General features: G+C 45.7%; 97 protein-coding genes and 2 pseudogenes (1 of these 99 running past the window's edge). 16 read left to right on the forward strand and 83 right to left on the reverse strand.

Annotated features, from left to right (window positions below; translation table 11 throughout):
• Nucleotides 1-26: 26 nt before the first annotated feature.
• The 47 genes and pseudogenes from ACZM6M_RS04105 to ACZM6M_RS04335 form a co-directional block, all read right to left on the reverse strand.
• Entirely contained in the window at nt 27-737 is a 711-nt protein-coding gene (locus tag ACZM6M_RS04105; protein WP_489489766.1) for a response regulator transcription factor, read from the reverse strand.
• Entirely contained in the window at nt 716-2,149 is a 1,434-nt protein-coding gene (locus tag ACZM6M_RS04110) for a phospholipase D family protein (protein WP_412355933.1), read from the reverse strand. Before ACZM6M_RS04110 ends, ACZM6M_RS04105 begins: the two co-directional genes overlap by 22 nt.
• Before the next feature lie 174 nt (nt 2,150-2,323).
• Nucleotides 2,324-2,749, reverse strand: coding sequence for a MarR family winged helix-turn-helix transcriptional regulator (locus ACZM6M_RS04115; RefSeq protein ID WP_006858455.1), 426 nt, complete (start codon nt 2,747-2,749; stop codon nt 2,324-2,326).
• Nucleotide 2,750: 1 nt separating this feature from the next.
• Entirely contained in the window at nt 2,751-4,115 is a 1,365-nt protein-coding gene (locus tag ACZM6M_RS04120) for a citrate/2-methylcitrate synthase (RefSeq protein ID WP_172679323.1), read from the reverse strand.
• Nucleotides 4,116-4,369: 254 nt separating this feature from the next.
• Nucleotides 4,370-5,929: a cardiolipin synthase gene (cls, locus tag ACZM6M_RS04125; protein WP_489489770.1), complete on the reverse strand. Its 1,560-nt coding sequence runs from the start codon at nt 5,927-5,929 to the stop codon at nt 4,370-4,372.
• A 35-nt stretch (nt 5,930-5,964) separates the two neighbouring features.
• Nucleotides 5,965-6,645, reverse strand: a complete 681-nt coding sequence (locus tag ACZM6M_RS04130) for a GTP pyrophosphokinase (protein ID WP_489489772.1) — start codon at nt 6,643-6,645, stop codon at nt 5,965-5,967.
• Between the two features lie 115 nt (nt 6,646-6,760).
• A complete protein-coding gene (locus tag ACZM6M_RS04135; protein WP_008371604.1) occupies nt 6,761-6,931 on the reverse strand; it encodes a helix-turn-helix domain-containing protein in 171 nt (56 codons plus the stop codon).
• Between the two features lie 172 nt (nt 6,932-7,103).
• Nucleotides 7,104-9,854: a YodL domain-containing protein gene (locus ACZM6M_RS04140; protein WP_175301083.1), complete on the reverse strand. Its 2,751-nt coding sequence runs from the start codon at nt 9,852-9,854 to the stop codon at nt 7,104-7,106.
• Nucleotides 9,855-9,934: 80 nt separating this feature from the next.
• Entirely contained in the window at nt 9,935-17,617 is a 7,683-nt protein-coding gene (locus ACZM6M_RS04145; protein ID WP_489489775.1) for a DEAD/DEAH box helicase family protein, read from the reverse strand.
• Between the two features lie 68 nt (nt 17,618-17,685).
• On the reverse strand, nt 17,686-18,774 hold the full coding sequence (locus ACZM6M_RS04150; RefSeq protein ID WP_118576012.1) for a DUF5688 family protein: 1,089 nt from the start codon (nt 18,772-18,774) through the stop codon (nt 17,686-17,688).
• 6 nt (nt 18,775-18,780) lie between these two features.
• Nucleotides 18,781-18,921, reverse strand: coding sequence for a hypothetical protein (locus ACZM6M_RS04155; protein ID WP_005344203.1), 141 nt, complete (start codon nt 18,919-18,921; stop codon nt 18,781-18,783).
• A gap of 82 nt (nt 18,922-19,003) precedes the next feature.
• Complete coding sequence (locus tag ACZM6M_RS04160) at nt 19,004-25,297, reverse strand: SpaA isopeptide-forming pilin-related protein (RefSeq protein WP_489489777.1); 6,294 nt, start codon at nt 25,295-25,297, stop codon at nt 19,004-19,006.
• Nucleotides 25,298-25,366: 69 nt separating this feature from the next.
• On the reverse strand, nt 25,367-27,442 hold the full coding sequence (locus tag ACZM6M_RS04165) for a DNA topoisomerase 3 (protein WP_118576008.1): 2,076 nt from the start codon (nt 27,440-27,442) through the stop codon (nt 25,367-25,369).
• A complete protein-coding gene (locus tag ACZM6M_RS04170) occupies nt 27,439-27,999 on the reverse strand; it encodes an MT-A70 family methyltransferase (RefSeq protein ID WP_118576006.1) in 561 nt (186 codons plus the stop codon). The genes ACZM6M_RS04165 and ACZM6M_RS04170 overlap by 4 nt, the downstream gene beginning before the upstream one ends.
• Before the next feature lie 4 nt (nt 28,000-28,003).
• The gene (locus tag ACZM6M_RS04175) at nt 28,004-29,428 is read right to left on the reverse strand and encodes a CD1107 family mobile element protein (protein ID WP_217498425.1); all 1,425 of its coding nucleotides are present in this window, start codon (nt 29,426-29,428) and stop codon (nt 28,004-28,006) included.
• Nucleotides 29,391-29,744, reverse strand: a complete 354-nt coding sequence (locus ACZM6M_RS04180) for a DUF4315 family protein (RefSeq protein WP_243868275.1) — start codon at nt 29,742-29,744, stop codon at nt 29,391-29,393. Before ACZM6M_RS04180 ends, ACZM6M_RS04175 begins: the two co-directional genes overlap by 38 nt.
• Complete coding sequence (locus ACZM6M_RS04185) at nt 29,725-32,526, reverse strand: CD1108 family mobile element protein (protein ID WP_489489857.1); 2,802 nt, start codon at nt 32,524-32,526, stop codon at nt 29,725-29,727. The genes ACZM6M_RS04180 and ACZM6M_RS04185 overlap by 20 nt, the downstream gene beginning before the upstream one ends.
• 18 nt (nt 32,527-32,544) lie before the next feature.
• Nucleotides 32,545-32,655, reverse strand: coding sequence for a hypothetical protein (locus ACZM6M_RS04190; RefSeq protein ID WP_008688066.1), 111 nt, complete (start codon nt 32,653-32,655; stop codon nt 32,545-32,547).
• A gap of 16 nt (nt 32,656-32,671) precedes the next feature.
• The gene (locus tag ACZM6M_RS04195; RefSeq protein ID WP_489489779.1) at nt 32,672-33,016 is read right to left on the reverse strand and encodes a conjugal transfer protein TraE; all 345 of its coding nucleotides are present in this window, start codon (nt 33,014-33,016) and stop codon (nt 32,672-32,674) included.
• A gap of 278 nt (nt 33,017-33,294) precedes the next feature.
• Nucleotides 33,295-35,466, reverse strand: a pseudogene (locus ACZM6M_RS04200) (VirB4-like conjugal transfer ATPase, CD1110 family); the annotation flags it as partial.
• Nucleotides 35,348-35,812, reverse strand: coding sequence for a PrgI family protein (locus ACZM6M_RS04205; protein WP_118576004.1), 465 nt, complete (start codon nt 35,810-35,812; stop codon nt 35,348-35,350). The pseudogene ACZM6M_RS04200 and the gene ACZM6M_RS04205, both read right to left, overlap by 119 nt.
• Before the next feature lie 23 nt (nt 35,813-35,835).
• The gene (locus ACZM6M_RS04210; RefSeq protein ID WP_027090294.1) at nt 35,836-36,705 is read right to left on the reverse strand and encodes a VirB6/TrbL-like conjugal transfer protein, CD1112 family; all 870 of its coding nucleotides are present in this window, start codon (nt 36,703-36,705) and stop codon (nt 35,836-35,838) included.
• Between the two features lie 12 nt (nt 36,706-36,717).
• Nucleotides 36,718-36,933, reverse strand: a complete 216-nt coding sequence (locus ACZM6M_RS04215; RefSeq protein ID WP_017144663.1) for a Maff2 family mobile element protein — start codon at nt 36,931-36,933, stop codon at nt 36,718-36,720.
• Between the two features lie 121 nt (nt 36,934-37,054).
• Entirely contained in the window at nt 37,055-38,914 is a 1,860-nt protein-coding gene (locus ACZM6M_RS04220; protein WP_489489859.1) for a VirD4-like conjugal transfer protein, CD1115 family, read from the reverse strand.
• A 23-nt stretch (nt 38,915-38,937) separates the two neighbouring features.
• The gene (locus tag ACZM6M_RS04225; protein ID WP_489489782.1) at nt 38,938-39,429 is read right to left on the reverse strand and encodes a PcfB family protein; all 492 of its coding nucleotides are present in this window, start codon (nt 39,427-39,429) and stop codon (nt 38,938-38,940) included.
• 85 nt (nt 39,430-39,514) lie between these two features.
• Nucleotides 39,515-40,309 (reverse strand): ATP-binding protein, encoded by a 795-nt coding sequence (locus tag ACZM6M_RS04230; RefSeq protein ID WP_175301078.1) that lies wholly within the window; start codon nt 40,307-40,309, stop codon nt 39,515-39,517.
• A complete protein-coding gene (locus ACZM6M_RS04235) occupies nt 40,309-41,127 on the reverse strand; it encodes a replication initiator protein A (protein ID WP_118575379.1) in 819 nt (272 codons plus the stop codon). The genes ACZM6M_RS04230 and ACZM6M_RS04235 overlap by 1 nt, the downstream gene beginning before the upstream one ends.
• A 10-nt stretch (nt 41,128-41,137) precedes the next feature.
• Complete coding sequence (locus ACZM6M_RS04240) at nt 41,138-42,019, reverse strand: replication initiator protein A (protein ID WP_118575377.1); 882 nt, start codon at nt 42,017-42,019, stop codon at nt 41,138-41,140.
• The gene (locus ACZM6M_RS04245; protein ID WP_054356381.1) at nt 42,012-42,404 is read right to left on the reverse strand and encodes a hypothetical protein; all 393 of its coding nucleotides are present in this window, start codon (nt 42,402-42,404) and stop codon (nt 42,012-42,014) included. Before ACZM6M_RS04245 ends, ACZM6M_RS04240 begins: the two co-directional genes overlap by 8 nt.
• A gap of 13 nt (nt 42,405-42,417) precedes the next feature.
• Entirely contained in the window at nt 42,418-42,816 is a 399-nt protein-coding gene (locus ACZM6M_RS04250; protein WP_118575375.1) for a single-stranded DNA-binding protein, read from the reverse strand.
• A 13-nt stretch (nt 42,817-42,829) separates the two neighbouring features.
• Nucleotides 42,830-43,228 (reverse strand): hypothetical protein, encoded by a 399-nt coding sequence (locus tag ACZM6M_RS04255; protein WP_118575373.1) that lies wholly within the window; start codon nt 43,226-43,228, stop codon nt 42,830-42,832.
• A 127-nt stretch (nt 43,229-43,355) separates the two neighbouring features.
• On the reverse strand, nt 43,356-43,775 hold the full coding sequence (locus ACZM6M_RS04260) for a DUF6050 family protein (RefSeq protein ID WP_486830583.1): 420 nt from the start codon (nt 43,773-43,775) through the stop codon (nt 43,356-43,358).
• Nucleotides 43,776-43,779: 4 nt separating this feature from the next.
• A complete protein-coding gene (locus tag ACZM6M_RS04265; RefSeq protein WP_226870871.1) occupies nt 43,780-44,712 on the reverse strand; it encodes a ParB/RepB/Spo0J family partition protein in 933 nt (310 codons plus the stop codon).
• Nucleotides 44,690-45,484, reverse strand: coding sequence for a ParA family protein (locus tag ACZM6M_RS04270; RefSeq protein ID WP_118575371.1), 795 nt, complete (start codon nt 45,482-45,484; stop codon nt 44,690-44,692). Before ACZM6M_RS04270 ends, ACZM6M_RS04265 begins: the two co-directional genes overlap by 23 nt.
• 2 nt (nt 45,485-45,486) lie before the next feature.
• On the reverse strand, nt 45,487-46,233 hold the full coding sequence (locus ACZM6M_RS04275) for a hypothetical protein (RefSeq protein ID WP_118575369.1): 747 nt from the start codon (nt 46,231-46,233) through the stop codon (nt 45,487-45,489).
• A 206-nt stretch (nt 46,234-46,439) separates the two neighbouring features.
• Nucleotides 46,440-46,670, reverse strand: a pseudogene (locus ACZM6M_RS04280) (sigma-70 family RNA polymerase sigma factor); the annotation flags it as partial.
• 5 nt (nt 46,671-46,675) lie between these two features.
• A complete protein-coding gene (gene spoIIAB / locus ACZM6M_RS04285) occupies nt 46,676-47,110 on the reverse strand; it encodes an anti-sigma F factor (protein ID WP_066547753.1) in 435 nt (144 codons plus the stop codon).
• A gap of 16 nt (nt 47,111-47,126) precedes the next feature.
• On the reverse strand, nt 47,127-47,474 hold the full coding sequence (locus ACZM6M_RS04290; RefSeq protein WP_066547750.1) for an STAS domain-containing protein: 348 nt from the start codon (nt 47,472-47,474) through the stop codon (nt 47,127-47,129).
• Between the two features lie 105 nt (nt 47,475-47,579).
• Complete coding sequence (locus ACZM6M_RS04295) at nt 47,580-48,884, reverse strand: tetratricopeptide repeat protein (protein ID WP_066547748.1); 1,305 nt, start codon at nt 48,882-48,884, stop codon at nt 47,580-47,582.
• Nucleotides 48,884-49,030 (reverse strand): hypothetical protein, encoded by a 147-nt coding sequence (locus ACZM6M_RS04300; RefSeq protein WP_167544876.1) that lies wholly within the window; start codon nt 49,028-49,030, stop codon nt 48,884-48,886. The genes ACZM6M_RS04295 and ACZM6M_RS04300 overlap by 1 nt, the downstream gene beginning before the upstream one ends.
• Nucleotides 49,027-50,364 carry a bifunctional folylpolyglutamate synthase/dihydrofolate synthase gene (locus ACZM6M_RS04305; protein WP_066547746.1) on the reverse strand — a complete coding sequence of 446 codons (1,338 nt, stop codon included), beginning with the start codon at nt 50,362-50,364 and terminating at the stop codon, nt 49,027-49,029. The genes ACZM6M_RS04300 and ACZM6M_RS04305 overlap by 4 nt, the downstream gene beginning before the upstream one ends.
• A gap of 101 nt (nt 50,365-50,465) precedes the next feature.
• Entirely contained in the window at nt 50,466-51,062 is a 597-nt protein-coding gene (locus tag ACZM6M_RS04310; RefSeq protein ID WP_337932499.1) for a LysO family transporter, read from the reverse strand.
• The gene (locus ACZM6M_RS04315) at nt 51,059-51,355 is read right to left on the reverse strand and encodes a hypothetical protein (RefSeq protein ID WP_066547743.1); all 297 of its coding nucleotides are present in this window, start codon (nt 51,353-51,355) and stop codon (nt 51,059-51,061) included. Before ACZM6M_RS04315 ends, ACZM6M_RS04310 begins: the two co-directional genes overlap by 4 nt.
• Nucleotides 51,356-51,439: 84 nt before the next feature.
• Complete coding sequence (locus tag ACZM6M_RS04320) at nt 51,440-54,082, reverse strand: valine--tRNA ligase (RefSeq protein ID WP_417045844.1); 2,643 nt, start codon at nt 54,080-54,082, stop codon at nt 51,440-51,442.
• 367 nt (nt 54,083-54,449) lie between these two features.
• Complete coding sequence (locus ACZM6M_RS04325) at nt 54,450-55,262, reverse strand: hypothetical protein (RefSeq protein WP_337933325.1); 813 nt, start codon at nt 55,260-55,262, stop codon at nt 54,450-54,452.
• Nucleotides 55,259-56,482, reverse strand: coding sequence for a DUF5716 family protein (locus ACZM6M_RS04330; protein WP_337433803.1), 1,224 nt, complete (start codon nt 56,480-56,482; stop codon nt 55,259-55,261). Before ACZM6M_RS04330 ends, ACZM6M_RS04325 begins: the two co-directional genes overlap by 4 nt.
• A gap of 16 nt (nt 56,483-56,498) precedes the next feature.
• Entirely contained in the window at nt 56,499-60,077 is a 3,579-nt protein-coding gene (locus ACZM6M_RS04335) for a DUF5717 family protein (protein ID WP_484076229.1), read from the reverse strand.
• A gap of 167 nt (nt 60,078-60,244) precedes the next feature.
• On the opposite strand from ACZM6M_RS04335, the gene ACZM6M_RS04340 reads away from it, so the two are divergent.
• Together ACZM6M_RS04340 and ACZM6M_RS04345 are read left to right on the forward strand one after the other, a co-directional pair.
• Nucleotides 60,245-60,763: a DUF4364 family protein gene (locus ACZM6M_RS04340; protein ID WP_296036999.1), complete on the forward strand. Its 519-nt coding sequence runs from the start codon at nt 60,245-60,247 to the stop codon at nt 60,761-60,763.
• A gap of 38 nt (nt 60,764-60,801) precedes the next feature.
• On the forward strand, nt 60,802-61,353 hold the full coding sequence (locus tag ACZM6M_RS04345; protein ID WP_417046108.1) for a Uma2 family endonuclease: 552 nt from the start codon (nt 60,802-60,804) through the stop codon (nt 61,351-61,353).
• Nucleotides 61,354-61,400: 47 nt separating this feature from the next.
• Here the strand turns inward: ACZM6M_RS04345 and yihA are convergent, their stop codons facing one another.
• The 6 genes from yihA to ACZM6M_RS04375 all read right to left on the reverse strand — a co-directional run bounded on the left by yihA (nt 61,401) and on the right by ACZM6M_RS04375 (nt 68,439).
• The gene (gene yihA / locus ACZM6M_RS04350) at nt 61,401-61,997 is read right to left on the reverse strand and encodes a ribosome biogenesis GTP-binding protein YihA/YsxC (protein WP_337433806.1); all 597 of its coding nucleotides are present in this window, start codon (nt 61,995-61,997) and stop codon (nt 61,401-61,403) included.
• Nucleotides 61,994-64,309 carry an endopeptidase La gene (gene lon / locus ACZM6M_RS04355; RefSeq protein WP_340275460.1) on the reverse strand — a complete coding sequence of 772 codons (2,316 nt, stop codon included), beginning with the start codon at nt 64,307-64,309 and terminating at the stop codon, nt 61,994-61,996. Before lon ends, yihA begins: the two co-directional genes overlap by 4 nt.
• 104 nt (nt 64,310-64,413) lie before the next feature.
• Nucleotides 64,414-65,724, reverse strand: a complete 1,311-nt coding sequence (gene clpX / locus ACZM6M_RS04360) for an ATP-dependent Clp protease ATP-binding subunit ClpX (RefSeq protein WP_066547721.1) — start codon at nt 65,722-65,724, stop codon at nt 64,414-64,416.
• Nucleotides 65,725-65,758: 34 nt separating this feature from the next.
• Entirely contained in the window at nt 65,759-66,340 is a 582-nt protein-coding gene (clpP, locus tag ACZM6M_RS04365; RefSeq protein ID WP_066547717.1) for an ATP-dependent Clp endopeptidase proteolytic subunit ClpP, read from the reverse strand.
• 125 nt (nt 66,341-66,465) lie between these two features.
• Entirely contained in the window at nt 66,466-67,752 is a 1,287-nt protein-coding gene (gene tig / locus ACZM6M_RS04370) for a trigger factor (protein ID WP_066547714.1), read from the reverse strand.
• Between the two features lie 129 nt (nt 67,753-67,881).
• Nucleotides 67,882-68,439: a DJ-1 family glyoxalase III gene (locus ACZM6M_RS04375; RefSeq protein ID WP_066547711.1), complete on the reverse strand. Its 558-nt coding sequence runs from the start codon at nt 68,437-68,439 to the stop codon at nt 67,882-67,884.
• A gap of 132 nt (nt 68,440-68,571) precedes the next feature.
• Here ACZM6M_RS04375 and ACZM6M_RS04380 point away from each other — a divergent pair, with 132 nt between their 5' ends.
• Entirely contained in the window at nt 68,572-69,042 is a 471-nt protein-coding gene (locus ACZM6M_RS04380) for a CYTH domain-containing protein (protein ID WP_337433808.1), read from the forward strand.
• Here ACZM6M_RS04380 and ACZM6M_RS04385 read toward each other — a convergent pair.
• The 9 genes from ACZM6M_RS04385 to ACZM6M_RS04425 all read right to left on the reverse strand — a co-directional run bounded on the left by ACZM6M_RS04385 (nt 69,020) and on the right by ACZM6M_RS04425 (nt 80,245).
• Nucleotides 69,020-69,589 carry an InlB B-repeat-containing protein gene (locus tag ACZM6M_RS04385; protein ID WP_337933313.1) on the reverse strand — a complete coding sequence of 190 codons (570 nt, stop codon included), beginning with the start codon at nt 69,587-69,589 and terminating at the stop codon, nt 69,020-69,022. The two genes, ACZM6M_RS04380 and ACZM6M_RS04385, sit on opposite strands and share 23 nt — an antisense overlap.
• Before the next feature lie 99 nt (nt 69,590-69,688).
• Complete coding sequence (locus ACZM6M_RS04390) at nt 69,689-70,768, reverse strand: galactose/methyl galactoside ABC transporter permease MglC (RefSeq protein WP_418926240.1); 1,080 nt, start codon at nt 70,766-70,768, stop codon at nt 69,689-69,691.
• A 17-nt stretch (nt 70,769-70,785) separates the two neighbouring features.
• Entirely contained in the window at nt 70,786-72,288 is a 1,503-nt protein-coding gene (locus ACZM6M_RS04395) for a sugar ABC transporter ATP-binding protein (RefSeq protein ID WP_418762435.1), read from the reverse strand.
• A 97-nt stretch (nt 72,289-72,385) separates the two neighbouring features.
• Nucleotides 72,386-73,588 carry a galactose ABC transporter substrate-binding protein gene (locus tag ACZM6M_RS04400; RefSeq protein ID WP_337933308.1) on the reverse strand — a complete coding sequence of 401 codons (1,203 nt, stop codon included), beginning with the start codon at nt 73,586-73,588 and terminating at the stop codon, nt 72,386-72,388.
• Nucleotides 73,589-73,754: 166 nt separating this feature from the next.
• Nucleotides 73,755-74,813 carry a galactose ABC transporter substrate-binding protein gene (locus ACZM6M_RS04405; RefSeq protein WP_337933306.1) on the reverse strand — a complete coding sequence of 353 codons (1,059 nt, stop codon included), beginning with the start codon at nt 74,811-74,813 and terminating at the stop codon, nt 73,755-73,757.
• A gap of 17 nt (nt 74,814-74,830) precedes the next feature.
• Nucleotides 74,831-75,802: a substrate-binding domain-containing protein gene (locus ACZM6M_RS04410; RefSeq protein ID WP_337933304.1), complete on the reverse strand. Its 972-nt coding sequence runs from the start codon at nt 75,800-75,802 to the stop codon at nt 74,831-74,833.
• Nucleotides 75,789-77,591 (reverse strand): sensor histidine kinase, encoded by a 1,803-nt coding sequence (locus ACZM6M_RS04415; RefSeq protein WP_337933302.1) that lies wholly within the window; start codon nt 77,589-77,591, stop codon nt 75,789-75,791. The genes ACZM6M_RS04410 and ACZM6M_RS04415 overlap by 14 nt, the downstream gene beginning before the upstream one ends.
• Nucleotides 77,592-79,229 carry a response regulator gene (locus tag ACZM6M_RS04420; protein WP_489489791.1) on the reverse strand — a complete coding sequence of 546 codons (1,638 nt, stop codon included), beginning with the start codon at nt 79,227-79,229 and terminating at the stop codon, nt 77,592-77,594. It abuts the gene before it with no gap.
• Nucleotides 79,230-79,255: 26 nt separating this feature from the next.
• Complete coding sequence (locus ACZM6M_RS04425; protein WP_418926675.1) at nt 79,256-80,245, reverse strand: pectinesterase family protein; 990 nt, start codon at nt 80,243-80,245, stop codon at nt 79,256-79,258.
• A 272-nt stretch (nt 80,246-80,517) separates the two neighbouring features.
• On the opposite strand from ACZM6M_RS04425, the gene ACZM6M_RS04430 reads away from it, so the two are divergent.
• The 4 genes from ACZM6M_RS04430 (at nt 80,518) to ACZM6M_RS04445 (ending at nt 82,895) form a co-directional block, all read left to right on the forward strand.
• On the forward strand, nt 80,518-81,927 hold the full coding sequence (locus ACZM6M_RS04430; protein ID WP_066547676.1) for an amidophosphoribosyltransferase: 1,410 nt from the start codon (nt 80,518-80,520) through the stop codon (nt 81,925-81,927).
• Nucleotides 81,928-82,097: 170 nt separating this feature from the next.
• Nucleotides 82,098-82,247: a YkvA family protein gene (locus tag ACZM6M_RS04435; RefSeq protein WP_331467881.1), complete on the forward strand. Its 150-nt coding sequence runs from the start codon at nt 82,098-82,100 to the stop codon at nt 82,245-82,247.
• A complete protein-coding gene (locus tag ACZM6M_RS04440; RefSeq protein WP_317438959.1) occupies nt 82,216-82,455 on the forward strand; it encodes a YkvA family protein in 240 nt (79 codons plus the stop codon). Before ACZM6M_RS04435 ends, ACZM6M_RS04440 begins: the two co-directional genes overlap by 32 nt.
• A 119-nt stretch (nt 82,456-82,574) precedes the next feature.
• A complete protein-coding gene (locus ACZM6M_RS04445) occupies nt 82,575-82,895 on the forward strand; it encodes a TfoX/Sxy family protein (RefSeq protein ID WP_489489795.1) in 321 nt (106 codons plus the stop codon).
• 372 nt (nt 82,896-83,267) lie between these two features.
• Here ACZM6M_RS04445 and ACZM6M_RS04450 read toward each other — a convergent pair whose 3' ends face one another.
• The 15 genes from ACZM6M_RS04450 to ACZM6M_RS04520 form a co-directional block, all read right to left on the reverse strand.
• Nucleotides 83,268-83,924: a precorrin-8X methylmutase gene (locus ACZM6M_RS04450; RefSeq protein ID WP_417045600.1), complete on the reverse strand. Its 657-nt coding sequence runs from the start codon at nt 83,922-83,924 to the stop codon at nt 83,268-83,270.
• 35 nt (nt 83,925-83,959) lie between these two features.
• Complete coding sequence (locus ACZM6M_RS04455; RefSeq protein WP_489489797.1) at nt 83,960-85,534, reverse strand: cobyric acid synthase; 1,575 nt, start codon at nt 85,532-85,534, stop codon at nt 83,960-83,962.
• 31 nt (nt 85,535-85,565) lie between these two features.
• Nucleotides 85,566-86,648: a pyridoxal phosphate-dependent aminotransferase gene (locus ACZM6M_RS04460; RefSeq protein ID WP_418926765.1), complete on the reverse strand. Its 1,083-nt coding sequence runs from the start codon at nt 86,646-86,648 to the stop codon at nt 85,566-85,568.
• A gap of 14 nt (nt 86,649-86,662) precedes the next feature.
• A complete protein-coding gene (gene cbiB, locus ACZM6M_RS04465; protein ID WP_296037050.1) occupies nt 86,663-87,661 on the reverse strand; it encodes an adenosylcobinamide-phosphate synthase CbiB in 999 nt (332 codons plus the stop codon).
• 28 nt (nt 87,662-87,689) lie between these two features.
• Nucleotides 87,690-88,154 carry a bifunctional adenosylcobinamide kinase/adenosylcobinamide-phosphate guanylyltransferase gene (locus tag ACZM6M_RS04470; RefSeq protein WP_066547671.1) on the reverse strand — a complete coding sequence of 155 codons (465 nt, stop codon included), beginning with the start codon at nt 88,152-88,154 and terminating at the stop codon, nt 87,690-87,692.
• Nucleotides 88,155-88,158: 4 nt separating this feature from the next.
• The gene (locus ACZM6M_RS04475; protein ID WP_417045595.1) at nt 88,159-88,965 is read right to left on the reverse strand and encodes an adenosylcobinamide-GDP ribazoletransferase; all 807 of its coding nucleotides are present in this window, start codon (nt 88,963-88,965) and stop codon (nt 88,159-88,161) included.
• Nucleotides 88,962-89,501 carry a bifunctional adenosylcobinamide kinase/adenosylcobinamide-phosphate guanylyltransferase gene (locus ACZM6M_RS04480; RefSeq protein ID WP_296037092.1) on the reverse strand — a complete coding sequence of 180 codons (540 nt, stop codon included), beginning with the start codon at nt 89,499-89,501 and terminating at the stop codon, nt 88,962-88,964. Before ACZM6M_RS04480 ends, ACZM6M_RS04475 begins: the two co-directional genes overlap by 4 nt.
• The gene (cobT, locus tag ACZM6M_RS04485) at nt 89,498-90,571 is read right to left on the reverse strand and encodes a nicotinate-nucleotide--dimethylbenzimidazole phosphoribosyltransferase (protein ID WP_337433869.1); all 1,074 of its coding nucleotides are present in this window, start codon (nt 90,569-90,571) and stop codon (nt 89,498-89,500) included. Before cobT ends, ACZM6M_RS04480 begins: the two co-directional genes overlap by 4 nt.
• Before the next feature lie 20 nt (nt 90,572-90,591).
• The gene (locus tag ACZM6M_RS04490) at nt 90,592-91,986 is read right to left on the reverse strand and encodes a cobyrinic acid a,c-diamide synthase CobB (RefSeq protein WP_417045594.1); all 1,395 of its coding nucleotides are present in this window, start codon (nt 91,984-91,986) and stop codon (nt 90,592-90,594) included.
• Nucleotides 91,971-93,287 (reverse strand): precorrin-6y C5,15-methyltransferase (decarboxylating) subunit CbiE, encoded by a 1,317-nt coding sequence (gene cbiE / locus ACZM6M_RS04495; RefSeq protein ID WP_407408101.1) that lies wholly within the window; start codon nt 93,285-93,287, stop codon nt 91,971-91,973. Before cbiE ends, ACZM6M_RS04490 begins: the two co-directional genes overlap by 16 nt.
• Nucleotides 93,284-94,105: a precorrin-6A reductase gene (cobK, locus tag ACZM6M_RS04500; protein WP_337433821.1), complete on the reverse strand. Its 822-nt coding sequence runs from the start codon at nt 94,103-94,105 to the stop codon at nt 93,284-93,286. Before cobK ends, cbiE begins: the two co-directional genes overlap by 4 nt.
• Before the next feature lie 4 nt (nt 94,106-94,109).
• The gene (cobM, locus tag ACZM6M_RS04505) at nt 94,110-95,690 is read right to left on the reverse strand and encodes a precorrin-4 C(11)-methyltransferase (protein ID WP_337433822.1); all 1,581 of its coding nucleotides are present in this window, start codon (nt 95,688-95,690) and stop codon (nt 94,110-94,112) included.
• 22 nt (nt 95,691-95,712) lie between these two features.
• Nucleotides 95,713-96,897 (reverse strand): cobalt-precorrin-5B (C(1))-methyltransferase CbiD, encoded by a 1,185-nt coding sequence (gene cbiD / locus ACZM6M_RS04510; protein ID WP_296037105.1) that lies wholly within the window; start codon nt 96,895-96,897, stop codon nt 95,713-95,715.
• A 79-nt stretch (nt 96,898-96,976) separates the two neighbouring features.
• On the reverse strand, nt 96,977-98,053 hold the full coding sequence (locus tag ACZM6M_RS04515; protein WP_066547654.1) for a cobalt-precorrin 5A hydrolase: 1,077 nt from the start codon (nt 98,051-98,053) through the stop codon (nt 96,977-96,979).
• A gap of 78 nt (nt 98,054-98,131) precedes the next feature.
• Nucleotides 98,132-98,350: an alpha/beta-type small acid-soluble spore protein gene (locus tag ACZM6M_RS04520; RefSeq protein WP_066547651.1), complete on the reverse strand. Its 219-nt coding sequence runs from the start codon at nt 98,348-98,350 to the stop codon at nt 98,132-98,134.
• 223 nt (nt 98,351-98,573) lie between these two features.
• Here ACZM6M_RS04520 and ACZM6M_RS04525 point away from each other — a divergent pair, with 223 nt between their 5' ends.
• Together ACZM6M_RS04525 and ACZM6M_RS04530 are read left to right on the forward strand one after the other, a co-directional pair.
• Nucleotides 98,574-99,314 carry a LytR/AlgR family response regulator transcription factor gene (locus ACZM6M_RS04525; protein ID WP_296037110.1) on the forward strand — a complete coding sequence of 247 codons (741 nt, stop codon included), beginning with the start codon at nt 98,574-98,576 and terminating at the stop codon, nt 99,312-99,314.
• Nucleotides 99,311-100,672, forward strand: coding sequence for a sensor histidine kinase (locus ACZM6M_RS04530; protein ID WP_417301008.1), 1,362 nt, complete (start codon nt 99,311-99,313; stop codon nt 100,670-100,672). The genes ACZM6M_RS04525 and ACZM6M_RS04530 overlap by 4 nt, the downstream gene beginning before the upstream one ends.
• A gap of 107 nt (nt 100,673-100,779) precedes the next feature.
• On the opposite strand, the gene ACZM6M_RS04535 is transcribed toward ACZM6M_RS04530, so the two are convergent.
• From ACZM6M_RS04535 to ACZM6M_RS04555, 5 genes are all read right to left on the reverse strand, one after another.
• Nucleotides 100,780-102,798 (reverse strand): bifunctional 4-hydroxy-3-methylbut-2-enyl diphosphate reductase/30S ribosomal protein S1, encoded by a 2,019-nt coding sequence (locus ACZM6M_RS04535; RefSeq protein WP_066547632.1) that lies wholly within the window; start codon nt 102,796-102,798, stop codon nt 100,780-100,782.
• The gene (gene cmk, locus ACZM6M_RS04540; protein WP_066547630.1) at nt 102,795-103,508 is read right to left on the reverse strand and encodes a (d)CMP kinase; all 714 of its coding nucleotides are present in this window, start codon (nt 103,506-103,508) and stop codon (nt 102,795-102,797) included. Before cmk ends, ACZM6M_RS04535 begins: the two co-directional genes overlap by 4 nt.
• A gap of 15 nt (nt 103,509-103,523) precedes the next feature.
• On the reverse strand, nt 103,524-104,822 hold the full coding sequence (locus tag ACZM6M_RS04545) for a BaiN/RdsA family NAD(P)/FAD-dependent oxidoreductase (RefSeq protein WP_489489801.1): 1,299 nt from the start codon (nt 104,820-104,822) through the stop codon (nt 103,524-103,526).
• 136 nt (nt 104,823-104,958) lie between these two features.
• Complete coding sequence (locus ACZM6M_RS04550; RefSeq protein ID WP_066547625.1) at nt 104,959-106,278, reverse strand: aspartate kinase; 1,320 nt, start codon at nt 106,276-106,278, stop codon at nt 104,959-104,961.
• A 136-nt stretch (nt 106,279-106,414) separates the two neighbouring features.
• A complete protein-coding gene (locus ACZM6M_RS04555; protein ID WP_337433826.1) occupies nt 106,415-107,194 on the reverse strand; it encodes a DeoR/GlpR family DNA-binding transcription regulator in 780 nt (259 codons plus the stop codon).
• Nucleotides 107,195-107,455: 261 nt separating this feature from the next.
• Between ACZM6M_RS04555 and ACZM6M_RS04560 the strand changes: the two genes are divergently transcribed.
• Genes ACZM6M_RS04560 through ACZM6M_RS04590 form a run of 7 tightly spaced genes read left to right on the forward strand, consistent with a single transcriptional unit; the run spans nt 107,456 to nt 114,362 of the window.
• Nucleotides 107,456-108,517: an ABC transporter ATP-binding protein gene (locus ACZM6M_RS04560; RefSeq protein WP_066547621.1), complete on the forward strand. Its 1,062-nt coding sequence runs from the start codon at nt 107,456-107,458 to the stop codon at nt 108,515-108,517.
• Nucleotides 108,507-109,439 (forward strand): carbohydrate ABC transporter permease, encoded by a 933-nt coding sequence (locus ACZM6M_RS04565; protein WP_337933274.1) that lies wholly within the window; start codon nt 108,507-108,509, stop codon nt 109,437-109,439. The genes ACZM6M_RS04560 and ACZM6M_RS04565 overlap by 11 nt, the downstream gene beginning before the upstream one ends.
• 15 nt (nt 109,440-109,454) lie before the next feature.
• Entirely contained in the window at nt 109,455-110,276 is an 822-nt protein-coding gene (locus ACZM6M_RS04570; protein ID WP_418496234.1) for a carbohydrate ABC transporter permease, read from the forward strand.
• 37 nt (nt 110,277-110,313) lie between these two features.
• Complete coding sequence (locus ACZM6M_RS04575) at nt 110,314-111,639, forward strand: extracellular solute-binding protein (RefSeq protein WP_489489804.1); 1,326 nt, start codon at nt 110,314-110,316, stop codon at nt 111,637-111,639.
• Between the two features lie 38 nt (nt 111,640-111,677).
• Nucleotides 111,678-112,256 (forward strand): AAA family ATPase, encoded by a 579-nt coding sequence (locus ACZM6M_RS04580; protein ID WP_066547616.1) that lies wholly within the window; start codon nt 111,678-111,680, stop codon nt 112,254-112,256.
• Entirely contained in the window at nt 112,253-113,530 is a 1,278-nt protein-coding gene (locus ACZM6M_RS04585) for an alkaline phosphatase family protein (RefSeq protein WP_489489806.1), read from the forward strand. The genes ACZM6M_RS04580 and ACZM6M_RS04585 overlap by 4 nt, the downstream gene beginning before the upstream one ends.
• Nucleotides 113,531-113,546: 16 nt before the next feature.
• Nucleotides 113,547-114,362, forward strand: a complete 816-nt coding sequence (locus tag ACZM6M_RS04590) for an HAD family hydrolase (RefSeq protein WP_337433830.1) — start codon at nt 113,547-113,549, stop codon at nt 114,360-114,362.
• Here ACZM6M_RS04590 and ACZM6M_RS04595 read toward each other — a convergent pair.
• Nucleotides 114,339-115,343, reverse strand: partial view of a helix-turn-helix domain-containing protein gene (locus ACZM6M_RS04595; protein WP_417301014.1) — the 3' portion only. Its footprint extends 420 nt past the window's final position; the window shows 1,005 of its 1,425 coding nt (coding positions 421-1,425); its start codon lies beyond the right edge, outside the window; the stop codon is at nt 114,339-114,341. The two genes, ACZM6M_RS04590 and ACZM6M_RS04595, sit on opposite strands and share 24 nt — an antisense overlap.

Genomic DNA, 115,343 nt, shown 5'->3' on the forward strand with positions numbered 1-115,343 from the left:
CAATCCTTTTTCTTTCTTTTGTTCCATTATTTTTTCACCACCTTGTATCCAATTCCACGCATTGTTACGATTTCAAAATCAGGGTTATCTTTCAAACGCTCTCTGATTCTTCCTATATGTACCTCTATCGTATGTGGGTCTGCCTCCGTCTCGTATCCCCATACTTCATCCATCAACTGTTGTTTTGTAAATGTTCTGCCTGGCGAAGCTGCAAGCTTATATAAAAGCAGGAATTCTTTTTTAGGCAAAACAAGACTTTCCTTATCAGTTGTAACCGTCATTGCATCATAATCAAACTCTGTTGAACCGATCACAATTTTGTGTTCATTCAGTATCTGTGCACGGCGAAGCAGTGCTCCGACTCTTAAAACCATTTCATTCACATTTACCGGTTTTACCATATAATCGTCACTTCCCGAAAGAAATCCCTGGCGCATATCATCAAAGGAACCTTTCGCAGTGATCATAAGCACTGGTATCTGATATCCTGCTGAACGAAGTTCTGACACCAGTTCATAGCCATCCATAACCGGCATCATAATATCAGAAATGATCAGATCAATATATTCCTTATCCAATACTTCTAATGCCTGTGCTCCATCCGATGCACTTTTGACTTGATATCCATTCTTCTCAAGCACTTTTTGGAATAGCTGGCTTAATTCTTTATCATCTTCTACAATCAATATTTGAAACACTTTTTCCTTCCTCCTTATTAAAACAGATACCTTGCCCATCCAAGCAGATGCTGTACCAAAAATATTTTTCTCTGACGTTTCTTTGTTAATTCGATTGGCTCTACATGATATGGATCATTATAAGTTCCGTCTTCCAATACCTGGCGGGACACTTTTTCATATTCCATCATGCCCTCTTCCAACTGTTTATTAATATCTTTACTGCGTATTACAAGCATCAGTTCCGTATCCAGATAAGCACTTCTCATGTCCATATTAAAGGAACCGATTACAGACAAATCATCATCAATTAGAATACTTTTTCCGTGGTATGAATAACCGCCTTCATATTCCCAGATATCAATTCCTGTACTTAAGATTCTGTTTCTGTTTTTCGCATAATCGGCTGACCCAAATGGATTCCCATTATTCGCAACTGAATTTGTCATGATTGAAAAATCTGAAACATTCTCTGCAATCTCTTTCCATGTATTATACATCATATCATTGCAGATAATATATGGCGTGTGGATCTTCACACGATCTTTTGCATTTTTCATCAATTTTCCCAACTGATACCACACTACCGGTTCTTTGGAACCTGTGTGAATAGGATTTGACACTAATGCAATCTTTTCTGTCTCAAAAGTTTCGTCCGTATAATCGGTATCGCAGATTCTTTCCTTATTCTCTTCAAAATATTTCTGATAGCCATTCTGCAGCTCTAAAACTGCGTTCTTTACAGATTTTCTATTTGCCAGTTTTTTATTGTTATGAAAATAACCACTGTCTTCCTGATCCCATATAGTTTCAAAATAATCTAACAACTGGTTAACTGAATTTTCTTTCTCAGGTTCATTGCAAACAACCAACACGTCTCTGTCATAGTTCTTATGTCCCGGAAAATCACCCAGGAAATAATTGTATGTATTTCTTCCCCCAAGAATATATCTCTTTCCATCTGCAATCAAATATTTATCATGCATTCTACCCATCATTTTCCACGGTTTCAACGGATTGGCCTTATTATACAGTTTAATTTCAACATTCTCATGGGAAGATAATCCATAGAAATACGGATTTCCTTCCATATCAATCCAGCTCTCCATTCCATCTACTAACAGACGAATATGTACACCTCTGTCTGCCGCATCATGCAGTGCTCCTAAAATCAATTTTCCACTTTCATCGGATTGAAATGCAAAAGTAGAAAGAATAATTTCCTTTTTTGCATTCTTGATCAAACGCACTCTTTGTAAAAGCGCTTCTGGATTCTTTTCTATGATTACTGCCCGTTCTGTATTTTCACTGCATTCGTTCCATGACCCATTTTTTGTTTCTTTTTTGGTTGTATTGGACACTTCCGGCTGCTTTTTATATGCAACGCAGATTCCGAGCAATTCATAAAAAGCCACACATAAAAAAATTGCCAGTATAACAAGAAGGATTTTACATATTTTATGCTTTTTCATTGTACATCACCTGATTCCTTTTTATTTCATACTTATACAATACAAAGTCAATCTCAATTTAACCTCAACAAAATTTATTTTTCATAAAAAATATGACCGACTTCTTTTTAATGAAACAGTCATATTTTTATTCTAATATATGAAGGAGCTTTTCTTACTCCGTTGTATTAATCACTATTTTATTTCTTCCATAAGCTGTCGGATTTTTCTCAATGTACACCGTGTAACTGCCAGGTCATCTTCTTGTATATTCGATATGATTTTTTCATAAGCTTCTATCATTTTTTCTTTCTGACAATTACTTAATTCAATTGCCTTGTTCGTCAAAACAAGGTATGTTCTTTCTTTTTTTTCATCTAATTTCCAGATAATATATCCTTTATTTTCAAGACTTTTTACCATCTTAGATGTTTCTGGAATCGATAATTTCATGTATTCTGCCACTTCTGAAAGATATACTCCTTCATGACAGTCTGATTTTTCAACACATTCCTTTATACTATAAAGAAACAAATAATCTGTTCTTTCAACAAATTCAAATATACTTTCAACATTGATGCTCTTTAAAAAAAACTCCTCTGCACTGGTTCCTGCTCCCATATTATCGTTCCTCTCTTTCTATATATTCTTTTTTGCTGACTAGACTCTTATATGCCGGGCGAATGATCTTATCTGTAGTTATCAATTCTTCCAGGCGATGTGCACTCCAACCAGCAATTCTTGCTATCGCAAATAATGGCGTGTACAATTCTCTTGGAATATTCAACATGTCATACACAAAACCACTATAGAAATCTATATTAGGACTTACTCCTTTGAATATCTGACGCTGCTTTGCAATCAACTTAGGTGCAATCTTCTCAATATTGTTATAAAGGGTCATATCTTTCTCACGTCCTTTATCCCTTGCGAGTTGTTCTACAAAGCCTTTGAACACCCTTTCTCTCGGATCTGAAATAGAATATACAGCATGTCCCATTCCATAAATAAGTCCTTTCTGATCAAACGCCTCTTTCTTCAAAATCTTACTCAGATATGATGCAATTTCCTCTTCGTCTTCATAATCTTTCACATGACTTTTAATATCATCCATCATATTCATTACCATCAGATTTGCACCGCCATGTTTTTTTCCTTTTAAGGATGACATTGCTGCTGAAATAACAGAATAAGTATCTGAACCTGAAGATGTTACTACCCGTGTAGTGAATGTAGAATTGTTACCACCACCATGTTCCATATGTAACAATAATGCTATATCCAGTACTCTTGCTTCCAGTTCTGTGAATTTTGTATCTGGTCTTAATAGGCGCAGGAAATTTTCAGCAATAGATAAATCTTTTTCAGGTCTATGAATATACATACTTTCGTTTTTTTCATAATGACAATAAGCATGGTATGCATATACTGCTAACATAGGAAATGCTGCGATCAACTGCATACTCTGCCTTAGCACATTCGGAATTTCAAGACTTTCTTTCTCCTTATCGTAAGAGCCCAATGTAAGAATACTTCGAGTCATAGAACCCATAATATCTGATGTAGGTGCTTTCATAATGACATCTCTGGTAAAGTTAGTCGGTAGTTCCATACAATCAGATAGTCTTCCCTGAAATTCCATTAACTGTGTATCAGTTGGCAATTCTCCGAATAAAAGAAGATATGCTCCTTCTTCAAAGACAAACCTTTTTCCTTTACTTCCTGTTACTAAATCTTTTATATTATAACCACGATAAGATAACTCGCCATCACATGGACTCTTTACTCCATCACGATATTCAAAAGCTTTTATATCAGAAATATTTGTAAGCCCCGTCAACACACCTTGGCCTTTTTCATCTCGTAAGCCTCTTTTTACACCATACTCTGAATACAGATTCTTACTAATGCTATCATTTTGTTCACAAAAAATTGCTTGCTGTTTCATATAATTTTCCAAATTGCTCATTTGAATCGCTCCTTTCATTCTGTTACGAACTTACATACTATACTCAGATATTCTTGTTTCCAGTGCATTCAGCATTGTCTGTTCTTTTTCTTATTCTTATTCATTAGCAATACAATACAATGGAAAACTCAATTTAACCTCAACAAGGTTTGTTTTTTCATCCATGCAAAATCTTCTTTGTACAACAGACTGTTAGATATAGCAAAAACGGCCTTTCAAAAACAGTTAACTTCTAAATCAACTGTTTTTTGAAAGGTCGTTTCATCAGATTCTTATAGCAATCCAGCAAATAATCTCATAAATAATTGTCCCAGTCGCAAATATGCACTTCGTCCGGTTTGATATTGGTCTGTCACATCACGACATTCTCCCATCGTTCTTATCAGATCATTTTTTATTTCCACAACTGCCTGACAATCTGCCATAAAACAGCCGTTTTCAAAATGGTGATATAAACTTCGATAATCCAGATTAATTGTTCCACAAGTTGCCATACAGTCATCTGCCACACTCATTTTTGCATGGCAGAAACCAGGAGTCCACTCATAAACACGAACACCATGTTTAACTAATCCATGATAAAAAGAACGAGTTATATTATAAATGAATTTTTTATCAGGGATACCAGGTGTGATAATTCTTACGTCTACCCCTCGCTTAGCAGCCAGACATAACGCATGCGTCATTTCATCTGTTATGATTAGATATGGAGTCATAAACCAACAATATTTTTCAGCTTTATTTATCATACTGATATAAACTTCTTCTCCGACCTGCTCATTATCCATAGGACTGTCTGCATAAGGCTGAACAAAACCTGTTTGCTGTGCTTTATAATCATAATGAATAATGTATTTACTAAAATCAGTATCATTCGTAGCTTTTTCACTAACAGCATTCCACATTTCTAAAAATGTCACTGTAAGCGACTGAACAGCATCTCCTTCTAAACGAATACCTGTATCTTTCCACTGTCCATACGGGTGTGTGTAATTAAAATATTCGTTTGCTAGATTATATCCACCTGTAAATCCGACTTTTCCATCAATAACTGTTATTTTTCTATGATCACGATTGTTCAAAAACAGATTTAAACCTGGCATAAACGGATTGAATACACGGCAATGAATTCCTATTGCCTCCATCTTTTTCACAAAATCTGTGTTAATAAAGCCTATAGAACCCATATCATCGTAGAATACTCTAACTTCCACACCTGCTTTTACTCGCTCTTCCAGAACATCTTGAATCTTATGCCATGCTTCAGCGTCTTCTATCGCATGATATTCCATAAAGATAAACTTCTGTGCTTTCTCCAAATCCTTAATCTGTGCCTCTAATCCTTTCACTGCTTCATCAAAATACACAATATCCGTATTCTGATAGATTGGATACTGCGAATTTCTTTGTATGTAACTTGCTATATTTCCTGCTTTCGGAATTGTTTCTTTTATTTTGCTCAAACACTCCTGACTGTCCGGAAGCATTGGTAACAATTTGCTATCAATTTCTGCATATCGCTCACGCATTTTATGTGTGCCACCATTCAAACCAATCAACAAATACAGGCCTACACCCATAATTGGGAAGATTAGAATTAAGATGACCCACGGCATTTTCATAGAAGAGGTCTTATCTGATGCGTACAATCCCAAAACCAAGATTCCACTCAAAATCCTTGTAAATAAATTTATAATTTCTGCATATTCATTCAAGCGTGTTACGATAGTAATAATAAAAATTACTTCCAGAAGAATGCAGACTATGGAAAAACACAGCCGTTTTACCCCATTTTTTGTTTTTGCTTTGCCCTCTAAAGTATCTTGCTTCATATATATTCCACCTTCCTACTTGCTCAGTTTTCTGCCTAAATTTCATGAAACATACCAATTTTGTCTTTTATTCTCTGCATTTCATTATCCGCTTCAATGATAAATCTTGCAGAATGAAGTAATTCTTCACTTATCTCATCATAACCAGGCATTTCTTCAATTCCTTTTTTATAGCGAAGTTGATGTTCCAATGTTGCCCAGAAATCCATACCATTGGTTCGGATCTGTAATTCTACACGCATAGGTGTTTTACCCTTAGCAAAAAATACTGGTATTTCAACAATCATATGATAGCTTCGATAACCATTTGGTTTTGGATTTTTTATATAATCTTTTATTTCAATAACTTTAATATCATCCTGTTGGGTAATCAAATCTGATATCATATAAATATCGTCAATAAACGCACAAACTATTCGAACGCCTGCTACATCATTTAAATATGTCTGTATATTTTCTGTTGTAAAATCATGTCCCATTTTCTGCAATTTATTGTAAATACTATTGGGCTTCTTAATCCTTGTTTTTATAAAAGAAATAGGATTTCGATTGTTCTCAACTGAAAATTCATCATCCAAAACCTCAAGTTTAGTTTGTATCTCCCGAATAGCACAACGATACATCATCATTAAATTATAAAATTTTGTAGCATTATTTAAAAACTGTAGTGATTCCGGACTGTCCATCCAGAGTTTTTTTACTTCATCCTTTGTCATGGTACTTTCCTTTCTACTTCATCTTTAATTGACATATAGGTATATCCAAGTCTTGTGAAGTGCACAAGCGCTGGAATCTTCTGGTCTTCCCATAAGCATTATAACCTCCAATACGTCATCTGTTTTTCTTTCGAGGATCTGTTGGCTTTACCGCATCTTTTGGTATTAGCCAAGTCTTTCCCTTTTTCTCTGCTCCAGGCACTCTTCCCTGGCTACATAAAAGAGAAATTCTTCTAGATGAAATTCCCCATATTTTTGACATTTCGATCGTTGTTATATAATCCATAATTTTCCTCCAAACGATACAACAAGCCTATTATAAGTATATTCTTTTATCGGAATAGTTTCAACCAAAATTAAGTTTTCTTCTAGGTTGTTTGATTTGTTATTGTTTTCTAAGATTTTCACAAAAACACCTGGTAAATAATCTTTTAAAATCATCTACCAGGCTTTATTGTTTATCTTACACCCAAATCAGCCCCTCTCTCCAGCTTATCTTTTCCCTGCTTTTCCTGGATAATTTTCTTATTGATTTCCAAGCGTTCATGGATTGATGGTTTCTTCTCTTTTCCCGTCATTGCTCTCTTTTGTGCTACTGGCTTTCTTTCAGCTTTCCCTGCGTCCTTAACTGCTGTATTTGCTTCAACGCCGGCTCTTGACACAGCTTCTCTACTCTCATTTTTCTCTGTCACCTGCTGTTCTCGTCTCTCCTTCACACCTTTTTCTTCCAGACTGCAAAAGCTCTGCAAATACGGCAGAACATGATTCTGCATATCCGTCAGATCTTCCATATACTTCTGATACTCTTCATTACCTTTTCCTTGCTGATAACTAATCCAGCTTTCATCTGTCAATTTCATTTCATTCTGCATCTTTAACTGACTGATGATACCACCGTTTCCGGTACCAATCTCTATCTTACCTTGAAAATGGTGCAGCATCTTATCACCCTTCTCAGCATAATATACTGTAAAAAACATCTGTGCTGTCGTTTTTGGTTCGTTGGTGTTTGGATCACGGTCAGCATACCAGGCTTTGTCCTGTTCTACGGTTTTGGAATCCAGATCAGATAACTTTTGATATCTTGGACTCCCCAACTCACTTTTCTCACAATAATTCACATACACCATCGGCTCCATATCTTTTGGAAGTTCCGGTTCATAGGACTTCAATCGCTCGACCAATACTCCAGCACGGACTGACAGATCACATTCTTCCTCTACAATGTCCTTCAAATAAGAAATATAAGAATGCGTATTACCACTCTGCAAATCCAGCATTACCTCTTGTACCGTGTTCTCTCCCGGCTCCACATTATCCCGATATTCATACGGATCAAAAGCTTCTGCGATCTCATCCAGTGCCTCTGCCAGCTGTTCTGTGTTCATTTTCTCTGGATACATTGCTTCCCTGACATCCCGCATGGGTACATATTTATAGTCCGGCAATGCTTCATGAATCTTCTCTATACCTTCCCGAATTATTGGAAGTTCTCCAAAGAATCGAATATCATCCATATAATCACCGTGAACCGTATTTCCCTTTACAATAGAAAATTCAGCCTCATCATAAAAGCTGTCTTCCGGATCACGATAGATAATCCCCATACTGCATACTCGATAGGCATTTTCAGGATTCTCCCTATATTTTTCATAGACTGCAGCAATTTGATTAACATCGGTACTTTTTTCATAAGCCCCCATATCATGGAACTCATCGCATTCTGCCGCAAAGTATTCCAGATACGGTTCTTTCTTCGGCGGCATATTATTGAGGACATTATCAATCATGTTATAATTCACCTCTTCCAGTTCCTCCACCTTTGCCAACGGCTTATATTCTCCCTGGCTGTTCTGAATCTCCGCCATTACAACCTCATCCATTTCTTCTACTTTTTCCATCAGCTGATCATAATCTCCACGGATGCGTTCTCCAGTCCAGCCTTCGTCTTCCAGAAGTTCCTCTGCCGCTTCTTTAATAGAAATTTCATCATTTTCATAGACGCCACCATCCATCAGACGGAAATCTTCATCGTAAAAGGAATAATCGTATCCTTCTTCTGTTCTCTGAATAGCAAAGTAACGTTCTCCTACCTCATATGCCAGTTCACTAAGAACCTGTTCTTCCAGATTCAGGAAAGAATCCAGTTGTTCAAAACTGATACTGTCTACAAAATGAGCTGTTACTTTTTCCCCGTCATTCAGAACTACGATATCACTGACAGACAGGGAATGTCCTCGGAAGTCTTCCGGTCTGTCAATGTTGAACCTTTCAAAAATATCTCCCAGTGACATATTTCCCGATAAGTCTCCAACATAGACCAGCTTATAATCTTCTTTTTTTATCTGCATACCATGACTTTCAATAAAGCGCATATTCATAAATGCATAGTTTTCGCCCGGTGAATCATCCTTGATCTGATAAATACCAAAGGTTCGCCTAGTTCCTAACAACAGGTTTGCCTCTTTCAAAGACTGAATCTGTGGATATTTCTGCATTTCCCATTCCAGGTTACGGAAACGCTCCAGTTCTGCCATGGACATCTGATAATGCTCTGGTCCTCGTTCAATTTCCATGCGTTCCGTGACATAGATCGGTGACGAAAAATTAGTGATCAGATAGATATCTGCTCCGGCATCGTATAATTTCAGTGCTTCTTCCTGATTGATCACACTCATCGGTTCCTGAAATACTCCAAAATCTTCGTCTGCATAATCCAGATCCTGATTCCTTATCCGTTCCCACATCTGTGATTCCATGCCAAACAGACCTTCATGTGCCTGTATCATTTCCTTACTTGCATACTCTCCCTTACCGCCATCGCTGCCCAAGCAATAAATCTTAGAACCCATCCTGTGATAATCTAAGGCTGCTTCTTTTCTGAGCGGCACCATGTCTTCTGCTGTATATCCATAATCACGTAATTCCAGCTTGCCGATGGTTGGATCTGGTAAGTCCTGAATATCCATTTTTGCATCATCCAGAAGTTCCTCGACTTTATCATTGTCTTTCTGGCTGAGTGCATCAGAAAGGGTTCTTACCAACATCCTTACTTTTTCTTCCTCACCAATCAGATTTGCATATTCAAAAATCTGTTCCTTTACATCCGCTGGAATCTCTATTTCCATGTGTTCTGCACGGTCTATCTGTTCCTGCGTATATTCCTGCATTTTCTGCGTTTCTTTTCCTGTTATCATATTTCTCGCCATTCAAATTCCTCCTGTGTTCTAAAAAATGGCATAACCGGCAGAACCTTCTTCTACCAAATTATGCCATCTTTCCTGTTTACTTATTCCAAACCGAAGTCCCGTTTTCTGGTTTCCTTGCCACTTTCACTTTCCCGCTGACTCTTTTCTTTATAAATCTGCAGCTTCTCATGGATAGAACCTCGTGCCGGTCTTTCTTCTTTCTCTTTTGATTCCGACTGCTCTGTTTCTGTATCTTCTCGCTCATCCATATTGAGAAGTGCATTTAGTTCTGACAGACGCTCCAGTTTTTGGTTCAGTTCCTCTTCTTTTGGAAATGGCTTCCCGACTTCCTCTTTGGCATTTGCCAGTTGCTCCTGTACCGTTTCCAGCCGTTGCTCTGCTTCTGCCAGTTTCTCCGGATAGCTTTCCAAAAGATTATTGATACGAATGATATTTCCTAGGGCATCTGCCCCCAACCGAACTTTAGCTACCGATTCATGCTTTACAGACAGGATAAACTCTTTGCTCCAGCTGTCGAATTGGATTCTCATGTTGAATCCCTGATAGCTTCCAATGTCCATAGTTACATCTACAGACTTAATGTCTTTGCAGACCGCCAGAAGTGCCATACCTGCCTCTTTCTTTTCTGTGAACACTTTGCCACTGATTTCCATAGAAAACTGCTCTGGATCTGTAATTTTATGCTCAGAAAAATGAGCGATATCTGCCTTGTAGCTGGCAATAATCTCCGTCAGTTTTGCAATCTGTTGCGGGAAATTCCTTGCAATATCATCTTCCAGTCGGTATTGGTTATTCATGTGGTTCGCTTTTAAAAGCTTTAATTTCGCCACATCCACATCCAATGCCATCTTCTCTTTTACTGCTGGATTTCCGGTTGCAAGTGCCTTGACCTCTGCATAGGAAAGTGCCGCTTCATCCACATCTTCGCAACTTCGCACAGGTGCTTTGCTGGTCATAATCTGAGAAATAAATTTCTGCTTATTCTCAATCAACTGCCACATATAACTGTCGAATGTGGATTCTGTTACATATCGGAAGATATGAACCTTTTTATTATGGTTTCCCTGACGGATGATACGTCCTTCCCTCTGTTCCAAGTCAGACGGTTTCCAGCCAATATCCAGATGATGCAGAGCAATCAAACGGTCCTGCACATTGGTTCCAGCGCCCATTTTTGCAGTTGAACCAATCAAAAAACGAACCTGTCCGGATTTTACTTTTCCAAACAGCTCCGTCTTCTTTGCTTCTGTATTTGCATCATGAATAAACGCAATCTCTTTTTCCGGCACTCCTTTTTCCATCAGCTTCCGTTTCAGATCATCGTAGACATTAAAACTGCCATCGCCTTTTGGTGTGCTCAAATCACAGAAAATCAACTGTGCTGATTTCTGTTCTGCTGTATCTTTCCAGATTTCATAGCTTTTCTCTGCACAGACTGCTATTTTACTTTCCGGATTATCTGGCAATAATTCGTTCACCAAACGCTGATCCAGTGCTAACTTCCTTCCGTCATTGGTAATTTTCAGCATATTATCAACCGAGGCATCTACCCCGCCGTTTCTGACAACTTCTGCACGTTCTCCCAGACTTTCTACGATTTCTTTCTGCTGTTCTGTTGGTTTCAGCACCACTGTTTCATATTCCGCTTCCGGCACTGGAAGCTTTAATTGATCGGAAGTCTTAATATCTGCAATCTCCTTGAACATATTCATCAGTTCTGGGATATTATAGAATCTGGCGAATCTTGATTTTGCTCGATATCCAGTTCCTTCCGGTGCAAGTTCGATGCTCGTGACAACTTCTCCAAAGGTAGAAGCCCAGGAATCAAACAGTCCAAGTCCCATATTTTGTAATTTACTGTTCTGCAGATACCGCTGCATAACATATAATTCCGTCATGCTGTTACTGATTGGTGTGCCTGTAGCAAAAGTAATGCCTTTTCCTCCTGTAATCTCGTCCAGATACTGACATTTATTGAACATATCTGCCGACTTCTGTGCTTCGTTCTGTGCAATCCCGGCTACATTTCTCATTTTTGTATAAAGAAACGCATTTTTATAGCTGTGTGCTTCATCTACATACAAGTGATCCACTCCCAGTTCTTCAAACGTAACTACCTGATCTTTTTTCTCTTTCTGATTCAGTTTTTCCAGCCTTGTCTGCAGTGTCTTTCTGGTCTTTTCAATCTGTTTGACGGTATAATGTCCGCCATCCTGTTCATACCTTGCACTCTGAATTGCCATTTCCAGATCATCAATCTGCTTCCGTAACATGGCTTCCTGACGTTCATCAGAGATTGGAATACGCTCAAACTGGGAATGTCCAATGATAATAGCATCATAATTTCCCATAGCGATCCGGGCACAGAACTTCTTTCGGTTTGCTGGTTCAAAATCTTTCTTGGTTGCAACCAGGATATTGGCTCCCGGATATAACTGTAGGAATTCTGCACCCCACTGCTCCGTCAAATGGTTTGGCACGACAAAGAGATTCTTCTGTGATAATCCCAGTCTTTTACTTTCCATTGCCGCCGCTACCATTTCGTAGGTCTTCCCAGCTCCTACTACATGTGCCAGAAGTACATTGTCTCCGTAAAGCTGGTGTGCAACTGCATTTTTCTGGTGTGGACGAAGTTCTATTTCCGGATTCATTCCTGGGAAAGTCAAATGACTGCCATCATATTCACGGGGACGGATGCTATTAAATCGTTCATTGTACACCTTTACCAGTCGTTCACGTCTCTGCTGGTCTTTAAAAATCCAGTCCTTAAATGCTGCTTTCATGGCATCCTGCTTCTGTGATGCCAGCATGGTTTCTTTCTTATTAAGGACACGGATCTCATCACCATTTTCATTGACACTCTTATCATAGATGCGTACATCTTTCAGGTTCAGGGTATCTTCCAGAATCTTATAGGCATTTGCTCTCTCAGTTCCATACGTTGCATAGGCAAACGCATTTTGGGGACTGTCGGCATTCTTTCCTGTAATCCTCCACTCACCATTTACCTCAGAGAATTTCACCTGTATTTCTTTTTGAAGCAGATACCATGGTGTATGCAATGTTTCTTGCATAAAATCCTGATAATCCGAAGGTTCAATCCAGGTAGCTCCAATACGCACTTCAATCTCCGATGCTTCCAGATCTCTCGGCTGAACTGCCTCTAGTGCACGCACATTCGATGTGAATTCCGGATGATTCTCTGCAAAAGTTCTCGCAGTATTTAATTTATCCCTAACATTTCCGGAGAGATATTCATCTCCGCTTTCCCACTGGTCTGTCAGTGGATTTTTGAAGATAACTCCAACCAGCTCTTCTGTAATTTTCTCTTCGGTCTTTCCGGTCAGCTGTGCCATATATGGGAGATCTACTTTAGCCCTTTCATTTAAAGACAGAGCAAGTGCTTCTGTGGCTGTCTCCACACTTGTCACAGCAACCGCCTTTTTGATGGTTCGTTTGGTGAACATGTCCGCTTTCCGCTTCAATGTTCCATCTTCATTCAAGTCTTCCAGGGAACACAGCAGACAATAAGAAGAGTCATCAGAAAATGCCCGTTTGTTGGCATTACTTCCAATGACTCCATACTTTACCGTGTAGGTATCATATACCTGATTCAGTTTTTCCTGCTGTTTCTGGATTTCTTCATCTGTGACGTTTTCCTCCATCTGCAAAGCGATCAGCTCTCGGACAGTATCACGGATTGCAACCATCCCTTTTACACGTTCTGCAGTAGCGGCAGGCATTTTCACCTGATTCATCAAAGAGTTGACACGGTAATATACCTGATCATCTACCACCGTATAACTGTAATTTCGCACATTTGGATCTGCTGGAATACTCTCTGGCATCTCATCCAGTTCTGTCTCCACATCTACTACCGGTGCCATGCTTCCCTTGATGTGTTTCACTGCTTCTGCTAACTGTAATTCTAAATCAGCTCCTTCCATTGGAGCACAGGTTGTTTCCATACCATACGGACCGGACACTTCTTTCATCTCACCCAGAATCATTTCCGGATGCTGAACAAAATACTGATTGACTGTAATGCCATTGACATCACTATCCAGATTTATCCATTCCGGCATTTCTTTCGTAAGGCTTTCCCTCTTCTGGAAAAACAGGATATCAGCACTGACTTCTGTTCCTGCATTTGCCTTAAAAGCTGTGTTCGGCAGTCGGATTGCGCCCAGCAGGTCTGCCCGCTCTGCCAGATATTTCCGAACTTCCGGTGATGCTTTATCCATGGTTCCCTTTGTTGTGATCAGCGCAGCCACGCCGCCTGGACGTAACTGATCTATCGTCTTGGCGAGAAAGTAATCATGAATCATGAAATTGTAGCGATCATACTGACGGTCATTGACCTTGTATGCACCAAATGGCACATTTCCAATCGCCACATCAAAAAAATCATTAGGATAATCTGTCTTCTCAAAACCTTTAATCTGAATATTGGCATCTGGATAGAGCAACTTTGCAATTCTACCACTGATGCTGTCCAGTTCCACACCATAGAGTTTGGACTGGTTTAGATTCTCCGGAAGCATTCCAAAGAAGTTACCAACTCCCATAGACGGCTCCAGAATATTTCCTTTTGTAAATCCCAGATTCTCCAACACCTGATACATACTTTCAATCACAATCGGCTGTGTATAATGAGCATTTAAGGTGGAAGCTCTGGCTGCAGCATATTCCTCTGGTGTAAGAACCGTCTTTAATTCCAAATATTCTGTCTCCCATGCAGCTTTTGTCTCATCAAATGCATCTGCAAGACCTCCCCAGCCAACGTACCTGGATAAGATTTCCTGTTCTTCCGGTGTTGCATTGCGATTCTCATCCTCACATTTCTTTAACAACTGGATAGCCATGATATTGGCACGGAACTTTTCTTTTGCTGTACCCTGTCCAAGCTCATCATCTGTGATGCGGAAGTTCGTTGCTGGAATCGTTTCTGATATTCCGTTAATCTCTTCCAAAGATTCTTTTTCTTTCGATACCTCAACTTCTCCAGATAATTCTTTTTCTTTTTTATCATAATCTGTCCACACACGTTGAGAAATAGCAGTAAAATACGAGGACTCTTCCTCCATAATTTCTTCCCTGATTTCCCGTAATTCATCTAAAGTATCCGCATTTACAGTTTTGTTGTGATAATGATAATAAAGTACTTCTTGTCCGAGTTTTACATCCAGACGTTCCAATTCTTGTGTTGACATTCGATTCCAAATATCATCTTTTTCCGTATGAATCGTGAAACCTTCTCCATCATCATGATATTCTAATGTGTATTGAAGTCGATTCGCTTCTCCCTTAACTTTGCAATCAAAATCGTGGATTTTTGTTCTGGTACCAGACATATATTCTGAATCAACTAATCGCAAATCAGTTATATCTTCCGCTGTCAAAGTATCCTGCTCCAGCTGTTCTCCTAACATCTGCTGTGCTTCTTCCAAATCTGCCAGTCTTTGTGCTTCCTGTCGTTCTTCGTACTTTTCCATTTCTTCCGGTGACAAATAATCATCTGTGCGGATTAACTGGCGAACACGTTCTGCAACCTTGTTCCACTTTAATAAAACTTCTACCTCTGGACTGCCAATTTTCCCTTTTGCAAGTTTTAATCCTTTTGCATCATGGGATGCGTCGGAAGCATCTGCTCCTGGTATTCCGGGTGAGGAACCACCTGTTCCATACTCATTTTTCAGGAACTCAGCTGCATCTTTCATATCATGATGTTCCATGAAATACTCATAGATTCGGTTACGTCCTCCTGCAGTAATGCCGCCTCTTCTTAACACTGCGTCAATTTCATCCTGTGTGATAAAGGATAGTGCCGGACGTTCGACCGTAAATTTCTGGTCTACCCAGGAACGCTCCCTCTGAAGATCCTGAAAGCGTTGGAAATATTCCGGATTATGCTGAATCTCCCAGCGGTGATAATCTCCCGGATTCTCATCCATATATTTCTGCAGCCATTCAAAACGATAGACAATCGCATCTGCTTCCTCTTGATCTGTCCATGCTCCACTCACTACATCCTGCCAGTCTGAATATGATTGTTTCTTTTCCCAGTTTCTGCAAGTATCCCGAAAATGAAGTGCAAGAAGATTGGTCATTTCTTCCTGCTCCTGTTCAATGGCATTATTGGAAATCAAATTATCCACGTAATTTCCATCCTCATACATATCCCGAATTCTGTTCGCTGCTTCTTCCCACGTAACCATGCGGTCAAAGTTTCTTCTGGCAGAGTCCCCTCGCCGGATACGGATACCATCATTGTCATACCAGATACTGATTTTCTGACCATCTATGGTAAATCCTTTGCCACCAGTTCCATATTCATCTTTCAGAAAACCCCGCATTTCTTCATTATCCAGACCTTCAATCAGTCTTGCTGTAATATGAAACAGTGTATTTTTCTGTCCGCTTCCCGTGCGGAGAATATCATTTACCACTTCATCGGAAATAAGAAAAGCGGCTGGCTGTTCCAATGCAGCTGCCGCTTTCCTTATTTCTCCTAACTGTTCCTCTTCTGTTGGGAACAGACTTAACTGTAAATAATCTCCTGAATCACCAGCTCCTCTGCCTGTGCCTTGATCTGGTTCATGTGTCTGGTCCATGCCATCCCGTCTGCCATTTTGTCCGGTGCCGGATCTTTCTCCAGAAGTTCGTTCATCAGGTCGTCTACTCTCTGTCTTGCCTGGCTGTCGATCTCCATCAGATGACTGTCCAGACGGTTCTGCAGTGTCAGAATGTTGAACCTGGCTACCTTGTGATTTCTCAGATACTCTTTCCTCATCATTCCGTACTTCCCGATTGTTCCTCTCGTCTCTTCCAGGCTGATATCTGGAATCTGATACTCTCCGTTCTGGCTGTAACTGATCTCTCTCATAGTCTGTTTCCTCCTTTTTTTCTTCTCTATCTTCTGCGTTATCCGTATTACTTTCACGAATTAACGTGTTAAATTCATTATAAGCTACTTCTTTTTCTTTTGCAACCGTTTTCAGGTCATTTTCCAGATCATTCAGAACATATCGTCCAATCTGCATCAGGACTGGTCTGCTGATCTCGTTGACTGCACTTCCCAAATGTCCTAATATTTTCAGCTGATTGAAGTCCGTAATATGCCGAAAATCCTCTGCATCCAGATATTCCTGTGCATCCAGCCCACATCGGTTTAGCAATACATACCAGACACTATTGGTCATCAGTTCCCGGAATTCTACTTCCTGATTCTGTTCGTCCAGTTCTTCCAAAAATGTCCCTGTTACATCCAGTCTCAGTTCTTCCAATGCATCTGGAAGCCATTCCTGCATACTCTCCTTCGCTGCCTGATGCAGACTTTCAGCAAGTCCTCCTTCTATATCTTCCAGTGATAACTGCTCCTGCAGATAATCTGCCACCAGTTGTTCTCCTTCCACCGGAAGATTCCATAACTGAGGATCCTTTCCAAGATTCCGCACTTTATAAGTGTCCTGCACATCAAATACATACCGAAGTTTTGTTTTCGGTCCGGAAGTATTATCAATCAAGGCAATCCCCTTGGATCCCTTTTTGATCCAGCGGTACATCTTCTGATTCCAGATTTCCATGGATGCTACGGCAGTTGCTTCCGGTCGCTGTGCATAAATTAAAAGCTGTTCTGGAAAAGTATACTTATACAGTCTGGATGCCGTGTTTAGGAACCGCATCCATTCCTGCGGACTGGCAGCTACATCTTTTGCCACCTCTTCCGTCAGCTGTTCCATTGCATATAGTTTATTTGCCATGTGTTACTCCTTTTCATAAAATCAGGGACTGCTTAGCACAGTCCCCTTAAAATCATCGTTGTTTCTCTTTATAATGCTGCGGCAAGATCTTTTGACTTGTTCTTTGGCGTTTTGTCTGCCTCTTTTGCCTTGATCTCTGCCTTGGCTTTCTCCAGTTTTCCATGGATTCCACCTTTTACTTCCGCTTTTTCAGCTGCTTTTTCTTTCTCCAAACGAGCCTCCCTGCGCTCAGCATTTTCCAATACTGCGGTCTTTTTATCACAGAACTGAACCTTATCGGAAAGCTGCTCCTGTCTTTCCACCTGTGTCTCATTGACTTCTTTTACCATCGCATTTAATTCCGGGACCTGAAAAATTCCGTTATCAGGGAGAATCAGCACTTCATGAATGGAAGATGGAATGACAAAATAATCACTACCCAGACATTCCCCAATCTGTTTTCGAATGTCTTCCTGCAGTAACAGTGATGCACCATTCATCTTAGCTTTGTTTGTCAGACAGAACATTGGTTTTTCCATGGCTTCCATATCCATTTTTTCATTCAGCAGGTTTTCTGGTTCTTCACCAAAAATCATAGATTTGATAATCTCATTCATATCCATAAGTGTGACACCACGTTTTCGGTCTGCCGTCATTGCATCCGCTTGAATCTGTTCGGCAGATACTCCCCACTCGTTCATCAGAGAAACAGTTACCGGAATACTGCTGATCCCTTCTCCATTTTCCTCCAGATTTACTGCATAATAAGCTGCAAAATCTCCGTGTTCTGTGACTACTTTATCAGCAAGACGATCGGTATTCCATTCCTTGTCACAGATTCTCACCTGCAGTTTTTCCTTCATTTTTTCATAATCAAAAATGTCCGGAACTCCCATATCAAAAAATTCTGCTTTACCCTGTGCTTCAATACGCATATCAGCTACATCACCAACACAAGAATCTACATCTTTCCCATTGATATATTCCTGATAGAGAGAATCCAGATAGACTGTCGGTACGATTCTCTGATCTCCATTTGGAATTGTAATGCCAGTAAGCTTCAGCCCATTGTTTTTTTCTACTTCTTGAAGTTTAATTTCTGCGTCCTTGTAAGACTCTGGCAGATACTCCTTTACATTGTCTTTGACATATTCATAAAATTCTTTTCTGTTCATCATACGCTTTTACCCCTTTCTGATCATGTGATGGTTCATTCTTTTTCTGCTGACCATCTGCTCGGCTTTCTTCTGATAAGCCATCATTCTCTTTAAAGTTTTCTCCTGGTTTTTTCGTGCTTCCTGTCTTTTTTCCATTGCTTTCATCATAGTTTTCTGTTCCTTTCTGTGATTTTTTTGTATGAAAAAGGGAGCCTCACATAGAAGCTCCCAATCATAACCGTTGGTTTCCTTATTTGCTTTTCCTTTTTCTGCAGATATAAAGTCCTGCCATACCTCCTGTGGAGATTACCAGAAGCAGAATCGGCAGCCAAATATTCGTGCTGTCACCTGTTTTTGGTGCATTTGATACCTTTGTCTCTTCATGGGACTGTGGTGTATCCGGTGTATTCGGTGTTTCTGGAACTTCCGGTTTCTCATTTGTCAGATTGAAAGTAACTTCCACGACTGGTGTACTGTCATTCGCATAAGCAAATGTCACTTCATGCTTGGTCTGATCCAGTGTGTATCCATCCAGTGTTTTTGTTTCCACCAGATAATACTTGATTGCTGTATCATATTTGCCGTTCTTAAATGTGGCAATCTCATACAACTTACTTTCTGCATGACCGGCAGCGTCTGTCTTTAAGGTTTCCAGAACCTTTCCTTTGCTGTCACGGAGTTCAAATTCTACCCCTTTCAGCGGTTCTCCTGACGATTTATCTGTCTTATTGAGAATCACTTTTCCCTTGGCAGTATCATCTTTCATAGCCACTTTCTGAATTTCTCCGGTATCCTTCACCTCAAATGTCACATCAAATGTCAGAAGATATCCTTTCGGTGCCTGCTCTTCACGTAAGGTATATTTACCGATTGGCAGTTTTTCGATATAGTGTGCTTCCTCTGTGGAAGTCCAGCTCTCTACTACCTGATCATCCTTATCGAGAATCGTCAGTTTCGCACCTGGAATCTCAGTTTCTCCTGTGATATCAGTCTTACTGATCTCTACTTTTGTCACATCGTCTTTCATCTCATGCTTCTGAACCTCTGCTGTATTCTCTACTGTGAAAGTAATACTTTCTGCAGTGACATATCCATCTGCCGGTTTTGTCTCTGTCATGGTGTATTTCTTACCAACAACCAGTTCTTTGATCACATGGGATTCTTCCGTAGAAGTCCATTCATCCACTGTATTGCCATCTGAATCCATCACTTTCAGGTGTGCACCTGGAAGTTCTTTGCCTGTTGTCAGGTCTGTTTTGGTCAGCTCCACTGTGGTTGGCTGATTTTCAAAAGTAAAGTCGTAGCTTACTTCTGCCTGGTCTTCTCCGGCATATTCAAAGGTAAATTCCTGTACTTCTTCTGTTGTAACAAATCCGTCCGGCGCAAAGATCTCTTTCACATAGTATTTTCCGTCTACCGGAAGATCTGCCGTAAAAGTAATCTGTCCTTTTTCATCCGTTACCCGCTGCTCGATCAGACTGTCTTTCTCAAGGAGTACCTCGCCCTTTGCATTTTTGATATCTTCACTGGTATAAAGACCGAAGACACCACCTGCAAGGACACGTTCTGTATCTTTTTCTTTCTTCAGAACCGTAACCTTTACTTTCTGACGGGCATTCTGCCATTTCTCATCATAAGTGATAACTGGTGTGTCCTGATCACGGTAGGAAAGATCAACATATCTCGGCTCTCCGTCCAGCACATAACCATGGGCAGTTTTTACTTCCTTCACATAGTACTTGCCAGCCGGTAGATCTCCCATCTGTGCAATACCATTGGAATCTGTGGTAATGGTTCCCACTTTTTCATCTGCTTTGAAATAATCTTCACTGACACCATCTGCCGCTTTGATATCTTCCGCAGCAAATACATCGAACGTCACATCTGAAAGGCTTCCGGTTACATATTCAAAGAGATGCTCCACAGTACCTTTTACCTGATCCAGAAGTGTTACCTTATCCAAAAACTCTCCATTTTTGTTGATGATTAGAAGTCCTGTTGGAACTTCATCTTTCATCTCTACTTTCTGAATCTCGGCAGTATCTTTCAGCGTGAACTTCACATCCGTTGCTTTCAGATATCCATAAGGTGCCATTTCCTCACGAAGAGTGTATTCCTCTCCAACTGTCAGTCGTTTGATCACATGTGGCTGATCTTTTACAGAAGTCCACTGATCCACAACATTTCCTTCTTTATCAAGAACGGTGAGTTTTGCCCCATCCAGTTCCACACCTGTTGTTACATCAGATTTTGTGATTTCAACTGTTGTCGGCTGGTTCTTTTTCACTGTTTTCAGTTTTACTGTCTTCACATCCTGTCCCTGGTAAGAAGCATCCAGATTCAGAACTTCATCAGAGGATACAAATCCCGCTGGTGCTTTTAACTCTTTCACATAATACTGTCCAAGTGGCAGATCCAGCGTACATGTTGCAAGACCATCGTTATCAGAAGTCATTTCCTGTAAGAGTGTGTCTGCTTTCACGATCACTTTTCCATCCGCCTTGATATCCGCTTTGTTATAGATACCAAAGACAGCTCCCGCCACGGTTGCACCATTCTCTGCATCCTGTTTTTCTACCTGGATTGCAACTTTCTGTCGGTCATCGCCAACCGTCACTTCCTGTTCGATCACAGGTGTATCCTGATCTGCATAGACAAATGTGACATCAGATCTGTCATGGTTCAGAACGAATCCTTCCGGTGCAGTCTTTTCTACCACATAGTAAGAACCAAGCGGCAGATTCTCTGCAACTGCTTTTCCGTCTTCTCCGGTCGTTACCGTTGTTACCAGTGCATCTTTTGCATAGATCAGCTGTCTGTTTCCGTTTTCATCTTTCTGATAATCCGGTGTATAGATATTTTCAGCTGCATAGACATGAAATGATGCACCCTTCAGGTATCTTTGTTCATAAACAAAATCCTTTTTAAATCCGGTCAGCATCTCACCTTTTTTATAAATCGTCAGCTTTCCTTTTACCGGATGGTTCTCGTAATCTACCGTAATAATGGCATCTCCACTCTCAGAATCCATCTGGTATGCTGTGTTAGCATCCACCGCAATCTCTACATAGTTCTTGTTAATTGTGTACCCTTCCGGTGCGTTGACTTCCTCAATCCGGTAATGTCCGATCTTCAGATTCTTCGGCATGATCAGATATCCCTGGCTGTCCGTAAAATAGGACTTGTGAGTGGTTGTCACTGGGTAAGTTGTTACCTGTTCTAAATACTTTTTGTTGTCCAGGTCATATACCTTAAATTCTGTTCCTGCAATCAATACGGATTTCTTTGTTTCATCGTCTTTTTTCACGATTTTCAGTTTTGCCTTAAACTCTTCATCCAGAAGCACTCGCCAGATCTGTGGCTCATTTGGATGATGCTCTGTGATATTCACTTCAAAATCATCGACCGGCTTGTAGTTGTGCGGTGTTGTTGTCTCACGCACGATATAGCTTCCAAATGGTAATGGAATACTGCAGGCATACCCTTTTTCATCTGTGAAAATCTCAGTAGCTCCATTTTCGCCACTCACTACTGGTTTGGCAGAATCAAAATCATAGCTTCCATCTGCTTTCTTTGTAAGGGAAGATTTCAGATAAACTGTAAATCCAGCTCCGGATAACAGCTCTGCATCGGTCTTTCCATTGTTGGCTGCTTTGATAATCTGGAATGGCTGCTTGATGACCTGCTCACTGGAAGTGCACTCTCTTTTTACTTCTGCTGTCATATCTCCTTCATAACTGCACGTAAGATCATGCTCTTCTGCATCTGCCAGGTATCCGGTCGGCGGAGTAATCTCTTTGACATAATATTTGCCAAGATATAAGCCATTTACAGAAGCCTGTCCTTTGTCATCTGTTGTAAGAGAAGCTACCTGCTCTCCTGCTTTATAAATAGTTCCCGTTGCTCCATCCGGGTGCACGATATCTTCACGAGCATACAGTCCATAAACTGCACCTTTCAGTGTGGCATCTCCCTGCGGTACTGCTTTTCCTGTCTCTTTATCCACTTTATAAAGATTGATCTTTGCTGTCACACGGTCATTGCTGAAGGTATGGGCAAAAGATACGGTTGCTTCTTTATCATTGGTGTAAGAAAACTTGAACGTATACACATCTTCTGTATTTCTTACATAACCTTCCGGTGCCTGATCTTCTTTTACAGAATAGGAATATCCGATTGGCAGGTCTACTGTGAATTTTGCAGTTCCGTCTGCGCCAGTAGTTACTTTCTCAATCAGCGTTCCTTTTTTCACAACAACGCTTCCGTCTGCATTTCTGATATCATCGGATGCATACAGAGCAAAAATACCGCCTTTCAGTGGTTTCTTGGTGTCTTTATCCTGTTTTACTACGGAAACATCTGCTTTCTGTCTCTCGTTGTTAAAAGTCACATCTGCAAATACAACTTCTTTGTTCTGACCAGCATAAGTTAGAGTCACTGACTTTTCTTCGCTACCGTTATAGAAAGAGTCCGGTGCTTTTGTTTCTTTTACCACGTAGGTTCCAAGATGCAGGTTTTTCAGTGTGACAGAACCATTCTCACCTGTTGTCAGGTTTTCTTTTACAAGGTCACCTTTGCTGTACATTTTTGTGCCATAAGCTGTTACGATATCTGCCCCGGCATACACGTTATACACTGCATTTTTCTGTCTGCGGTTTTCATACTGAAATACCGTTCCATTTTCACTGACATCTGCTCCGGTAAGAACCTGTCCTTCTTTGTAAATGGTAAGCTCTGCCAGCTGTTCCTTATTTTCCACGGTTACAGCTGAGGTCTTACTTGCTACCAGTTTTACATTTGTTGCCGTTGCATTTACTACATATCCCTGTGGTGCTGTGATTTCTTTCAGATAAACGGTATCCTGTGTCTTGATAATCGTAACAGATGATTTTCCATTTTTATCTGTTGCAGGCATCTGAGTGATCAGCTTTGTACAAGCCTCATCGCTGTAAACGCCGAATACTGCACCTGCAAGATTGACATCCGCTGTATCGTCTTTCTTTACGATTTCGATCGTAGCCTGTTCAATCCAGGACACCTTTAAGCTTACATATTTTTCATCAGCAACACCTTCTCCAAATACAAATGCCAGATCCTGAACACTTGCATTCGTAGTCAATTTATATGCTGAATAATCTTTTGTAATACTTCCCTTCATCTTTGTAGAAAAAGAAGCACTTACATCTTTTGTCTGTGTCAGAGGAGCTGAGAGATAAAACGTGGTTCCTCCTCCAATTGTTACACTTGCACCTGCCGCACTTACATTTCCAGTAGATACATTATGGAGCTTTACTCCCTTTGGTAAGTCCATTGTGATTTTCTGCTGGGAAGATGCGTTGAACTGAATGTTCTCCGTTCTCTGAACATTTCCATCTACATAAGCCTTTACATTCGGCTTTGAAAATGACATCGCTACATCTGGTATTTCCGGCTTATTCACACAATAATTATAGAGTTCTTTTGCCAAAGCCTCGCCTGTAGCATTTGTTCCATAGAATGCATCACTGCTTCCATTGGCATATGATGCAGCCATGTGAATAATGATGAATCTTTTTCCTTCTGAAAAATCCGTGTGTTTATTAGCGAAAAAACTCTCGCTTCCTGCGGCATCTGTACCGTAATAACACACTTTTGCTAACGCCTGATTGTCTCCAATCTTTGTAATTGTATAATTTCCAGATCCAGGTCCTGGCTTTGCTGGCTGTACACAATACGCAGTTGCTCTGACGCTTCCGTAGCTGATATAGTACGGCTCTGTCAGATAGGTTCCAAGATTATAATCTGCATATCTATACAGTGGTCCTTTTTCAATTGTTACCTGCTGTGTACTTCTTGCTGAATAAGCCGAAACTGCTTCAAATGTTGCAATCTCTCCCTCTTCCATAGCCTCAAGATCCACACCTTCGTCTCCTGCCTGTTCCAAAACATCATGAAGCTCTAACCCTGATTCTTCATCATAGGTATCCTGGTTCTGTGCCTGCTCTACCAAATCATCAAATTCATCAGCGTCAATATCGGTAATCTCCGATTCTGCTTCTGAATCCTCCGCTTCTTCTGTCTGCTGCTCACTTACAGCTGTTTCGGATTCGGTCACTGCTTCACTCCCTGCCACCTCTGTCTGAGCTTCAGTTGCTTTCTCACGCACAATCAGTTTTCGGCTGATCTGGTACTTCGGATGCTCCTGATTTACCGGTTCCACATAATAGACCGCTTTGTAAGTGTCCGCATGATCTGTCGTAAAATCCTCATCCTTGTCGTTCTTTGCTTCCTCAAATGTGACTTTGACCTTGTTATCATCCTTGATTTCCAGTCCTGTGTAGTCTGATTTCACATCAAATACACTGCCTGTTTCGATTTCATAATCTTTGGCAGTCACCACCTCATCTTCATCCAGAAGGTCTTTCACTTCCTCATAAAGTGGAGGTTTTTCCTCTGGCTGGATCTCCGCTGCATATGCTGTCATCGGAGATAACACTGTACTAAGCATTGTCATGCCTGCCAGCAAGCCAGATACTACTTTTCTAAAATTACCTTTTTTCTTCATGCTAAGGTCCTCTCTTTCATAATATTTGTATTAAAACAGACAGTCCTTAGACTGCCTGCAATACACTACTTATCGTTGTGGAAAAATCAGATTGAACTGTACATTTCCCTCACCGGGATCGACCATCTCCACAGTTGCTTCATACTGTCTCCCTGTTTTTCTTGATACCAGATCCTTATAATGGATTTTTCCTTTAGACAGGAACTTCTTTGCTGTCTCCTTATCCATCTTTTTCCCTTGGCTTGCAAGAAATTTATCATTCTTCCATAAGGTAAAAGCACAGTTCCGGTCAGAACAGTAAAAGTTCACTTTTCCTTCCCGGACATCAGCTCCACAGCGGGGACATTTGCCAATGACTTCTCCTTTTGCCTTTCCCTGAAACTGATTTTTCTTCTCTTCTGAAATCCCCTGATATCTGGCAACCAGTTCCTGCATCAGCTCTGTAATCCCATTTAGGAATTCATCTGCTGTCTCTGTATTCTGGGCAATGTGATTCAATGCCATTTCCCACTCTGCGGTCATCTTCGGAGATTTAATCTCATCCGGTAGAACCGTAATCAGCACATTTCCATCATCTGTCGGCACCAGATTTTTCTTTTCCCTTTTCACAAAACCAGACTGAATCAGTTTTTCAATGATTGCTGCCCTTGTTGCAGGAGTACCAAGTCCTTTCTTCTCTGTATCTTCGGTCAGCTCTTCATTCCCTGCACGTTCCATCGCAGAAAGCAGGGTATCTTCTGTGTACTGTTTCGGTGGCTGTGTAAAATGCTCCGATACAAAAGAATCACAGGGACCATAATGCTTGCCTGCCCAGATATCCAACTCCGGCTCTTCTTTTTCTGCAATGATTCCAAAGAACTGTTTCAGTTTTTTCTCAATTGTCTTGAACCCTTCCTGTTTTGTTTTCTTTGCATTGAGATAAAACGTATGATAATTGCAGGTAATCTGACATTTATGACTCTCATAAATATAAGGCTCTGCAGTTGCTGTCAGAACCCTGGCACTGATCAAATACAAAATCTTGCGGCTTCGTTCTTTCAGTTCACCAATATCCGCTTTGGCTACTTCCATGGTTGGGATAATCGCATGGTGATCGGATACTTTCTTTGAATTTAATACCTTACTCACGTCCGGTTGATATTCCAGACCTTCAGCATAAGGCATTTTCCCAAATAACATCTGAATCAGAGTTTCTGTGCTTTCTCCCATCTCATCTGTCAGATACTGGCTGTCTGTTCTCGGATAAGTGACAAGCTTCTGCTCATACATCTCCTGCACAGCATCCAATGTCTGCTGTGCGGTATAGCCAAACATTCTGTTAGCTTCCCTCTGCAGGGTGGTCAGATCATAGAGTTTTGGAGGGCGGACCGTTTTCTCTTTCACATCATCCTTCTCCACTTCGCACATACGCTCCTGACACTCTGCAGCCACTTTATCTGCATCTTCTTTTTTCTGAAAATGCTCTGTGACCGCATCCATATCGTCAAACTTGATATGAGCCATATAATATTTTTCTTTGGTAAATTCCTTGATCTTCTGATTTCGATCCACAATCATGGCAAGTGTTGGTGTCTGTACTCTTCCAACTTTCAGATTCTGGTTATACAGAACGGAAAAAAGACGGCTCGCATTGATTCCCACCAGCCAGTCTGCCTTTGCCCTGCAAAGTGCTGACTGATAGAGACTGTCATAACACGAACCGTCTTTTAATGACGAAAATCCATCTTTAATTGCCTGTTCTTCCATGGAAGAGATCCAGAGTCGCTTCATCGGCTTTTTACATCCTGCCTGCTCATACACCAGACGGAAGATCAGCTCACCTTCACGTCCTGCATCAGTTGCACAGATCACTTCATCTACTTTGGAATCTCTCATCAGTTTCTTTAAGATTCCGAACTGCTTCTTTGTGCCCTCCAAAATCTTGTGTTTCCAACATTCCGGCACAATCGGCAGATCCTCATATCTCCATTTTTTATATTTTTCATCGTATTCCGATGCATCGCATAATCCCACCAGATGTCCTACGCACCAGGAAACGATATAACCGTTTCCCTCCACGTAGCCATCTTTTCTTGTTCTGGCTCCAAGCACGGAAGCCAGTGCCATCGCAACCGATGGCTTTTCTGCAATCACTAATGCTTTCATTCTATTTCTTCCTCACTTTTCATTTCTATATCTGACTGTATTTCATTTCCCCAGACATCCCACCCAGGTGTTGTCTGTCGTGCAAATAATTCTATTCTCGGTACATCACCAATAAGCTCAACAATTCTATCTCTTGCCACATCTGGTTTTTTACTGTGTCTTTCAATGTGTGATAAAATAATCTGTCGAACATATGCTGATTTCCTATGAACAGACCCTTTCGTTGCAAGCAAACAAATTTCGGCATTGCTCCTTGTCCAGTGTCCCAGACCAAGAAACAAAGTATCTGCCTTTTTATTCTTCTTTACCCACACGAACGCTACTGTCTTGTACTGAAATCCCCATGCTTGAATCACACTTAATCCTTCTCTCAGCTGTGGAAAAGTGACCCAGAGAAATAAAACACAATCTTTATCCGCTAATTTTCCAACTGGAAGATCACAGATTTCCTGTAAACTCATGGTCGGGTAATGGTCTGCGGCAATTCCCTGCCCCGCCTTCCTGTTATACTGCCAAGGCGGATCAGCGTATATAATCTGATATTTCTTATTCCGCACTCAATCATCGCCCTTCCTCCTCTTCTTCATCTTCCAGCACATTATCGTCAAAATCTTCATCTCTCAGGATTTCCGGTTCTGTACTTTCTTCCTGCTCATCTGCATCATCTACTTCCCGTTTTTCTGACTCTGAATCTTCGGATTCATCTTCATCCTCTTCCATCTCGTCCTCGTCATCATATTCATGTTTTGGTTTATAGACTTTGAAGTAATATCCTCCTGCCGCAGCTCCGACTGCAACCAGTGCAATCAAAAGATACGTTCCAAATGGACTTTTATCTTCAGGCATCTGAATATCATCCTCTACCTTATCTTTCTCGGCTGACTCTGTCGTTTCCGGTTTTTCTTCCTCTGCTTTTTTCTCTGGTTCTGCATAAACCGTATCCACTTCCGGAAGTGTCACCGAATCAGAAAGTGTGAAGTTCATCAGATCTTTTTCACTGACTTCTGTAAGAAAATACACATTATCCTGAGATTTTGAATTATCAATGATCAGATAGAAAATCTTACCACTCTTAGTTGAAATGGTATAAAACTCTTTTGTGCCTTCCGTAGCTGTTTTTGTAACAGAATCTGCTGTCTCGCCTTCTTTATTAAGCTGTTCCTCGATACCTGTCACTGTCCGATTATCCACAGTTCCTTTTGCATCTGTCGGCTCAGAAGCCTGTGCATCCTGCGGAAGTGGTGAAGTCGTTGTTTTCTCAGTAGCAGTTGCATCTGCACTAGTCGTAGTTGCCATTGCGCCATTACTGTCACTGGAGGTTTTCTGTTTCTCTGCCTGCTTCTTTGCCCATTCATAATAAGGATTCTGTAGTACATACCTCTCAGAAGTATTTCCGGCACCATCCGTTACCGTGATTTCAATCTGTTTTGTTGAAAAATCTTTCTGTGTCAGTTGCACTCTCAGCATTCCATCCTTCAGATCTGTATAAGCGGTGCCATTAACTGTTACTGCAGTAATCCCGGATACTGTATCATTTCCCTGAATCGTCAGTACACCATCTGTCAGGGAAGCAGAGAGTGTCGGCTTTTCCGTGTCATAACACTTAATAGAGCGATTCTGCTCATAGACCTTCCCCTCACCATCTGTCACACGCACGTATACCGTCTGGTTTCCAGTAATCGTGATACTTCCGCTTCCGGTTACATCCTGCCAGCTTCCATCTTTTCCAGCTTTTGCTTCAATCTTTGCTATCGAGAAACCTTCCGGCATATGACTGGCATCTACCGTAACAGTAATAGTTGTTTCTCCCTGTTTCCAGCCATCCGGTTTCTCAATCGTGATTGCAGGTGTGATATTCTCAGCTGCATAAGCAGTCTGTGTCTGGAGCAAAGGTGTTGTCAGGCAAAGAAATGTCGTTGCTGCAAGCAATCCTTTTTTCACGCTATTTTTAGATTTCTTCTGTTTCATCTTCTCTAAATTCATCATCAGACCTTGTTTCCTCCTCCTGTATTTCTACCCTGCCGGGCAGTTCATTTTTCATTCTCTTTTTGAAAGCTTCCAGCTCTGGAATGCTCATATCCATCGCACGGATAATTTTTACAATTTCCAGATTTTCCGCTTCTGTTTTTGCAATCTCCGCAGCCTTGAACCGCTTTAAATCTGCTTCATATCTGGCTTTGGATGCTTCCATTTTTTCCTTGGCTTTCTCATAATCTGCCGTTGCTTTTTCAAGACTTTTCATCGCTTCTCCTTTCCGGACGGCTGTTACACCGCCCTTTTCCTTACCATCGTCCGAATCCATAAAAATGGCTCTGCCAGTATGGAGAGTTGATGGACGTATACTGAACCGGATGCCCACAATGGATCATCTGACCATTGCCCACATAGATTCCGATATGCGTTACTGGTTCTCCTGCATCGTAGGTTCCTGTAAAGAAGATCAGATCTCCCGGCTGTGCATCTGACTGTGATACAGGTGTACAAATGTTGTACAATCCCTGTGCTGTCAACCTCCCGGTGTTTCTAACCCCAGAATGAACTAGGCAGTAACTTACAAATCCAGAACAGTCAAATCCACTTGGCGAATATCCACCCCACACATATGGTGTTCCAAGATATCTCGCTGCTTCATTTAACAAACGCTGTGCTGCTTCACTGGTATATTCATTACCGCCAAAGCCTGCCCCTTCTCCTGTTTCCAGATAAAAGATCGGGTTTAACCGCTCTCCATTTTTTAACAGTTCAATATGAAGATGGCTCCCTGTAGAATTTCCAGTATTTCCTATAAGACCTATCTCATCACCTTTCGTGACGGATGCTCCTGCAGATACACTCCGGCTGCTTAAATGTGCATACCGCAGTTCATAACCTTTACTGTCCTTGATTACAACATAATTGCCATAGCTGTCGTTATAAGCAGAAGTTGTAACCGTTCCGGTCAGCCCTGCCATTACTTTTGTCCCTTCCGGTGCTCCGATATCCATACCATTATGAAGCTGATTTGCTCCTGATATTGGATGAATCCTATATCCATAATAGCTGGTCACACTGGAATACCAGTTAAAATCAACCGGTGTTGCAAACATCTGCAAGTTGCCTTTTGTATCGTTGTAGGCACTGAACAGTTCTTTCTGGAAAAATCCCAGCCTGTCCTGACAGATTGACATCAGGTTTCCACTATTTAAGGTGACATTCAGCACATCTACATCTCTTGTCCTGGTCACTTCCACTTCATTGCTTCCATTATCATCTGCCAGATAACATTCCCATGTTTGATGTCCATGTGCAGATGCTGCCGCATGACTGTCATAATAGACATCAAACTGTACACCGTATCTTGCGAAAGCTCCGGTATCTTCTACAGTATATTCGACACCATTCATAACTACCTTTGTTCCCATTGGTACAAACGGATTGGAAGCATCTACCGCTAAGGTATGATTGGCAGTTGGATATGCTCCACTGGCAGTCGGTCCTCCGCTCCAAATACCACAACAAATTGGGCAGTTACAATACCCACTGGTCACAACCTGTCCCAAAGATTCTCCAACTCTTACAGTTGCTGTCTCTGTCACAGTCTCATTGACTGCTTCTGTTTCTAACCGATACTGCAATGCAAAAAGAGCATCCAGTTCTGGCTTTACCTGTTCAAAGGTAAATTCTTCATACTTTGCTGACAGATAACTGATCAGGATAAACGGATCATGCTCAATAGGTCCGATGTTATATCGGTATTCCTCATGTCCCGGTTCTTCAGATTCCATGTTGTTGATCCGCTCCTGCAGATTAGCTTCCAGCTGTGTGTAATACAGTTCCGCTTCCCGGATTGCCTGATCCGATGACAGATAACTGGTTCCGGTATAAGTGATCACATTTTGTAAAAACACCGCAGAGCATGACGTGACATTCGTTATGATCAGAAACATCAATCCGATCAGAACTGCTACACTGATATACACCTTCCGGTTTTCTTTAAAGAAGTTGGTGACTTTGCCGCCAATCTTCTTGATATAATCAATCGTACCTTTTGTAGCTGTTCCTACTGTCTGTTCACTTCGCTTCGCTTTGGCATAATCCCGTTTGATCTGTTGCTTCTGAATCTGTTTTTTCAGTTTCTTCTGCTCCTGACGGGTTGCCGCCTGTGTCTGTTTCTCTTCCTGTCTTTCAAGTCTGCTTCTTTTTCTGGATGCCCTCTGTTTCCTGCGTCTGGCACTTCTCTGTTCCAGCCGGTAAACACCTTCGCCGCTTTCTTCTAACTTATGGACACCTTCTACCGCCGCATTATCGTCTTCATTTTTGCTGATCTCACGGTGCAATGCTACGGAAGTTGCACTTCCTGCTTTCTTGACAACAGAAGCTTTTTCTGTTTTCACAGATTCCCCTTCACCAAACTTCAAGCGGAATTTCTTCTTTCCAGGAGCTTCCCCTTCATTTGCCCGATAGCCCTGTGCCTTCTTGGAATGCTGCTTAGCTTCCTTTTTCTTTTTTGCTTCCTCATAAGAAAACTTTTTGGCTTTTTCCTTCTGTTTTTGATGGCGGAAATTGACTCCATCCGTATCCATCTGGTTCAATTTCTCCATATCTTTGTCATTTTTCACAGAAGCACCAGTTTCCTCATAAGCAAATTTCAAACGCTGTTTTTGTTTTGGCTTTTTGCTGCCGCCGGTCTGATTTCTCCGGCTGTCTCCTCTGTTTTCTGATAGATCAGCACGTTTTTCTTTCAGTCTCCCTGACTGTCCGGCTTCAGATTTTTCTGCAAGTCTGGATTCTTTTCCGACTTCAGCACGAATCCTTTTCCGGTTTTGCTGCTTTCTATTTTGTCCAAAATCCTCACTTTGCTTCTCTGTCCGTATCAGTTCCGGTGCATCTCTGGATTTTTGCACAGAGGGACGAATATTTTTCCCACTCCGTTCAGACTGGCGGGAAGACTTATCCACAAGGCTTAATTCTTTTTCCCCCTGTTTTCCTCCCATCTGCACATCACTGGCACGGTTACTGACACGAACAGAAGATTTATCTGTCAGGTTTTCTTCCACAAGACCATCCTTGGTCATCTTCTGAACTTTCTTATCCCTGACTTTCATTCTCTGTTCTGCCACTGATTACTCCTCCTTCTTCGGATATCCTTTCCCTGCCTGTAATAAACAGAGAAAAGCGATGCCAAAAACAGCACCGCCACTAAAAGTTAATACATATGAAATTGCTCGTAACATTGTTTTCTCCTTTGATTTAACCTGCTTCGGAAGTCTCCTCTAAGCGGGTTGTCATGATTTTATAGAGGGAATTCTTCGGGAATCTGTCTACAAATGGGATAATGACATTTCCATAGAACAAAAGTCCTTCCCCCTCATTACTGTTGGTTACATAGGACAGCTGGGTTGGTGAGATATTCAGCTGTTTTGCCAGAATCTGCCTGTCTCCAGAAGCCTGGTTGAGCATATAAATGAAATCAGAGTTTTCAAAAATATTCTCGATTTCCCTGGAAGCCAATAAATCTTTGATATTCTGTGTTATCTGATTGTTATTATCAAGTGGCTTTTTATCCACCTCTCTGGGGCTTTCGCCCATTTTCATCAGCGTGTCATTTCACGCTCAGCATAGCATATCTTTTTACCACGATTATATCGTACCGGCTGGCAATGCGGCCTCTTGGAGCTGTTATATTCTGCTTATGCAGGTTCAAGCTCTATGCGTTGCGTGTGGCTATTCTATTATGAATAGCCTTCCACTCGGATTAGGTCGCTACCCCTTTCCCGTTTTTTTCCGCATTGATACTTCTGACTTACTTGCCGGTTTCAGTCAGAACGGCGATAGTTTGCACTTTAAGCGACTAACAAGTAACAAACCAGTTCACCAGTTGGAATACCTCCCCATTTACGGAACCTCTTCCAAATTTCCACACTGTAAGCTGCTGTCTGCTCTTCTTTTAATAGAAGATGGAATTCATCCACATAGTAACGGGTAGATTTATGAGCGGAACGATTGATAGTCACTCGGTTCCATACCTGGTCCTGCACAATCAACATCCCGATCTTTTTCAGCTGTTTTCCAAGCTCTTTGATATCAAAACAAACGATACGATTGTTGATATCTACATTTGTGCGATGATTAAATACATTCAGGGAGCCTGTAACATAAATCTCCAATGAAGTTGCAAGACGCTGTGCTTCCGACTCTTCCTGTTTCCGCAACAGATTATATAAATCCTCCAGGATTGGCATCTTCTCCGGTACGGGATCGGCAAGATATTCCTGATAAACCAACCGCACACAACGGTCAATGATAGTTTTTTCTACCGGCTCCAGTCCATTCTTTCCTCCAACAATCAGCTCACACAACGACAGAATAAAATCCGCTTTCAGTGACAGTGGATTGTCTTCCTCGGAATAATTCAGGTTCAGATCCATTGGATTGATATACTGGTCAGATACCGGAGAAACCCGTATCACCTGCCCGTGCAGTGCCTGCACAAGTGCCGAATATTCGGCTTCTGGATCGCAGACGATGATATCATCTTCTGTGATCAGGAAGCAGTTTGTAATTTCTCTCTTTGCTGAGAAGGACTTACCGGAACCTGGTGTACCAAGAATCAGTCCATTCGGGTTCTTCAAACGTTTCCGATCAACCATAATCATGTTGTTGGATAATGCATTCAAGCCATAATAAAGAGCTTCCCCTTCCTGAAACAGTTCCTGTGTCGTAAATGGCACGAAGATCGCTGTTGAAGATGTGGTAAGCCCTCTTTGAATTTCAATTCGATTGACTCCCAGTGGAATACAGGACATGAGTGCTGCTTCCTGCTGATAATCCAGTTGTTTTAAGGAACAGTTATATTTCTGTGCGATTCCCTGCACCTGGAAAATATTGTTATCCAGTTTCTGACGCTTCTTTGCGGTATTCATCACCAGAACCGTTACAAGAAACATTCGTTCATTTCTGGACTGCAGATCTTCCAACAGGTTCTTCGCCTCTTCTCCATAGGTTATAAGGTCCGATGGAAGTACGTCCATATCATAACCGGAACGTACTGCCCGCTTCTGCTCTTCAATCTTCATCTTATCCAGATCTGAAATCTTACTCTTGATCATTTTGATCGCAGAACTCTGGTCAATGGACTGGATATGAATGTTGACATTGATGCTGTCATCCACATCCAGGAAATCTGCAAGCATCCGGTCTGTCAGCTCCGGTGCCAGAATCTGCAGGTAACTCACGCTCCCCATCGTTCTTCCCATCAAAAATGTCTGATTCTTGGAAAAGTTAAAGGAAGTCGGTGCAATAAAATCTTTGGTCTTCAATCCTGTTTCCGGCAACATCTTATACTGGAACTTAAATGGCTCAATCCTATCCTGGTTGAACACATGATATAGAATCTCCAGCCGCTCCAGACCATTTAAGGAATGTGCCTGTGCCCCCAGAACCTTAAAGTTATTTAAGATATCTGTTTCGATTCTTTCAAGCCTTGGTCTTGCTACTTTCAAACTCTCTGCTTCAATTCCAAAAGTAATATACTTTGTCTTCACCAGACCATTATTTCCTTTTGAAAGCTGATTTTTCAACATAGTACGATACTCTTCACGAATGGCATTGAAGTCATCGTTCTGATCAGGAATGTCAATGCTTTTCTCAAATTCTGCCACATCCACCTGCTGATTGATAAAGGACAGCTGCACACTGATGGAAGAATCAAAGTAATTTAAGAAATCACAGTAATTTTCAAATATCGTGGTTTTATCCTCATTTAAAGCAAGCTGATAGTTGATGTCATAAAACTGAATTGTCTTAGAGAAAAAGGTCTTTGTCACCTGGCAGATACCATCCTGCAGCATCCGAATATACGGAATACTCTGCTGTGCAGTTGTAGGAATGTTTTTCTGTTTCCTACGATCCCGTTCCTGCTTCTTCCTACGCTTTTCCTGTTCTCTTTCTTTTCTGCTTGTTTTGTTTCTTCTTTCCTGACGGTTTCTTTTTTCCGCCAGGGACAGACGCTCCTGCTGAGCCTCCTGCTTTGTCTTTTTTGCCATCTGGCACACCCTCCTTTTTTACAAGGGTGGAAATCTCCTGATAAAAATTTTCTGTCTTATATGGTCTTACCGCCGGACAGATAAACTTCTGTCGAATGATATTTGCCACCACTTTTTCAAAGGGAAGACCGTCTTTTTCATACATTGCCATGAAGAAAAATGGAAGCATGATCGTTACCATCAGGATGGCTGCGATACTGGAACCAATTGGTTTTCTCATGACCAGATAAAACGGAATTCCCACAACTGCGGCAAGTGAAAAGAAAATCAGCTGCCGCTTTGTCAGATTTAACGCTACTTTTGTTTTGACCTTGGTAAGGTCTTTTGGTACTGGTACATACGCCATGGTATGCGCTCCTTTCCTGCCCGCTAATGGGCATTGAATATTGATTTGCTAAGGCTTCCGGTCTTGAATAATGAAAATGCAAGAATCACGGTATAAGCCGCTACTGAAAACATTGCTGCATGAAGGTCACTGGATATGGTCATTGCATTTACTAAAACTGCATAAATTCCCACACAGACCATCATGAAGAATCCCTGAAATGCCAGTGCGAACAAGCCTTTTAAATAGTTGTTTCCGATATTGCCCCATTCCTTATTCGTCATAGTGGCAAACGGAATTGGTGCTATGGAAGTATAAAGGTAAATTTCTATCATCCTTCCGTACAAGATTACCGTAATGATAATTGACAGAATGTGCATGGTAACACTGATCAACATCGTTTCCATGGATAGCAGGAACAAATCCCCCAGTTCCATATCTTCCAGTGCATCCACAATCCTTGTGATTGCTTCCGATGCGTCCACTGCTGTGTTTCCGGAAATTACCCCGGCGGCATTGTTGACCACATGCTGGCCAACGTCAAAGACCGCCATCGTGATATTGAACGTATTTGTCACCAGATAAATAGCTACATACGCTTTGAAGATCCAGAGGAAAATATTATAAGTCTCAAATTCATGGAAATTGTTTTTCTGTGTTACCATCGTGATCAATTCATAGCACAGGACAAAGGTGATGATCAGTCCCGCAATGGGGACAATCACCGTTTGGGATAAATTCTGAATCAGATTAAAAATCCCTGCATTCCATCCCTGCGGTGTCTGTCCCACCTGCCCGGCTATGGTTCCCACCTGCTCATTGACAGACGTGAACATGTTATCCAAACTTGACTTGATAAGTCCGATCAGGATATCCTTTATCGCTTCCGTAATTCTCTCAATGATGGTGTTCATCTACCACTCCTCTTAAGAGAACAGGGTTGCCAGCTGTGGAATCAGGGTAGTTCCCAGCAGCATGATTCCGGCACCAGCCATCAGCTGTTTGATGCCCTGGCTCTTAGCGCCGGGATTGTCGTTTCCATATCCTTCCAGAAGGTTTACGACACCCCACACGCCAAGACCTGCGCCGATTGCGACTACAAGAGTTTTTAAAGTTGTAATTGCACTGCTAAAAAATGCCATATACATTCACCAAAACTGACTTCTTTCAGGTGTTTACGGGAATGAAAAAACACCGACTAAAAAGCCGGCGCACCTAATGTCAGTTATTCCTTTCCTCATTATTTTCCGTTCATTCCCAAGGTTACTTCGACAGATCTACTTGAATTACCTCCACCTCTTCTTCAGGTTTCGGTGTGTACTGCGGATTTAACTCTTTTTCTACTTTGTATCGGTTTTTCTCATTTTCATCTGCAAGATACCGATAATTTTTGTGTTTCGTGATATCATATTTGTCCGAAAAGAATGGTCTGGCACCACGAATCTGCAGGATACATTTTCCGCCATCCATGACTGCAATCTCATCTTCTGTCATCAGCTGTTTGCCCGTTTTCTGATAATTCAGTCCAAAGGATTTCTGATTACTCCTCGTCTCCGAAGTGTTATACAGGTCAATAGTTTCCTTCCCCAGAAGCTCGCTCATTTCCTTTAAGGTAGTTTTCTCTTTGCCACCAAGGAAAAGCGTAGTATCACAGTTGCCCAGAATCGTATCTGCGCTATCTTTGTACATTGCCTTTAACTGGCTCTGTGACTGCAAAATAATAGAAGCAGAGATTTCCCTGCTTCGGATAGTTGCAATCAGCTTGTCAAACTGAGGAATTTGTCCGATGTTGGCAAACTCATCAGCAATGACACGCACATGCACCGGAAGTCTTCCACCATATACATCATCTGCCTTATCGCAAAGCAGATTGAAAAGCTGTGACTGTAACATGGCAATCACAAAATTAAATGTGGTATCCGTATCAGACATAATCAGAAACAAGGCTGTTTTCCTATCCCCGATCTTATCCAGTTCCATTTCATCATAAGACATGATCTCTCGAAGCTCTGCGATGTCAAATGGGGCAAGTCTGGCCCCACAAGATATCAAAATACTTTTCGCTGTCTTTCCAGCCGCCATTTTGTATTTTTTATACTGTCTGACCGCAAAGTGTTGCGGATCTCTTTCTTCCAGTTCCTGGAACATCATATCCACTGGATTCTGGTAAGTTTCATCCTCTTCACGGGTTTCGCTTTCATTCAAAAGATCAAGAAGGGTATTCAGATTCTTTTCCTCTTCATCCCCTTCATACCAGATAAAAGCAATCAATGCTGTGTAGAGCAATTTCTCTGCTTTCACCCAAAAATCTTCGGAAGCTTTTTCCCCTTCGCCTTTGGTATTTACAATGATTGTTGTCACCAGCTTCAGGATATCTTTTTCAGACCGTATATAAGCAAATGGATTGTAATGAAGGGACTTGGAAAAATTGATGGTATTCAGAACCTTAATCACATATGGCTCATGTACCACTTTTCCAGATTTATCTTTCATGATATTTCCATTCTTATCTTTCTTAGGTGGTCCCTTTGCTAACATCTTCCCGCACTCTTCAATCAAAGTGCCTTTCGGATCTGTAATGACCATAGAACAGTTCATCTGCATGACCGATGGTTTTACGAAAAAACGTGTCTTACCGGAACCACTGCCGCCGATGACCACTATATTTTTATTTCTTGCATACTTCGGCTGCTTCGGTCTGCTCTCCATAGTCAGTGCTTCTGTTGCTGTCAATGGAATGTTCATCCATGGATCTTCCGACATATAAGGCTTGATATCCTCTACGGTTCCCCATCTGGCTGAACCATACTCGATGCCTTTCCGTAATTTCTTTGCATCTGCCTGTTTCTGCCAGACCAACACTTTCAGAACGACTGCAACAACAATACCTGCTAGCAGATCTTTCCAGTTATTGCTTAACATAAAACCAGCAAAAATCCGGTCTGCGTGTTCCATTGCATATAAAAGTTTGTTCCCCATATCTTCTCCCGGACTGTTCCGGTAAAGAAAAAATGCCCGGTCTGCATAGAAAGCAGCCAGAGCATAAGGGATATTTGTAAGAACCAGTTTCTTTTTATCCAGGGCGGACAGCTTACCCCCGATTTTATTCTTCCACTTCTGCATCAGAGTTTTGCCGCTTTTCTTTTTCATCGACTCTGCTCCTGATGCCGGTTCTTTACTTTGTCCTTCGTCTTCTTTGGCATCATTGCCCGGTAAGCTGCAAGACGCTTATGAATGGAAGGCTTATTCGCTTTTTGAATCTGTTTCTGGGAAAACTCACGGAAAGCAGCATTGAGGGCATCCTGATCACGTCCCTTGAAAAATACCAGATAAACCGGAGGATCTTTGCTCTTGTCTTTTTTCAGAGCATAATTGATCCCGTATTTTCTGGCATACCGTTCAAAGGACTTGATATTTTTGTCCGTGATCTCGATATTGACCATCCCGGCATTCTGTTTTGCCAGCTCTTTTACCGTGACCTTTCCCTGTTTCGGCTGATTTTTCTGTGCTTTCTTCTCTACTGATTTCTGCTTTTGATGACACAGATACGCAGCAAGAACCTTTTTCAACAGGTCTGCCGTAATTTTAGTAGCCCGAATACAGAACGTGACCGTTTTCTGAGTTACCTCTTCCTGCATGACTTTTCCCTCCTTTCAGCGATTCAACTGCTGTCCAGATCTGTAATCATGGCAATCACCCCCCCCTTCAATGAAAAAGGACAGATTAACCGGTAATCAGGTGCTGCACCTGTACGAGTTTTTCTGTCCCTTCTTCTTTTCTCTTGTCTTCCCCACCACAATAGATGGGAACACACATTTCAAGTATTCTGCTGTAAATGCGCTGATGGGCAGTATCCAAATCTGTAGATTTCATTTCATTCAGTCCCAGATTCGTTGTTACGATCAGCGGAAGCATTTTACAATAACGGCTGTCTATCACATTATAAACCTGCTCCAAAGCAAACTCAGAATTTCGTTCTATTCCTAAATCATCAATAATCAGCAACGGATAATCCACAAGATTTTGTATGATCTGGTTCTTATTTGCCTGATAGCTGGTCATTTCATTTAAGATCCTAGAAAAATTTGTCATCATGACACGTTCTCCCTGTTCCAAAAGTGCATTTGCTATACAGCCTGCAAAAAAACTCTTCCCGGTTCCAACTGGTCCCATCAGAAGCAATCCTACATTTTTTCTCTTCATATCTGTCCAGTTTTCTACATACTGCCTGGCAATTAGTATCTTCTGGTTGCTTCCATTGTCATTTTCAAATTTCCATTCCCAGAATCTTCTTTCCCGAAGTCCGACGGATTTTCTCTGATAAAGCTGCCGCTGTGCTTCTTCCCGCTGCATCTTCTCATCAAGTTCCTGCCTGGCTTTTACCTCGCATTCACACAAACAGGACACTACATGCTCAAATCCCATCAGACTAACTTTCATCTGTTTTCTTTTTCCACAGATACCACAATGAAGACATCCCTCTTCATCCAGATAATCTGCTGTTACTTTATTTTCCATCACAGGCTTTCTCCTTCCTGAAATTCATATTTATCCATTCCTGCCCTGGCTCCATCTCGTTCTGCCCAAAGACAGATTGTTGCAAAATGATTCTGATACTCTTTTCCACTGGATTTCATATAAACAGAAAGATGATCAATCCGTTTCTGATAATCCCATGGAAATAGCGTCATCAACTCCTGCAGTTCAGCTTCCGACAGAACAACATTTTTAAATCTCCCATACAGACCGAATTTTTCTTCCAAAGCGGGAGTATTGCTCTTACTCTTATCAGTATGATTCTTTTCAGTCTTATTTATCTTAGTATTACTTCCATCCAGATTCTTGCAGTCCGGACTTCTATTTTTTTGCGTTCCGGACTTCCAGTTTCTTGCAATCCGGATTTCCAATTCCTTGCAGTCTGGATTTCCAGTTTCTGGCGTTCCAGAAGCAAAGTATCTTACTGGCTTTCCTCTGCTCCGTTTCACAAAATTTTTCACATATATGACAGAAGGACGATTATTCCCCTGCCGATACCGTTCGATCAATCCAATCCCATGCACACTGTCAAGCTCATAAAGAAGCTTTGTCACTGTCGTATGCGACATTCGCAACAGCTCCTGCAATTCTGCAATCGTGTAAATAATATAGACATAACCATCACCGTCAATCCAGCCATTTTTCTTGGATAGGCTGATTCGATCAAGCAGAATTCCGTAAAGGAGCTTTGCGTCTGTGGACAGGCTTGCAAACTCTTTTTCTGAGAACAGAGCTTTTGGTATCCGAAAAAAAGAAAACTGGTCAGATTCTTCTGCTCTGAAGTATTCAAAATCTGCCATAGCTTATTTCCTATTCTTCCTCATTATTAAAATCACTCCCTGCTACACTGCCTGTTCCATGACACATCTCATTAAACACAAAGTTGAAGCACATCATTAACTCACTCAGATAATAATTCCTTGCCTCTTTATTGCAGGCATACATATCCTCGATATAAACCTCCTCGTTTCCATTCATTCGTGCGATCGTTTCCAGAACTTTCATAAACTTCTTATTAGAGCAGCACTCATACTGTTCATTAACATATTTCTGAATTTCCAGTACACGTTCAGGCTTTCCATCAAAAACAGATAACACGCCAAATGCCAGATCCATACCAAACTCATAGCCATCGGCTTCTACGGCATCAATATCAAGATTACCTTCTTCATCGTAATAGCCACGCTCTTCCATAGGAGTCAGTGGTGTCTCATATTCATCCAGATATCCCATATCCGCAATAGTTTCCAAAATATCTCTGGATGCTTTCACCATCTTATCCATGATAATTTTTCTTTCAGCCAGCGGCATATTTGCCATAATAGTATCTAATGTCATCATTGATTCTTCCTCCATCTCATTTTCATAAATATCATTGATATAAAAGTGGTTCGCCTTTCCATTGTTTGGAATGATACGCACCAGATCACCAATCTGAACCAGTTCCTGTACTGCCTGATCTACGCCATATCTGGTCGTATTCAAGTCTTTTTTCATTTCACTTTTCGGATAGATTACAAACAAATCCCCTTCACCATCTACCCAGCCATTTTGCACCGCAAATTTTAAACGATCCAGAAATAAGCTGTATAAAATCTTTGCTGTATTTGACAGATTCTTGTATTTATCCATCTGGAACAGCATCTTTGGCACCTGTAAACAATCTACCGGCATATACTCCATCTTACTCATTGATTGTTTCCTCCTTCTGTTTGTACAGCACTTCGGCTGAAGTAATATTGATTTCCAGCATACCCACAAATACCTGATAGTACAGCAGGCATATCTGTTCATCCTCCCTTGCCAGATACAATCCTTCCAGTTCATTGGACGGATGTTTCATTCCATATACTGCCTGACAGATATCATGGATTTTCTCACATTCCACACTTCTCAGATGCATCTCCAAAGTGTGGTTAAATCTCTGCCAGTCCTCCAGTTTCTGGTTTACTGACATCATGCACTGGAACAGTTCCGCTGCTTCACATGCTGCTGACAGCACTACATTTTTGTTATTGATACTTCCATCGGCATTTTTCATATGCCCTACCATATACGCCTGATCGACTGAAACCATCTTTTATCCTCCTCTATCTAAACGGCATTTCCTCTTCCATGCCCTCTGGAATCTCTAAGAACCCTTCCGCATCTTCTGGAAATGGTGGTCTGCCAACCATTTTTGCACCTGCGAATTCAATCCGGTTAGCATACACTTCGGTGGTATAGATCTTTTTCCCGGTATCCTTATCTTCATAATTACCTGTGACAATCTCGCCTTCCACCATGACCTTCGTTCCCTGCATCAGATAATCTCTGGCAAATTCTGCTTTCTTTGCAAAAGCCTTTACCGGAATAAAACTGACTTCATCGGAATAATTTCTTCTGACTGCCAGAACAAACTTGGCAATCTTATGAAGTCCTTTTTCATTCTCCACTTCGTTGTATCCGGGATTTCTTACCAATCGCCCGGAAATAACTGTTGTATTCATTGGCTTAACCCTCCTATGCTTTCATTGATTTGTAACAGATACCGATACATGGTCCACATTTTCCATAGGCACATCCGTAACATTCATCTTTTTCCAACTCTTCCTGCTTCATTTCATCGGCAAACATTCCTAACAGCGTTGTGTAAATCTTTTTCATTGCCAGGAACTTCTCTTCTGCTTTTTCCATCTTCTCTTTGTAAAATGGAATCAGTTCACGAAGAACTGGATGAAAACGCTCATTTTCATCATCCCAGGCACAATTTTTCATCATGCATCGTGGTTGTTTCTCATAGCTTCCCAGATAATATGGGCAGAACGTACAACCTCTTTCTTTGATAATCTCAACCGGAATCACTGGCATCTGACTTTTGATTTCTTTTGTTACATACTTGCTTTCAATTCGCTCTCTCATAATGAAATCCTCCAAAATTTATATTTGCAAAAGGGATTTACCCTGAACTGCCTGTTTTTAGGCACAAAAAAAGAGGCAGACTTACGATTTTTGTTTTCGCAAGCCTGCCTCTTATCAAACTAATTTTCTACCTTTCAATGATATACCGTATAAAAACGTATATCGCTCTGATCACATACACTGGAATCATGATACTTCCGATCAATGCTCCAATGATGACACTTAATGCAGCCATACCAAGTGTTGCTGTGGTATCCATTCCTCTTGGGATTAGAATCAGCCGCATTTTATGTATTCCAAATGGTAATCCGGCAATAAATATCCACCAGAACCAATCCGTCTGTCCGCTGACTTTCATAATTGTTTTTGTCATCCAAAACCAGAATACCATAAATGCCAGTGGCAGAATTGATTTTTTAATTACATCTCCAATCGTCATTTCTTTTGTCCTCTTATCCAATCTGTTTATCTTCTGTACTTTAGAAATATATGCCTGATATCTTTCCATCTGGCTATCATTATATCTTATTTGCTTATCATATTCCATTCTATCATCCCCTTTGTTCTGTTTGTGCCTTCCACGAATCTAATAACTGAAATATAATTTTTTCAATTTGTTCTTTCTTATAATCTGGTGGAAAATATTTTTGCAGTTGCTTTTCTGAAAAGCTGATTTTCTGGTAATTCACTTTTGCTTCTCCTCTAAGAATTTTCTCAATATCTTCTCCAGTCAATTCTTTTTGCTGACTAAGTTCTTTCAATTTTTTTGCCTGAGATCCATTAGGCATTTTCTTTGTTGTTCCTATGAACGCCAATAATAACGACTGCTCATTGCTTTTTAAATACGATAGATCTACTGCAACAGTGAATGGCAATTCATTTTTGTCTACAAACTCCAGCAAATAATTCGACAAATAGGTCAATCGTATATATCGTTTGATTGTACTCATTGTTTCCCCGACTTCTGTACCTACCATCTCAGCTGCCCATCTTTTTTTTAACTTTGGTTCAACTTGGACCAAAGTTAGATCTGTTCTTCTGCCTTGACGTTTCAGTGCTTCATACTTCATGCGGTATGCAAATGCTTTCTCACTATACAGCAGGTTTTCTCTTTGAATATTGGAATCGACCATAACTACAGTTGCTTCATCATCAGACATATCTCTAATAATAACCGGCATTGTTTTCAGTCCCAATTCTCTGCAAGCATATTTTCTTCTGTGCCCCACTACTAATTCATAATCCTTTTCCCCAGAATTTGAAGGTCTTGCAATTCCTGGCACAAGAACTCCATATTCTGAAATACTTTCAATCATTTCCTCCATTTTGTCATCCCTGAATACTTTAAACGGATGGTTCTTGAATGTATCCAGCTCGTCCAGTGGAATTTCTCGCACACACTCCTGCTCCTCTGACAATCCAAACAGTGCATCTACACCTTTGAATTTTATCTTTGAAGCACTACTCTCTTTCACTGCCATCATCAATCACCTCCTCTACCAGTTTCTTATATGCTTCGGCAACACGTCCTTTGGGATCATGTTTATAAATACTTACTCCCTCAGCACTCGTCTCTGCAGCTCTTATAGAAAACGGAATTGCAGTCTCAAAAATATGGATATATTCTCCATAATTAGCATGAAGTAATTCTATAATCTCTTTTGAAAAATTTGTTCTGCGATCCACCATGGTAAGTAAGATTCCGTCAATTTGAAGTTTTCGATTTATCTGCTTCCTGACTTTATATATTGTCTGCATCAACTGTTCGAGACCTTTAACCGGAAGATAATGTGCCATAACCGGGATGATAATCGAATCAGCTGCTGCAAGCGCATTTACAGTGAGCATTCCTAACGATGGCATATTATCAATCAGGATGTAATCATATTCCGGCGAAATTAACTTGATAAACTGTTTTAACACATATTCTCTGCTCATAACATTTACCAGGCTGACTTCTACCCCAGAAAGTTCAATATTTGCCGGAAGAATGTCCAATCCCTCTTCATGGTGAAGAATTCCATAACTTTCTGGTAATTCAAGACCGTTCATCTCACAATGAAGAATTGTTGCTACAGTTATTTCCAATTCATCTGGATTCTGATAACCAAGACTCTCTGTTAAGCTTCCTTGTGGATCGAAATCTATTGCCAGAACTTTATATCCTTTTTTAACGAGTCCAATTCCTAAATTCACACACGAAGTTGACTTTGCGACACCGCCTTTTTGATTGACTATTGCTATAACTTTTGCCATCTCTATTTCCTCCCAATTCGTAATGTATGTTTTGAAACTGCTTTTTCTGTCTTTTCCTGCTTCTCAGCCTGCAATGTTAAATCATGTGTCTTTATCAACAATGCCTCAAATCGTTCTTTTTCTTCTTTCTGTTCGTGTACTGTCATATTTGTTTCCACATTTGTTTTTTGTGAAACACTCAACTTATTTCTAATATTATATGTGTTATATCTTCTTCTGATGCAATTCGCCTCTACACCAGACAGCGTAACCAGCTCTGACCAGGAAGATACTTTACACCTTCTTGCGATTGTTCCCCATGATGGCGTTTCTGGATTTCTACAAGCATCATATATTTTTGATGTTGCCGGTTGTATTCGTTCAAATTCATTTCTAAATAATTCCAGAAAATCATATTGATCATCAACACATTTTGTTCCATGACGTCCAATCCTTACATATTCGATTTCTCCATAATAATCGTTCAGAAACTCTTTTGCTGTTTTTCCAAAAAGCTTTTCAAAGACCATATGACTTGGCAATTCCTTATGACTGTCACACTCTTTTATTTTCGGCGGGACTCCACCATGCGATTCTGTCCATTCATCCAGTGCTTCATATACACTGGCTACATCCCATCTATCCAATGGGGTGGAGGAATATTTTTTTAATGCCTGTATCACTTCCACAACTTCCTCCGTCTGTGGCAGACATTGTAGTAATTCAATTGCTTTGGGTATGGCTTTTCTTCTTGTCATAATTCTTGCCATAAAAAAACCTCCTTTGAATGCTCATCATCTCATTCAAGAAGGTTTCTATCAGAAACAATTCCGAATTGTTTTCAATATCTTATCTACACTGCTATTTCAACATAAGATATCGAAATGTTTATCTGACAGCACTGATTTTTAATCTAATGCCTTTATCAGAAATCCCTTATTTTAAGGCTATTCCGGTCGTTTCCTTTATCTTACTCTATTGGAACCGCATAGGTGGAAAATTTCACTTCATAGTTGGTATCAAACTTATCAATGGCTTTCATAAGACCAATACTTCCAATCTGAAATAAATCTTCCAGCTCGTATCCTCTACCTGCGAACCTGCGGACAATGCTCCACACCAGTCCTGTATTTTCCGTTACCAGCCGGTCTCTGGCCGCTTTATCCCCTTGGTGGGCGTTCTGGATCTGCCTGATGGTCTCTTCCATGGGCGTCACCTGCCGATATATTTTTTCATGGTGACCTTTGTTCCGCATCCGGCCTCTGATTCCACTGTGATCTCATCCATAAAGGCTTCCATAAAAGCAAAGCCCATTCCAGACCTCTCTCCTGATCGGTCTGTGGTATACATGGGTTCCATGGCCTTTTTTATATCTTCTATTCCGGTTCCCTGATCAGTCACTTCTACGGTCAGGCTCCGTTCTGTGCGGTCTGCCGTCAGCTCCATAACTACCGTTCCACACTTCTCTCTATAGCCGTGGATCACTGCATTGGTAACAGCCTCCGATACCGCTGTTTTCACATCATCCATCTCTTCCAGTGTAGGGTCTAAACGGCTCATAAACACAGCCGCCACCACTCTTGCAAACTCCTCATTGCTGGAACGGCTTTCCATTTCCAGCCTTATATGCTCTCTGTCCCCTTCCATATCCTGTACCTCCTTTTTATTTCAATGCTCCCACTGCCTGCTCCCTGCTTTCATATCCTTCCATCAGCCTGCAGATCCCGCTCAGTTCCATGAGTCTTCGCACCCGTCTGGATGCTCTGCAGTAGCATACGCTTCCCCGGCTGGCTTTCATCTCCTTATATCGGTTTAACAGCACTCCGATTCCTGAAGAATCCATAAATTCCGTTTTTTCAAAATCAAAGATAATCCTCCTGACACAGTTTTCCTCCAGCATCAGATCCGTGTCCGTTTTCAGTTTCCTGCAGTTGTGGTGATCCAGCTCCTTGGGCATATGGATGATCAGCGTATCCTCATATGCCTCATATGTAATTGTTCCTGCGTCCATCCCATTTCCTCCTTCTTCTCTTTTGGGCAGATATTTTCTATAACAAAAAAGGCAGAAGGTACGATCCTGTGATCCATTTCTTCTGCCGTAAAAAGTGTATTTTATTTAATAGCCTCTTGCATTTCTGGCCCGCTCTGCATACTCTGTATCGCCATGCTCGCCTACCACCTTGTCAAAGAGTGCGTTTGCATTTTCCGTATCTCCCGCATCCTGATAGAGACGCCCTGCATAAAACATAGCCTCAGGGTTGTCAGGCCTTATTTTTAAGCTTGCAAGGAAATACTCCTGAGCCTGGGTCTTATTTCCGCCATTCCAGAGCTGCAGTCCCTTATCAACCAGCGTCTGGTAGATGCTTCCTGTCATCTCCTGACGTATATTATCCACAATCCCCTGAATATTCGCATCCTCGATCAGATCAAAGCTGGACTCGGCAAAGGTCTTTGCCGCCGATACCATATCCCCGGTGCGGTAGGACTGGAGCACCCAGATGAGGCTCTGATACTGGGCAATAATACTGGTGTTGCCGGTTGTGAGCGTATCCAGCTGCTCCTGTACCTCTGCCATCTTGGCTTCGATATCCTCATTTTCCTGCGCCAGAATATCATTTTCCTGATTGGCGCTGTTTAATTTCTGCATATAGACCATCAGCTCATCATCACGCTGGCGGTTCAGGCGGTTTTCCACTGCCGGGAGCACCAGCACATAAAAGGCCACCAGGCCGAAGATCAGGCCCAGGATAATGTGAAACACCGTAGAAAGCCCCGTAGACTCTTTATAGGTGTTGGGGATGATCACATCATCATCCTCCATCTGTCTGTGGGAAAATGCCTTTACCATCCGGCGCTTTTCCGCCTCGGCCCGTCCCGTATTCTGCTTTACAATGGACATATAGTAAAGCGCCTTGGAATTGCTCTTATCAATCTGGAGGATCTTATACAGAGAGCGGCCGGCCTTATTATAATCCTCCCGCCTCATATATAAAAGAGCCAGAAGAAGATGGGCTTTGACAAAATGGGGCTTGGCTGATACCACTCTGGCAAGCTGCAGGGCCGCCAGATCATCGCTACCGTTCTGGGCATGCCACAAGGCCTGGTTAAAGGTCTTTACTGCCTGGCTTTCCGCTTCTAACTGTCCCGGCTTTCTCTGGATCCGTTCCAGATAATGATCTGCCAGATTATTTTCCGGCTGCAGGCTCATACTGATAACCCACTGCACCAGAGCATCCGCCACCTCGCCGTTCTCGTAGTAGATCAAACCCAGCAGATTTCTGGCGTCGATCTGGTATTTGCAGAAATGAAGGCTCTTTTTCAGGCACTGGGCCGCTCCGGAAAGATCCCGTATCCTTGCTTTCTCCAGACCCAGGTTATAATAGCTGTTGGCAATCTGTCTGTTTTTTGCCTCAATCTCCATCACCGTCTTTTCCCGTCTCTTTCCCGGATCATCTCCATCATAATATCCGTCATATCCGTAAGATCGCTTTTCACAATGGCGTCCTCTACCGCCTCTACATCCAGACTGGGTTTAAAGCGCTGGATCTCCTCTTCAAAATCGATCATGTATCTTCTCTCCTTTCCATGCCTTTAAGCTGTACCTTAAGCTCCCCGATCAAATACAGGGAGCCTGCGCAGAATAAGAGCTCATCTCCTGCCTGCTTCTTCATCTCCCGCAAAGCTTCCCCTGCGGTTTCAAAGGCTCTCACCGGCCCTTTATATGCCTGCGAAAATGCTTCTGCCAGAACCTCTGTGTCCATGCTCCGGCTGCTGTCTATATGTACCACACCGATCCCCGCCCAGGAAATCCCCTCACAGAGCAGCCGGGCCATAGCCCTGTAATCCTTGTCCGATACGGCGCCAAATAGCAGATACGCCTTTTTTTTCTGCCGGGCAGCCATAGATGCGGCTGCCTGAATAAAGGCTTTTATGCCGCCCGGATTGTGGGCTCCGTCCAGATACAGATTTTCTCCAGCCCGCTCCATACGCCCGGCCCAGCGGGCAGTCCGTATCCCCTCTGTAATCTGAGCCTCTGTCAGACGGAACCCCCTTTCTCTCTGCCCTAAAACAACCGCTGTTTTCACAGCCAGCATGGCATTTTCTGCCTGATAAGGTGCTTCAAAGGGAATTTCAAGCACCAGAGGGCCTGCCGCGGCAAACGCCTGAGCAGCTTCTCCCTCAGCTCTTATAGAAAGTCCTTGATCTTTGGTTTCCAAAATGGAAAAATCTCCCTTTCCCACCGGATATGCCTTTGATGCCATCTGTACCGCTCTCTCACGGATCACCTCAGAAGCCTCAGGCACGGTATCATCGTAGATCACAGGAACCTGCCTTTTTATGATCCCTGCCTTCTCTCCTGCAACCGCTTCTATGGTATCTCCCAGGTACATGATGTGATCCAGACTGATGGAGGTAATCACACAGGCCAGGGGATTCTCAACCACGTTGGTAGCGTCCAGGCGGCCTCCCAGCCCGGTTTCCAAAATCACAAGCTCCGGCGTTTCATCTGCAAACAGCGCCATTGCCATATAAAAAAGAAACTCAAAATAGCTGGGGTGGGAATACCCCTTTTCTTTCATGATATTTACAGTCTCAAGAACCGTCTCAAAGGCAGCCTGAAGCTTCCCGGGCGAAACCATTTCATTATTTAACAAAAACCGTTCCCGGACGGTTACCAGATGAGGAGAGATAAAGGTTCCGGTGCGAAAACCGGCGTTTCTGTACAAAGAGGTAAGAAAGGCGCACACAGAGCCTTTTCCGTTAGTTCCCGCCACATGAATGATGGAAAGCTTCCTGTCCGGGTCTCCCATTTCATGCAGAAACGCTCTTATATCTGTAAGAGAATGTTTTTCCCTGGTCCACATGGGAATCTTCTCTAAGTATTCTTCTGCCTGCATCATTACTCATCCTCCTGCCTGTTCCCTCTATTTTAAATGATTTTCCCCAAAGTTTCAACATCATGTTCTCGCCCTGCTTCGCCAGGAAGCGACAGCCTTCTTTCCTAACCTGCAAAGACAGAGATCAGTACCGGAACTGCAAAAGAGCAGAGCATTCCGTTTAAAACCGACAAAACAACCGTTTCTTCATTGGTATATTTTAGCATCACAGGAAGGGTGGTATCTTCGCTGGTCGCCCCGGCAGGCGCAATACAGGTAAGGTCATTGAGCTTAAGGGAGATCAGGGGAATCAGGAAAAAAGAAAAAATTTCCCGCATGAGATTGCTCATAAAGGCAATGCTTCCCAGCTTTGCCCCTCCCAGCTCGCTGATCGCCGCCCCGGCCAGACTGTACCAGCCCATTCCGCTGGCAATGGCAGTTCCCTGTCCCACCGGAATTTTAAGAAGCAGGGAACAGATGATCCCCCCCACAATGGAACCGGCTATAATTCCTGCGGGAATGATAAATATTTTAATATGGTATTCCCTGATCTTGCTTAAAATCCCCCGGTGCATCCCAATGCTGATGCCGACAAAAAACATCAGGGCATACAAAACTCCGTCCGTGTTCTTTAAGATCAGGGAAACAGCCGGAATATGAAAGCCAAAAATCCCGTAGGCAAGTCCTCCTAAAAGGGATATGAACGTAAACAGAATAATCATTTTTCTTTTTTCCCCCTGGTTTCATACTTCTTTCTTCCCATAAAATTCCGGGTCAAAATGTATACAAAGACAATGGAAAAAAAGGTGGGAAAGGCAAAAAAGAGGAAGCTGGCGCCTCCCAGGGAAAGAAATTCCCGGACAAAATTTTCTCTCTGCCCCAGCGTTCCTCCCATTGCGAAGATCAGAACAAAGGTACAGGCAAGGGATAAAAGCTCATTTACCTTCTTTATCCTGCCGGACCGAAACAGCCGTCCCACCAGGATTCCCATACACATGACAATTAAAATATCCACCGGATGACTCCTTTCTGTTTTGCTGATATCTGCAAAAGGGGGCCGCCGCAAACTGCGCGGCAGCCCCGGTTATGACGGGATCTGTTATTTTACAAGCTGTGCCAGACGGGCCTTTACCTGCTCCATCATCTGGGTATATTTCTCCAGCTTTGCACGCTCCTCGGCAATCTTTGCCTCAGGCGCACGGCTTACGAATTTCTCATTATTCAACATGCCGTTGGAACGGGCCAGCTCGCCGTTTAAGCGCTTCTCTTCAGCCTTTAAACGCTCGATCTCCTTTTCGATGTCTACCAGTTCTGCAAACGGCATATAGATCACTGCCTTGTGGATCACTGCGGATACGGCGTCCTCGCCGATGCCTGCCTTATCCTTCTGAAGGATTACCTCTCCTGCATAGCCTAAGGTGGCAAAGAAGCTGCGGCTATGCTCAAAGATACCTAAAATATCCTCATCCTCAGATACAACATAAACGGTCGCTTTCTTGCTTGGCGGCACGTTCATGGAAGTGCGCACATTTCGGATGGCTCTTACGGCAGCCTTGATGGTCTCTACGGCCTGCTCCTCAGAGGCGAAGTTCCATTTTTCCTCATACAGCGGCCAGGAAGACAGCATAATGGTCTCCTCTTCCTCCTGCAGGTTGCAGAAGATCTCCTCTGTGATGAAGGGCATAAATGGATGAAGAAGCTTTAATGCCTGGATCAAAACGTGCTTCAAGGTCCAGAGAGCGGCAGCCTTTGTATCGTCTGCTTCATTGTACAGTCTTGGCTTTACCATCTCAATGTACCAGTCGCAGAACTCTTCCCAGATAAAGTCATATACCTTCTGGAGAGCAATTCCCAGCTCATACTTGTCCAGATTTTCCGTTACATCCTTTGATAAGGTATTTACCTTTGAAAGGATCCACTTATCTGCCAGCGTAAGCTGATCCTCTGTAACGCCGGACAGGTCGGAAGCTTTTTCAATGTTCATCATGATAAAGCGGGAAGCATTCCAGACCTTATTTGCAAAGTTTCGGCTGTTCTCCACACGCTCCCAGTAGAAACGCATATCATTTCCGGGTGCATTTCCCGTAATCAATGTCATACGCAGGGCGTCTGCGCCGTATTTGTCAATTACCTCCAGAGGATCAATGCCGTTTCCAAGGGACTTGCTCATCTTGCGGCCCTGGGAGTCTCTTACCAGTCCATGGATCAAAACAGTGTGGAAGGGCTCTTTTCCGGTCTGCTCAAGGCCTGAGAATACCATACGGATGACCCAGAAGAAGATAATATCATATCCCGTTACCAGCACATCTGTGGGATAGAAGTAATCCAGATCTTCTGAGTTCTTTGGCCATCCAAGAGTGGAGAAGGGCCATAAAGCAGAAGAAAACCAGGTATCCAGCGTATCCTCATCCTGTTTAAAATGGCTGCCGCCGCACTTGGGGCAGGTATGGGGCGCTTCCTTTGCTACAACCGTTTCTCCGCAGTCCTGGCAGTAATAGGCCGGAATCCGGTGCCCCCACCAGAGCTGTCTGGAAATACACCAGTCACGGATATTTTCAAGCCAGTGAAGATAGGTCTTTCCAAAGCTTTCCGGCACGAACTTTAACCGTCCGGATTTTAAAGCTTCAATGGCCGGCTTTGCCATCTCATCCATGCGCACAAACCACTGCTGTTTTACCATAGGCTCTACGGTAGTCTTGCAGCGGTCGTGGGTACCTACATTGTGGGAATGGGGAACCACCTTTACCAGAAGTCCCTGATTCTTTAAGTCCTCTACCATGGCTTTTCTGGCCTCGTAGCGGTCCATGCCAAAGTATGGGCCCGGTACATTTACTGTGGCATCGTCATTTAAAATAACGATTTCCTCTAAACCATGGCGCTTTCCTACCTCGAAGTCATTGGGGTCATGGGCCGGAGTAATCTTTACGCAGCCGGTTCCAAACTCCTTATCTACGTATTCATCTGCAATAACAGGAATTTCACGGTCGGTTAAAGGCAGCTTTAACATCTTGCCTACAATATCCTTATACCGCTCGTCCTCCGGATTGACAGCCACAGCCGTATCGCCAAGGAGCGTCTCCGGACGGGTGGTTGCAATCTCAACAAAGCGGCCCGGCTCTCCCACTACGGGGTAGTTGATGTGCCAGAAGAAGCCGTCCTGTTCTACGTGCTCTACCTCCGCGTCGGAGATAGAGGTCTGGCATACAGGACACCAGTTGATGATGCGGGAACCCTTGTAGATGTATCCTTTCTCGTAGAGTTTTACAAATACTTCCAAAACTGCGTCGGAGCAGCCTTCGTCCATGGTAAAGCGCTCTCTGTCCCAGTCGGCAGAAGAACCCAGCTTGTGAAGCTGCTTTACGATCCGGGTGCCGTACTCCTCTCTCCACTTCCAGCACTCCTTTAAGAAGCCGTCTCTTCCCAGGTCTTCCTTGGAAACGCCTTCTTTTTTCAGCTTGTCAATGACCTTTACCTCGGTAGCAATGGCTGCATGGTCTGTTCCCGGCTGCCATAAAGCCTCATAGCCCTGCATTCTCTTATAGCGGATTAAAATATCCTGCATGGTATTGTCCAGAGCATGGCCCATGTGAAGCTGTCCTGTGATATTTGGCGGCGGCATCACAATGGTAAAGGGCTTTTTGCTGCGGTTTACCTCTGCATGGAAATATTTTCCATTCAGCCATTTTTCATAAAGACGGTCCTCAATGGCCGCCGGATCATATGTCTTTTCCAGTTCCTTCATATATATCCTCCTTTTTTCCTATGAAATAAAAAACGCCCTCTGCCTCTTCCTCTAAGGAAAAGCAAAGGGCGATCATCTCGCGGTACCACCTTTGATTCTGCCATATGGGCAGTAAGCCTGCCCGGCAATCTCTGTCCCCTTAACGCGGGAAATACGGGAAAAACTACTAAAGGGAAGCTGATTCCCCCGTTGGCCCTTCCGGCTCAAAAGCTACCTTCCGCACCTTCCTCCGGGGCCGCCTTTCAGCCTTCGGACTGCCCTCTCTGCCGGTTCCCTGTACGTACTCCTCTTTTTCACAGCCATTTTCTTTTCATCTGTTGTCTGCATTTAAGCATAAATAGATTTCACTGTTTTGTCAAGCAGATTTTCACACCATCTTGCGGTACTCGCTCTTCCACCGCCCAACGATCCGGGCCGCGCCCTCCATCCGGTAAGGCATATCCCGCTTCATCAGAATCCGCAGCCCGCGCACCTCCTCCGCCTGTTCCCCATCGGTTCTGGCCTGGCGCAGTTCTTCCTCCCAGGCGCCTTTAAATTCCGGCTTAAAAAGCGGCCCATAGGTATCTGCCGCCTCCAGCTCCGGAGCCAGAACGCTCAGAAAATAAATGCGTTTTAATACCTCTCTGTCATGGTCCAGACCGTAGGCCTTATCGTATGCCCGATATGCCCGGTGGAACTGGAACATCTGGGCATAAGCTGCCCCAAGGCTCTGATAAAGGGCTCCCATAAAGGCCGCATCCTCCTTTTTTTCCTCTGTTTCCGCTAAAAGTTTCTCATAGCGGACAGAAGCACGGCCATACTGTTTTTTCCCAAACAGATAATCGGCCACTGCCTTTTCATACCGTGGGGCCGGGAGACTGCGGTAAGCTGCCGCTGTCTGCCGAAACCTCTGGCTCTCTTTTTCCGTACAGTAATCGCATTCTGTCAAAAACAGGTACAGCGCCTCTTCCGGGCGGCTTCCGGTTTCCGAAAGCTTTTCCATCCTGCCTGCCACAAAGCCCATGCCAAGCTCATTTTTTACAAAGCTATAAAGAGCTTTTCCCACAAAGCCGTCCATTACAAGCAGAGGATGGTTGCAGATCACATAGCACAGCTCCTGAGAAGAGTAGATATGGATCCCCAGTACCTCAATATAAAGCGGATGCTTTACCGGCTCCCTTCTGCACAACAAAAGACTCATAAGCTTACCTCTTGCCTTACCACAGCCCCGGAAGCAGGAAACAGATCCCCAAAGCCTCTGTCCTTGATCACCGTGACCATGGTATTTTCATCTTTAAAACCAATATTCATCTCAATCCGGGTCGTTTTTGGAGGACGGTCCGGAAAACCGGAAAGAGGCACCTTTACAACCTTTTTCTTTCTGGAATCCAGATGGGAAATGATAAATTCAATCTCCTTTTCATCCTCCAGGATCAGCTCCAGAGAACTCTTTGACTCATACCAGTTATCTCCATAAGAGGCCACAGCCAGGAGAACCTCCTTCCCTTTCTGCATAACCTTTAAATCAACCTCTGCTTTTAAACGTCCCTCGCAGACAAAAATATAGGGGTATTCGGTAGCGGAATTAAGATAATCCTGTCCCTTAAACGCCGCTCCCCTGGAAAAAAGCTCCTTTTCCACAAAGCACCTTCTCCTGCTGCATACCAGCTTCATAAACCCGCCGGCCCAGTCCTGGCGCTCGAACCCTTTTCCTGTGAGAAATACGGTGGAGAAGAGTTTTTTGCTCAAAAGTTTTTCCCCGCAGGAAGTAAGGATCTGATCTGCAAGCTTCTGTCCGGAAGGCGTACCCAGGATATCCAGATCAAAGGCTTCCTCCTGGTTCTGAGCTTCTGCCTGGACCATGTTTCGGCGCATTCCTCTCTGAACCTTCATTTCATAATAGCACAGACGGTCTGCTGCCAGCTCAAACAGCCCTACCTGATTGGACCAGAGCTCCCGTTTCTGGCTCAGCACATAATATACAAAACTTTCTGTGTGACTGATCACATGGACCCTGTCTCTGGAAATGCCCATGGCATCCGCGCAGTACATCAGTGTGTCCGTAAGCCTTGCATCCATCTCCTGCATGGTCACTACCAGCTGGGAAACGGTCTTTTTCCCCTCTTCCTTTAAGGGATATTCTAAAACCTGCTGCAGAAAAATACGCAGCAGAAGGGCGCCTGTATAGCACACCCCTCCAATGGTAGAGGTGCCTTCTTTTTGCACCATCTTTAAAAGCTTATCTACGATCACCCCTTCGCCCAGAAGCGTGGCCGCATAGGCCTCCTCCCCTGTAAGCCAGATTTCCTCCTCTTTTTTCCTGCAGATCACCGTGGGGATCGTCCAGGATATTTCTTTTCCATAGCAGCTGATCTGAGTATACTCATCATTCAGATCCAGACCGATCACTAGGCCGTCCATCCGCTGTCTCCTCCATCTATTCTTTCACCGGAAACAGGCTTCCCAGCACGGCGGACCGTTTCAGATAGTCCTCCATGGCACCAGCAAGCTTTTCCTCATTTTTCTCTTTTAATGCTGCTCCCATGCGGTTTAAGCAGGCAAAACGGCTGTTTTCCCTCCCATCCAGCTTATGGTCGCAGGTAAGCCTTCCCTCGGCTGTCAGAACCCTTCCCCGGCTCCCTCTTTCATAAATCTGGTACTCTAACGTCTCTCCCTCGAAAAGCACCATTTCCTTTACATAAATCCCCTGGTAAACCCTCCGCATTTCCTCCCGGTGAAAAGAGGTTTCTTCCGGCAGCAGACGGACTTCCATCCAGGGCGCCCGATCCCTGTCACCATGGTACTCCACCATGGTCTTATCCAGGATATCCTCCGGAACAGGAATATGGCGGGACAGGTCTCTGGTATACGGAAATATGAGTCTCTGCTCCAAAAGGAGACGTGTCATAAATAAAAGCAGCTCTTTATCTTCCGGACTGATTTCAGGGATCCCTGCAAAATATTTGGTCAGGGAAAGCAGATACAGCGTAGGAAGCTTTTCTCTGTTAAGGCTCATCCTGGCGGCTTTTTTCAGGTAGTCAAATACCTTGGGATCCATTTCCGTTCCTTCCAGAAAATACTGGGCGCATTTTTCTGTAAAATAAGCCTTCACAATACTTTCTCTGGTCTTTTTGCGGCTCATATACAGATCAAATACAGAATCTATGCGGTCGCAGCAGCCGGTAAACAACATCTGAGCCAGCAGCCGTTCCTCCAGATCATAGGTTTCGATATGCTCCTGCACGCCCCGGATCAGTATCCCGTACATCTGAGACACCGTTCCGTTAAAATGCTCGCAAAGGTAATCCAAAACCACACTATCTGCCTTTCCTGCTTCAAATACACGATAGGAAAAAGATAAAAGCCAGTCATCCTGATCAAAAAGCTGCTGTAAGATCATCCGGCTGCACAGTCTGGAAAGAAGCTGTACATCGATATCTGTGATCTTAAACCTGCAGATCATATCATAAGCTTCCCTGAGAAAATCCTGTCCGATCAGGGTCTCACAGATCCGCTTTCTTGCCTTTTCGCTTAAATCCTCCTTATCCATCTGAACCAGACAGGCACAGTTTGCACTGTTTTTGTCCTCCCTGTCATCCTCTTCCATACGGCAGTAAAATTCCACTACCTGTTCCCTCAGTCCGGTCTCAAACACAGGATTTAACCGGAGAAGATGCGCTGCCTCATCTAACATATGAGCTTCCTGAAGAGTATGGATCCCTTCTCCCATCACCTGACAGCAGGCCCTTAAAAGCAGCATGGGATGATCAGGAGCCAGTTTAGCGCACCGGTCCAGCAGTTCCTTTTTATCCATTACAGGATATTTTCTGTGCTTCACATCCAGATACCGGTTTCCATAGGCATCCTGGAACATTAAGATCATATGGCCGGAACGGGCCGGAACGTATGCCTCTCCCTTTTCCAGAGCATATGTTTCCTCATCCTGCAGCTCTTCACAGCGGACGACCACATACTTCATTCCGGGCTCCTCACAAATAATGCGCCGGGAGCAAAGGATGGCAGGCAGGACCTTTGCCGCCCGCTCATCAATCATATCCTGGTAGATCATATGCTCATAGATCACCGCCAGCCGGCTGTCAATCCGCAGGGCAAAGAGCTGCTCCATGGCAAACTGCTCCATTTCCCTAATGTATGACTGATAAAGCTCAGACGAGGGATTCATGTACAGCAGGATATTCCTGTAAAGAATGCACCGATGCTCCCGGTCCAGAGTCTTATCATAGGAGAAATATAAAAGCACCTCTTTCGGCAGCAGACGGTTATAGTCGTCTGGCAGGGAATAAAGGAAATACTCATACAGCCTTGTAATGTTGATATGAGCCTCCTGGGCCTTTTCATACCATAAAAACGCCTCTCCAGTCTTTTGTTCCCCACGGATCAGCAAACCGCAGACCGCCTCTAAAAGTTTCCGCTCCGGATATGCCTTATAGAGCTGTTTTGCCAGTCTCCACACGGGCTTTCTATAATATTTCTGTGCGGAAATAAAATCTGCTGCCTTTAAAACTGTCTCCCTGTCTAAAAGCCCTTCCCGGATCCCAAGCTGAAGCACCTGAAGTTCAAATGCACCCAGCTTTAAAAACAGTACCGGATGTTCTGTAAGCAGACGGCAGGCTCTTCCGTAAAGGAACGGGCTTCTGCACCCGTTGGCAAAGAGCATTTCCATAGAACGGTACAGATCCAGAGGATTCTGAAGACAGGTCTCATCGGTACGGATCAAAAGGAGCAGCAGCCATGGGGATGGACTGCCCTTTTCCCAGAGATGCTTCCTTATATAACGTATCAGTTCTTCCTTTCTGCTTTCTGAGGGATTTAATAAAAGACACAAATATTCATAATAGCAGTACAGCCACGGCATCTTTTCCTGTTCCTTCAGGACTTCCTCCCGCACCTCTTCAAGAGCCGCCTGCGCTGTATCCTTGCGTCCGGAAAGCATCAGATGCTCTGCCCTGAGAAGACGCACCCTGCCATCCTTTGGATAAAGAATGCGAAGCTTTTCTGTTTCCTGGAGCAGCTCCTCCTCCCATTCTCTGTCCGTAGAAGCAGCAAGTTCATAGAGGAGCCGCTTCTGTATATATTCCAGAAATCCTTTTTTATCCTCTGCCGTTTCCCTGTATGGATCCCGGCGTTTCCTTCTCTCGGCCTCAATAGGGATCACAAACTCCCGGCGCGGGGTACGGATCACGATCCGCCCCATGTTCTTTCCTCCGTGAAGAGCATCTGGTAAAATTCGATAAGGGATCTGGCAGCGGTTTTCCGTAAAATCCCGGTCTGTCACAGAAGACGTTTCCAGAGAAATAAACGCTCCCTCTGCCTGAAGCACGGCCTCTTTATATCCCCATCCGCTGAGCGCCAGCTCAATAAAGTCTTCCTTCTCCTCTTCCAAATCCCTATAGCATCTGGGCGATGTATCTGTGCTGATCCTCACCGGCTCCTTTACATGAAGAGCCACCAGAAATTCTTCCAGCAGATTTTTCCTTCCGTTTCTTCCCCGCAGGCCTTCGTAAATGCTTCTGGCTTCCGGTTCCTGCATAAAGGGCGCCTGTATAAAATCCTGATACTCAAACAGACGCAAAGCCAGCTCTATATTTTTCCGCGCAAGGTTTGCAAAGTCTCTGGCCGTCTTTAAAGATGCCAGTTCCTCCCCTCCGGTTCCCGTCTGAATGCGCAAAGAATAAGGAATCTCCCTCTCACCTCCATTGGTGACCAGGTAAAAAGATCCCTTGATTTCGTCTCCATCTTCCATACAGCGGGTGTCGACCTCATATATAATATGGCTGCGAAGGCCTCCAAAAGCCTCATTTACAGCCCGTACTCTCTCATTGCTGGAATAGACCAGTCCTTTTATGTACAGATCATTCGTACTCTGCACAAGAAATTCGCCCTTTACCGTCTGGCCTGCCCCAAAGGAGCCTTCCAGACGCTCAGGCTTTATCATCAGCCCCGGAACACCGCCGTCAACGATGCCTCTGGCCAAACGGTTGATCCGTTCTCTCATACACCTACCACCTGTGTCTTCCTCTTATGCTTTTTGCTTACGTTTCATGATAACACATTTTCATATAATTTAAAAGAGAAATCTGCACTACAGCTTGATTTACCCCCTTAAACTTGGTATGATAGACGGTAAGAATTGCAACAATTTTATTCAATGGAGTGCGCGATATGCTGACTGAGCCTATGACCCTATATAAACTGATGAATCTGTATATGTTAAAGCAGGTGAACTTCCCCTTAAGCAACGCCCAGCTGACCAGCTTTTTTACGGAGCACGAATATACTACCTATTTTACCCTTCAGCAGGCCCTAAATGAACTGGAGGAAGCAGGACTGATCCATAAGGAAGCCAGCCACAGCAGCACACGCTATGAGATTACAAAGGAGGGGGAAGAAACCTTAAACTTTTTCGGCAAAAATATATCCCCAGCCATTGTGGAGGACATGGATCAGTATTTAAAGGAAAATAAATTCCGACTCCGTGAAGAGGTAGGAACCACGGCTGATTTCTATAAAGGCACCAATCAGGACTATATCGTTCACTGCGAGGTACGGGAAAACAAATCCGTCCTGATCCGTCTGGATCTGTCCGTTCCGGACAAGGATCAAGCCGAGGATATGTGCAGCGCCTGGCGCTCTAAAAGCCAGGAAATCTATTTCCATATTATGCATACGCTGCTGTCGTAACATAAACGGAAATTTCGTTTTCAGAAAGAAACCATTTTATGCCTTTGTTAAAACCCAGACTTTATACATCGGATGATTACTGGAATCTGCCAGAAAATACCCGGGCAGAGTTAATTGACGGACAGCTCTATAACATGACTCCTTCCAGCCGAATCCATCAGAGAATATCCGGACAGCTGTATATCACCATTGGAACATACATTGAGGAACATCGGGGAAACTGCCAGATCTATGCCGCCCCCTTTGCTGTCAATCTGGACTGTGAGGACAAAAACTGGGTAGAGCCGGATCTTTCTGTCATCTGCGATCCTGACAAGCTGACAGACCGTGGATGCTCCGGTGCTCCGGATCTTATCATCGAGATTGTATCCCCCAGCAGCCGGAGGATGGATTATGTTCAAAAACCCGTCCTGTACTTAAATTCCGGCGTCCGTGAATATTGGATCGTTGACCCGGTCAAAAAATGTACAACTGTTCATCTCTACGATCAGGATCCCGCCGAATTTGCCCCTGTTATCTTTCCCTTTGAGAGTGATATCAGGGTGGGGATTTATTCGGATCTTTGTATTAATATCAGTAAGCTGTTGTAAAAAGGGCTCCCCGGCTGAATGGATATAGCCGGGGAGTCCCTTTTTCTTTATTCTTCTGTTCCCAACGCCACACTCTCAATCAATTCCCATATCTCCTCTCTCCCCTGCTTTGTCTCAGCAGAAAAAGGAATCAGGATATCTTCTTTCTCCATTCCCAGCCCTGTGCGGATGGTCTTTACGGCCTTTGGCACCTGGCTGCGTTTGAGCTTGTCCAGCTTGGTGGCGATGATCACCGGATGGTAGCCATTGCTCACCACCCAGTCGTACATCATTTTGTCATTGGCAGAGGGCTCGTGGCGGATATCCACCAGCAGAAACACCAGCTTAAGCATGGGGGATTTCTGCAGATACCGCTCGATCATCTTTCCCCACTTTGCCTTGGCCTCCAGAGAAACCTTTGCGTAGCCGTATCCAGGCAGATCTACATAGTACAGCGCCTGATTGATGTTGTAAAAATTGATGGTCTGCGTCTTTCCCGGCTGGGACGAGGTTCTGGCATAGGACTTGCGGTTCATCAGGGCATTGATCAGGGAAGATTTGCCCACATTGGATTTGCCTGCAAAGGCAAATTCCGGCAGCGTATTTTCCGGCAGACGGCTGGTGACGCCGCATACGGTTTCCAGATCTACGGATTTAATAATCATGCAAATGCCTCCTTTACCACTGATTCCATGTTTTTAACAAATACGATTTCCAGTCCTTTTGTGATCTCCTTAGAAAGCTCTCCGATATCCGGCCTGTTTTTCTCCGGCACAAGAACCTTCTTAATATGGGCCATCTTGGCTGCCAGGATCTTTTCTTTTAAGCCTCCGATAGGCAGTACCCGGCCTCTTAAGGTAATCTCACCGGTCATGGCTACCTTTGCAAGAACCTTCTTTCCTGTCACAGCAGACAGCATGGCTGTCGCCATGGTAATGCCTGCTGATGGGCCGTCCTTTGGCACAGCGCCCTCCGGGATATGGATATGCAGGTCATGTTTTTCAAAATAATCGTCTGCCAGCCCGTATTCCGGGCAGATAGAACGCACATAGGTAAGAGCCGTCTGAGCGGATTCTTTCATTACATCTCCCAGCTGTCCGGTCATTAAAAGATTTCCCTTTCCAGGCATCACATTGACTTCGATCTGAAGAGTATCGCCTCCGGCGCTGGTCCAGGCCAGTCCCCGTACGATTCCCACCTCGTCCTCCTCATTTGCATCCTCAAAGGTAATCTTTTCCTTTCCCAGATATTTTTCCAGATTGCTTTCCGTGATGCGGATACGGCTGTGCTTCTTATCCTCCAGATACCCTCTGGCGGCCTTGCGGCACACGTCTCCGATCCGGCGCTCTAAGTTTCTCACTCCGGCCTCTCTGGTATAATTGTGGATAATCTTTTCCAGGCTCTTATCGGAAAATACGATCTGCTCCTCTGTCAGTCCGCTTCTCTCTCTCTGCTTTCCTACCAGATAATCCTTTGCAATGTGGAACTTCTCATTTTCCGTATAGCTGTTTACCTCAATGACCTCCATACGGTCCAGAAGAGGCCCTGGAATGGTCTGGGTTGTGTTGGCCGTGGCAATGAAGAGAACCTGGGATAAATCAATGGGCACCTCTATGTAGTGGTCCCTGAACCGCACATTCTGTTCGCCGTCTAAGACCTCTAAAAGAGCCGATGAGGTATCGCCCTTATAATCGCTGCTTACCTTGTCAATCTCATCAAGAAGCATCAGCGGATTGCTCACTCCCGCCTGACGCAGTCCCTCTGCCAGACGGCCGGGCATAGCGCCAACATATGTTTTCCGATGGCCCCGGATCTCAGCCTCATCCCGGACGCCACCCAGACTGATGCGCACATACTTTTTATTCAGCGCTCTGGCTACAGATCTGGCAATAGATGTTTTTCCCGTTCCCGGCGGGCCTACCAGACAGATAATGGGACTGGTGCCCTTCTTTGTAAGGCTGCGCACAGCCAGATACTCCAGAATACGCTCCTTTACCTTTTCCAGGCCGTAATGGTCTTCATTAAGCACTTCCTGGGCATGAAGGATATCATCATTATCTTTTGACATTTTTTTCCAAGGAAGCTCTAAAAGGGTTTCAATATAGGTCCGCAGCACATTTGCCTCCTGGCTTCCCGTGGGCATGGTACGGAAGCGTCCGACTTCCTTTAAAAGCTTTTCCTTTACTTCCTTTTCTGCCTCTAACTTCTCTGCCTTTTCCTGATAATCATCTGCATCTGACAGGGAAGTATCCTCTCCCAGCTCCTGACGGATGATCTTCATCTGCTCTCTGAGGATGTATTCCTTCTGATTCTTATCGATATCTGCCTTTACCTTTTCCTGAAAATCTTTTTTGATCCGGTAAACCTCCATCTCGGTAAGCAGCGTCTGAAGCACGGTCTCATAGCGGACGGAAAGCAGGGTGCACTCAAGCACATTCTGGCGCACCGTATAATCCCAGGGAAGCTGGATCGCAATCTGATCCAACAGCTCAGACAGGTCGTTGATCAGAAGAAGGGACGGCAGGTTTTCCTTGGCTGCCCTTAAGTTTACGGTTCCATACTCCTCCAGTTTTTCCCGGATGATCCGCACCATGGCTTCCTTTGCCAAGTCATCTGCATCCTCCTGCTCCGGCTCCATGGAACTGATCTCTCCGATCAGACAGGGCTCCTGCGAATCAAAATCAAGAAGCTCCGCACGCTCAAGCCCTTCTACCAGCACCCGCACTGTCTTTCCCGGCAGCTTCACCAGCTGCTTTACGACTCCAATGGTACCTACCTGGTATAAATCCTTAAGCTCAGGATCCGGAATTTCCGGATGCCTCTGGCTGACTAAAAACAGCTTCTGATCTCCGATCATGGCCTTTTCCACCGCCGCTACGGACCTGGGCCTGTTTACATCAAAATGCTGTACCATTCCCGGAAGAATGGTAAGTCCTCTTAAGGCCACTACCGGCATGGTTATCACTCGTTCTTCCATCTGTTTGTCACCTCGTATCTTTAAAAAGGCCGCTGCAAATGCAGGAATCTGGTTTGCAGCGGTCTGAAATGTTCTTGCTAATTTTCATCGATCAACGGTACGCCTTAAGCGATCTCCCCGTTTCTTCCTCCTCTGATCCGTTCGGATAAAGGCTTTCTGGCTGCCGGCTGCATATCTCTGTATACAAACTCCGGCTCCCCTGTTTTATCGATCACAGCCTTTGTAATGGTGCAGATACCAATGGAATCATCGGAAGGAATCTCATACATCAGATCCATGATTGCGCTTTCCAAAATGGAACGCAGTCCTCTGGCTCCGATCTTGCGCTCTACCGCCAGTCTGGCAATCTCCTCCAATGCTTCTTTGGTAAACTCAAGCTTTACATTGTCAAGTTCGAACAGCTTCTGGTACTGCTTTGTCAGAGCATTCTTCGGCTCAGACAGGATGCGCACCATAGCTTCCTTTGTCAGCTGCTCTAAAGATACCTCTACCGGCACACGGCCGATAAACTCAGGGATCAGGCCGAATTTTGTCAGATCCTGAGGCTCTACCTTGCGCAGAAGCTCATCAATATCCATCTCATTGCGGTTTACCACCTCAGCATTAAAGCCGATAGAGCCAGCGCTGATGCGCTGTTCCACGATCTTTTCCAGACCGTCAAAGGCGCCGCCGCAGATAAAGAGGATATTGGTGGTGTCGATCTGGATCAGCTCCTGATGAGGATGCTTTCTGCCTCCCTGAGGCGGAACGCTGGCAACGGTTCCCTCCAAGATTTTAAGAAGCGCCTGCTGTACGCCTTCGCCGGACACGTCGCGGGTAATGGAAACATTTTCTGCCTTTTTAGTGATCTTGTCGATCTCATCAATGTAAATAATGCCGTACTCCGCACGGTTTACATCGTAATCAGCCGCCTGGATCAGCTTTAAGAGAATATTTTCCACGTCCTCGCCTACATATCCTGCCTCTGTGAGGGCCGTAGCATCTGCAATGGCAAAGGGGACATTCAAAATCTTCGCAAGAGTCTGTGCAAGATAGGTTTTACCGGAGCCCGTGGGGCCGATCATCAGGATATTGCTCTTCTGCACATCCACATCCATATGCCTGCAGGAGGTGACGCGCTTGTAGTGATTGTACACGGCAACGGAAAGAACCTTCTTTGCCGCCTCCTGTCCGATCACATACTCATCCAGAAATGCCTTGATCTCCTTTGGCTTTAACAGATGGATATCATTTAAGACAGAAGCCTCCTCTGCATCTCCCTCTAACTCCTCCTCCAGAATCTCAGAGCACAGTTCAATACACTCGTCACAAATATATACATTACTGTCGCCCGTTCCGGCAATCATCTTGCGTACCTGATCCTGCGTCCTTCCGCAGAAGGAACAGCGGATCGTGTCATCTGGTCTAACTGGCATACTATACCTACCCTTTCCTATCTCCTAACTCTTCTCAATGATGTGTGAGGATCTCATCGATCAGGCCGTATGCCTTTGCTTCCTCAGCAGACATATAGTTGTCGCGCTCCGTATCCCGCTCGATCTCCTCAATGGATCTGCCTGTATTGGCTGCCAGGATCTCATTTAACTTTTTCTTGGTCTTTAAAATGTTTTCAGCTACAATCTTGATCTCTGTCGCCTGGCCTCTGGCTCCGCCGGAGGGCTGATGGATCATGATCTCGGAATTGGGAAGAGCAAAGCGCTTGCCCTTTGTTCCTCCTGCAAGAAGGAATGCACCCATGCTGGCTGCCATGCCGATGCAGATCGTAGACACATCGCATTTGATGTATTTCATGGTGTCATAAATAGCAAAGCCTGCGGATACGGAACCGCCGGGGCTGTTGATATAAAGGTGGATATCCTTGGAAGGATCCTCCGCCTCCAGAAACAGAAGCTGAGCCACAATAATGCTTGCGGAAGTATCATTTACCTCTTCGCCCAGGAATATGATACGCTCCTTTAACAGCCTGGAGTAGATATCGTAGGAACGCTCTCCCCTGCTGGTCTGTTCAATGACATAGGGTACTAAACTCATGTAACCATCCTCCTGTAATTCTGTATAATAAAACACTTATTTTCAAAATGAAACCAGGGAGATCCTCCCTTTCCTGCGCCTTTCAGACACACGAAAGAAGGGATCCCCCTGCCATCCTGTGTGGATTAAACCAGCTTAGCCTCGGATACTAACAGATCAACTGCTGCCTGAACTGCAAGGTCCTGCTTCATCTGGTCCTTATCGCTGTCCGTCATGTAGCTCTTAAGTTTGTCAGCCTCCATCTTGTAGGCCTCAGCCATCTTTGCGATCTCCTCATCTAACTTCTCCTCAGAAGTCTCGATGTTCTCAGCCTTTACAACTGCCTCAAGAACCAGTCTGGTCTGGATGCGCTTTACAGCCTCAGGACGCATCTGATCCTTCATCTGATCTGCAGTCATGCCTGTGTACTTCATGTACAGATCCATGGACAGACCCTGGCTCTGCATACGCTGTGCAGTTTCCCGAAGCATGTTGTCAACCTGAGCGTCGATCATCTTCTCCGGAATCTCCATGGAGGCATTCTCAACTACCTTTGCAACTACGCGGTCTTCATTCTGGGAAGCGGCTGCCTTCTCTTTTCTCTCCTGGAGCTTCTTCTCGATATCCTGCTTGTACTCATCCAGAGTATCAAACTCGGAAACCTCAGATGCGAACTCATCATCCAGGGCAGGAAGCTCTTTTACCTTGATCTCCTTTACAGTTACCTTGAACATAGCAGGCTTTCCTGCCAGCTCTGCTGCATGGTACTCAGTTGGGAAGGTAACGTTTACTTCGCACTCCTCACCGATGTTCTTGCCGATAAGCTGCTCCTCAAAGGTATCGATGAAGGAATGAGAACCAATGGTTAAAGGATAATCCTCAGCCTTTCCGCCCTCAAAGCCCTTGCCGTCTACAAAGCCCTCAAAGTCGATGACAGTCTGGTCGCCGTCAGCTACCGGACGATCCTCAACAGTCAGCAGTCTTGCATTCTGTTCCTGTACTCTCTTAAGCTCTGCCTCAACATCCTCAGCAGTTACAGCAGCGTCTGCCTTCTCAACCTCAACGCCCTTGTACTCGCCTAAGGTAACTTCCGGCTTAACAGCAACTAATGCGCTGTAGATGAATGCCTGATCCTTACCAATCTGCTCTACTGTGATCTCCGGTCTGGAAACGATATCCAGTCCGCTCTCCTTCATAGCCTCAGCATAGGTAGAGTTGATCGCTTCGTCAGCAGCATCCTCATAGAATACAGCCTCACCGTACATCTTCTCGATCACAGCCTGAGAAGCCTTGCCCTTACGGAAGCCGGGGATTGCAAAACGGTTCTTTGTCTTGTTGTAAGCCTTCTTGATCGCAGCCTTAAAATCTTCTGCGCTGACTTCAACGGTCAGCTTAGCCATATTTTTCTCTAACTTTTCTACCTGTACACTCATTATTACGGGTTCCTCCTTAAAATATATGTGATTCGCCCATAACCATGAGGGCGCTACACTTCAATGTAGCATTATATCATGGAGACGGGAAAAAGGCTAGTATTTTTTGAAAAAGTTAAGCAGATCCGTCTATTTTGCCTGATTGTACTGGATCGCAGCCCTAAGGCCGGCAGCATGCTGGGATCCTAAAAGAAGGCGTACCAGTTCCAGGCCCAGATCCAGCGCATAGCCAAGTCCTCTGGCTGTAGTGATATTTCCGTCTGTCACTACGCCCTGCAGCGTATGGGAAGCCCCGTGAAGCATGTCTTCAAAGCCAGGATAACAGGTGGCAGTCCGTCCTTTTAACAGATCCATCTCTCCCAGGATACTGGGAGCCGCGCAGATGGCCGCCAGCCTCCTGCCCTGCTTATTAGCACGGCAGATGGCTTCAGACAATCCCTCATGTGCTTTTAAGTTGCTGGTTCCGGGCATCCCTCCCGGAAGAAACAGTACGTCCGCCTCATCCGTATTTACCTCTTCAAAAAGAACGTCTGCCTGAAAGTGGATTCCGTGAGCGCCGGTAATGTCTTTCCGGCCCATCACCGATACCAGTTCTGTATCCACGCCGGAACGCCTCAAAACATCCACCACTGCAAGACACTCTACTTCTTCCAGTCCGTCTGCCACAAATGCAAAAACCTTTGACATAATATATTCTCCCTTTATCTTATATTGACATTATTTTATCATTTCTCCCTTTCCCTGAAAAGAGATAAATGATATGATAGTCTCTGCGAAAAGGGATAAAATATAGATAAATCTCACAAAGGAGTGTTTTAAATGGAAATCGAACGTAAATACAAGATCGAATGTCTGAATGATCTGCCGGAAAATTACCGGGCCTTTCCCTGCCATGCCATTGAGCAGGCCTATCTGTGCACTGATCCCGTGGTGCGTGTGCGCCGGGAGGACGATTCCTATTATCTCACCTACAAAGGAAAAGGACTCCTTGCAAGGGAAGAATATAATCTTCCTCTCACAAAGGAGTCCTATGAACATCTTTTAAAAAAAGCCGACGGCCTGGTCCTCACAAAAGTGCGCTGGCTCCTTCCCCTGGAAGGAAGAACCGATCTGACCATTGAACTGGACATCTTTTCCGGCTGCTACAAGGGACTGATCTTAGCGGAGGTGGAATTTCCTACCATAGAGGATGCAGATTCTTTTACGCCGCCGGACTGGTTTGGGGAGGATGTTACCTTTTCGGGACTGTATCAGAACAGCCGCCTTTCTAATCCTCATAAACAGCCGTAAGGACATGTTCGCCTGTCATGGCTACTCTTGTGTCAGCTTCGATCATCTGACCGCTGTAAATCCATCCCTTAAAGGATACGCCCGTTTTTTCAGGTTCCGGAAGTGCTCCGTACACTTCCCCATAGGTCACAAAAACCGGTTCTGCCTCTGTCTTTCCATCTACCGTTCCCCCATCCAGATCAAACTTAACCAGAACAGAGGCAGGCTTCCACTGGGCAGTCAGCGTCATATCTCCTTTTACCTGATCGTGCTCAAACGACCACTCCCCTTCTGCCTCTTCTCTCTTCCAGCACACAAATTCATATCCTGGCTTCTGAGGTTCCTCAGGCTTTTCCACTAATTTTCCATAGCGCAGCTTCTGATAGGGGATTTCTCCGCCGCCCCGGGTGTCAAAAGTCACACGGTATCCTCCGTTGATACTGAAAATAACGGTCAGCACAACTGCTAAAAGGATCATTCCCACGATCAGGCCATCCAGGATCCGTATGGGCACATCCTTGCTTCCATAAATCCCTCTGCCAAAAAGCTTTTTCTTCTCTTCTTCCATGCGGAAACCTCCTTGTGTCACATTCATACGATAATCGTTCAGACAAAAATTGCTGCGGATGCGTACAATCCGCTTCCGCAGCAATAAAAATTCAGCTTATTATTTTCTTACCAGATACTTTCTCATATCGATGGAGCATGCCACCAGAATGATAAGTCCCTTGATAATGTACTGCAGGTTCTGGTTAATGGACAGGAAGTTCAACGCTACGAAAATGATCCGCAGAAGGAACACGCCCAGTACCACGCCGCTGATCTTACCAGTACCGCCTACAAAGGATACACCGCCGATTACACAGGCTGCAATCGCATCACACTCATAGTTCAGACCTGTATTGGCAGTATTGGAACCGATACGTGCAGACTCGATAAAACCGGTCAGACCATACATCATACCTGCCAGAGTATGTACCATAATGATCGTCTTGTTTACATTAACACCGGATACATTGGCCGCTTCCGGATTGGAACCTACGGCAAACATATTTTTGCCAAACGCAGTTTTGTTCCAGATAAACCACATTACGACTACGATAACAATTGCATACCATACATAGTTTGGAATCGGAATGCCGCCCAGAGACAGCTTGCTGCCTGTTACAAAGCTCTTAAAGGAATCATCCAGGCCGGAAAGAGGCTGGCCGTTGTTTCCATTGATCATAACATACATCAGCAGAGCGCCGTATACGATCAGCTGGGTAGCCAAAGTAACGATAAAGGGATGAAGCTTAAACTTGGCTACGAAAAAACCGTTGACCCATCCTACAATACCTCCCACAACCATAACCAGAGGAATTACAACCCAGATAGGCATAACCGGAAGGTCAGGGAACATTCTTGTTGCATAACTTAAGGACTGCAGCAGGGATGCGGAAATACAGGCAGTCAAACCTACAACGCGTCCTGCAGAAAGGTCTGTACCGGTCAGTACAATACATCCTGCAATACCACAGGCAATGGGGATGTTTGCTGCTGAAAGGCTGACAATGTTTACAATGGAGTTTCCTGAAAGGAACTTGTGGTTCTGAGAATAGGTGTAAATAATAGCAATGATCAGCAGGATGTAAAGCGCATTGTTGATCAGGGCTTCCTTCCAGTAGGTGGTTTTATCTTTTGCATCCAGACTTTTGTAGTAATCTATTTTCCCCTGGATAGCTGCGAAAATATTCAGTCGGCTCATTTGTCCATATCCCCCTTTTATACATATTTAGCTGCAAGTGTCATAATTTCTTCCTGAGTGGTATTTCTGGCGTCAACTTCCCCTGCCAGCCGTCCTCCTGACATCACCAGAATACGGTCGCATACTCCTAAAAGCTCCGGCATTTCTGAGGATACCATGATGACTACCTTGCCTTCATTTGCCAGGTCAATGATCAGCTGATAAATCTCATATTTCGCACCTACGTCGATTCCTCGTGTAGGCTCGTCCAGAAGCAGCACCTCTGGCTTTGTAAGAAGCCATCTTCCCAGAATAACCTTCTGCTGGTTTCCTCCGGAAAGACTGCGGATTTTTGTTTCCTGGGTAGGCGTCTTTGTATGCATGGCGTCAATGGACCACTGGGTATCCTGTCTCATCTTTTTGTCGTCCAGCATCAAAGGAAATGCCTTGCTCCGATAATTTTTAAGGTTCGAAATAACCGTATTTTCACGAATATCCAGAATACCGAAAATACCGGTTGCACGGCGCTCCTCGGTCAAAAGGGCAAAACCATTTTTGATGGACTCTCTTGCATTCCGGTTTAAGACCTGCTTCCCGTCCAGACGGATCGTTCCCGACTTTCTGGTGGCAATACCAAACAGATTCTCAAGAACCTCTGTCCGTCCGCTTCCATCCAGGCCTGCCAGTCCAATGATCTCACCCTTTCTTACATTAAAGGAAACATCATTTAAAAGAGAATACTGGCCGCTTAAATGCTCTACCTCAAGGGCCACCTCTCCTGCCTTGTTTGTCTTTGGCGGGAACTGATTGTTCAGTTCACGGCCTACCATCAGTTTGATGATTTTTTCTGTGGTCAGCTCCTTTGCCGGCTCCGTGGCTACCCAGGTACCGTCGCGCATAACTGTAACTTCATCAGAAATACGCAGGATTTCTGCCATCTTATGGGAAATGTAAATAATGCCGCAGCCCTTGTCACGAAGCATATTGATGATATCAAAGAGGTGCTCTACCTCCTGCTCCGTAAGGGATGAGGTGGGTTCGTCAAATACGATCACCTTTGCGTCATAGGATACCGCCTTTGCGATCTCCAGCATCTGACGCTGGGATACAGGCATGGTGCTCATAATCCGTCTGGGATCTACATCGATTCCCAGATCGTTAAACAGCTTTTTTGTATCCTCATACATTTTGTGTTCGTCAATCATAACTCCCTTGCGGGGATAGCGCCCCAGCCACAGGTTATCCATTACACTGCGCTTTAACGCCTGATTCAGCTCCTGATGCACCATGGCTACACCATGTTCCAGAGCCTCTTTTGAATTTTTAAAGTTAATTTCATTTCCTTCCAGATAAATATGTCCGCTGTCCTTATTATAGATGCCGAACAGGCACTTCATCAACGTAGATTTACCAGCGCCGTTTTCACCCATAAGAGCATGGACAGTCCCTCTTTTTACTGTCAGAGAAACGCCGTCCAGAGCCTTTACACCCGGAAACTCCTTACAGATATCTGTCATTTGCAGCAGCACTTCTTTATCCATACAGCTTCCCTCCCCGCTTTCCTTTTACTGCGTGTATTCCTTTCAAAAAGCGGCCCTGCCGCTTGGGGCAGAGGCCGCTTTCAAAATCAGACTTTCATCATTCGCCTGTATAAGCAGCGTATGGGATATAGATCTTGTTGCTTACATTCTCAGAAATGTTATAGCTGTCTGTTCCATCCATAACAGCCTTGCCTTCTGCCACGTTCTGTGTCAGGAATGCAATTGCCTCTGCCATACCTTCAGCATCCTGCTTGATGGTACCTGTCATCTTGCCGTCTGCGATCAGCTGCTTTGCAGCATCTGTAGCATCTACGCCGAATACAGGAATTGTGGTGCTGGTTCCATCGCCAAGGTTGTAACCCTTATCATTTAATGCGGAGATAGCGCCCTCTGCCATACCATCGTTATTGCAGATGATCAGCTCGATCATGTTGTTGTTCTCTTTATTATACTGGGACAGGTTGGTGTTCATATAGTTGTTTGCTGCAGTTGCGCTCCAGTTGCCGTCCTGGTCAACCTGATAGCAGTCCTTGTTGGAGGAATCAAAGTACTGAAGCTCAGCTTTTCCAGCTTCTGTCAGAACCTTGTTTGCATCCTCTACAGCATACTGTGTACGGTAAATTGCCTCTACGTTTCCTAACTGGCCCATGAACATTGCATAGCTGATGCTTCCGTCACCATTTAAATCTACGGCATCAAAGTTCTCTACCAGATACTTACCGATCATATCGCCCTGCATATGGCCTGCCTCGGGAGCATCGGTTCCTACAAATGCGCACTTGTCATAGCTTCCAAGTACTTTGCCCTCTTCCTCATCAGACTCAACGGCACGGTTAAAGAAGATAACAGGAATGCCTGCCGCCTGTGCCTTGTCTACAATAGCCTGAGAAGCGTCAACAGAACCGGAGGTAACGATATTTACGATCAGAAGATTGGCACCGGTGCTGATCGCAGTATCGATCTGCTCATTCTGTGTAGTCTGATTGCTGTTTGCATCATAATCCTGGAAATCAATCCCAGCTGCCTTTAAGGACTCGTCCAGGGCGGTACGGACGCTTGAAATATATGTGTCGCTGTATGTATAATAGAATACACCAACGGTCATATCCTCAATCTTCTTGCCCTCTTCCTTTGCGGCCTCTGTAACTGCCTCGCTTACCTTCTCAGCTTCAGATCCTGCTGCGGTTGTGTCAGCTGCTGCAGCCGCGGTTGTTTCCTTTGCTCCGCCTCCGCATCCTGTTACGGAAAACGCCATCATGGCTGCCAGAGCAACAGCTGCTGTTTTTCTGAATTTTCTCATCGTTGTAACTCCTCCCATTTGTTTGTTTTTATTGGACACCATGTCCGTTTGACAAGATATATTTTAGAATGTTTTTATGCATTTTTCAATACATTTTTATTTTCCACATTATCGAATTTATTTGATTTCTTCTTTTTTCGATATTTTTCTTCATTTTTTTGTGATTTTATTCTATTTTTCCTGTCTCCGGCGCTTCATCTTTCCTCTTTCGTATCTCAGGATAGGAAGGACACCTGAAATATGCTCCTCTTTCCAGGCTGATGTCCTCCGGCGTCCTGCCTGTCTCTGCCAGAGACAACGCCATGCGCATCATGGTTTTTCCATAAGTTTCTCTGTCGATCACCACTGTTCCAAGCATAAAACCAGACTCCACTGCATCCAGTCCAGCCGGAGTGCCGTCAATCCCTGCCACACACACCGGCCGGATAATGCCCAGGCGGCGCAGCGTATCAATAGCCCCCAAAGCCATATCGTCATTGTTGCTGAGCACCAGCTCAATCTGCTCCGGAAATTTCTCCAGCCACTGCCCCATAAGGGCATCTGCCTGGCTTCTTTGCCAGTTGGCGATCCCCCCGGTGAGTTTTTCCAGATCCACCCCGCGGTTCTTTAATGTCTGCACAGCCCATTCTGTCCTCATAAGAGAATCCTGATGTCCTCTCTCTCCTTCCAAAATCACATAGCTTACCTTTCCATCCCCGTTCAGATCCAGAATTTCAGGACAGGCGTCATAGGCATCGGCAATCATATTCCCCTGGCAGACCCCCTCTTCCTTCGGATTGGCCCCAACATAAAAAAGTTTTTCCCAGCGGTTTAAATCCTCACTCACAGGTTCCCGGTTAAAAAAAATCACCGGGACCTCCCGGTCCATAGCCTTATCAATGATCACAGAAGCAGCAGACCGGTCTACCATATTGACACAGATCACATCACAGCCCAAAGCCAGGAACCGGTCCACCTGGCTATTCTGGGTATTCTGATCCTCCTTGGCATCCATTACATCCAGGATCATCCGTATTCCTTCCGTTTTCTCATACTTTTTTGCTTCTGTTTCCAGAATACGGCAGATTGAATTGATAAACGTATCGTCGTCTCTGTAAAGAGTAATGCCGATGCGCACCGATTCCGGTTCTTTGTGATCCGGGCACCGGTCTGCAAAACAGCGGTATAACGCAAAAGCCCCAAGAATCACCGTTAAAAAAAACAGTCCATATCTGTATCGTTTCATTTTCCCCCTCCTTGCGGCTAATCCATGGGATAAAGCATTTTTTCAAATTTACGGCTGCGGATGTCCGAACGTTCTATATAGTAGGAATCAAGACAGATACGTTCCTGTTTCATGCCCTTTTTTATCCCCTCAGCCGCTTTCTGAACGGACAGATATCCCTCATTATAACTGTTATGAACTACCAGCCCCCGAATCAGTCCCTTATCCATCTGATTCAACAGATACGTGGTGCTTCCCACCCCGAAAACACCTGCCAGACGGCCCGTATACCGGTCATCACTATTTAATATCTGTGCTGTCTCTGTCATGCTTTCTGCATCCAGGGCCGCTATCGTTGCTTTCGGAGCTTCCGGATAAAGGATGGTTTCAAAAACTGTTTTAAAATCAGAGCCGCTTTCCCTGCTGCAAAGCACGGCTTCAAAGCCTTCTGTTTTCAGCGTTTTTACAAAAGACTCGTAAATAGGACGATTATTTCCAGCGGACTTTTCTTTCGCAAACACATAAATCGGCGATACGCTGTCAATCTGTTCCGCTACCGCACGTCCCAGAAGTTCCCCCTCCTTTTCATAATCTCTGATCACGGAGGTAACAGGAAGCTCTTTTGAAGGATGATTCCCCAAAAGAATGATAGGGCAGCTATATGCCAGTGATTCCAGACGTTCCGGATCATTTAGCTCTCTTACAGGAGCTACGATCACCGCCTGCGCTCCCCCTTTGATCTCCCGTTCAATAAGCTCCTCCTGCTGCAGGGCATCCCCCTCCTGATAAAGCGTTACAAAATGCACATCGGCGTTATAGTCTCTGGCTGCCTGCTCTACCCCCTTTTTGAAATTGGCATAGCACTCATCTGTGGTAGAATCCAGAACAACCGATATAGGATAAATCTCCGCCTTTTTTTCCTTTATGATCAGATCTGTGAAGGAAAGAAGGAATAAAACTCCCAAAATAGCACCGAAGATACACCATATCAGTTTTTCACGTTTTGTCATGCTCCTCCTTTTGACGGATCTCGCTGTATGCCACTGCCGGAAGATGGATCGTTACCACAGTTCCCTCATCCGGTTCTGATTCAATGGAAAGTCCATATTCACTGCCAAAATACAGCCGGATCCGCTCATTTACATTTTTCACTCCAATCCCGGAACCTCTGGACGAGCCGGTATGGGGCGTATCAGAAAAGAGCCGGGCCACCTGTTCCTCTGTCATGCCCAGGCCATTATCAGACACCTTCAGGTACAGATCCTCTCCCTCTTTCCAGGCGCTTATAAAGATTTCCCCGTCGCCATCCATAAACTCCATGCCATGGTAGATGGCATTTTCCACCAACGGCTGAAGCATCAGTTTCAGGCTGGCAAGTTCCAGTACCTCATCCTCCGCCTCTATGGTATAACTGAACCGGTTTTTAAACCGCATATGCTGGATCATAAGATAGTTTCTCACATGTTCCAGTTCATCTTTCACTGTAATAATGCTCTTTCCGCGGCTTAAGCTGATCCGAAAAAAACGCGCCAGAGCAGTGACCGCTTTCACTGCCTGATCTGGTTTTTCATTTTCGATCATCCACACAATAATATCGAGGGTATTATAGAGGAAATGGGGATTGATCTGAGACTGCAGCGTATCAAATTCCTGCTTTCGTTTCTTTTCATGCTCCGATACTATATCTGCCATCAGCACCTGGATCTGCTTTGCCATATTCTGAACTGACTGGCCCAGATGCCGGATCTCATAAGATCCTTCCGCATCCACCTTTGCATTCAGATTGCCTTTTTCAATTTCATTGACAGAAAGCTCCAGCTTTCGTATGGGTGTAGTGATTCTGGATGAAATATAGGAATTAACAAGAGACATAAGAAAGAGGATAAAGGCAGCCACAAAAACCACCAGAAGCTGGGTCTTAAGGCTGTTGAGGGAAACGGTCTGCCTGGGGGCTACGCCGATCAGCTTCCAGCCTGTGTAGCCGACTGATTTTACGGTAATTACCCTTTCTTCTCCATGAAAGGTTTCCTGATAGATCCCATCCCTGTATTCCGATACAGCCCGATTATTTTCATGTTCAAGTCCCGAATCGATCAGCTGGGCTCTTGGATGATAAATGATCTCTCCGTTTCCGTCTATGAGATAAATATACCCTTCATTTCCCAGAGTAACGCCGTCCAAAAGCAGCTTAAGTCCTGTATAATTCAGATGGATCAGCAAAATCCCCTGAACCGTATCCGTACCCTTCGTAATCTCCACCACCCGCGTCATGGGGATCACCCAGCGGTACTGATCACTGCTGCTCTCAAAAATCTGCTGAACCTGCGGAAGAAAAAAATGCTGATTCTCCGTCCGATCCAGCGTATAGGAAAACCATGCCTCCCTTGTTACATCCAGATTGTTTCGCACACGAAGAGCCGGTACCGATTCCAGCAGTTCCCCATCAGCCGAAAAAAGAGCGATACTATCTGTCTGATCCATATTATTTTCATAAAGCAGGTTAAACCGTTCACCGACGGACGGGTCTGACAGGTCTGCATTTTTAATAATACTGTAATACAGGGAATCAGACAGCTTCATAACCGTTTTCAGATAATTTTCCACAGAACGGTTTACCTGATCGATCAGGATCTGATTTTCCTCCATTACTGTTTCAGAAACCTGCCCAGACATTCTCGTATACAGAGAGAGGCCAATAAAAATACTGGCAGCTGCTGCTGTAATTGTAAAATACAGGAAAATAATAGAACGTATACCGCCATTCCCAAAGGGCAGCTGCCGCTGTCTGAATGTTTTCATTTACTTTGCTCCCCTGAATTTCGTGGGAGATACCCCGAAACGTTTTTTAAACACATAGCTGAAATAGTTCTGTTCCTGGTATCCTACCTTTGCCGCGATCACATAGGTCTTGTCATCAGTCTTATTTAAAAGTTCCACCGCCTTGTCAAGACGCACCTCTGTCAGGTAGGCAACATATGTTTTTCCCGTTTCCTTCCGGAACATAGTGGAAAAATATGCCGGGCTCATATGCAGATGACGGCAGATCTGTTCCACGGACAGCTCCGGCTCCTGATAGTGCTCCAGAATATACTGTCTCGCTTCCCGGATCACCTGCTTCATGGTATTGTCTCTTTCCCGGTTCATGGCCTGGTGGATATAGAGCGCTGTATTTAAAAGCCAGATGGAAAAATCCTCCTTTTTCTGCAGGCCAGGGAGCATCTCAAGGCTTCCGTTTTCCTTTAACTCTCCGTTAAACACAGCCTCCATATCCAAATCATACAGCTGCAGCAGCTGGATCATAGAATTTGCCACCGACAGCATATACGCCTGCTGCTGGCGGAAATGAACCTTTGCATCATTCATCCTGTCCATGATCTGAGCCACAGCCTTCTCAATCTTTTCTTTGGGGCCGAATTTAATAGCTGCCGTCAGCTCCGCTTCTGTCTTGCCGTCAAGCTCCAGCTTTCCCCGGCTCACCGGCTCCATATCATTAATATAAATGGTACTTCCAATGCCTACGATGGCCTTATACCCCAGGGAATTGACCGCTTCCTTATATGAATCGCAGATCCGGCAAAGACGTGGGGAATTATTTCCAATACCAATGGTAACAGGCACGGCCAGGATCTTTCTGGTTTCCTTACAGATATCTCCCAGTACATCAATAAGGCCTGTCTGGCTGTTTTCCCCGTCAATGGCGGCAATGACCGACAGACCGGATTCCTGAACACCGGCTGCGTTAAAAAGAGCAAAACGGCAGTAAGCACCCAGCTTTTCCTCCAAAATCTGCATCACGGAAATGGGGATCAGATCCTTTTCCTGATGAATGGCCAGCTGGCCCATGCGCTCCTTTTCCGGCTCCTCGATGTCAATCGCAGCAGCGATCCACTTCTTGGCTCCCAGAAGATCCAGATCGTATTCCCGCATCCGGCTTTCCACGATTGCCGGATCCATGGAATGGCTTACAAGTTCATTTAAAAAGTTTTCCCTTAAAATAGGAAGGCTTCTGATATAGTTCTCTCTCAAAAGGTTTACATTCCGCTTCTGCTCGATTTCCTGATCCAGATTCACCTTGATCCGTTTTAAGATTGCTGTCAGTTCCTCCACATTCACAGGCTTTAAAATGTACTCTGTCACGTTGAGCTTAATGGCCTGCTTGGCGTACTCGAAATCATCAAACCCCGAAAAAATAACGATTTTCATGGAGGGGTATTTCTGCCGGATCCGCTCTGCAAGGGTAAGGCCGTCCATATAGGGCATACGGATATCGGTCAGCACTACATCCGGCTCCAATGCCTCGATCTTTTCCAGCGCATCCTCTCCGTTTTCCGCATCTCCTGCCACAAAAAAACCGGCCTCTTCCCAGTCAATCTTTCGGATAATGCTCTTTCTTACTTCTTCTTCATCATCCACCAGGATGATACGGTATAATTCCATATGCAGTTCCCCTCTCCCAGTCTGTCTTACCGCCCGCTCATCCAGCCGTCATTTCCTCCAAGGACGCGCTCCCGGCTGTAAGGTTCCAGCTCATCTTCAGAAAGAATCCTTACCCATTCCGGACGCTCCTCAGGCACAGCTCCAGGGCCCGTGCTTCCTGCCTCGGCGAAATACAGGGTGTCATGCGCCTCCCGTTTGCCCCAGTCATGCCATCCTTCTCTGCGGATATGCTCCTCCATGCGGCAGTGCAGCAGCACGGTTTTTGCAAAATTTCTCCATGGACGGCCCAGATAAACGCTCCTTGGAGGACAGTTGCCTGTAAAATGGCAGCCCTCAAATACATAGCCATATTCCTGTCCCTCAGGAGTAGATGCCGCGGTCACATATCCGTTGATCTCCCGGCCGATATCCTGGGAATACAGCTCACAGTTTTCAAAATATGCCGTGGCGCTTCCAAAAATAAAATCAATATCTCCCCTGATAAAGCAGTCCTTGTAATAATGACGGCCATTGATCCTGGGGGCATACTGCTTGGGGCCGATAAAACCGTTTGGTTCGATTTCCTTTGGCGGAAGGGGACCTGTAAAAATGGTGTCCTGGCTGGCCAGCATCCGGCAGCGGTCAAACAGGATCCTGTCTCCATCCACATAAAGGGCCAGAGCCTGTCCCACTAATGCCCCCAGTCCGGCGCTGTTTTCAAAGGTCAGATTTCTGGCCGTAAAATCATGCGTGTCAATTAAGACAGAATAGCTGCGGAAGGTACCTCTGCGGCTTCCATCTTCCATCTCCATCTTGGCTCCCAGATTATAGGTGACCACTGTTTCATTCATATCCTCGCCCTCAAACGTTACAAAGGGCCGGCGGATAGTCAGGCGTTCCTTATATACACCTTTTTTTATGTAGATAAGCGCCGGCTCCCCTTCTTCTCCCAGAGCTGCCAATGCCTCTGTAACAGTGGAATAATCTCCGGTTCCGTCTTTGGCTACCACAAGGGTAAAGGGCTTTTTTTCTGTCATATCTTCTCTCTCCTGTCTGATAAAATTGTCCTATTTTTATCCTTTGTATTTGGAATTATTATACAATGAATTGTCATTTTTTGCAATTCCGGCCGTTTTTGATTTTCTCTTCCCCTGTTTCTTTTTCCCTTTCTTATATGTTTGATAAGTATAAATAATAAATATACCCTATTGTTATTTTATTTTAATATATGTTATGATATCAGAGTCAAACAAGAACACATCATGTTATGATACATACATGGATTCTTTACAGAAAGGAAGTAATCTCTATGGGCGGTTTTTTTGGAGTTGTTTCAAAACAGAGCTGTACGCTGGATCTGTTTTTTGGCGTAGATTATCATTCACATCTTGGAACCAGACGAGGGGGCATGGCTGTATATGAAAAAGGAAGGGGCTTTGCCAGATCCATTCACAATATTGAAAATTCCCCCTTCCGCACAAAGTTCGACAGCGATCTGGATGAGCTTACAGGCACGATGGGGATCGGATGTATCTCTGACAGCGATCCCCAGCCCCTGTTGATCCAGTCCCATCTGGGCAGTTATGCCATTACCACAGTAGGAAAGATCAACAATGAAGAGGAACTGATCCGATCCGCTTATGAAAACGGTCACATCCATTTTATGGAAATGAGCGGCGGGCGCATCAATGCTACGGAGCTGGTGGCTGCTTTGATCAATCAGAGACCTACCATCACAGAGGGGCTTCTCTATGCTCAGGAGCAGATCAAGGGCTCCATGAGTATTCTCCTTCTTACAGAAGACGGCCTTTACGCATCCAGAGACCGCCTTGGACGTACCCCCATTGTGATCGGTCGAAAAGAAGGCGCCTTCTGTGCATCCTTTGAAAGCTTTGCCTACATCAACTTAGGCTATACTGATTACCGGGAGCTGGGTCCGGGAGAGATCGTAAAAATCCATGCAGACGGCGTAGAAACCTTAAGCGCTCCTAGAGAAGAAATGAAGATCTGCTCCTTCCTCTGGGTTTACTACGGTTATCCCACCTCTACCTATGAAGGTGTGAATGTAGAAAAAATGCGCTATGAATGCGGAAAACGTTTAGCCCGCCGGGATGAAGCCCAGCCGGACATTGTGGCAGGTGTGCCTGATTCCGGTATCGCTCACGCCATTGGCTATGCCAATGAATCCGGCGTTCCCTTTGCCCGTCCCTTTATCAAATATACACCTACCTGGCCCAGATCCTTTATGCCTCAGAATCAGAGCCAGCGAAACCTGATTGCCAGAATGAAGCTGATCCCCGTAGATGCTCTGATCCGAGGAAACAAGCTTCTGCTGATTGACGATTCCATTGTCCGGGGTACACAATTAGGAGAAACCACAGAATTTCTCTACCAGAGCGGAGCAAAAGAGGTACATATCCGTCCTGCCTGCCCGCCGCTGCTCTTTGGCTGCCCGTATTTGAACTTTTCCCGTTCTACCTCTGAACTGGATCTGATCACCCGACGGATCATCCGCGACCGTGAGGGAGACAATGTATCTCAGGAGATCCTTGACAGCTATGCAGACCCTGACAGCCAAAATTATGCGGAAATGATCGAAGAAATCCGCAAACGGCTGAATTTTACCACACTCCGCTACCACCGTCTGGATGATCTGGTGGAATCTGTGGGAATCTCTCCCTGTAAGCTCTGTACCTATTGCTGGAACGGGAAGCATTGATTTTACCGCCGTATCGCAATATGATTTAAAATGATTTAAAACGCTCCCGTACACAGATCATGATATACGGGAGCGCTTTTATTTTTATATCTGTATGGATTTTGCTTTAAAACTGTGATAAAATCGGCCTGAATATACCAAATTCACAGAGCACAGCAGGAGGAAAGAGAATGGATCTTAAAAAACGGGCAGAGAAATTAAAAACAGATATTCCTGCTATATTTTTGGCGCTGAAAGACAAAGATACGCCGCTTCCCGCAAAGGTATTTGCCGGCCTTACCATAGCCTATGCTCTTTCCCCTGTGGATTTTCATACCTGATTTTATCCCGGTTCTGGGATATCTGGACGATGTGATACTGTTTCCTGCACTGGTATCATTGACGGTCAAATTCATTCCTGAGGATGTTCTAAAAAAAAATAGGAGAAATGCTGAGGGAATCTGGAGCGGCTGGAACGCCTGGAAATGGTATTATATGATTCCAGTTGTGGCAGTGTGGGGGATTATAATTGGGGTATTGGTGTTGTAAAATGAAGTGTAGCGATACTCCTTTTTCTCTTTTAGGATTATTGATTGGTTGCGTAGGATTTTTCTTTGTTTTTAGAAGTGCAAAGGAAAAATAGGACAATTAGAATTTGAGGTGGAAATATGGCATCAAGCAAGGAATACTTAGAGTTTATTTTAGGGCAGCTATCTGAGTTAGAAGAAATTACTTATCGAGCTATGATGGGAGAATTTATTATTTATTATCGTGGCAAGATTGTAGGCGGTATCTATGATGATAGATTACTTGTTAAACCAGTAAAATCAGCAATTAGTTATATGCCGACAGCTCCGTATGAATTACCCTATGAGGGAGCAAAAGAGATGTTGTTGGTAGATGAAGTTGATAATAAGGAATTTTTGACAGGCTTGTTTCATGCAATGTATGATGAACTGCCAGCCCAAAAACCGAAAAAGAAGAAATAAACAACTTCCAGTTTATCAGTGAATTAAGCGAAACAGTAACCTGCACCGATTACAAAGACAAGATTTGAAAATTGATATGTCATATGCAGAAAAGCACTGAAAAAAAGATCCCACATGGCTGCATTCCGGATTCGGACCGGACCCTTCCGGGCTACGAACCCGGCGTCCCCAGGACCCTTGTCCATGTGGCGATCTGTTTCTATCTTAACATAATCGATACCTATTTACAATCGCTTCTCTCAGACCATTTTTTTCATATCTGCCACCAGGGCAAACTGTGTTCTGCAGCGATCCAGATTGTGATTTTCACGGTGAATCTTCCTGCTCCTCCCAATCTCTTTCCGGATCCAATTTCCGTTTTTTATCCCCTCCTCACACCTGATACAGCAGCGCATTGCACAGCGCAGCCGCCACGTTGCTCCCGCCTTTTCTTCCCCTGGCTACAATATAAGGCGTACGGGGAAGCGTCAAAATCAGTTCCTTTGAGGGAACCACATTTACAAATCCCACTGGAGCGCCGATGATAAGGGCGGGAGAAATCCTCCCCTCCTGCACCAGCTCATAGAGACGCACCAGGGCCGTAGGGGCATTTCCAATGGCGAAGATACAGGGACGGGAAGCATTTCCATAAAGCTCTGCCGCCTTTTCCATGCTGGCAACAGCCCTGGTGGAACCGGATGCGGCTGCCCGGGCTGCTACGGACTCATCTGCCATAAAGCACACTGCTTCTCCTCCAAGGTTTGCCAGCTTTTTCTTATTGATTCCCGACCAGGCCATATTTGTGTCCGTAATGATCACAGCCCCCTCCCGCAGTGCGTTCAGCCCTGCTTCCACGGCTCCTTCGGAAAATACCAGATTGTCCGCATAGTCAAAATCTGCCGTAGTATGGATCGCCCTGCGGATCAAAAGATCCTGCACCGGATCCAGGACCTTTCCCATGGCAGCCAGCTCATCCTGAATGATCTCAAAGCTTCTGTTCTCAATCTCAGCCGGAAGTACCTGCTCCAGCTGGATATGTCCTGTATGCATCTGATATTCTGTATTTCTTTTATCTTCCAAAAACCTCACTCCTTCCGGCCCTCAAGTCCTAAAACCTTATAAATCAATTCCATATTTAAAGCCTTTCTCAGTTCCCCGGCCAGCTTGTCATACTGGCGGTTTCGGTAGGCGTCATACTCTTCTTTCAGATTTGTTTCCAGCTTAATGCCCTTTTTCTCAGCCAGAGCATTTACCAGCGTATCCGCCACACCCGGAGCATCAAATATGCCATGGACATAAGCTCCGTAACAGTTTCCTCTATTCCAGCCATCCGGCTGCACCTGCTTTGTATCCCCTTTAAAAAGATAGCACATGGGACGGCAGATTTCCGGCTCTTTCCTGTCCGGAACCAGCCTTGCGGTTCCGGCAGGCCCCTCCGGACATGCAATTTCCGTCCGCCCCATATGAATCTCATAACCAAATATGCATTTGCCGGACAAGGGCGCAAACACACCGTCCAGCTCTGCCAGCGAGCCCTCTGAGCGGGTACGGATTTTTTCTTTTTCAAAAACCGTCCGCAGAGGAAGAAGGCCCATAGTTTCAATCCGGCGGCATTCCCCGGATTCGGCTCCTTCCTCATCGATCACCTCTTCCCCCATCATCTGGTATCCTCCGCAGATTCCCCATACAGGCACATCCCGTCCGGCCAGTTTAAGAATGGCTCCTTCCAGACCATTCTGGCGCATCCACAAAAGATCGCTTATGGTATTTTTCGTTCCGGGAAGGATCACCAGATCCGGTGTGCCAAGCTCGGACACCTTCGTCACATACCGCACCGTCACGCCGGGAATCCTCACAAATACATCCAGATCTGTAAAATTGGAAATTTTAGGGAATCGGATGACCGCCAGATCCACCAGTCCCTTTTCCCTTTGACCAAGCTTTTCGCTCAGGCTGTCCTCATCCTCAATATCTACATCCATATAGGGAACTACTCCCACTACCGGGATACCGCAAAGCTCCTCCAACTGCCGAATCCCCGGCTCTAAAATAGAGGAGTCTCCCCTGAATTTATTCACGATCAGGCCGCAGATCCGTTTTCTTTCACTTTCTTCCAAAAGAGCCACGGTTCCGTAAAGCTGCGCAAATACGCCGCCCCGGTCAATATCTCCTGCCAAAAGCACCGGAGCATCCACCATGGCAGCCAGACCCATATTTACAATATCATCCTTTTTTAAATTGATCTCTGCCGGACTTCCTGCTCCCTCTATGACAATGATATCATAATCCCCGCACAGACGGTTATAAGCCGCCAAAATCTCCGGAATCAGCTCTTTTTTATAGGCAAAGTAATCCTTCGCCCGCATATTCCCTCTGGAAATACCGTTTACGATCACCTGAGAGCCTATGTCTGTGGTGGGTTTTAAAAGGATGGGGTTCATATCTGCCCGCGGCTCTGTCCCAGCCGCCTCTGCCTGAACCGCCTGAGCCCGCCCCATTTCCAGACCGTCTGCGGTGATATAGGAGTTAAGAGCCATATTTTGGGATTTAAAGGGAGCGACCCGGTAGCCGTCCTGGGCAAAAATCCGGCAGAGGCCGGCAGCCAAAAGGCTTTTTCCCGCATTGGACATGGTTCCCTGTATCATGATGCATTTTGCCATTATTCTTCTCCTTATAGCGTTTTGAGGGAAATCATCTTCCCACAGCCTCTGTAAGATATCGGAGGAAACAGTCATTTTCTTCCGCTGTCTTTACGCAGATCCGGTAATAAGAGCCGTCTAATCCGGGATAATTGCCGCAGTTTCTGATCAGCACGCCCTGGCGCAGCAGTCTGTCATAAAGGGAATCCCCTTCCTTCCAGACAGGATCTCTGAAAAAAATATAATTGGCCTGGGAGGGATAAACCTGAAAGCCAAGCTCTACAAGCTTCCCCTTCATCCGTTCCCGCTCCGGCCCAATGAGCCTTTTTGTAGCTTCCAGATAATCCCTTTCTTTAAGTGCTGCAATACCGGCCCTCTGAGCCGGTCCGGAAACAGACCAGGGCTGACGGACTGTTTCCAGGCGGATGTTTAATTCCTGATCTGCACAGAGGCTGTAGCCCAGCCGCAGCCCGGCCATGGCATAAATTTTGGTAAATGCCTTTAAGACAATCACATGATCCAGATCCTTTAATTTAGGGATTACTGAATATGCCTCAGGCTCATCCAGAAAATCACAGAAGCATTCATCCACAGCCAGCCAGGTTCCTGTCTCTTTGCACACCACTCCGATTTCTTCCACTATTTCTTTTTTTACAGGAAGCCCCGTAGGGTTATTGGGATTGCATAAAAACAGGATATCGTATGGCTGTTTCTCTGCCCTGGCGCGAAACAGCGCTTCCTTCAACCTGAATGGGTCCAGCGAAAAGTCCTCATCTTCCCTCAGCATAAATGAGTCTGTTTCACACCCCCACAGATGAAGGGCCTGGCTGTATTCCAGAAAAGAGGGCGCTAAAAGCAGCGCGTGCCTGGGCCTTAAGGCTGCCACCAGTGCAAAAATCAGATCGGCCGCCCCGTTTCCGCAGCTAATCCACTCCTTTGGAACATGATGTATTTCTGATAAAGCCATTTTTAAGCTTCGGCAGGCGCTGTCCGGATAAATGCAGCATACATTTTCCTCCACGCAGCAAAGCAGCTCTCTCTTTACCCCTTCCGGAAGACCCAGAGGGTTAATGTTTGCAGAATAATCCATTTTTATGGGGCGGCTGTAGATATCGCCCCCATGAGTATAAGGAATTTCCATAAGCTCTCCTAGAGTAACAAAAGTAATATCACAAGGCCTGCCATCAAAAGTCCCTGAGCTCCAAACATAAGGCTGCAGACTCCTTTGATGTCGTCTGGACGGATAGGCCGGTCATCATCGCCGATATAAGGCTTTTTATAAAGAGTTCCAAAGTACCAGGCGTCCCCGGCCAGACGCAGATGAAGAGCTCCGGCACAGGCCGCCTCTCCCTGGGCGGAATTGGGGCTGGCATGGTTAAAACGGTCCCGTTTAAAGATTCTCCAGGCATTTTTCCCATCCATTCCCGGAAGAAGCCAGGCGGCGGCGGTAAGGAGCATCCCGGAAAGGCGGGCTGGAAGCCAGTTTACAGCGTCATCCATCTTTGCCGCCGCCCTTCCGAACAAAAGGTACGTTTCATTTTTATATCCCACCATGGAATCCATGGTATTGACTGCTTTATAGAAAAATCCTCCTGCCGGGCCAAATACCGCCATAAAGAAAAAAGGCGCAATCACTCCGTCCGAAGTATTTTCTGCCACCGTCTCCACCGCCGCTCTGGCGATTCCGTCCCGGTCAAGAACCGCTGTATCCCTTCCTACGATCATGGATACGGCTTTTCTGGCTTTTTCTATATCCCCTTCTTTCAGAGCCGAACAGACCTTCATGCTCTCAGTCTGTAAGCTTCGGGCCGCCAGAAGCTGTCCGCAAAAAAAGCTTTCCAGAACAAACAGGCAGATATAGATCCAGTGTCTCTGAATGCCAAAGGACAGAAGACCTCTGTATATCCCCAAAAAGCCCAGTACAGGAATCAGAGTCCAGAACAGGCACATGAAGCCAGCAAGCACCCCTCCTGCAAGCAAAAGATGCTCAGGAAACAAGCGCCGAAGCCTCGCTTCAAGCGCGCTTATCATATTTCCCATAAACCGGACCGGGTGAAACAGCCAGTAGGGATCTCCCATCAGCCAGTCTAAAATACAGCCTGCAATGAGAGCCATGCTGTGAAATTTCCATAGGTGGAACAAACTCATTTCTTAACATTCCTCTTTCTGTTCATCGTTATTTCAGCCTCTGTCCCAGGCCGCAGGCCACGCGCCATACCTGCTCAGACCGGGCAGCCAAAAGACAGCAGATCCGCCCGGTTTCCTCCCTGTATTCCCTTTCAAAGGGATCTAAGGGTACAATGCCAAGGCCGATCTCATCTGTTACCAGAACACGGCCGGGACAGGCTTTAAAAAGACGTTCCGTCAACGCCTCCCGATCCGGCAGCCGGCAGCCGTTTCGTTTTTCCATAGTGCCGTACACCCAGTCGGGTGCATTTAAAGAAGGCTCTCCCAACAGCAGCCTGCGGATAAAAAGATGGAATTCGCAGACATAGGGGCTGTCCAAACACTCATCAAAACTGGTCTGCCCCCCTCGGATCCAGAGTCCTGAGATTTCTGATGGTTCTCCTTCCCCAGAAGCTATGTTTTTCTCCCAAAAGGCCCGTTTTCCCTGAGCCCGTCCTCCTGTAATCAGGATCATTTTCTCATCCTCCCACATTATTTGAAACCCAGCCGGCGAGAACCAGTGCTGCGATCAGACAGACCAGCTCTCCTGCCTGAAGGTAAAACCCGGCCAGATCTCCCGTAATCCCTCCAAACTGCTTTTTGCTCCACCGGTAAAACCAGACAAACAGGATCAAAAGCAGTACAAAAAATACGGCTGCTGCCAAAAGCCAGCTTAAACCTCCCAAAAGCCAGGACACTGCACCTGTGGCTAACGGCCACAGCATCATTCCCATACGGTCTGTTTTCTTCTCTGCAGCCTGTGCAAAAGAGGCTGCCAGGCCGTCTTTTTTGGCAGAAGGAAAGGAAAGCACCGACAGGCCGCTGAGGGCCCGCTCCATGGTCATAAAAAGCACAGGGAGCAGCCGTGCGCTTCCCTCTGCCCTTGCTGCAAATTCACAGGAGGCTCCGGCATAAAGGAGCATATATGCAAACGTATAGATAACCGCAAAAGCCCCCAGATGGGGGTCCTTTAAAATTTCCAGCTTTTTTTCCCGATCCCCATAGGAGCACACTCCGTCCATGGTATCCAGAAAGCCGTCCATATGAATCCCTCCCGTGATAAGCACAGGAAGAGCCGCCGCCCACAGGCCGGTCATAGCAGGAGACAAACGAAAGACCTCCTCTGCCAGCCACAGCCACAGCGCCAGAAACAGGCCCTGGATCAGACCCACCAGAGGAAAAAAGCATAATGCATGCTTCATCCGCTCCTTCGTCCATTGGATCTGGGGCATAGGAATCCTGGAATACATGGAAATTGCTATGATACAGGAATACAGAAGCTTCATTTTCCCTTCTCTCCTTTCAGGACAACCGGAATCCCATAAACCACCTCAACTACTTCACTGGCCCTTTCAGCCAGCAGGCAGTTAAGCCGCCCCATAAGGCGGATATACTCCATGGTTTCCGGCGTATAGTCCTCCCCATCTGCTCCCACCTCATTTGTGATAACCGCCAGAAAATCAGCCTGGGAATCCAGATAAAGAATATCGTCAAAGAGCCCTTCTGCCAGTTCCTCTGTATCCGGCTGTATGCCCTCCTTTTCAAACATGGCGTTGGCAGCCAGATTGGACACGCACTCTAAAATGACAGCCTTTTTTCCTTCTCCTTTTAAGCTTAGTCCGGACAGGCCTCTGGGCCTTTCAAGGGTCACAAAGCCTTTTCCGGCTCTGAGAGCCCTGTGGCGTTCTACCTTCCTGCGCCCCTCTTCCCCGTAAACCTCCATGCAGGCCACATAGAAGCGAAGGGGCATCTGCTCCTCCATCACCCTATATTCCCCATATTCGGATTTTCCGCTGCCGCTGCCCCCTGTGATCAGGATCATTCTTCCTCTTCCTTTCCGAAACGGCGGTACTGCTCCACATGGATTTCCTCAAATGACTCCATCTGTCCGTACACAGCCGCAGCCATGTCAAGAAGGGGAAACAGCGCCGCGGCTCCCGTTCCCTCTCCCAGACACATTTCTCCGTGGATCGCAGCCTTTAAGCCCAGCGCCTCTAAGGCCATAGCTCCCGCAGGCTCTGCGGATACGTGAGAAGCCAGCAGATAATCCCTTACCGTCGGAGAAAGCTTCACAGCCGCCAGAGCAGCCGCAGCCGTAATCAATCCGTCCAGCACCACCGGGATCCGATAACAGGCACAGCCGATATAAAAACCGGCCAGAGCAGCCAGATCAAGGCCGCCAACCTTGGAAAGCACGTCGATAGCGTCCTCCGGATCCGGATGGCAAAGCATGATTCCCTCACGAATGACACGGATTTTCCGGTTCAGCGCCTCATCCGAAAGTCCTGCCCCCCGGCCAGTCACCTCTTCCGGCTCCTTTCCCAAAAGGACAGAAAGGACAGCGCTGGACGTAGTTGTATTTCCAATTCCCATTTCACCGCAGCCTGCCAGCCGGCAGCCCTTTTCTTTTAGAATCCCTGCCGCTTCCATCCCTGTTTCCATGGCTTTTACCGTTTCCTCCCGCGTCATGGCAGGCTCTTTCAGGAAATTCCGGGTTCCATAGCGTATTTTCCGGTTTAAAATCCCCGTCCCTTCCATATCTGAGGCAATTCCCACATCCACAGGAAGTACCTTTGCCCCTGCTTTCGCAGCCATCAAACAGACGCAGGAGGCCCCTCTTGCCATATTTGCCGCTACTACGGCTGTTACCTCCTGTCCGGTCTGGGTAACGCCTTCCTCCACAATGCCGTTGTCTGCGCACATGACGGCAATCCACTTCTGATCCAGACAGACCGCCTCGCTGTTCTGAGCCCCGGCAATGCGTACCAGATCCTCTTCCAGGATCCCCAAGCTGTTTAAGGGCTTTGCCACCTGGTCCCAGCGAAGCCGGGCCGCCTTCTTTGTCTCACTGCTTACCGGACGTATCTGCTGCAGCGCTTTTTTTAGCGTCATTTTTCCTTCTGTATTTTGTATCATTCTTCTGCCTCATCTCTTTTCCGTTTGTATCTTACACAGGCTTTGGCAAAACGGACGGCAAAAGCCGGGCAGGAGGGGTAAAATAAATGAGGAAAACCGGCCATCACCTGATTCTTTATGCGTATACAGGGCCAGCTTCTGTTTCCTACCGGCTTTTTTGCTCTCATTACCCATTCTTCTTCCAAAACCTCGCAATCCCAGTAATGAAATTCATGACCCCTGATCTGTTCTCCCGGCTTTAAATACAGTCTGTCTTTTTCCGCTTCCACTCCAATGTAGCCAAAACGGCTATTTTTCCCCTTTTTATATCCTTTTCCCTTCAAAACGCCTGTCATGGGCCAGATCCGTCCATCTTCCGCCTCCAGCTCCTCCAAAAGATAGAGATATCCTCCGCACTCTCCCAGAACAGGAAGGCCCCCTTCTGCCGCCTTTTTCACAGATTCCCGCATGGATTCATTCAGCGAAAGCGCCTCGCAGTAAAGCTCCGGATACCCGCCTCCTAAGATCAGGCCGTCCAGCTGTTCGGGAAGGCTCCTGTCATGAATGGGGCTAAAGTATACCAGTTCTCCTCCCAGACGCTCTAAAAGCCGCAGATTATCCTGATAATAAAAGCAGAATGCCTCGTCCATGGCAATTCCCAGACGGAAGCTGAAAGCCGCTGTACAGGAAGCTTCTGTGTTTTCTTCCTCTAAAGCATCCCTTTCTTCTTTTTCTGCTCCCAGTTCTTCCAGAAATTCCCAGTCTATCGTTTCCTCCAGACATTTTCCAAGGCGGTTCATCTGCTCTCTTAATCCGGCAATTTCCTCTGGCAGCACCAGTCCCAGATGACGGCTTCCCACCTTGAGAAAATCCAGCTCCGGCACAAAACCGGCTGCCCGGATGCCGGTTTCCCGTTCCACCAGCTCCCGGATCCTTGGATAGAGCATAGGGGACATTCTGTTAAAGATCACAGCCTTTATCTGGCTTCCCATGGGTCGTTCAAACTCCAGAAAGCCCTTTATGACTGCAGCCAGCGATACGCTGGCTCCTCTGGCATCAACCACCAGCACTGCCGGAAGATCCAGTATGTGAGCCACCTCCCAGGAGCTGGCTCTTGTGGTGCTTCCTCCAAGGCCGTCAAAATATCCCATGACCCCTTCCACCACCGGCAGATGGCCTTTGGACAGACGGCTGTATTTATCCCGAAGTTCCTCCGGCGCCTCAAAGTAGCTGTCCAGGTTCATTCCTTCCAGCTCCAGCACCTGTTTGTGAAACAGTCCGTCAATATAATCCGGTCCGCATTTGCAGGCCAGGGGATTTAAGCCCTTTCTTTTAAAAAGCTCCAAAAGCCCGCAAGTAATCATGGTTTTCCCACTGCCGCTGGAGGCTGCTGTTATCATAAATCCTGCCACTGAAGCTCCTCCCCATCCTCTGCCGGATGCTGCATCACCGCAATATACACAGGATTCTGAGCTTTTGGCATATGGTAGCTTCCCACCTGCTCCACTGCAGATGCCTGAATCTGAAGAATCTCTCCTTCTTTAAAGCCATACTTTTTCATACATCCCAAAATTTCCGTCACCGTTTCCAGAGAAATTGCGTTTGCCACGATCCGCACCTTTGGATTCATCTGCAAAAGCACCTCTATCATCTCCTTCATGCGTCCCCCGCTCCCGCCGATAAACGCATGGGTAGGCGTCTCCAATCCCCGAAGGGCCTCAGGAGCTTCCCCAGCTACGATATGAAACCCGGACCAGTCACCGTGAAATTTTCTCCTGTTAGCGTCAATCAGCTCCAGTGCACCCGGCTCCCGCTCAATGGCATATACCCGGCCTTCTCCGCACTGCCTCCGGATGGCCAGTCCCATTTCTACAGAAACAGAACCCGTTCCAGCACCGATATCAAAACAGACCGCATCTGCGCCAATACGGAGCGTTTCTAATGACAGACGCCGTACGCTTTCCTTTGTCATGGGCGTCTTGCCCCGGATAAAATCAGAATCCCTGGGATGAAGTTCAGGATAGATCCGTACTTCCACTGCATGAGGATTTTCCACGATCGCACAGGCCAGGCTGCCAAAGGGATGTACTTCTTCCTCCATGAGGATTTCTGCCGGTTTCCGTTTCCAGAGGATCCGTTCCTCTCTATATGAGAGTTTTTCTCCTGCCCACAGATCCACATGACCCAGACCGCTGCTCACAAGGCTGCGGCAAAGCTCTGAAAGCCCCCCTTCTCCTCCCAGGAGGACAAAGCAGGTTTTATGGGTTCTCACCCAGGCCGGAATATCGCACTCCCGTCCATGGCTGCTTACCGGATATACATCCTGCCAGCTTCGGCCGATTCTGGCGCAGAAATAGGAAAGACTGGAAATTCCCGGAATATATTCCACATCCCAGCCTTCCCGTATAAAGGCCTTGGAAGCAGCCTCTGCCCCGCTGTAAAAGCCCGTGTCGCCGGAAAGCACCAGAGCGGCCTCCGTCCATGAAAAGGAACCAAGCCACTGAACCATCTCGCTGGGCTTATAGGCTGTAAGCACCGGCTTCCCCTGTATATACGGCTCTACGGAACCTAACATCCTGCCTGCTCCCATGACAGCCTCTGCTCCCTCCAGGCGGTCAATGGCCTGCCCGGTAAGCTGATCCTCACCGCCCATTCCAATGCCGATCAGATAGACCACAGGACGTTCCTGTCTGTATGTTTCATCCTCTCTCATGAGTTTTTCCACTCCTTTACTTCTCTTATAACCGCTTCCAGGCTTATCCCCTGATCGAAAGGGCGCCGGATCACCAAAACCTCTGCTCCCGCTTCCTGGGCGCCTTTTAATTTTTCTTCAAAGCCGCCCGTCTTTCCTCCATCCTTTGTAACCAGAAAACGGCAGTTATATTCTCTCAGATGGGCCTGGTTCATTTCCGCAGAAAACGGACCCTGCATGGCGATAATATGGCGGCCCTCATACCCCTGCATCCTGCAGCAGCGGATGGAATCCTCCAAAGGCAGGACGCGGACATAGACCCTTTTCCTGAAATCCGGAATCTGTGAAAAAGCCTCCAGATCCTTGCTCCCTGTGGTAAGAAGGATATTTCCCTCCTGCCCGGACAGCCAGGAGACTGCCTCTTTAACCGAAGCCATCTCACGAACAGGGGCGGCAGCTTCCGATTCCCCTTCTTCTCTGAGACACCGGAGAAGCTTCACATTCGGAACATGACTGCAGGCTTTGCGGATATTCGCTGTGGCCTGATCTGCATACGGATGAGTGGCATCAATGACAAGGGAAGCATTCTCTCTCCTGATCAGCGCTTCCATTTCTTCCTCATCCAGCCGGCCGGCCCTGATTTTCAGGCTGTCTTTTACCCCTGTTCCATCCCTGTTCCTTAATGAACACACCCGTTCCATTTCTTCCTTAAGAAGCTCTTTTCCATATTCCGTCGCAGCGCACACGACTCCCGAAATTCCTTCTTCTGCCAGTTTTCCTGCCAGAATCCTTCCCTCAGTAGTTCCTGCAAAGAGGATCAGTTTCCTGTTTTTACCCATCTCCTCATGCGTCCTTTCCAGAGAAATATTTTCGTTCATAGCCTCTGGGCGTTACCATGTGTCCGCCGATCTGTTTTGTGGAAGAATTGCCGATATAAACGGTGGTAAACATATCCGCCTCTGCCTCCATAAGCTCTTTTAAGGTCAGGATCTCCGTTTCTTCTCCTTCCCGTCCGATGCGCTTTGCCAGGCCGCAGATCGTCTGAGGAGAACGGTATTTTAAAATCCGCTCACAGGCCTGGCGCAGATAATCCGGCCGCCCCTTGCTGCGGGGATTATAAAGGCAGATCACAAAATCTGCGGCGGCTGCCTTCTCAACCCGCTCCCAGATGGTTTCAATAGGGGTCAGCCGGTCGCTTAAGCTGATGACGGCAAAGTCATGCATCAGAGGCGCTCCCAGGGCAGCTGCACCGGAGCAGGCAGCCGTCACTCCCGGCACTACACAGATTTCCACCTGAGGCGTTTCCTCTGCCAGCTCAAGCAAAAGACCTGCCATGCCGTATACACCGCCGTCTCCGCTGCAGATCATCGCTGTATCCTTTCCCTCAAGGCAGCAGGCGATTGCCATGCGGCAGCGCTCCTCTTCTCTTGTCATGGGAGTGGTCAGATACTCCTTTTGGGGAAATTCATCCCGCACCAGGTCTGCATATACAGTATATCCGGCAATCACCTGGCATCGCTCCAGAGCCTGCCTGGCCTCTCCTGTCATCCCTTTTGCAGAGCCGGGGCCGATCCCCACCACATATAAGCGGCCTGTTCTGCCTTCCTTTTGCCTTAAATCCCCTGTTTTTTCATCTTCCGCCTTCCCGCAGGCCTCTCCCATCTCCGGGTTCTGCGCCTTCCGGTACTCTGTTTCAAAGCACGGATCATACAGCTTAGACCGCTCATAGTCCTTCTGTCCGACTGCCTCTCCTACGATGATCAGCGCTGTCTTTGTAATACCTTCAGCTTCTGCCGCCTCTGCCAGATTCTTCACCTCACAGCGCACGATCTTTTCCTCCGGCCAGGTAGCCTTATACACAATGGCAGCAGGCGTATCTGCCGGATATCCTCCCTTTATCAGCTCTGCAGACAGTTCCCTTAGCATCCCTGCGCTTAAAAACAGAACCATAGATGTCTGGTGGACCGCAAAGGAAGCAATGCTTTCCCGATCCGGCACCGGCGTTCTTCCCGCCATCCGGGTGATGATCACGCTCTGAGAAATCCCCGGAAGCGTATATTCCATCCCCAAAGAGGATGCTGCTCCGCAGAAGGAACTAACGCCGGGGCAGATTTCATAGGGGATTTTCTCCTTATCCATGGCGTCCATCTGCTCTCTGATCGCCCCATAGATGCAGGGATCCCCTGTATGAAGGCGCAGGATCTCCTTTTTTTCCTTCCAGGCCCTTTTTATCACCGCCATCACCTCTTCTAAGGTCATGCGGGCGCTGTCGTAAACTTCAGCTCCTTCTTTTGCCAGCTCCAGCAGTTCCTTATTTACAAGGGAACCTGCATAAATGATCACATCCGCTTCCTTTAAAAGTCTAGCTCCTCTCACGGTGATCAGGTCTGTGGCCCCTGGGCCTGCTCCAACAATATGTACCATACTGCATCCTTTCATTCAAATATTATTCTGTCTCAAATTCCTTTAAAAGCGCCTCTGCCCCCGATGTCATTCCCAGTATTCCCCGTTCGTTGGTAAATATGATGCACTCTGCCTGAAGGCGTTCTCCGGCTCTCTTTTTCAGATGAAATTCCACTCGTTCCATCACCCTGGACATCACCGCTTCCAAAAGTCCCGGCGTTTCGTCCAAAACAAAAAGGGCCTGTTCCACCGTCACTGCCTCCAGGATCCGGCAGATCCGCTCGGAAGACGCGCCCAATGCTCCCCCCCAGGCTCCAAGCACTTCCATACGTCCGTCTGCCGCGGAGGAATGGGTATTCATCACCCCGGCTGCAAGCTTAATGAGTTTTCCTCCATGTCCCACCAAAAGAACCTGGCGCAGCTTTTCCTGAACCGCCAGATCCAGGGTATCTCCGATAAAATTGCTGCACTTGACCGCCTGATCCAGCTCAATCCCCAGGTGATCTCTTAAAAATGCAGTCCCGTAATTGCCCGGCGTAAGAATCAGGCGTTCACAGCCTGCCAGCCGTTTCTGCCGCAGCTCCAGCCCTATGGTTTCAAGGAGGGCCCTCTCACTCATGGGTTCTACCATCCCGCTGGTGCCCAAAATGGAAATACCTCCCAAAATCCCCAGTCTGGGATTAAAGGTTTTCTCTGCCTGCTCTTTTCCGCCTGGAACCGAGACAGAAAGCTTAATACACCCCTGAAAACCGGATTCCCGGCAGGCTCTTTCTGCCTGATGAAAAATCATGGATCTGGGAACCGAATTGATAGCAGGCTTTCCCACCGGACAGTTAAGTCCCGGCTTTGTAACAACGCCTACGCCTTCTCCTGCCATAAGCTCAATCCGAACGCCTTCCCGCTCAAACACATATCCATTCTCCGGCTCTCCCTCTGCGCTTCCTGTTCCATATTCTGCACGGGAGTACACAAGCATTCCGTTCGTCACATCCGGATCATCCCCTCCATCCTTGCGCACCGCACAGGAAACCCAGTTTTCCCCCATCTGAATATCCTCAATCTCCAGCTCCAGACGGACCCCTTTTGGCGTTGTAAGGCTTACCAGTTCCGTTTCCTTCCTCCCGAGCAGCATGAGAACAGCGGCTAGAGAAGCCGCCGCCGCACAGGTCCCTGTGGTATAGCCCCACCTTAATTTTTTCTGGTTTCTGTATGTAAAAATCTGTTCCATCGTTCACCCGTTTTTTTCATTCTGCCAAAAAGTATACCATATGGCATTTCATTGCACAACGAAAAAATACGGCCTAGCACTACCGTTCTCCAAATCCCTTTTCACACAAAATCACATCTAAAGCCTTACACGCGGCTGCCACGGCCGTTCCCTCTCCCGTCCTTTTTTTCAAAATCAGCCTTCCGCCACCAGCGCAGGCCGCACGTTCGCATACATTTCCGATCCCTACCGTCTCTCTCACAAATTCTGATTCTTTAAAATCTCCCTGCACCAGAGCCAGTTCCTCTGCGGTATAAAAGCAAAGCTCCAGTCCCCGCTCCTTTGCCAGCTGTAAAATCGCCGGCTCCTCCTTTTTCCGGTCAACGGAAGCCAGCCTCTTTACCGCCTCAGGTGCAATTTTCGCCTCCTTCAGGCATGCATCTACCCGTTCTTTCAGAACCGGAAAAGGAATCCCCTTTCGGCAGCCAACGCCTAACGTCACTGCCCGCGGTACCAGACGCAGCACCTTGATCCCCTGAGGCATTTCCTTTGGCAGCCGGTCTTTTATGGTAATCCAGATGGTATACTCCTGCCAGTAAGGCGCACAGCCCTCCGGTACTCCATCTGTGGGGAAATCGCTTATAAACCCAACGGTTTTCCCCTCCAGGATCCGGGCAGAAATTTCTCTTGCCATCTTCCGGTCCGTCAAAACCAGCCCGTTTCCTGCCGCAAAGAGATCCACTGCAAAGAGTCCGTTTCGGTCCGTAGCCGTAGTGATCACCGGCACTGCGCCAAGAAATGCTGCCAGCTCACAGGCCAGCTCATTGGCTCCTCCCACATGACCGGATAACAGAGGGATCACAAATCGGGCCGTTTCATCGATCACAATTACCGGAGGATCCGCAAACTTGTCCCGGATCCACGGAGCCGCCGCCCGTACGGCAATCCCCGCAGCGCCTATAAAGATCATAGCATTTTTCTCCGAAAACTGCCGGCCGCTCCACTGGGTCAGGTTTTCCTTTCCCCGGCTCTTCATCCCATCTGCCTTCCAGTCCTGCTCTAAAAACCGCTCCGGCACACAGGCCTCACAGTTCACTCCCTGTGCTTTAAAATATGTATACAGGCGCCTACCGATCAAAGCGCCCTTCTTTGTAAAACAGATAACTGCAAGCTTCATCCTCTATCTCCTGTCCTTTCTCCGGCCGCCGCCTTCGCCTAGATCTCATCCTAAGTATAGCGGATGAAGCCCCTTCTTTCAACTATCCTTTTCCTTGCCTGCAGCTTCCTTCATCTGGCGTCTGCGCTTTGTCATCATTCCTCCGATGCGTCCGCTTTCCTTGGATGTCAGGCTCCGCCAGCCTTGTTCCAACACCTTCGCATCCAGTCCCAGCTCCTGTGCAATTTCAAATTTCAGCTGCTCCTGCGGGCTCATATGCTCCGGGTCAAAGTTTTTTTTATGCGTGCTTTTCTCCATGCTGCCAAACTCCTTTCCTTCCCTTTATCTATAGACAAAAGGGATTCATTAAGGAAAAGTCTATCCATATTTTTACAATATATTCCGATTTTTCTTGCTTTTTGAACTTTTGTATATTATACTGAAAGTGAAGAAAATATATCGTTTCATAATGAAAAGCGAAAATTTTTTTCACCGCAATTCAGAAAGCGGCCGGCCATAGCAGCCGGAAGAAGGGGTTACTTTGAATATTGCAATCGTTGATGACTGCGCTCAGGACAGCTGTCATTTATCGCAGCTCCTTGGCGCTTACTGCTCTGCCTGTTCTCTGGCCTTACAGGTATCGACTTTCACTCGTGCGGCGGATTTTCTCAGATCATGGAAATCCGGCGTTTTTGATTTAATCTTCATTGATATCTTTCTGGACAAAGATTCCGACACAGCATCCGGCATCCGTCTGGCAGAACACATCCGCCGTGAAGATACCGGTTGTACCATTATCTTTACCACAGTAAGCCCGGACTTTGCATTAAAAAGCTATTCTTTAAAGGCACTGGACTATCTGGTAAAGCCCATTTCCACAGCGGATTTTTCTCAGACCATGGATTATTACCTTTCCATGAAGGCGAAGCGCTCTTCCCATTATATTGAGGTAAAGGAAAGCCGGGTCATGGTAAAAATTCCCATTGATACAATTTTATACACCGATTACTTTAATCACTACATACAGATCCATCTGGCTGACCGGATCGTAAAGACCTATATGCGGTTTGAGGACTTTTCGAAACTTTTGCTGTGTTACCCACAGTTTATCAGCTGCTATCGCAACTGTATCATTAACCTGGACAAGGTGGTTCGTCTGGAAAAAACCTCTTTTGTCCTTACGTCCGGTGAACATCTGCCTATTACCAGAAGCCTCAGGCTCCAGATTCATCAGCAATATGCGGATTATCAATTCCGGAAGATAAATGGAGGTATTGAATGAACCTTTTAAATCTTCAGCTTTCCGCACTGCTGGTGTTGGATCCTCTCTCAGTGATCCTTCCATTTTTATGGATCTTTCGTTTAGAATGGCGTTATGATGCCCACAGAATCGCAGGTATCCTTTTCGGATATCTGTTTATCATCTGTGGGCTGTTTCTTTTTTTCCTGCGCCTGCTTCCCGGCTTTTCCAGACACGGCCTGATCTGGTCTCTGCTTCTTATGGCATTTTCACTGTCTTTATGCCTCCTTCTTACAAAGGTAAAAATACAGGCAGCTGCCTATACGCTCTTCCTCTTTAAAAATGTTTCCGACTCCGCTTCCCTGCTGTCCCGCTTTCTCACCGTTTTAATCACCTCTCACAATCCCTCTATCCCGCATACCGCCTGTGTCCGTTCTCTGGAACTGCTTCTGATTCCCGCCGCAGTCCTCATCATCACAGCCGTCATTGGAACACAGCTGAGACAGGCTGTTTATTATACCCGTTTTCTTCCGGTATGGAGAAGAATGCTTTTGATCCCCGCCTTTTTCTTTCTCATGTACTATATGGATATGGGGCTTATCTATATGCCGGAGCTTCGCCCTGATGATTATAACTACAATGTTCTCCTCATTACCCTTTTCTGGCTGATCTGTGTATATACCGTGCACATCACTACCCTGCAGATCCTCTTTCTCCTCACTCAGAGCTTTGCTCTGAAGGAGGAATACCGAACCATGAAGGTAGTGTCCGATGCTCTGACCTCCCAAACGGCCAATCTTCAGATCAACTTAGAGCAGCTGTTAAAGGCACGGCATGATTTCCGCCACCATCTGGCGATCCTGAAAGGGCTGCTGAGACAGAAGGAGTACACGGCTGCATCCGATTATCTGGAAAGCTACCTGGGCAGCCAGGAAAGCTGCGATACATATACCTACTGCTCCAACGCTCCGGTCAATGCACTGTTAAATTATTATCTCCAGACAGCCAGAGAACACTCGGTCAATGTAACTGCCAATGTGTGCCTTCCTGCTGCTCTCCCTATGCCGGACATGGACTTTTGCACCATCTTGGGAAACCTGCTCTCCAATGCCCTGGAGGCCTGTCTGAGACAGGAGGGAGGAATACCGGCTATCTCAGTCACTATAAACTCTGTCGGCCAGTCCATGATCACCCTGTCCATCCGCAACTCCTATTCCCATGAAATAAAAGAACAGGACGGCCAGTTTATCTCCTCCAAGCGGGACGGGATCGGCATTGGCACCTCTTCGGTGCGCTACCTCACAGAGCGGTATCACGGCTTTCTCAATTTCAGCCATGGAAACGGCATTTTTGAGGCTTCTGTTTTTTTAAATCCATCCATGGACCGCGCAGCACCTTAAAATACATCGAAAATTTTCTGCTGTGCATACGCCGCTAGGCGCATCATACTACAACAAGGCCCCGCGGAAAATCCGCAGGGCCTTATTATTTCATGCCTTATTGGCTGTTAGTTGGAATAGGAATCGATGTCTACATCAGCAACATCCTCATTCTGAGGAGCTGCAAGGAGAGCCTTTACGCTTAAGCTGATCTTGTGATCGTCCTCGTTGAAATCAACGACCTTAGCCTCAATCTCCTGTCCGATCTTTAATACATCAGATGGCTTCTCGATATGCTCTCTGGAAATCTGGGAAACATGAAGCAGCGCGTCTACGCCTGGCTCTAACTCAACGAATGCGCCAAAATCAGTCATACGTGCTACGCGGCCTGTTACCACATTGCCTGCTGCATACTTCTCAGCAGCCTGTGCCCATGGATTTGCCTCCGGGAACTTTAAGCTTAATGCGATCTTCTCGCCCTGGATATCCTTGATCAGAACAGTTACCCGATCACCGGACTTGAATACCTTCTTAGGATTCTCTACACGGCCCCAGCTCATCTCAGAGATGTGAAGCAGGCCGTCAGCGCCGCCCAGATCGATAAATGCACCAAAGTCTGTTACGTTCTTTACAGTACCCTCAACCTTATCACCTGGCTGGATACGTGCAAATAACTCTTCCTTCAGCTTTGCCTTCTCAGCAACTAAAAGCTGCTTTCTGTCGCCGATGATACGTCTTCTCTTTGGATTAAACTCTGTGATCACGAACTGGATGTCCTGATCTGCGTACTTGGACAGATCCTTCTCATAAGTATCAGATACAAGGCTGGCTGGAATAAATACTCTTGCGCCCTCAACCTCAACGCTTAATCCGCCGTCTAATACCTGAGTAACCTTGGAAGTTAAAACCTCCTGATTTTCAAATGCCTCCTCCAGACGCTTGTTGCCTCTGTCGGCTGCCATACGCTTGAAAGATAAGGAAACCATGCCTACGCCGTCATTTAACTTGATAACCTTAGCTTCCATCTCTTCACCAATCTGTACTTTTGTAGTCAGATCCACACTGTTATCGTTGCTGTACTCGTCGCGGGTGATAACGCCCTCGGACTTGTTGCCCGCGATGCTCAGAATAATCTCATCTTTGCTCACTTCGATGACCTGACCGGTGACTATCTCTCCTGTACGTATTGGTTTGGTTGATTCTTCCTCTTCCTTTAATAACTCTGCAAAACTCTGCTCTGCCATTCTGGTATGAACCTCCTCAATAATCTTTTTTGGGGTGGATGCCCCAGCTGTAATACCTACGCTGCGCACAGAAGATACACTGTCAGGATCTAAATCGCCGAGTGTCTGAATGTAAAAGGTGTTCTTACATTCCTTGAGACAGATTTCGTAAAGCTTCTGGGTGTTGGAAGAATGCCTGCCGCCAATAACGATCATGGCGTCCACCCGAGAGGCGATCTTCGCTGCCTCCACTTGTCTTTCCTGTGTTGCATTGCAAATCGTATTTAAAACACTACTATCATAACCCTTTTTTAAAATTTTTTCAACTAAATCTTGAAATTTGTTGTAATTAAATGTCGTCTGAGACACTACGCACAGCTTTTTCCCCTCCGGAACCACATAATTTTGCGCTTCCGCCTCATTCTCAATCACTGTGGTGTATGTATTGCCCCAGCCTCTTATACCCTCCACCTCCGGATGAAAAGGACTTCCTATGATAACAACCGCATCCCCAGCCGCCGCATGCTCATCTACAATGCGGTGGATCTTCTTTACAAAGGGACAGGTGGCGTCTGCGATCCGGATCCCGCGCTCTTTTAAAATATCATAGATATGGCGGCTGACGCCGTGGGAACGGATAATAACTGTCCCCTTTCCCTCAGGAAGAGCTTTTAAATCCTCCTCTGTGTCCAGAACGGTTACGCCCTTTTCCTCTAAGTCCCGTACCACTTCTTCATTGTGGATAATGGGACCGTAGGTATAAATGGGGCCTTCTGCCTTTCCCTCTTTCACTGCCTTAATCTGTTCATATACCTGATTTACCGCCCGCTCTACACCAAAGCAAAACCCGGCCGTCTTTGCCACGGTGACCGTACGGCCCTCCGGAATTTCAAAAGAAGCAGCCCCTTTTACCTGCGCATTCATCTGTCCTCCCCCTTATTTCCAAGAGCACTGACAGCTGCGCTGCAGCCCTTCTCTGCCGCAATAACAAAGATAGCCCGTACCACCTCATCCAGAGTCATATCTGAGCTGTCAAGCAAAACCGCATCCTCTGCCTGCATAAGCGGAGAATGCTCTCTGTGCATATCCTGATAATCCCGGCTTTCGATATCCCGCTCAATCTCCCTTAAATCAGCGTCAATGCCCTTCTCTGTCAGCTCCTTATAACGTCTCTCGGCCCGTACCTTTACAGATGCAGTCAGATAAATCTTAGCCGGAGCATCGGGAAGCACACAGGTTCCGATATCCCTTCCGTCCATAACAACATTTTCCCGCTTTGCAAGCTCCTTTTGAAGCTCCACCAGCTTTTCTCTCACAGGAAGATAGCCAGAGGTGGCGGAAGCCGTCTTTCCCACCTCCTCGGCGCGGATCAGGCCGGAAACATTTTCCCCATTTAAAAGAACCTGCTGGACGCCGTCTTTATAGGCGATCGTTACATTTACATTTCTGCAGGCTGCGCTGACTGCCGCCTCATCCTGAGGATCGATGCCTTCTCTTAAAATATGCAGCGCTATGGTGCGGTACATGGCCCCGGTGTCAACGTATACAAAACCCAGGCGTTTTGCAGCCAGCTTTGCGATGGTACTTTTTCCTGCTCCCGCAGGTCCGTCAATTGCAATATTAAAGTGTTCCATTGTTTCCTCCTGTTATTATAGGGTTGTGTCCTTAGCCGCAGCCTTTCCCGCCTGCCAGCCCGTAGACCAGGCAATCTGCAGATTAAAACCTCCGGTTACTGCGTCAAGATCCAGAAGCTCTCCTGCAAAATACAGACCCTTTACCCGTTTTGACTCCATGGTGGAAGGATCCGTCTCCTTCACGCTGATGCCTCCCTGGGTAATAATAGCCTCCTTAAACGGACGAAGACCGGTGAGCGTAAAGGTAAGTCCCTTTGTAGCTTCCACCAGCCTGCGCCGTTCCTGTCTGGTGATCTCATTGACCTGCTTATCCGGGTCAATACCGCTGCGGCGGATGATCTCCGGAATCAGCTTTGCAGGATAAAGATGACTTAAGCTGTTTTTAAACTGCCTGTTTTTCGCTTCTGCAAAATCCCTCAGGATACGCTCATCCAGATGTTCTCCTGAAAGAGCCGGTTTTAAATCGATAACCAGCTTTAAGGCCCCCTTTGACACCGCCTTTGCACAGAAGGAGCTGGCGCTTAAGATCACGGGGCCGCTGACTCCGAAATGCGTAAACAGCATCTCGCCAAATTCCCGGTAAAGCTCCTTTTTCCCGTTATAGACAGCAATTTCAATATTTTTAAGAGAAAGCCCCTGAAGAGCCTTTACCTCCTCTTTCTCCGCCGCTTCAAAGGGAACCAGGGCCGGAAGAAGATCCGTCACTTTATGGCCCAGCATTTTAGCCCATGCATGTCCGTCCCCTGTGGATCCGGTAGACGGGTAGGAAACACCTCCCGTAGCCAGGATCACACGATCCGCCGGCACCTCTTTTTCCTTTCCGTCCGGCCCTTCCAGACAGATCCCGCAACAGACCTGCCGGACCGCTCCGGTATCCGTATCCTCTTCGCTTCGCACTGCCAGCCCCTTAATCTCCTGCCTTAAGTATACCTTTACACCTGCCTGGCGCATCATCCGCTCCAGAGCGGCAATCACATCGGAAGAATGATCGGAGCAGGGGAACACACGGTTTCCGCGCTCGATTTTAAGAGGCAGCCCCGCCTCCTCAAACAGCTCCATCACGTCCTCATTGGTAAAGCCGTAAAAGCTGCTGAACAAAAACTTGCGGTTTGTCACAACGGCTCCAAAAAGTTCTTCCATATCACAGGCATTTGTCACATTGCAACGTCCCTTTCCTGTAATAAACAGCTTCTTTCCCAGCTTTTCATTTTTTTCATACAGGCTGACTTTACAGCCCTCTCTTGCAGCGGCTACTGCGGCAATCATTCCTGCCGCACCTCCGCCTGCGATGATAATATGCTTTTCTTTATTCATGAATCCTCTCTTGTTCTCTGCCGCGGCATATATTCTGTGTTGAACGTAAGTATACCACATTTTTCCATCAAATAAAACGGCCCAGGCCAAAAAATCCCGCCCGGGCTGTTTTCACTGTATAACTCCCGGCCGATCCCTACAGATCTGCCAGTACAAAAATATCATAGATGGCCCGAATTGCTTTCTCAAAGTCATCATTCTTAACGCCGATGATAATGTTCCACTCGCTGGAACCCTGATCGATCATCTTTACATTCACTCTTGCATGAGCCAGAGCGGAGAACACACGGCCTGCTGTCCCGCGATTAGAGCGCATGCCTCTTCCAACCACAGCGATCAGAGCCAGATCGGATTCCAGCTCCACCACATCCGGCTCAACAGCCCGGTGGATTCCTGCGATCACAGACTGCTCATGATCCTCAAACTCAGACTGATGAACAAAAATTGTCATCGTATCGATACCGGAAGGCATATGCTCAAAAGAAATACCTGACTTTTCAAACACGCTTAAGACCTTTCTCCCAAAGCCCACCTCTGTATTCATCATGGCCTTTTCAATGTTGATGGCGCAGAAGCCCTTCTTTCCCGCTACGCCTGTGATCGTGTGGCGCGGCTTGCGGCAGGTCGTTTCTACGATCAGCGTTCCCTTATCCTCCGGACGGTTGGTATTGCGGATATTAATGGGGATCCCCTCTTTTCTTACAGGGAAGATCGCATCCTCATGAAGAACGCTTGCTCCCATATAGGAAAGCTCCCGGAGTTCTCTGTATGTAATGGTCTCGATTACCTCCGGATCCTCTACAATCCTTGGGTCTGCCACCAGAAAGCCGGATACATCCGTCCAGTTCTCATACAGATCTGCATGAACCGCTTTTGCCACAATGGAGCCCGTCACATCGGAACCGCCTCTGGAAAAGGTCTTTATGCTCCCATCCGGACGGGAACCGTAAAAGCCCGGAACCACAGCCCGTTCCACATGGGACAGACGCTCAGAAAGCTCTTTATCGGTCAGATCTGCCTCAAAGTTTCCCTGCTCATCAAAGAAAATCACCTCTGCAGCGTCAATAAATTCATATCCCAGATAATTTGCTATCACAATACCGTTTAAATACTCTCCTCTGGAAGCAGCATAATCCCTGCCTGCCCCGGCAAGAAAATTCTCCTCCAGTTTTGCAAACTCATGATCCAGATTCAGGTTTAAATCCAGGCCCTCGATAATCTCCTCATACCGGCCTCGGATTTTCTCCAGGATCTTTTTATAGGAACGCCCCTCAGATGCTGCATCATAGCATGCATAGAGCATATCCGTTACCTTTTCGTCCTTGTCATTGCGTTTTCCCGGTGCGGAGGGAACCACATACCTCCTTGACTTATCTGCCCGGATGATATCTCCCACCTTTTTAAACTGCTTTGCACTGGCCAGTGAACTGCCGCCGAATTTAGACACTTTCTTCATAATCGTAGATCTCCTCTTGCCACATTTTCGAAGGTAATGCTTTCTGGAAATGATATCCCACTTCTATAAAAAAGTCAATAGTTTTTACTCAGAAACTTTGTGTACTGAGCACATTTGTCCGCGTGATAAAGACTTTTTATTCGCAGTACAAGTGGATCCCCTGTGACTCAATAAGGCTTCTCCACTCATCAGAAAGCTCGTCATCTGTAATGATACTGTCAAAATCCTTCAGATGAGAAAAGGCTGTTGGAAAAATCCTTCCAAACTTGGAAGAATCCGCCAGAAGTATTTTTGTCTGTCCGCTTTCCATCAGGGCTCTCTTTAAATCCATCTCATGGGGGGCAATGCAGGTAACATTCATCTTTTCACTGATGCCGGCTGCCGTAATGAAGGTCTTATTGATGCATGTTCGGTTTATCATGGAAATTCCCTCCGGACAGTAAAAGGTCTTTGTATTGGAATAAAGATAACCGCCGGAACAGATGATATCGCAGTTGTAATGGTCATTTAAGTCCAGAAGAACATTAAAACTGGAAGCCAGGACCGTCATATGGATATCATAGGGCAGAGCCCTGGCAAGATAGGCGGCCGTAGATCCGCTGTCAATGGCAACTACGTCATTTGCTTCAATAAGAGAAGCCGCCCGTCTTCCAATCCTCTCCTTTTTCTGCGGAAATACCAGGCACTCATCATTTAAATTGTACTCCGGGTACAGAGCCGTTTTTTCTGCCGCATGATATATGGCGACTCCGTTTACCAGCCGCAGACAGCCCTGTTTTTCCAGGAGCTTTAAATCCCTTCGGACGGTAATCTCCGACACATCCAGCTTCCCTGCAAACTCCCTGATGGTAATCCCGTTTTCCGTCATCAGCATTTTTCTCATCCGGTCCAACCGGTCTGTTTTCCTGCCGCTCATCCTGTTTTCCTCCTTTTTCTAATCTGTATTTTTTTGTATTATACTGAAAAATTTTTATGCTGCTGATATAAAATGATCAAAACATTTAATTCCCTCTGCTATAATGATTCAATCCATCATAAATATAACATTTTTTCATATTTTTTGATAGCATTTTATCATTTTATCAATTTTATTTTGCAATATTGACAATGAGTATGATAAGAATTACAATATTTTTATACAACATTTTACCATTTTTCAAACAGAGAGGAGTACAAAATGGAACTGCGACTTGTAGACCTGGTCAAGGATTTCTCCGGGACAAAGGCCGTTGACACCGGCAGCTTTTCAATCTCAGACGGAAAACTCACCGGACTTTTAGGCCCCAGCGGCTGCGGCAAATCTACCCTTCTTTACCTCATCTCCGGTTTATTAAAACCCACCTCCGGAAGGATCTTTTTCGGAGACCGGGATGTGACAGAGCTTCCTCCGGAAAAAAGAGGAATCGGCCTTGTTTTTCAGAATTATGCCCTTTATCCCCACATGACAGTTGCGCAGAATATCGCCTTTCCTCTGGTAAACCGCAAGGAAAACAGAGAGCTCATCCAGCAAAAAACGCAGCAGATGGCAAAGCTGGTGCAGGTAGAGGAGCTTTTGTCCAGAAAACCGGGACAGCTCTCAGGAGGCCAGCAGCAGAGGGTTGCCATCGCACGGGCTTTAATTAAAGAACCGGACATCCTTCTTTTAGATGAGCCTCTCTCCAATCTGGACGCGCGCCTCAGACTGGAAATGCGGGAGGAAATCCGCCGCATCCAGCTGGAAACGGGAGTTACCACTATTTTCGTTACCCATGACCAGGAGGAAGCCATGAGCATCACCGACGAGATCGTACTGATGAAAAAGGGCATCATCCAGCAGCAGTGTGCTCCCATTGATATGTACTTACAGCCTGTAAACCGTTTCGTGGCATCCTTTATGGGAAATCCTCCCATTGACTTTTTCCATTTTCCCATAAAAGACGGACGCCTGATCCTCTCAGAAAGCTATGCACTTCCCATCCGCACAACCGCCAGCGGAACCGTACTTACAGGAATCCGTCCGGAAGCCTGGGAGCCTGGACCGGGAATACGGGTAACAATTGAAACCTTGGAACAGAGAGGCCGTGATGTACTGGCCGGTTTTACCCTGACAGGCGCAAAAGGCAAGGCGCTCTTAAGCATTACAGACCGGGTCCGCACCGGCGATACGGTCGAACTCTCTTTAAAGCGCAAGGATCTTTTGTACCTGTTTAATGAAGCAAACGAAACTCGGATCGATGCAGAGGTAGCCTATGAAAGTTAAAGGTTTTTGCAGAAAGCCCCGTCCTGAAAATCCGCTGGGAAATACAGAATACAGCCTGAAGGCTTACTTTTATCTGCTTCCTGCAGCTCTTATTTTAGCTGTATTTGTATTTTTCCCTATTATAATGACCCTGCGGATGGGCTTTTATGAAAGCTATGTCTATCTGACCGATGTAGGAAAAGGCTTTGGTCTTGCTTCTTTTCGCTATGTGTTAAAGGATCCAGCCTTTCGGTCTGCGGTACGCAACACACTGATCATCACCTTTATCGGCGTTCCTATTACGATCGTCCTGTCGCTGGGAAGCGCCCTGTTTATCAACTCTCTGGGCAAAGGAAAAGGGCTGTTTCAGACGATCTACTTCCTTCCCTATGTAACCTCCACCATTGCCATCGGCCTGGTGTTCCGGTGGCTGTTCCACTCAGACTATGGCTACATCAACCATGTTTTAAGCTTTTTTGGCCTCCCGCCTCAGAAATGGCTTACAGATCCCAATCTGACTACCATTTCCGTCACGATCTTTACGATCTGGAACGGAATGGCCTTTAAGATCGTTCTGTTTCTGGCAGGACTTCAAAAGATCGATCCTCAGTATTATCAGGCGGCACGCATGGACGAAACTCCGCCTTCCCGTGTGTTTTTCCGAATCACCATGCCTCTTTTATCCTCTACCTTCTGGATGGTAACCATTGTATCGGTTATTCACGCCTTTAAGACCTACAATGAAGTTTACTCCATGTTCGGAGGAAACGGGGCCGGCCCCGGAAACAGTGCCATTACCATTGTTTACTATATCTACGATATGTTTTTCAACCGTTCTCAGGTGCACTACGCATCAGCCGCCGCTATTATCTTTTTCATCATTATACTGGCGCTGACTGCCCTGCAGAAATGGGTATCGAAAAAATTCGTTCACTATGTATAAGAAAGGAGACGCCTCATGACAGAAAAACTGAAAAAAGCAGCCGTCTGGATCCTTTTAACAGCCGGAGCACTGGTTATGATGTTTCCTTTTATCTGGATGTTAGCCACCTCCTTAAAGACGCTTCCGGAAGCCACTGCCATTCCGCCTACGCTCTTTCCTGCAAAGGCTGTCTTTGCAAATTATGCGGAAGCTTTCACCATGGCGCCTTTTGGACGGTACCTTTTTAACTCCATCCTGGTAGCCGGGCTGGGGACGCTCCTTACTCTGGTCATCACCGTATTAGCCGCCTATGCCTTTACGGTTTTTGAGTTTCCCGGAAAATCCGGCCTCTTCTTCTGCTGTCTTGCCACCATGATGATACCGGCAGAGCTTTTGATCATCCAGAATTTTATCACCGTTTCCAAGCTCCACTGGGTCAATACCTTCCAAGGTATCATCATACCAACCATTGCCAGCGGATTCTATATCTACATGATGCGGGAATACTTTCTTCAAACCCCTTCTGTGCTTTATAAGGCCGCCAAAATCGACGGCTGTACGGACTGGCGCTATCTGTGGCGCATTATGATGCCTATTAACAAAAATGCCATTGCCACCATCGGCATCCTGACCTTTATCAGCCAGTGGAATTCCTTTATCTGGCCTCTGATGGTATCCAAAGATGACGCCCACCGCGTCATGGCAATCGGTCTTTTACATTTTAAAGATGCCGTCAGCTCCCAGATCAACCTGCAGATGGCCGGTTCCACCATTGTCCTTTTGCCTATGCTGATTTTTTATCTGATCTTCCGCAAACAGATCATTGAGGGAGTATCCCGCGGAGGAATCAAAGGATAATATTTATTTCAAGTCAACCAACCAAGGAGGAAAACAAATGAAAAACATGACCTGTCTTCTTTTAGCAGGAACCGCTGCACTGTCTCTTGCTGCCTGCAGCTCTGAGTCCGCGCCTTCCCAGACATCTGATGGGATTGTCACAAAAATCACCAAGCCTGTAGAGCTTCAGTTCTGGCATTCTATTTCCAATCCTGTCCATGCAGAGGTTTTAGATAAGCTGATCGCCCAGTTTAATGATACCGTCGGAAAGGAAAAGCAGATCACTGTAACCGCTACCTTTAACGGAAGCAGCTCCGACTTATATTCCAATGTAATCGCTGCCATTAAGGCAGAAACTGCCCCGGATGTAACTCTGGCTCTGCGCCCCTATGTGGCCGATTATCTTCAGACCGACCTAGTCGTAGATCTTACCCCCTACATCCAGGATGAAACTGTGGGAATGCCTGACTACGAAGATATATTTGAAGGTTTGAGAAATGGCGGAACCACCTATGCCAAGGAAGGAACGTATTCTCTTCCCATCCACTCCTACTCAGAAGTGCTTTATTACAACACCGCCTTTTTTGAGGAAAACGGCTTAACGGTTCCCGCCACCTGGGACGAGCTGATCGAAACCAGCAAAAAAATCCATGAGATCACCGGTGCTCCTGCCTTTGGCTGGGACAATCTGGCCGGAAGCTTTATGACCCTTGTAAAGCAGTACGGCGGACGGTATACAGATCCGGAAGGAAATATTTACTTTGCAGAAGAGGATTCTGAAACGGCTTTAAAGGTATTAAACCTCTGGAAGGAAAATGTAGGATCCGGTATCTGGAGGACTGCAGGTGAGGATATGTTTTTCTCCGGGCCCTTTGCAAACGAACAGATCCCCATGTATGTAGGAGACAGCGTAGAAGCCAGCTATATTCCTGCCAAAAATCCGGAACTTAAGTGGTCAACCGCTCCCATCCCACAGGTAAGCGATGATACGGCAGCCAATTTAAGCGCCGGTCATGTCATCACGGCCTTAAACCAGTCCGGAAATCCCGAAAAAGCCTATGCTTCCTATGAGCTGATCAAGTTTTTAACCTCCAAAGAAGCCAATCTGGCTGTGGTAACCGCAGGCACCGGCTATCTTCCCATCCGCCAGTCTGTGGCTGACAGCGAAGAATATAAAGCTTACGTTGCCGATGGACATGATTTTCTTACCGCCGCAGTAGAGCAGAATGACCGCTATTTCTACGAGCCGGCCTTTACCAACGATACCACTACCTCCAGTGCCGTTACCAGCGCCGTGCGTACTATGATGCAGGAGGTTGCAGAAAACGGTACAGACCCGCAGACTGCTCTGGACAATTTAAAACAGACCGTAGGACTGAATTGATTTTCCGTCCTTCTGTCAGAAAGACGAGGAACAAATTTATGGAGATTCTCTATCATCATATTCTTACTCCCTGCGGAGAACCGGCAGATATTATCATCTCAGCTCTGCAGAAATTCATCCGCAGGGGAAAAACGGAGGAAGCGGCCCGTGCTGCCTATGAGCTCTATCTGTCCGGCGAGGAGCTCCGCGACTATCTGTGGCAGAGGCTTTTAGTCATCAGCGCAGAGGACGTGGGGCTTGGACAGCCGGCTGCACCGTCGGTTGTGCTTTCTCTGTACCACGCCAGCCAAAAGCTTGGAGCAGACAGCATGGATTACCCTCTGTTTTTTGTCCATGCAGTCCGCTATCTGTGCAGCTGTCCCAAGGAACGGGGTTCCAGCACTCTGGCCAGTCTGACCAAGCGGCGGATCCGCGACCGCGTCCCCTTCCCCCTTCCGGACTATGTATTTGACATGCATACCATCGAAGGACAGAATCGTGGCCGCTCCTATGAACATTTTATCTCTCAGGCGGCTGTCGTTTTCCCGGAAGCCGTTTTAAATGACAGTACAGCTGGTCAGAATGACCGCTGGGAAGCAGAACTTACAGAAAGACGGAAAGGAGAGGAAGACATATGAACCGGACACTTGTCATTTCCATCGATGCATTGATCAGCGCTGATATCGAACGTTTAAAAAAACTTCCCAATCTGGGGCGTATCATGAAGCAGGCCTCCTGGGCAGAGGATATCCTGTGCTGCTACCCCACTCTTACCTATCCCTGCCATGTAACCATTTCCACCGGCTGCTGGCCGGATCGCCACGGTATCTGCAACAATGAAAAGTTCCAACCCCTGTCAAAAGACCGGCCGGAATGGTACTGGTTCAGAAAGGATATCAAAACGCCTACTCTCATTGACTATGCAAAAGCAGCCGGGCTGACCACTGCAGCCATTACCTGGCCTGTAATGGGTGATTGCGGGGCAGACTACAACATTGCGGAAATCTGGGCTCCCCATGAAGAGGATGACCCCACTCCTTACTTTGACTTAGCAGACAGCCCAAAGGCCAAAGAGATTTTTGAGCGCAACAAGCATATGCTCCGCTGGATGAAAACGCCCCAGATGGACGAATTTGCCGCCCAGTGTGCCGTAGATATTATAAAAGAATACCGGCCTGACCTTATGTTCCTGCATTTATCCTATGTGGATCATCAGCGTCACAAACTGGGGGTACGAAGCGAACAGCTGGATCATGCCTTTGCTTTTGTAGATGAACAGCTTGGCAGGGTATTTGACGCCCTGGATGAAACAGGAGGCCTTGAGAATACCAATATCGCCGTCCTTGGGGATCACGGCCAGCTCTACTGCGACCAGATGTTCCACTTAAATACCGTGCTGCGCGATATGGGCTTTCTGACAGAGGAAAACGGAACCGTGACCTCCTGGAAGATGTATGCCGCCCAGTGCGCCTTCAGCGCACAGATCTACCGCCAGCCGGATGTAGACCCTAAACTGGTCTATGAAACCCTTTGTAAAATCCGCGACCAGTATCCCGGAAGTATTTCCCAGATTTTTACAAAAGAACAGGCGGCAGACCTGCATCTGACCGGAGAATTTGACTTTGTAGTAGAAGCCGGGGATCGGACAGCCTTTGATAAGACAGCCAATGCCACTGAGTACTTTACTTCTGTGGATGAAATCCGCGAATACAAGCTTTCTGTTTCTACCCACGGCCATCTGCCGGAAAAAGGGGACAAACCGCCCTTTATCTTAAGCGGCCCGGATGTAATCCCCGGAAAGGTGCAAAAGGGCGGATACCTGGTGGATGAAGCACCTACGCTCCTGCGTCTTTTAGGTATTACAGAAAACCATATGGACGGAACCCCGTTTACCTGGATGACAAGGCTGTAACAAGAAGGAGGGCCCTATGACACCACGCTTCATCTGTTTTGACCTTGACGGAACCCTTTATCTGGATTCCTGCGTATACCTGCGGATGATTGATCATTTTTTTCATGACACGCCTTACAGAGACTGGATTTTTCCGGTTCAGGAGCAGATGAAACAGGTACTCTCCGGCCAGAATTCCTTACGATGCGGGCAGTTTGTTCCCAAGCAGAAGGCAGAACATCCAAAAACTCCTGAAGATCTTTTTGATGTACCGGGCACGGCAGCCCTTCTTCTGCCTGATCCCTCCCCCTGGCTGGATCGAACGCTTTATTCCTATATTTCCGACGGCTGGACCCTGGGTATGTATCTGGCCCGCAGAATCGGCTGGGAAGGAGAAGACTTCTGGAAGCGGTTCCGGCTGGTGCGGAACGATCTGATCGATCCATCCTGGGGGCCTGTACCGAATCCGGCTCTTCCTGTCCTTCTTAAGGAATTAAAAAAGCAGGGAATCCATGTGGTTCTCTGCTCCAACGCCCAGGAGGCGAACTGTATTGAGCTTTTAAATTACCTTGGCTTTGATGACTCCTGTTTTGAAGAGCTGTGCTTTGACGCAGACAAACCCCATACCTTTCCCCAGAGAATTGCACAGTGGGGCAGACAGTTTAATCTCTCTCCAAAGGAAATGCTTTTTATCGGTGACCAGGGCTATTTTGACCTGTATGCCGGCAAAACATGCGGCGCTTCAACCCTCCTTGTTTCTCCATGGAATGCAGCGGATGCAGAATTGTGGGATCACAGGGTACAGACGCCAAAGGAAATGGAGGCATATTTACGGGAGCTTTGTCTGAAATAGGGGACTGTTTTTAAATCTGGTCCGTATTTCTTTTTCTGTACGGCAGATTTTACGGTATTCCTCTGCTCCAAGCCCCAGATCATGAACCGTTTCCTTCAGCTCCCCTTCATTGAGCCGAAGCCATGAGCCGTTTTTTGTACGCACGGCCTCCAAAAATAATTTTTCAAAAGACAGCGTGAACCCATCCGCTGTCTTTTCTGCTTTCAGCCCACGGATCACCATAAAATGCTCCCGGACAACCAGCCCCTCCGATCCCATGACCTGAAACACGCACCAGTTTTCTCCCTTGGGAAAAAGCATTCGGCCACCCGGCTGATCCAGTTTCCAGAAAATCTGCGGAGCATTTTGTTCAAAACAGTCGTTTTCCTCTTTCATACACATTAAAGGAAATGACAGATGCTCCCTTTCCCTTTTAATATCTGCCCCGTACCCCCAAAAACGGTCTGAATCCGTTCCATCTGTATCCCATAACTCATTTTTCCAGATTTCATATCCATGATACACGGTTCCTGTAGGAAATCCCTGTTCAGGATATACAAAGCGGCAGCTTCCTCTGCTTCCTCTCTTATCCGTATCCTCCTGAACCCGTCTGCGCTTTGTCAGTTCCCAGCGCCTTCCAAGGACACCATCCAGTTTCTCAAAAAGCCGCTCAGACCTGGCATCCCCCTGATCCAGCCTTATAAGTCCGCCAAACATAGCCAGCTCCACTGCATTCCCCTGATAATGCACTTTTTCCCCATTTCTTCGGAATACCCGCTCTGCCTGATCCAAAACCGTCTCATACGCCTCTGATGATGCCAGAAGCACAAACTTATCGCCTGCAATACGGAACAAATGATCTCCCTCTCTCATTTCTCCTTCTATTCTCTGCAGGCAATCCAGCACAAAACGCTCCCCTCCTTCTCCGCCAAATACGGTTTTCAGATAGCGGATTCCCGGCGCCTCCATATCAAAGCACACAATCCAGGTGTGCTCCCTGTG

It is taken from the genome of Enterocloster sp., assembly GCF_057861365.1.

Coding starts and splice junctions, on each gene's coding strand:
- ACZM6M_RS04455 (WP_489489797.1), bottom strand. CDS start 85,534: ATGGCAAAATGCATCATGATACAGGGAACCATGTCCAATGCGGGAAAA.
- ACZM6M_RS04160 (WP_489489777.1), bottom strand. CDS start 25,297: ATGAAGAAAAAAGGTAATTTTAGAAAAGTAGTATCTGGCTTGCTGGCA.
- ACZM6M_RS04235 (WP_118575379.1), bottom strand. CDS start 41,127: ATGGCAGATTTTGAATACTTCAGAGCAGAAGAATCTGACCAGTTTTCT.
- ACZM6M_RS04155 (WP_005344203.1), bottom strand. CDS start 18,921: ATGATGAAAGCAATGGAAAAAAGACAGGAAGCACGAAAAAACCAGGAG.
- ACZM6M_RS04120 (WP_172679323.1), bottom strand. CDS start 4,115: ATGAAAGGAGCGATTCAAATGAGCAATTTGGAAAATTATATGAAACAG.
- ACZM6M_RS04220 (WP_489489859.1), bottom strand. CDS start 38,914: ATGCAGAAGTGGAAGAATAAAATCGGGGGTAAGCTGTCCGCCCTGGAT.
- ACZM6M_RS04305 (WP_066547746.1), bottom strand. CDS start 50,364: ATGATGCAGGCAGAAGAATACTTAGAGAAGATTCCCATGTGGACCAGG.
- cbiE (WP_407408101.1), bottom strand. CDS start 93,287: ATGAGAGAGGATGAAACATACAGACAGGAACGTCCTGTGGTCTATCTG.
- ACZM6M_RS04400 (WP_337933308.1), bottom strand. CDS start 73,588: ATGAGAAAATTCAGAAAAACAGCAGCTGTTGCTCTGGCAGCCATGATG.
- ACZM6M_RS04380 (WP_337433808.1), top strand. CDS start 68,572: ATGGAAATCGAACGTAAATACAAGATCGAATGTCTGAATGATCTGCCG.
- ACZM6M_RS04175 (WP_217498425.1), bottom strand. CDS start 29,428: ATGATGAATTTAGAGAAGATGAAACAGAAGAAATCTAAAAATAGCGTG.
- ACZM6M_RS04180 (WP_243868275.1), bottom strand. CDS start 29,744: ATGGATTCGGACGATGGTAAGGAAAAGGGCGGTGTAACAGCCGTCCGG.
- ACZM6M_RS04240 (WP_118575377.1), bottom strand. CDS start 42,019: ATGAGTAAGATGGAGTATATGCCGGTAGATTGTTTACAGGTGCCAAAG.
- ACZM6M_RS04165 (WP_118576008.1), bottom strand. CDS start 27,442: ATGAAAGCATTAGTGATTGCAGAAAAGCCATCGGTTGCGATGGCACTG.
- ACZM6M_RS04535 (WP_066547632.1), bottom strand. CDS start 102,798: ATGAATGCGCAGGTAAAAGGGGCTGCTTCTTTTGAAATTCCGGAGGGC.
- ACZM6M_RS04545 (WP_489489801.1), bottom strand. CDS start 104,822: ATGAATAAAGAAAAGCATATTATCATCGCAGGCGGAGGTGCGGCAGGA.
- ACZM6M_RS04450 (WP_417045600.1), bottom strand. CDS start 83,924: ATGCATACAGGACATATCCAGCTGGAGCAGGTACTTCCGGCTGAGATT.
- ACZM6M_RS04345 (WP_417046108.1), top strand. CDS start 60,802: ATGCCTTTGTTAAAACCCAGACTTTATACATCGGATGATTACTGGAAT.
- ACZM6M_RS04320 (WP_417045844.1), bottom strand. CDS start 54,082: ATGAAGGAACTGGAAAAGACATATGATCCGGCGGCCATTGAGGACCGT.
- ACZM6M_RS04435 (WP_331467881.1), top strand. CDS start 82,098: ATGGATCTTAAAAAACGGGCAGAGAAATTAAAAACAGATATTCCTGCT.
- clpX (WP_066547721.1), bottom strand. CDS start 65,724: ATGCCAGTTAGACCAGATGACACGATCCGCTGTTCCTTCTGCGGAAGG.
- ACZM6M_RS04150 (WP_118576012.1), bottom strand. CDS start 18,774: ATGATGAACAGAAAAGAATTTTATGAATATGTCAAAGACAATGTAAAG.
- ACZM6M_RS04190 (WP_008688066.1), bottom strand. CDS start 32,655: ATGTTACGAGCAATTTCATATGTATTAACTTTTAGTGGCGGTGCTGTT.
- ACZM6M_RS04585 (WP_489489806.1), top strand. CDS start 112,253: ATGAACCGGACACTTGTCATTTCCATCGATGCATTGATCAGCGCTGAT.
- ACZM6M_RS04260 (WP_486830583.1), bottom strand. CDS start 43,775: ATGGAATATGATAAGCAAATAAGATATAATGATAGCCAGATGGAAAGA.
- ACZM6M_RS04340 (WP_296036999.1), top strand. CDS start 60,245: ATGCTGACTGAGCCTATGACCCTATATAAACTGATGAATCTGTATATG.
- ACZM6M_RS04110 (WP_412355933.1), bottom strand. CDS start 2,149: ATGAAAAAGCATAAAATATGTAAAATCCTTCTTGTTATACTGGCAATT.
- ACZM6M_RS04270 (WP_118575371.1), bottom strand. CDS start 45,484: ATGGCAAAAGTTATAGCAATAGTCAATCAAAAAGGCGGTGTCGCAAAG.
- ACZM6M_RS04550 (WP_066547625.1), bottom strand. CDS start 106,278: ATGAAGAAAGTGTCTAAATTCGGCGGCAGTTCACTGGCCAGTGCAAAG.
- ACZM6M_RS04105 (WP_489489766.1), bottom strand. CDS start 737: ATGGGCAAGGTATCTGTTTTAATAAGGAGGAAGGAAAAAGTGTTTCAA.
- ACZM6M_RS04515 (WP_066547654.1), bottom strand. CDS start 98,053: ATGAAGCTTGCAGTTATCTGTTTTACAAAGAAGGGCGCTTTGATCGGT.
- ACZM6M_RS04375 (WP_066547711.1), bottom strand. CDS start 68,439: ATGTCAAAGGTTTTTGCATTTGTGGCAGACGGACTGGAAGAAGTAGAG.
- ACZM6M_RS04425 (WP_418926675.1), bottom strand. CDS start 80,245: ATGACAGAAAAAAAGCCCTTTACCCTTGTGGTAGCCAAAGACGGAACC.
- ACZM6M_RS04210 (WP_027090294.1), bottom strand. CDS start 36,705: ATGAACACCATCATTGAGAGAATTACGGAAGCGATAAAGGATATCCTG.
- ACZM6M_RS04135 (WP_008371604.1), bottom strand. CDS start 6,931: ATGGATTATATAACAACGATCGAAATGTCAAAAATATGGGGAATTTCA.
- ACZM6M_RS04335 (WP_484076229.1), bottom strand. CDS start 60,077: ATGAGAGAACGGATCAACCGTTTGGCCAGAGGCATCGTTGACGGCGGT.
- ACZM6M_RS04570 (WP_418496234.1), top strand. CDS start 109,455: ATGACAGAAAAACTGAAAAAAGCAGCCGTCTGGATCCTTTTAACAGCC.
- ACZM6M_RS04475 (WP_417045595.1), bottom strand. CDS start 88,965: ATGAAGCTTCTGTATTCCTGTATCATAGCAATTTCCATGTATTCCAGG.
- ACZM6M_RS04395 (WP_418762435.1), bottom strand. CDS start 72,288: ATGGATAAAGAAGTGCTGCTGCAAATGACAGATATCTGTAAGGAGTTT.
- ACZM6M_RS04555 (WP_337433826.1), bottom strand. CDS start 107,194: ATGAGCGGCAGGAAAACAGACCGGTTGGACCGGATGAGAAAAATGCTG.
- clpP (WP_066547717.1), bottom strand. CDS start 66,340: ATGAGTTTAGTACCCTATGTCATTGAACAGACCAGCAGGGGAGAGCGT.
- cobT (WP_337433869.1), bottom strand. CDS start 90,571: ATGACGCTAAAAAAAGCGCTGCAGCAGATACGTCCGGTAAGCAGTGAG.
- ACZM6M_RS04590 (WP_337433830.1), top strand. CDS start 113,547: ATGACACCACGCTTCATCTGTTTTGACCTTGACGGAACCCTTTATCTG.
- ACZM6M_RS04250 (WP_118575375.1), bottom strand. CDS start 42,816: ATGAATACAACAGTTATTTCCGGGCGATTGGTAAGAAATCCCGGATAC.
- yihA (WP_337433806.1), bottom strand. CDS start 61,997: ATGATTATTAAATCCGTAGATCTGGAAACCGTATGCGGCGTCACCAGC.
- ACZM6M_RS04565 (WP_337933274.1), top strand. CDS start 108,507: ATGAAAGTTAAAGGTTTTTGCAGAAAGCCCCGTCCTGAAAATCCGCTG.
- ACZM6M_RS04140 (WP_175301083.1), bottom strand. CDS start 9,854: ATGGCGAGAAATATGATAACAGGAAAAGAAACGCAGAAAATGCAGGAA.
- ACZM6M_RS04130 (WP_489489772.1), bottom strand. CDS start 6,645: ATGACAAAGGATGAAGTAAAAAAACTCTGGATGGACAGTCCGGAATCA.
- ACZM6M_RS04430 (WP_066547676.1), top strand. CDS start 80,518: ATGGGCGGTTTTTTTGGAGTTGTTTCAAAACAGAGCTGTACGCTGGAT.
- ACZM6M_RS04275 (WP_118575369.1), bottom strand. CDS start 46,233: ATGGCAAGAATTATGACAAGAAGAAAAGCCATACCCAAAGCAATTGAA.
- lon (WP_340275460.1), bottom strand. CDS start 64,309: ATGGAAGAACGAGTGATAACCATGCCGGTAGTGGCCTTAAGAGGACTT.
- cls (WP_489489770.1), bottom strand. CDS start 5,929: ATGAAGCAAGATACTTTAGAGGGCAAAGCAAAAACAAAAAATGGGGTA.
- ACZM6M_RS04445 (WP_489489795.1), top strand. CDS start 82,575: ATGGCATCAAGCAAGGAATACTTAGAGTTTATTTTAGGGCAGCTATCT.
- ACZM6M_RS04290 (WP_066547750.1), bottom strand. CDS start 47,474: ATGGACGCAGGAACAATTACATATGAGGCATATGAGGATACGCTGATC.
- cmk (WP_066547630.1), bottom strand. CDS start 103,508: ATGGAACACTTTAATATTGCAATTGACGGACCTGCGGGAGCAGGAAAA.
- tig (WP_066547714.1), bottom strand. CDS start 67,752: ATGAGTGTACAGGTAGAAAAGTTAGAGAAAAATATGGCTAAGCTGACC.
- cbiB (WP_296037050.1), bottom strand. CDS start 87,661: ATGAGTTTGTTCCACCTATGGAAATTTCACAGCATGGCTCTCATTGCA.
- ACZM6M_RS04520 (WP_066547651.1), bottom strand. CDS start 98,350: ATGGAGAAAAGCACGCATAAAAAAAACTTTGACCCGGAGCATATGAGC.
- cbiD (WP_296037105.1), bottom strand. CDS start 96,897: ATGGAACAGATTTTTACATACAGAAACCAGAAAAAATTAAGGTGGGGC.
- ACZM6M_RS04300 (WP_167544876.1), bottom strand. CDS start 49,030: ATGATCGATTTTGAAGAGGAGATCCAGCGCTTTAAACCCAGTCTGGAT.
- ACZM6M_RS04580 (WP_066547616.1), top strand. CDS start 111,678: ATGGAGATTCTCTATCATCATATTCTTACTCCCTGCGGAGAACCGGCA.
- ACZM6M_RS04560 (WP_066547621.1), top strand. CDS start 107,456: ATGGAACTGCGACTTGTAGACCTGGTCAAGGATTTCTCCGGGACAAAG.
- ACZM6M_RS04115 (WP_006858455.1), bottom strand. CDS start 2,749: ATGGGAGCAGGAACCAGTGCAGAGGAGTTTTTTTTAAAGAGCATCAAT.
- ACZM6M_RS04255 (WP_118575373.1), bottom strand. CDS start 43,228: ATGAGAGAGCGAATTGAAAGCAAGTATGTAACAAAAGAAATCAAAAGT.
- ACZM6M_RS04330 (WP_337433803.1), bottom strand. CDS start 56,482: ATGGACGGCCTAGTGATCGGTCTGGATCTGAATGATGAGTATACTCAG.
- ACZM6M_RS04215 (WP_017144663.1), bottom strand. CDS start 36,933: ATGGCATTTTTTAGCAGTGCAATTACAACTTTAAAAACTCTTGTAGTC.
- ACZM6M_RS04415 (WP_337933302.1), bottom strand. CDS start 77,591: ATGAAAACATTCAGACAGCGGCAGCTGCCCTTTGGGAATGGCGGTATA.
- ACZM6M_RS04195 (WP_489489779.1), bottom strand. CDS start 33,016: ATGAAAATGGGCGAAAGCCCCAGAGAGGTGGATAAAAAGCCACTTGAT.
- ACZM6M_RS04385 (WP_337933313.1), bottom strand. CDS start 69,589: ATGGAAGAAGAGAAGAAAAAGCTTTTTGGCAGAGGGATTTATGGAAGC.
- ACZM6M_RS04390 (WP_418926240.1), bottom strand. CDS start 70,768: ATGAGCCGACTGAATATTTTCGCAGCTATCCAGGGGAAAATAGATTAC.
- ACZM6M_RS04480 (WP_296037092.1), bottom strand. CDS start 89,501: ATGATCCTGATCACAGGGGGCAGCGGCAGCGGAAAATCCGAATATGGG.
- ACZM6M_RS04575 (WP_489489804.1), top strand. CDS start 110,314: ATGAAAAACATGACCTGTCTTCTTTTAGCAGGAACCGCTGCACTGTCT.
- ACZM6M_RS04265 (WP_226870871.1), bottom strand. CDS start 44,712: ATGATGGCAGTGAAAGAGAGTAGTGCTTCAAAGATAAAATTCAAAGGT.
- ACZM6M_RS04230 (WP_175301078.1), bottom strand. CDS start 40,309: ATGGAAAATAAAGTAACAGCAGATTATCTGGATGAAGAGGGATGTCTT.
- cobK (WP_337433821.1), bottom strand. CDS start 94,105: ATGGGTAAAAACAGGAAACTGATCCTCTTTGCAGGAACTACTGAGGGA.
- ACZM6M_RS04440 (WP_317438959.1), top strand. CDS start 82,216: ATGCTCTTTCCCCTGTGGATTTTCATACCTGATTTTATCCCGGTTCTG.
- cobM (WP_337433822.1), bottom strand. CDS start 95,690: ATGGTACATATTGTTGGAGCAGGCCCAGGGGCCACAGACCTGATCACC.
- ACZM6M_RS04405 (WP_337933306.1), bottom strand. CDS start 74,813: ATGAAACGATACAGATATGGACTGTTTTTTTTAACGGTGATTCTTGGG.
- ACZM6M_RS04530 (WP_417301008.1), top strand. CDS start 99,311: ATGAACCTTTTAAATCTTCAGCTTTCCGCACTGCTGGTGTTGGATCCT.
- ACZM6M_RS04225 (WP_489489782.1), bottom strand. CDS start 39,429: ATGCAGGAAGAGGTAACTCAGAAAACGGTCACGTTCTGTATTCGGGCT.
- ACZM6M_RS04325 (WP_337933325.1), bottom strand. CDS start 55,262: ATGAGTCTTTTGTTGTGCAGAAGGGAGCCGGTAAAGCATCCGCTTTAT.
- ACZM6M_RS04310 (WP_337932499.1), bottom strand. CDS start 51,062: ATGATTATTCTGTTTACGTTCATATCCCTTTTAGGAGGACTTGCCTAC.
- ACZM6M_RS04410 (WP_337933304.1), bottom strand. CDS start 75,802: ATGACAAAACGTGAAAAACTGATATGGTGTATCTTCGGTGCTATTTTG.
- ACZM6M_RS04145 (WP_489489775.1), bottom strand. CDS start 17,617: ATGGCAAATAAACTATATGCAATGGAACAGCTGACGGAAGAGGTGGCA.
- ACZM6M_RS04205 (WP_118576004.1), bottom strand. CDS start 35,812: ATGGCGTATGTACCAGTACCAAAAGACCTTACCAAGGTCAAAACAAAA.
- spoIIAB (WP_066547753.1), bottom strand. CDS start 47,110: ATGGAAGGGGACAGAGAGCATATAAGGCTGGAAATGGAAAGCCGTTCC.
- ACZM6M_RS04245 (WP_054356381.1), bottom strand. CDS start 42,404: ATGGTTTCAGTCGATCAGGCGTATATGGTAGGGCATATGAAAAATGCC.
- ACZM6M_RS04470 (WP_066547671.1), bottom strand. CDS start 88,154: ATGATCCTGATTACAGGAGGACGGGCTCAGGGAAAACGGGCCTTTTGG.
- ACZM6M_RS04295 (WP_066547748.1), bottom strand. CDS start 48,884: ATGGAGATTGAGGCAAAAAACAGACAGATTGCCAACAGCTATTATAAC.
- ACZM6M_RS04185 (WP_489489857.1), bottom strand. CDS start 32,526: ATGAAAGTCAGGGATAAGAAAGTTCAGAAGATGACCAAGGATGGTCTT.
- ACZM6M_RS04420 (WP_489489791.1), bottom strand. CDS start 79,229: ATGGAATTATACCGTATCATCCTGGTGGATGATGAAGAAGAAGTAAGA.